Origin of the sequence: Mycoplasma sp. CSL10137, assembly GCF_017116845.1 — a bacterium.
Lineage (GTDB): Bacteria > Bacillota_I > Bacilli_A > Mycoplasmatales > Metamycoplasmataceae > Mycoplasmopsis.
On sequence record NZ_JAFIRE010000003.1, the window covers coordinates 1 to 115343 of the forward strand.

Consider the following 115343-nt stretch of genomic DNA (forward strand, 5'->3'; position numbering starts at 1 on the left):
TCCCTTGAAATGTTTACTTTTGAAAATTTGACTTAAGATTTAAGCAATAAAAAATTTAACAAAACAATTTTAAAACACCCTTCTAGCGAAGGGTGGGTTTCTTTGTAACCAAAGAAACAAAGTTTTCACTTTTTAAAAAAAGTGAAACAAAAAAACTTTTAATATTGACGACAAAACAAAAATATTGATTTTTTTAAATAAATTTAAGATTTTTTGGATCATTAAGATATAATAAAAATACCAAGCACGAAAGTGTTGCACTTGATATTTCATTTTAGGATCAAACCTATTTAGTAGGCTTGATTTTTAATTATTAATCTTCGTCTTTATTTTGAATATTTCTTCTTTTAATTATTTCATCTGAAATACTTTTTGGAGTTTTTTCATAGTGATCAAATTGCATTTGGTATGTTCCACGTCCACTTGTCATAGATCTAAGTTCTGTTGAGTAACCGAACATTTCTGAAAGAGGAACTGCTGCTTTAACAACAACTGCACCATCCGATCTTTGTTCTTGATCGTTAACAAGACCTCTACGACGTGATAAATCACCGATAACATCTCCCATGTGGTCAGAAGGAACAACAACTGAAACGTCCATAATTGGTTCTAATAGTACTGTACCAATTTGATCTTTAGCTTTTGTAAGAGCTTTAGAAGCTGCTATTTTATAAGCCATTTCAGAAGAGTCGACATCATGGTATGATCCATCAAATAATGTAGCTCTCATATCGATCATTGGGTAACCAGCTAAAATACCAACAGCCATTTTTTCTTCAAGTCCTTTTTGAATTGACTTAATGTATTCTTTAGGAATTTTACCACCAACGATTTTATCAACGAATTCAAATCCACCATCTGGGTTTGGTTCGAATTTAATTCATACGTGACCGTATTGACCTTTACCACCAGATTGTTTGATGTGTTTTCCTTCAACGTCAGCTGATTTTGTAATAGTTTCACGGTATGAAACTTGAGGAGCACCAACTTTAGCTTGTACACCAAATTCACGTTTTAGACGGTCAACAATAATGTCTAAGTGAAGTTCACCCATACCTGCAATAATTGTTTGACCTGTTTCTTCGTCTGTATATGTTCTAAATGTAGGGTCTTCTGCTGCTAATTTTTGAAGTCCTAATGATAATTTTTCTGTAGCTGCTTTTGATTCTGGTTCAAGAGCTTGAGAAATAACCGGTTCTGGGAAAACCATTTTTTCAAGAACTATTTTTGTAGCTTTTTCATCTACTAATGTATCACCTGTTGTTGTATATTTAAGACCAACAGCAGCAGCGATATCTCCTGCACGACATTCATCGATTTCAACACGGCTATTTGCGTGCATTTGAAGAATACGACCAATACGTTCTTTTTGTCCCTTTGTTGAGTTAAATACATAACTTCCTTTGTTTAATACTCCACGGTACACACGGAAGAATGTAAGTGAACCAACGAATGGGTCGTTCATAACTTTGAATGCTAAAGCTGCGAAATCACCTTCATCTTTAGCTTCAACACTAACTTCTTGATCTTCATAATGAGCTTTAATAGCCGGGATATCTGTAGGTGAAGGTAAATAATCAATAACAGCATCGATCATTTTCTTAACACCTTTATTTTTAAATGATGTTCCTAAAACTACTGGGAAGAATTCTGAACTTAATGTAGCTTTTCTAATTGCTGATTTAAATTCATCGATTGTAACTTCTTCACCTTCAAGAACTTTCATCATTAATTCTTCATCAAAAGCTGAAGCTGCTTCTAATAATTCTTGACGTTTAATTTCAACTATGTCTTTTAATTCTTCTGGAATTTCTGTTGGGAATTCTTCTTCTGCTTGTTCACCGTTGTATGTAAATGCTTGACGTGTAACAAGGTCGATAATTCCTTTAAAGTGTGCTTCTGCACCAATTGGTCATTGAATAGCAACTGCGTTTCCACCTAAACGTTGTTTAACTGACGCTACTGAAGCTGCAAAATCTGCTCCGGCTTTATCCATTTTGTTAACGTAAACAATACGTGGAACTTTATAGTTTGTTGCTTGTCTTCAAACTGTTTCTGTTTGAGGTTCAACCCCTGATTGTGCATCAAGTACGGCAACCGCACCATCTAATACACGTAATGAACGTTCAACTTCAACTGTGAAGTCAACGTGACCTGGAGTATCGATAATATTTACTCTGTGTCCTTTTCAAAATGCTGTTGTAGCAGCTGATGTAATTGTAATACCACGTTCTTTTTCTTGGTCCATTCAGTCCATTTGTGAACCACCATCATGTGTTTCACCAATTTTGTGAATTTTACCTGTGTGGTATAAAATTCTTTCTGTTGTTGTTGTTTTTCCTGCATCAATGTGAGCCATAATACCGATATTACGGTATTTACTTAATTCGTAATCTCTAGCCATATTATTTAAAAGTAAAGTTTACACTATCATCTGAAGTGTGCAAATGCACGGTTAGCTTCAGCCATTTTGTGTGTATCTTCACGTTTTTTAATAGCTCCACCTGTTTTGTTTGATGCATCGATGATTTCATTTGCTAAACGAACATCCATTGTTTTTTCATTTCTAAGTCTAGCATATTGCACTAATCATCTAAGTGCTAATGTTTGTTTTCTACGTGTAGGAACTTCAGTAGGAACTTGGTAGTTTGTTCCACCGATTCTTCTTGTACGAATTTCTAATTGAGGAGTAATGTTTTCAACTGCTGCTAAAAACACTTCCATTGGTTCTTTTTCTGTTTTCTTTTTAATAATTTCAAAAGCTGAATATAAGATATCTTGAGCTATTGATTTTTTTCCGTCAAGCATAATTTGATTAATTAACTTTGTAACTACTACTGAGTTAAAAACTGGATCTGCAAGTACTTCACGGATAGGTGCTGATTTTTTTCTTGACATAAAGTCCTCCTTAATATTTATAAATTTAATTAATTATGCTTATTTTTTAGCTTTTTTTGTTCCGTATAAACTACGACCTTGGTTACGTTTAGCAACTCCGGCAGCATCTTGTGTTCCACGAACGATGTGGTATCTAACCCCAGGTAAATCTTTAACACGACCACCACGAATTAAAACAACAGAGTGTTCTTGTAAGTTGTGTCCTTCTCCTGGAATGTATGCTGTAACTTCCATTGTATTTGATAACTTAACACGAGCATATTTACGTAAAGCTGAGTTAGGTTTTTTAGGTGTCATTGTTGCAACACGAGTACATACACCACGTTTAAATGGTGAAGCCATTTTTTTAGATTTTTTAATAAGTGAGTTGTAGCTTAAGCTTAATGCAGGAGCATTTTGCTTTTTAATTTTAGAACTACGACCACTTGAAACTAATTGATTTGTTGTTGGCATTTTTTGCTTCCTTTCTTTAATATAATTTAATGTAATTTGTTCAACTATAAAATATAGCTTAATTATTATACCAAACAACATAGCCGTGTGTATCATATTTTTATTTTTTTTATGACTATATTGTAGGCTTAAAAGTTATTTTTAAATTATTTTTATTAAATTAAATTTAATTAAAATTAACTTTTTTCTTTTAAAAGATAACTTATCTTAAATAAAAATTAAACATAAGATACTAAAAAAATAAAAATTTATTATAATTTAGCAGTTTTAAATCAAAAAAGTGAATTGAAGGAAAATATGAATAAAAAATATAAATTTATTTTAGGAGCTTTAATTAGTCATTTACCATTAATTGCTATAACATCATGCACTAATAAGTATGAAACTCCAAAGCAAGATACTGAAAAAAATAAAATTAACGAACTACCGAGCGATGATAGAAAAGAAAAATTAGCAAAAGATAATATTACTAATCGAAAAGATGAGACAGAATCTAACGATAAAAAATCTCAAAATAACGAAAATATTGATTCAGAGCCAAACAAAAACAATCAAGATAACATCGAACAAAATAATAATACTAATCCTAAAACAAAAGAACAAAAAGATAAATTTTTAACCTTAAAAGACATCAAAAGAAAATTCGAAAATGAAATTTTGAAATACGAAAACAACGGCGAAAAATTTAATATTTTAAAAAATGATATAGAAAATACTATAGACAACATAAATAAAACACTTGAAAAAGAAAGTTTGTCGGACGAAGAAATTCAAGTAGAAATAAACAAATATAACTCATTGTTGGAGATTTTAAATCAAAAATCAAATAATATCCAATTAATTTTGGATTTAGAACAATTAAGCAATATTATTAAAGAAAATAATGATAAATATGAAAATAATAATGAACTGAAATTAAATGACTTAAATTCTAAAATAAATGAAAATAAAAATTTTATTTCTAATGAAAATAATAGTTTACAAGCTATAAAAGAAAAAAATAAACAATTATATAATTTAAAAACAGAGTATATATTAAAAAATAAGAAAAGAATTAATAAAATAAAAGTTGAAAACTCAACCCTTTATAGATACGCGATCGCAAAAGAACATGCAGAAGCGTTATTAAATTATTTAAAAAATACATCTGTAAATTCCTTTGAGAATGTGAAAAATAAATTTAATGAAATTACGAACAAATCGAGTTCTGACTTTAACGATAAAATAAAGCTATTAGAAAAACTAGTTGATGATGAAAAGGTAAAAATTAATGATGAACAAAAGAAAAATGCAGAAAATCTTAATTTAGATTATAAAAGTGAATCGTTCATAAATTACTTTGAAGGTTATAACTTTTCGACAAAAAATATATCAACATATAATGAGAAAAACGAAAAAGTTATTTATGTTGGGTTGTTAGATATGATTTTTAACCTTGATGGACTTTTCAAAAATAATGGACTAAGCGTTATTAAAAAAGAAGATAAAATTATTGAATATACTTTGCCTAATAGTGAAAAAATAAGAATAGATTTAGGAAAAAATATTTTTTCAGCTACTAGTGCTAATTTTTGAAATTTTGTAAAAGATAATGATTCTCTAGATCCTAACATTCATTTAGATATTTATAAAAGCAACAAAATATTTAAAGGTAAAGAATGAGTTGAATATTCTTTAGCCGATGCTAACTTTAAATTTATAAATACAAATAATGATATTTTGATGCCTTTACCAATTTTTAATATACTTTTTGCGAATCCGAATTATTATAATTTATATTTAAGCAACGATAATATAGTCGGGTTTAACACTATTTATCAAAAACAACAAGATAAATTAAATAAAATATCTTATATCAGTTCAAGTCAAGACAAAAAAGACAGAGATTATAACTTTAATACACTAAAATTTTTAATGAATAATTTTTATGGATTGAAAGATAAGAAATTCAAAGACAAAAAATGAGAAAGTACAATAAGCGAATATCAAAAACAATTAATTTTATCCACAGATGTAAATAAAAATAATTATGGTTATGTTGATGTGTTACAAAATAATTTATCAGATAGACACACAGTAGTAAGAAACTTTTCATTCTATAATGGAAATTTTCAAAACAATGATGGTAATTTAGACAAAATAAGTAATTATGGAATGCAAAATGTAAACTTAAATAACTCCCTATTGAGCACTATATTTTTATATGAGCAAAAATCCAAATATTTAGAATTACAAAATAAGGAGAAATTTAATGATTTAAAAGTAGAAAATAATACCGCATTTCTAACAACATATAATTTTGACTTTAGAGAAAATCCTGATTTAATTCTAAATAGCACATTCCAATTTTATAAAGATAAACTTAGTCGAATAAAAAAAGACAATTCTCAAAAAAGTGAAAATGAAAAAATTAAAAATATAGTAATTGATTTAACAACTAATGGTGGTGGAGAAACAATTTCACTATTTAAAGCACTAAGTTTCTTAACCAATAAACCTATTTACGATTACCAAATTAATATGAACGATAATTCTGTAATTGTTAACTACTATAATGTTGATAATAACGAAAATAATGATTTTTCTGATAACGATAGTTTCCAAGATGATTTTAAGTTTTATATTCTAACATCTAATAGTACATTCTCTGCTGCGAACATTATGGCTCACATAGCAAAAGACAACAATTTAGCAACTATAATCGGTAATAATTCAGGAGGTGGTGCTTTTTCTGTTTTACCTACTTCATTACCAGACGGAACTACACTATATATGTCATCAGTTAATGGTTCATTTTCTAATAAGAATAATAACCAAGAAATAAATAATATAGACGATTTAACAGATGTTGAGGAACCAGTAATTCCACAAATAAAAATAGACTATAAAGATTTTTATGATTTAAAATATATTGATAAGTTATTAACAAATAAAAACGATAATAATCCTAATTCAGAATTGCCAAACATTGCTTTAGAAATAGAAAAAAGAAATTGAGGTTTTAGCCAAAAAAATCTTGAAGAACAAAAAAATTTAATTGACACTAGATTTGACGAAATATCAAAAAATAATTTAAATATTGTCGATAATGAAAACGATATTTATTCTTTTATAAATGACTTTCAGTTTGGACGTAGAAATGTTGAGCGCGATGATAATAATGCGTTACAAGAAAGACTATTAAGTGTTAAACAAAAAATAAAATTAATGCTAGAAAAATTAAATATAAATGAAAATCAATGAGTAGATCAAGTTGAAAATAGTTACGGACTCTTTTTAAGAGCAAAAGATGATAATACGCTTGAATTAACTATTATGCTTACAAATTTAAATGAATCATTACTTTCAAAACCATTAACAATTAAATTTAATGAAAAATAAAAAAATAAGCATCGTAACAATTAGTTTATGATGCTTATTTATTGCATGACATTCAAATGTTAAAGAACAAAATAATGTATAATGTTTATATATTAAAGGAGAGAAATTATGTTTGATAAAAATAAAAATTATTCAAAAAAAGACTTAAAAAACTTAGTAATATCTAAAAATTTAATGATAACTACATTAGTAATTATTCCTATTTTAAGTTTTTTTGTAGGGGCAATTTTAAACATTGCTGCTAGCTTAAGCGGATTTTCTGGTACAAGTTCAGAAGCTTGAATAACTTTCATTGTAATATTTGGTATTTTATTTTTGATAGCTTACTTAGTTATTATTATTCTACAAATATATTTTATAAGCCCTAAAATGATTGAATTAAGCGGTATCAAAACAGCACTTATAATAGGTATTTTTAACCCACCGGTTTACGTTTTTGCCGCTACTTATTTTTTAATTAAGGCAACACCTATAATTAAAACTTATGTAAATAAAGAAAAAGATCAAAAAGAAGAAATAACAATTATTGAAGAATAAAAAATAAATTTTAAATACACAAAACCTCCGAATTCAGATCAAATTCGGAGGTTTTGTTATATGTTATATTACAATGAAACTAAGAAGGCATATCACACCCATTAAATGGGTGAAAATTAAAATCTAACTTTTCTATTATTTCTATCTTTGAATTATCTACACTATTTAATAAATCAACTAATAATAAAATATCTTTAGTTGATCCATCTAAATGTGTAATTCTAAAAATTTGTTTAGATAAAGTTAAAACTTTCTCTCTTAAGTTTTCGCCGTTAGTAGTTGAAAATAATTTCTTATTTTCAACTAACACTTTATTAATATTATCTTTTTGACTTGAAGCATTATTATTAGCTAAGTATTTCATTAAATAAAAAGAGAAGTCGTGAGACACTTTTAAAAATCTATCATTTCTTGTATAAAAACTTTGAGTTAATTGTTCATAATCTTGATAAGTTTTATCAATATATTTTTTCAAAATTTTTCTTAAAGCGTCGTAGACAGAAATAACGTCTACAGATCAAGAGTTGATATCATATTTATTTTCTTTTAATTCATTATATGTTGTAAAAATCATAAAAACTCCTTTTTTAGGTTTATTTTTAAGTAATTTTATAACTTTTTAGAAAATAAGTAAAAAATGCAGTTATTTTTTTCAGTTAATTTCGATAACTTTTTAATACATGAACTTATTTTATATAATCAATAAATGATAAAATTTTAAGTATGAATGAACAAAAAAGATTAAACCAAATAATAATTAACAAGATGTATAGTGGTACATATATAAGCAAATATGATAATGTAGGTCATGAAATTATAAATTTATATAAATCCGACAATGGTAAAAACTACATATATTTATCTTCTAGTGGTACATTAGATGTTAAGCATCAAAGTTATGATACAAAAATGATTTTAGTGAAATATAGTGGTAATAACTTGTATAAAGTAATAGGTAGAGCTGTTGGGTTAAAAATATTTGGAGATAATATAAACAACGAGAATAAAGCAACAATTACTAATCAACAGAAAAAAATGATTAAAGAACAAGGAATTAGTTATGGTGGAGTTCTTTTAAATGAAATTTTTAATAAAAATAAGTTCAAAGATGAAGATACGGATAATAACGTTTATATAACATTTATAGCAGATGAAGTTGTTAAACCAAAAAAAGATTTTTACATATTAACAAACAAAAATATTAATGACGACAAATACAAAGATGAAAATATATATAAAATAGCTAATAGAAAAATAATAGGACGATCTCCGAGATTTTTCTTTAAAGAAGATGACGAAGAAAAACAATATGCTTACAACGAATTAAAGAAAATAATAAATGATGATAACCTTTGAGGTGATAAAATAGATGTTTTTATTCCAAAAATAATTAACAACGAAAATGAAAAATTGAATTTTTTAGAGATAATCGGAAAAGAGTACGATGAATTATCGTATTCAAACTTAATCTATTACTTTTTAAATAAATATCCTGAATTAACTAAAAATTTTATAAAAAACGTTTTGAATATCCGAGATGAAAATTTAGATTTTAATAATATTATGATTAAAAGGGAATGAAAAAGAACAGATATATCAATTCAAATTGCTAAAAATGATACAAGTGATTTAATAATAATTGAAAACAAAATAAAGGCAGATATATCAGAATACCAAGATGAAAAAACTCAATTACAAGGATATAACGATAAAGTTAAAGAATGAATTTCGAAAAAAGTAAATAATGTTGATAAAAAACACCTTTTTGTTTTATCTCCAGATTATAGAACAATTAAACTAAGCGATGAAGATAATGAATGAAAACAAATTAAGTATAGCAGTCTACTAGAATGTTTAAAAGACTTTTATGACTCTTACAATTTTAAACTAGATTATTATAACAAAGCAATGTTAGAAAGTTTTATACAAAGTATTAAAAAACAATCTAATAGAATCGATAATTTACTTGAAGAAAAAATTGAACGAATTTTTAATAAGAGAATTTTAGAAATTAAAAATAAAGAAAATATAGACAAATAGTTACAATTTAGTTAAATTTCAATCTTGGTTATTTGTTTTTTAATCTATTTTAAAGTCCTTGGAAGCTTACTTTAAACCAATAAAACATTAATATGTATATCAATAATAAAAAAGTGCTATAATTTAAAATATATTACATATATTTAATAATATATATTGAATTTTAATTAATAAAATAGGAGAAAAAATGTCAAAAATTTCAAAAATTCACGCACGTGAAGTATTAGACTCACGTGGTAACCCAACAGTTCAAGTTGAAGTTTACACAGAATTAGGTGGATACGGTTCAGCAATGGTTCCATCAGGTGCTTCAACAGGTTCTAGAGAAGCTTTAGAATTAAGAGATAAAGGTTCAAAATACGAATCAAACTGATTTGGTGGAAAAGGTGTTATGTTAGCTGTTGATCACGTTAACAACGATATTGCACCAGTTATTGAAGGGTTAGAAGTTACTGATCAACGTTTAGTTGACCAAACAATGATTAAATTAGATGGTACACCTACAAAATCTAAATTAGGTGCAAATGCTATCTTAGGTGTTTCTTTAGCTACAGCTAGAGCTGCTGCAAACGAATTAGACTTACCATTATACAAATATTTAGGTGGATTTAATGCTCACTTATTACCTTTACCAATGTTAAATGTTATTAATGGTGGAGAACACGCATCAAACACACTTGATTTCCAAGAATTCATGATTATGCCAGTTGGTGCAAAATCATTAAGAGAATCATTACAAATGGCTAACCACGTTTTCCATAACTTAGCTAAATTACTTAAAAAGAACGGACACGGAGTTCAAGTTGGTGATGAAGGTGGATTTGCTCCAAACTTTAAATCACACGAAGAAGCTCTTGACTTCTTAGTTGAAGCTATTAAAGAAGCTGGATATACACCTGCAACATCAGGAGAAAAAGCTGTTGCTATCGCAATGGACTGTGCATCTTCAGAATTATACGAAAATGGTGTTTATACATTCGGTAAATTAAAAGCTGCTATCGAATCAAAACAACCTGGATTTGAAAACTTAACTAATGTTAAATTAGAATACACAACAGACGAAATGATTTCATACTTAGAATCACTTGTTGCTAAATACCCAATTATTTCAATCGAAGATGGTTTAGCAGAAGCTGATTGAGCTGGATTCAAAAAATTAACAGCTGAATTAGGAAACAAAGTACAAATCGTTGGTGATGACCTAACAGTTACAAATACAGAAATTTTAAAACGTGCTATCGAAGAAAAATCAATGAACTCAATCTTAATTAAAGTAAACCAAATTGGTTCATTAACAGAAACATTCGAAGCGATTCAAATGGCTCAAAAAGCAAACATGACTGCTGTTGTATCACACCGTTCAGGTGAAACAGAAGATTCTACAATTGCTGACATTGCAGTTGCTATGAATACAGGACAAATTAAAACAGGTTCTATGTCAAGAACAGATAGAATTGCAAAATACAATCGTTTATTAGCAATTGAAGAAGAATTAGGAACAGCATCAAAATTTGATGGTGCTAAATCATTCTACAACATCAACAAATAATAAGTTTAAAATTACGCGTTTATTCGCGTAATTTTTTATTTTTTACTAAAAAACGTGTTTTTTGCTTAAAAAAACACTTTTTATTCATCTTTTTAATAAAAATGTGTAGAATTTTTAAAGTAAAAAATATATTTAATAAATAACAAACAACGAAAGGAAAAATGAATAAAAAATTTAGTGAAAAAAGCTTCATTTTTTACGGTATAAACTTTATAGTTGGTTTTGGTTTCATAGCAACTATTCAAAGCGTTATAAAAACCGGAAACTATAGTTTACTAATTTTTGCCATTACTTCTTTAATTGCCGCTGGTATCATGCTAGCCTTTGCGAGAGGTACACAATATTTTGGTAATAAAATTGGTGGATCATATGTATACGCAAAAGAAGCTTTTCCAAAAAGTAAATGGTTTTGATTTTTAAATGGTTGAAATCAATTTATGCAAGCTCCTCTTTTTTCAGCGACAACACCATTATTTTTCTCAACTCTAGTCGGATTATTTGTTAATAATCAAGATTATAAAATACTATTGCAATTAGGTTCGTTGCTATTTTTTATAGCATTAACAATTGTTTCTGCATTTAGCTTAAACGTTTCTAAAAAAGTAGTTTTATGAAGTGCTATTGTTAAGTGAATAGTTTTTATACTAATTTTAGGTGTAATAGTATATTTAGTTGCTTCAAGTCCTGAAATACATCTTTTTAAAAAAGAAAATTCTACACTAGAAACAATTACTCCTTTTACAATCATAAGTTCAATTCTTAGCTTTATATACGCTTACGGCGGAATTGAAGGATTAGCCGGATTATCAACTAGTGTTAAAACTAAAAATTTCCAAAAAATATTATTATATCTTTTTGGATTTGTAATATTTATCTATCTAATATTTTTCTTATTATTTTCATTTATACCTACAATTAATTCATCTGGTCAAGATGATTATGTGGCTTTAATAATGAGAAATACATTAGGTTTAACAGGTATTATTTTATTTACAGTAGGTTTATTATTTAAACAAATAACTTCAACAATTTTCTCAATGGTTTACTATGCTAAAGCCGTTGTCCCACTTGCCTTAGATGGATTCTTACCAAGTTCACTAGCTAAAGTGGCAAAAAATGGTCAACATAAAAATGCAATTAAATTTGTTACCGCAATAAGCATTTTTGCGATGATTTTACTTACAATAATTCCACAAGCACTTGGCATTTCTAATTCCTTTGGTGCTGTTTTAAATGCTGGTAATTTAGTTTTCTTTGTACTATATTTAATTGCTATTTTATCAATATTAGTTATTTCGTTCAAACGGAAAGAATTTAAAATACCAAATTGAGAAAAATTATTTTACATATTAACCATAATCCTTATTGGTATAGTCATTTTAGTAACGTTATTACCACCTATATTAAATGAAAAATATGATCCTTCTCAATTAATAGTAATTTTAAGCTATATAGGATTTATGGTGTTAGGTTTTGTGATTTGAGCTTTATACAAAATTATTAAATCATTTAACCCATTAAACAGATACGCTAAAAATTATTCCAAAATATTTGAATCTAAAAAAACTACTTTAGAAGAATTGGAAAAAAATGGAATTAAAGAAATTGTTGAGAAACTCTTCATAAATTCATTTAAAACTCAAAATAAATTTATATTATTAACTAAACAAAGCGAATCGTTTAGAGATCTAATTATAAGAACTTTAGCACAAGTAATTAATTTTAACAATAAAGAAAATGAATTACCTACAAAAAATGTTTATAAACTTAATACTGAAAAACTTCTTTTCACAAAAGAATCTAAAATAACAAAAATTTTATATAAACTATTTTATAATAAAGCAAACTTAAATTCTGATTTAATAATTTTTATAGAAAATATTGATTTATTTGAAAATAACAAAATCATACCGCTATTACATAGAGTAAAAAATCAAACCAATATAAAAATTATTGCATCTTTAAGTGATGAAACTAAACTAAAGGATTATAACGATTTATTTATTGATTCTTCTATTGACGACTTAAGTAATGAACAAAAAATAATGATAACTTTATATGCAAAAAATAAAATTTTAGCAAAACAAGAATTGATAAACGATAATGACGTTGACCAATTGATTAAAAATTATATCGAACAAAACATGTATATAAGTGATGTTTTAAATAAAATAGATACTGCTGCCGCATACTTAAATTCACAAAATTCTCAATGAGAAAAAAACTTAAAAGAATTATATGAACAAAAAATAAAACTTGAATACGAAAAGTATGCTATTTTAAAAGATAAAAAGAACTCTAACGTTAAAGAAGTTGATTCTAAGATAGATCAAATTGAAACATTAATACTTGAAAAAACCGAACTTTTTGATAGTGAAAAACAAAAAATTAGAGATTTAATTAGTAATTACAATTTAATTTCAGAACACAAAGCAAAAGTTAAAGAATACGAAAAAGATAATAATATTCCAGCAGCATACAATTTAATTAATATAATAATCCCTGAAATCGAACAAAAAATTACTAATCTTTTAAACGATGTAGAAAACTTTAAAGAATATAAAGCGAAAATTACTAAAGATATCTTCCTAAAAGAATCTTCTATAATATAAAAAATCATAACTACTAAATTATGTAGTTATGATTTTTGTTATTTAATTTTGAAACTAGTTTTACAAACTAAATCTAAAGAATTTTTACCATATAATTGTTCAAAATCAATAACAGCTTCTTTAACTTTTTGGCTTGCTCCTAATGGAAATTGGAATTTTCATTCTTCGCTTTGTTTATTCATATAATTTATTAAATAATATCTAGCAATTATAGAAGCACAAGCAACTGATAAATGAACACTTTCGGCTTTAGTAACAAAAAATACTTGATTTTTTAATTCATATGTTTTTTTAAAATCCGAAATAAAATTAAATTTTTCTTTATATCTTAAAATAGAATCAAAAGTAGAATATCTATCTACAATAAAAATATCATTATCAAATTTATTTTCATTTAAAAACAAATTTGAATATTTTCCAATTGCATTAAAATGTATAAAATATTTTATTTCGTTAGCATTAAAACCTTTAGATGTTAGGCTGTTATATCCTTTTTGTGTCAATGTATAAGTTTTATAATTTATTTTTTTTATTAATTCTTTTGCAATAAAATTAATTTTAGCAGTACTTAATTTCTTTGAGTCTTGAACACCGAGTTGGATAGCCCATTCTTTCAAATTATTTGGTAAATAAGCCACACAACCAATTATCGGTGTAAAATAATCTCCGACTCCCGTTTCATCAACGCCTATTACATTATATTCTTCTAAATTAATTTTACTCAAATCATTATAAAAAAACATTATTCGTCCTCTAAGTTTCTCTTCTTTTTCTTATCATTTGATTTAGCTATTTCGAGTTCTGGGTTATCTAAAAATTTATTGATATATCAACCAACTCCACCCTCTTTATTTGTTTTGTTTATTTTAACAGTCGCATATTGTCTAACATCTTTGCTAGCATTACCCATAGCAACTGAAACATTAGCTACTTTAAACATAGGAACATCATTGAAACCATCACCTAAAGCAATTGTATTCTCAACTGGAATATCATAATATCTCATAAGCATACTTAACGCTTTACCCTTATTAGCAGTAATGTTAGTCATATCGAATACAGGTGATAGCCCTTCCCCTTTGCTTCAATATGAAAATTCAGCAAGGTCTCCATATCTAGCCTTTAAATATGTTCTTAATTCTTCAACATTTGTGTCTTTTTTAACATCAAATATAATACCTGTAGGCATTAATGGGATTTTATGAAAATCGAGACCAATTCTTAATTTTGATGATGAAGTAAATCCGAAAACTTTTTCTAAATCTGGATCTCTTTTTTGCAATTGAACTCAATCGGGTCCTTCTATAGCGATATTAGACACCTCTTTTTGAACTTTTTCGTCACCTAAAACATATAAAGCTTCATTTAAATTTAAATATTTAATATAAGGTATAAAACCATCTTCTTTGGGGTGGTGAATGTGAGCACCATTATAATTTGAAACTACTGTATCTAAACCTAAAGTATCATAAATAAATTTTGTACTTCTTCAAGGTCTACCTGTTAAAATACATACTTTATGACCTAAAGAAATGGCTCTTTTTATACCATTAATTGTTTGATCATGAACTTCACCAGTAGCACTAGAAAGTAGTGTTGTGCCATCTAAATCAATAGCAAATAAGTATTTATTATTCATATAACTCCTTTATATAAATTTGTTTATTAAATTATACAAGATTTTATTTTTTATACTATAATAATGTACTTTCAGAAAAAAATTCCACATTTTTTCATAAAAACATTATTTTAACCACAAAATATGGTTAAAATCAAAAACATATTAATAGTAGTTAAAAACGTAAAAAAATAATTTTTTTCATTATTTTAGTATCCAAATGATAAAAATTATTAATTTTCCATTATAATTATTAAAATATTCAAAATGAGGTGAGAGGTGCAATGAATAAATACAAAAGAATATTAATAAAACTATCAGGAGAAGGTTTCGCTAACAAAGAAAAACACCTTGCAATTGATAGTGAGTTAGTTAAAAAAATAGCTCTTCAATTAAAAGAAATTGTCGCAAAAGGAATACAAGTTTCTATAGTTATTGGTGGTGGTAACTTTTGAAGAGGTGCATCAGCGGAAAAAAATGGAATACCAAGAAATAGAGCAGATTATATAGGTATGTTAGCTACAGTTATGAACGGACTTGCTCTTAGAAGCGGCTTTGAACAAGTAGGTTTAAAATCAAGAGTTCAAAGTTCAATAAATATGGATCCTAAAATTGCTGAAACATATGTAAATGAAAAAACATTAAAATATTTAGAAGAAGGTGAAGTTGTTATATTTGTCGGGGGTACCGGAAGACCATTCTTCACAACAGATACCGCTTCAACACTTTATGCTTCTGAAATAAAAGCAGACGTAATATTAATGGGTAAAAACGGGACTGATGGAGTTTATGATTCAGACCCTAAAACTAATCCGAATGCAAAGAAATTTGATAAAATTACATATGATGAAATTTTAGAAAAGAAATTACAAGTTATGGATCTTACTGCCACAAGCATGGCGAGAGATAATAATATCAACTTAATAATATTTAACCTTTTAGAAGAAAATTCAATAATTAGAGTAATAGAAGGTGAAATCGAACACACAGAGGTAATAAAATAATGGATATAGAATTATATTTACTTGAATTAGAAGAAAAAAACGAAAAAGCAATACAACATTTTAAGTTTGAAATGTCAAAACTTTCAACAGGAAGAGCAAATCCACAAATAATAAAAGGGGTTAGAATAAATTACTATGATACACCTACTTCTCTTGAAGAATTAGCAAACATTAGTGTACCTGAACCACAACAATTATTAATTAAACCATACGATTTAACTTCAATAAAAGAAATCACAAAGGCGTTAGAAAAGGCTAATTTAGGTATTTTACCTGTAGATGAAGGAAATCAAGTGAGACTTACATTCCCAGCACTAACAAGAGAACGCAGAATTGAAATGGTTAAAAACCTTAAAAAACTCACCGAAAATGCTAAAGTTGGAGTTAGAAACTCAAGACAAGACGTTAATAAATTAATAAAAGCTAACGATGAATTATCAGAAGATGTGGTAAAAAATTATTTAGATGTTATTCAAAAACATACTGACCAAAACATTGAAAAAATTAACGAACTTAGCAAAGAAAAAGAAAACGAATTAATGAACGGATAATAGTGTGAAGGTGATGAAAATCACCTTTTATTATATAATTAAAATATGAATGATAATATAGCAGCAATAAGTTCTGGATCAAGAACAAATCAACCTATTTCTATAATTAGATTAAGTGGTCCAAACGCAGTAGAAATAGTTAAAAAAATTTTTAAAGGAAAAGTTGGTCAAGACCACCAAATAACTTACGGTGAAATTTACGATAATCAAACACTAATAGATGAAGTTTTAATAATGTGATTTATTGGTAAAGAAGATAAAAACGGAAAGATAATATACAACAATTACGTTGGAGAACCTATTATTGAAATCAATTGTCACGGAGGAATTGTTGTAACTAATAAAATTCTTGAATTACTTTTAATACATGGAGCACGTTTAGCTGAACCCGGAGAATTTACAAGAAGAGCATTTTTAAACGGTAAATTAGATTTAGTTAAAGCTGACGCAATACACGACTTAATAATGTCTAAAACTACAACACAAGCTCAAGCAAGTGTTTCAAAATTTAAGGGTAAAACAAGTGATTTATTGGATCAAATTAATAATAGAATTAGTTTATTGATTGGTACAGCAGAGGTTAATATTGATTACCCAGAATATGAAGATGTCGATCAAATAACTTCAAAATTATTTATTAAAACATTAACTGAATTATCTAATGAATTTAGCGAAATTATAAGGGTTTCGGAAAAAAGTAGATATATTTTTGAAGGTGTGAAGGTTGCAATTTTAGGTAAACCAAATGTTGGTAAAAGTAGCGTTTTAAATGCCCTACTTTCAGAAGATAAAGCGATTGTTACGGATATTGCCGGAACAACAAGAGATTTAGTGGAAGCAAGTTATCAAATTGACGGAATTTTATTTAAACTAATTGATACAGCAGGTATTAGAAAAACAAATGAAATAATTGAACAAATAGGAATCAAAAAGTCATTTGATCAAATTGAAAAAGCTGATTTAATTTTGCACATCTTAGATCCTTCGCAAAAAAATAATGAATTTGATATTGAAATTGAAAAAAAATCTAAAGAATTAAATAAATATTACCTTAAAGTCATGAATAAAGTAGATTTAATAGAGTCTAAAAATGACGAATACATCTATATTTCGGCATTAAAAAATGATATAGATAATCTTGAAAAAGCTTTGGTTGAAAACTTTAAAAATATCGATGTTTTAGACGAAAGAATATTTTCTAACACAAGACAATTATCTTTAATAAAAAAAGCGAAGAGACACATTGATGATGCCTTAGCTTTAGCAACAAATGAAGGATATACATTTGACACCTTGATTGTTGATTTATATGATGCTTGAGATTCTTTGGAAGAAATAAAAGGGAGAGCCAATCGAGAAGATTTATTAGATACTATGTTTTCTAACTTCTGCTTGGGAAAATAATGGGGAAAAGAAGAAATAAGTTTATAGACGCACATGCTCATGTTAATTATTCTTACTATACAGATTTTGCAATTCAACAAATTGTTGAAGCTACAGAATACAATAAAGTAGAATTTATTATTAATAATGGTGGACATTTTGAAGAAAATGATCAAGTAATCGAATTATCTAAAAAATACCCTCTTTTAAAAGCTTGTATTGGAATTCACCCCGAAAGTATTAAAGATACTAATTCCATCTTAGGATTCAAAGATAAAGTCATTGAAAATTTAGATAATATAGTTGGTATAGGAGAAATAGGGATTGATTATTACTACTCAGATGGCCCTAATAGAGATGATCAAATATATTGTTTTGAAGAACAAATAAAAATTGCAAATGAATATAATTTACCTGCAGTTATCCATATTAGAGATAAAGAAAATGAATTTCAAGCTTATCAAGATGTATATCAAATACTTCAAAAATATAAAAATTTAAAAATTATGTTACATACTTTTGCCGGAAATATCGAATGAGCACAAAAGTTTATGGAATTTAAAAATTTATACTTTTCTTTCAGTGGTGTTGTTACTTTTAATTCGAGCGAAAACACAAGACAGGTAGTTAAATTCATTCCTCTTGAAAGAATATTAACTGAAACTGATTCTCCATATTTAAGACCACATCCTTATACTGGAGAAAAGAATGAACCTAATACAGTTGTTTACACTAGCTACTATATTTCCGCACTAAAAGGAGTGGGATTAGATAAATTTGTTGATAAAATTAATAGAAATTTAAGAAGGCTATTTAATTTATAATGAAAAAAGAAGTTTATGCAAAAAAGAAGTTCGGTCAAAACTTCTTAAAAGATAATAATATTATTAATAAAATTTTAAAAGTAACCGAAATTAAAAATAACAATATAGTTGAAATCGGCCCTGGTCGTGGAGCCTTAACAAAAGAATTAGTTAAAGAATCTAAACATGTTATTGCTTTTGAAATAGATCAAGATATGGTTAACGTTATTCAAAATGAAATCAAAAGTCACAATTTAACTTTAGTGCACGAAGACTTCTTAAAAAGCGACTTATCTTCGATTGAAAAATCTAAAGTTATTGCAAATATTCCTTATTACATAACTACTGACATTTTGTTTAAAATTTTTGAACATAGAGACATTTTTTCTGAAGCTATATTAATGGTCCAAAAGGAAGTAGCAGAAAGAATAGTAGCAAAAGAAAATTCAAAAGAATACTCAAAACTTTCTTTAAGTAGTCAATTTTTAGCAAACACTAAAATAGAATTTATTGTACCTAAAAATGCTTTTTCACCTGCACCAAAGGTAGATTCAGCAATAATTTCGCTAAAATTTTATGACAATATAGATAATTCTACTTGAAATTTATATAAGGATTTTTTCAAACTTTGCTTCAACAATCGTAGAAAAAAATTAATCACAAGTTTAAAAACAGTTTACTCTAGCGAAAAAATTATAAATGCTTATAACAAATTAGGATATGATGAAAATTTAAGAATTCAACAATTACCGTTAGAAAAAATTGTCGAATTATATAAATTACTAAATAATTAAAAAATCTTATGCTCTGCACATAAGATTTTTTAATTCAATATTTTTAGTCAAATTCTATTATTTCATTAGATTTTTCATATACATCAATTTTATTTTTAACGTCAATTTTATTTACAATTCAACCCGATAATTGATTCATTTTAATAAATTCATAAATTCTATTATTTCCATTAATTTCTTTTAAAGTTACAACAACTCCGAATTTAATTTTTGAACTTTTAGTCAACACTCTTTCTTTTTTTCTAATCTTAATTCCTCAGTTTTGATTTACAAAAGTTCGTTTGCTTTTCTTTTGTCTACCCTTTTGAGTTTTTATATTTTCAATTATAACTTTAACATTGTCTCATTTTCTGTAAAAATCGCGAGCACTCTCTTCGTAAGTATAATGATGATCATTATTTTGATTATTATCGTTTATTGTCAAGATGTTACCTTTTTTATCTTTAATTCTCCCAAAGTGTATATCTAATTCTGTATTTGTGTAATCAACACCTTGATTTTTTGAACTATTCGGAAAATAACACAACACAGCTTTGGATATAAATGGATGTTTACCTTTATCGATGGGTACAATAATATTATTTGCATATGATTCATACATATCTGCTATTTGATAAAAAATAAATTTAATTTCATCTTTAGGAGTATTAATTATTTTGTTAATATGTATAGGAACGACACCATACCCAACTTTAAAATTAGTTTTATTTTCTCAACCAACAGCAGAGTCAATTATCAAAGCTTTAGCCACTTCTCTAGAAAATTTCATTATATGTATTAAATATGCTATTTTTCTAGTTATTCAAGGAGCAGAAAATGAAGTACCAGTTACAAGTTTTTCTCCTAAGTGAGTGCATGTTCTAATTGGTTGTTTATCAGTACCACCATAATAAGAAACATCAGGTTTTTGATAAAACGATAATACAGGGCCACTTCTAGCATAATCGGTAGGTTCATTATTAAAATTAACAGAATTTACTACTAAAGAATTAATAGAGTCGGCCGGAGAACCTATTTTATTTATATTTTTATTCAATTTATTTGTGCCAGCAATAATAAATATTATGTCATTTTCATATTGCAATTTATCTAAAAAAGCGGCTTCTGGTGAAATAAAATTATTATTTATTTCCAAATACGACCCTAAAGATAAATTTCAAACTTTAATATCTTTATTTGATAAAACAATTTCCTTTATGGATTTTAGAACAGAATAAGAGCTAAACTTGCTTGCTGTAGACACACCGAAATGTTTTACTCTAAACCTACCGCAACCATCTTCTAATTGAGGATTAAATGTTGGCCCATCAACAATTATTGAACTGACCGCGGTACCATGTATATAATCTTTGCTTTCTAATTCAATATTAGGGTCTAACATATTTTTGAATTCAACTCATTTATTAAAGTAAACATCTTCATGGAACATAGTATCAATTACACCAACTACCGGCTCATCTTTAGGATCAGGGATATTTATTGAACTATTGTTTTTAATATCATTTAAATAAAGTTTTGTGTCTATTTTTGAAATGTCAGTAATTGACATCGAAATTAAAAACGGAGCCTTTTCTTTCAAAATATTATATTCATTAGTTTTTAATAAAAATGTTGTCTCATCAATTTTTCTTATATTAGTATAACTAATATTTAGTTGATCAAAAATGTCACTAATTTTATTGCCTGTTTTGAAAATTGTTACAATTGAATCTTCTTTGATATCGTCAACTTCTTTCTCTACATTTATTTTATCAACCCAATAAGAATCGACAATTACGTTCACAAATGTACTCTGTCTTAGTTTTGTTCTACTAAATAAATCCTTAAAATGTCCTGAATTAATTTCTGATATCATCGAATAATTTATTTCTTCTCCGAAATTCTTTTCAAAGATTTTAATTACTTCATTTAACTTTTGAATAGAACTGTGCAAAACCTCTAATGTCATACAATACGTAATAATGTGCTTTGTTTTATTATCATTAAATTTTGCACCTACAATCAAATTGTTATTATCCCTAATACTATTTTTAAATAACCCTCTTACTCTATTACTTTTAGCTACTATTTTTATATAGTGAACACTAATTAATGGGTTAATTTTTAATTTTTCATTTTCTCAAAATTTAAGTGTTTTTATTAAATCATTATATATTTTTTTCAAGTTAGAAATATTTATAAACTCACCAATCGGTAAGTTTGATGGTCCCGGTTTAGTACTTGAAGGGCTCTTTTCAAATTCACCCTTTAACTCTAAAATTTCATTCATGTTATTCCTTTAATTCTCTAGATAGTTGACTTTTTGATATGCTTGTTAAAATTTCTATTTCTCTTAGTGTAAAGCCCAATGTTTGTAATTCTTTTATTTCAATTTTTCTTCCATTTTTCACGGTATTATATAATCTTTTTAAATAGTCAAATTCTTCATCTAATTTACTAAATGCTAAAGAAGTTCTAATTATATTTTTTAATTCACCCGGATATGGTATTGCCTCATATAAATTAATAATTTTTCTAAAAAGTCTTATATTTTTACCGACATTATCCATTTTCTTAATATAATCATTGAATATTATTTCTGATATATCAATTAAATCATCTCTACTATATCTGTCAAAATTAATTACTGAATCAAATCTTCTAATTAACGCCTTATCAAAATGTTTATATAAGTTTGTGGTTGCTATTAATATAACCTTATCATTTAATTGATCTAAACCATTTAAAACAGCTGTAGTTGCCCTCCCCATTTCTCTTAAATCATTCGAATCAACTCTTTCCATAGCTAAAGCATCTATTTCGTCGAATAAAATAACCACTTTATCAGGCATTCTTAAATTATTTATTTCGTCAAATAATTTTGAAATATTTTTACTAGTTTGTCCTAATTTGCTATCAATTATTGTGGAAAAATCTACAACAAATAGTTCTCTTCCTAAAATTCTTGCTATATGTTTCGAAGTTTCGGTTTTACCTGTGCCGGGCAGCCCAACAAAAAGAAATTTATTAATACCAATATCTCTTGTAGTAGCATTAATGATCCCTATAACATCCTCTTTAATGATATCTGGTATAGGCAGTGATTTGCTACTTGTCTTTATTTTTTTAATAAAATTGTGATTATCTACTATCATTTGAGGAAAAAAAGTGTTTCCTTCTGATAATAAACCCATTATATATTCTGCAAGTGAATAGTCACCCATTCGATCAAATTCACTAGCAATTTCATATGCTTCATTTTTGAAAGCTATATCATTTTTTTCTGAAAAATATTTTATTAAATTTAGAATTCTTGCTTTTTTCATTTTTGCTCCTTTGCTATATTAAAAGTATATCACACTTGGGACAATTTAATAATATTTGGGACAAAAGTTATTTTTTATATCATAAAAGTTAATCAAAAATGTTTGAATTGTTTTATGGATAAATTGTTTTAACAGATCCTTTTTACTTATTTTACAACGCAAAAATAGACTCATAATTTATATAAAAAAATAACATTTTCATGTTACTTTTTTCTACATGGCTATAATGATTTTTTTATTTAGATAACATCTTTTTTCTTAAAATCAATAAAAATATTGTTCCTGAAGATATTATACCTAACGCAATTAAGGCAATTAAAAGAAATTTTTTGATATTATAATTTGAATTTCCTTTGTTTTGTTCTTTTTCTAGATTTTTTTTACTATTATTTGAATTATTACTTTGACTTTTTTGATTAGTTTCTCTAATTTCTTCTATTTTTTGTTTATTTTCCTTTGGAGTTTCATTGTTTTTATTCGAAATTTGGTTATCATCCTCTTTATTTGAAATGTTTTTTTCTTCATTAGAAGTAATTTCATCTTTTTTTTCGTTTTTTTCTACCTTATCATCTGAATGATTTTCATTATCTAATTTAGTTTCATTGTGTTTGTTATTTTTAGGCAATATTTCATTTAATGTATAATTATGGAATCTAAAATTTTCATTAACCACATTAAGCTCAGGTTTAACAATTTTACCTATTTCATTTAAAGCTTCTTGGATTTTTAATTTCAAATTAAAAAATGATACTTTAGGTCTTATTGCACTAAGTATTTTTTTATCTGATAATTCATAAATTCCGACAGTATCAAACAAAAAATTTCTTTCCTGTGGAGTTTCTTGGAATAGACTTCAAATTCTGTTTTGCTCATCTTGTGAAATATTGTAATAATCAAAAATAGAATTAAAAACTTGGGTTTTAAGATGATTTATTAAAGGCAAACTTAAATTATAGTAAATTAAAGAAGCGTTATCGTTTAGCTTATTATTAAAGTTTATTTTAGTAGGTCAATCATTTAAAAAATCATCATTCAAATTAAAGTTTAGCAATTCTAAAACATCTTCTAAATAGTAGTTTTTAATATAATTTATAACTTTATTATAAGGTACTGAATTTTCATCTAAAATGGATTCATTTTTAAAAACAATTGCTGGATTTATCATTCAAATTTCATTGAAAGAATAATCAATATTTTCGTGATATCTATAAAAGTCTCTTTTGAATAAATATCCATATTTATTTAAAAGTTCCTTGTAAGTATTTAAATCATTCAAGTTTAGTTTTGATATTAATGTTTTTATTTCTTCGTTATTTCTTAAATTTAAACTTTTATTGTCATGATTAAGTTCCGGATCCATATTTAAAAGATATAGTTTCGGCTCAATAGCATTTTTAAAATATATTCTTTCAGTTTCTTCTTGAGAATGTTCTGTATCATCTTCGCTAAATCAAGAATCACCATTAATAGAATCTACGTAAAAACCACTAAATATAGTTCTTGCTATATTTGATCAATACTGATAAGCGGTCTTGTTCTCTTGTTTTATAGTTCATTTAGATTTTGGTAAATCATCCATTAATTCGGTATAAGTAAAATTTTCTCTTGTTTCATCAATTCATTTATGACCTAAATCAACTAGCACGCTAGATATCATTAGATCTCAACTATCTATTTCAAAGCTATTATTATTGTTTATTTTTTCTTTGATTGAACGCTCTAGCTCTATAGAATTATAATTATTGTTACTTTGAGTAAAAAAGATATCAGAAATAATATTTTTATAAGTATTTTTTAATATTTCTATAACTTTATTTTTTACTTGTTCTTTCGTTGTGTTTTCAATAGAATCAATTTGAGAAATAAAGTTATTATTAGTAAAATACTTACTAAAAAGTTTTTTATATTCTTCTTTTATTTTATTAAATTCATCGTTAGTATAACTTGATTGACTAGATTGCGAAACGCTTGATGATGCCAAAGTAGGTAAATTTGCCAAGTTACCTAATTGAAATCATATTGAATATATTAACTTCATATCAACTCCTTTAAAGATATATTATATAAAAATAATCGCAAAGCGATTATTATTTATATGGTACTACATGAACGTGTGTGTGCATAACTTCTTGTCCAGCACTTTTTCCGGTGTTAATTACAATTTTAAATCCAGTAGCTTCATTATTTTTTATTTTTTCAGTAGCTAATTGACGAGCTATTTTCATTAAATAATTAACTTCTTCTTCACTTTGTTCAAGAAGATTTTCTTTTTCAATTTTAGGGATAACTAGAAAATGTCCAGGTTGTTTAGGATTAACATCTAAAATAGATATAACCTTATCATCTTCATAAATTATATTAGAGTTAATTTCTCTATTTATAATTTTTGTAAAAATACTAGCCAAGGAATTTTGATCCTTCTAATGATTTTTTTAATGTTTCATTTTCTGTTATTGTTAATTTATTCCCTAAGGCAACAAAAGCTTCAACGGCTTTATTGTAAAGCGATTCATCATTAACTGATAAAATTGTAGTTAAAATTAATAAATTAGGAGCAAAAATAGTGTTTTCCATTGTAAAGATTGTCATTTCTTTTTCTTTATCATCTGGATTAGTAACTTTTTTTGTTAAAGGCATAATTCTATTTAAATAAGATATATTTATTTTTCCATCATTATTTGTTATTTTGATAGACTCTTCTAAACTTTCGTCTTCATTTACCTTGACTAGTTTATTAGTTGAATAATTATAGAAACCACTCATAACAACATTATCTTCTGATAAAGCTGCTATAGAATTATCAAAGCTAAAAGGAGTTTTTTGGATACCAACATAACCACCTAATTTTGTTTCGAGGTTTTTATTATTTGAGAATAATAAATTAGATGATACAACATTATCTGTTGTATAGTTTTTTAATGCTATAGCATTGTAATCATTTATGTTTGAAATCGTTTTGTATTTTGTAGTAAATAAATCTTGTTCTTTGTCTGATTTAAATTGTCATAATTGAACATAATTTTTGTCAAGAATATAATCAATTAACAAAAAGTTATTTTGATCAAATCTATCTTTATTTCTTGTATATTTAGAGTTATCAATTTTTTCTAATTCTTCTTTTGATGAAATTGTTAAATATTTATTAACTAATAGTTGTTTATTAACCAATAATCTAACATCAGCTGATTTATTGTTATATAAAATTGTAAATTGGTCTAAAGTTGGTAATGATTTAAAACTATACGCTTTTTCTAACACTTTAAATTCTTCTTGGTTTAAAACACCTAATGAAAGCAAATTTGTAATTTGTTTTTCTAAATATTTAGAATCTTTTTGATTTTGATATTCTACGTATGTTTTATAAGTTTGGAAAGCAGCTTCTTTATACTCTTGATTTGAAATTAAATTAGCATTTTCATCAACTTGATAGTAATTTTTTAAAACATTTTCAATTCATAAGTTTTCTACTTCTGTTTTAACTTTTGCGTCTTTAAATAATTCGTCTTGTTGAGTTTTTTCAATCGAATCAGCTGTTCTACCACAAGAAATAGCAGCAACACTAATAGAAGCTAATGATACTGGCAAAATTACTTTTTTAAATCATTTTATCATTATTTATCCTCTCCTTGTTTTAACATTTTTCTTAATGCACTTTCGTATAAATCAAACGCACTTTCTTCAGAATAACTAAATGTTTTATTAGTTGTATCGTAATAAGCAACTTTCATTTTTGCATCTTTATAACTTAAATTTAAGTTTGTTTCAGAATTATAAGTATCTTTTATTCATTTATCAATTTTGTCTAAATTATTTGTTATTTCAACACTAACTTTACCGTTAGAAATTGAGTAAGCAATATTTGAGTATTCTTCAAGAACTTGATCGTTATATTTTTCTTTTTTATCAGTTATAGAGGGATTATCAATATTTTTTAATGTTGCTTTAAGCGCATCATCTTGTAAAGCTTTAACAACTATTTGTTCTTCGCTAAGTTTTTTATTAATTTTATTAACTAAATCAAAATGAGTAGAAAAACCTTTTAATACATTAATCATGTCGTCTTTGAACATTTTAATATATTGATCTTTTTCTTGAACCATCGTTACTTTGAATAAATTAATTCCTGTCGCATTTAATAAAGCATAGTAACCATCTTTATCTTTAACTTTATAAACTGTAGAAACATAATTTTTATTATCAATATTTATATTAAAGTGGTTGTTGAATGTATCTTTTATTCACTTTTCAAATTGAGCATTATCCATTGAATTAATTAATCTAGAAATATAACTATTTAATAAAGTTGTTTTTTCGATAAATTCTTGTTCGTTATTTGTTTGAGATTCCATTGTTTTAAGTTCTTTTTGCAACTTATCTATTTCAGATTCTAAACTTGAATTTACTCCTGTAGGTAATTTGTAAATTTCATTTAAGTTTATTTCTGGAATTTTTTTATCTCCTTTTGAAAGTTCATCTTTAGCAATAATTCCTAAAGCTTGCTCTTGGTTTGAAGTGAATAAATCATTAAAAGTAACTAATGCGCTTTTTAAAAGTGAGTCTGATTTTGTTAATGTTAAAGATTCAATATAACTTGAATATAATGTTTTATCATATTGAAATTCTTCGCTTGTTTGATTTTCTTTAATTAATGAGTATTCGCTTGCAGCTTTAAATTTCTTGAACAATTCTACGTTTTGTATAAATTCTCTAGATGTTGTTGGATTACCATTATTTGTAGTTGTTTTAATTATTGAAGAATAACTTAAAAGGTTTATTAATTTCTCTTTTGATTTATCATCGAATTTAAATGGTTTTGTTAATTCAGGATCATGAGCACCCGGTAAAATTATAGACTCAACATTCATTAAAGAATTTGAACTAAAGTAAGTATTAATTAACTCAGTAGGATCTTTTAACTTATCAATAAATGAACGGGTTGTAAATGTAACTGCTTTATTAGCAACTGAAGAATCTGTATAATAATTTTCATTTTCTTTGTAAAATGAAAATACTTTATCACCTTTGTGGAATAAAAGTTTTTGAGGTAAAGTGTTACCAAATTCATCGATATCATAAATATCTCTTTGTGCAACTCTATTAATGTAATTTAAATCATAAGTTTTAACCTCAATTGCAAAACGTCTTAATGCTTCATTTTCAATTTCTTTAAATACTAAATATTCAGTAGCTTCTTCTACTGTATTGCTTTTTCCAAATTCATCTGATTGTAGTTTTTCAAGAAATGCTTTTTCTCATGTTTGAAAAGGATATTTCTTTTGAATATTATTTCTTTCTTCATCAATCTTTGCTTTTTGTTCTTTTTCGATATCTTCGATTTTCTTTAATTTAATATCACTTCTAACTGTTTCGCCTGCAATCAATGAATTATTAAAAATATGTTCATATATTTGAGAAGCACGTTGCTCTTGTTTGTATCACTCTAGAATAATCTTTTTATATAAAGAACTTACTTTGCTTTGGTTTGTTTTACTTGTATCTGTTAAAACATTAGTTAGTTCTTTAACATTGATTTTTGTTACAACACCATTACTATTTTTAAATTCCAAAACATTTACATCATCTTTAGTTGGTTGTTCATAATTTACTTTTGTACTATTTATAACTGCAGGTATTGTTATACCTAAAAAAGCACCAACTCCTAAAGTTGATAAAATAGCAATATTTATATAATTTCTTTTCTTTTTGTTAGTAGTATTTTTATTTTGTTTTTTTTCATCATATGAGTCATTAACTTCTGTTAAACGTTCAAAAAATGACTTTTGTCCTTTTGCCATAAAGCTCCTTTTTTATAAACTTTTAATTTTATATTAATTATAACAAAATAAACACTTTTTAATTAATTACAAAGCCTAAAAAATCTTTTTTTTACTTTTGTTAAGAGCGCTAAATAAAATCGCCATTTTTTGATGTATTAAAAAAATAAAATTATGCTTAAGTTTATTTTAACTTTTATGGAATTTAGTAATTTTAGGAATAATAAATGGGCATTATTTCGAAACTCTATTTTTACATATTTAATTAATATTTAATACAAAAATTTTATTATGAATTTATTAAAATAGTGTAATAAATCATTTGTAATAACGCACTAATTAATTTATATTTATTAGAATGGATTTAATAAAAATTAATTTAAAAGTTATTAAATAAAATCTAATAAAAACAGAACTTACTAAAAGAATAAGTTCTGTTTTTAAACAAACATTTTATTTAGCAAAGTTGATTTAATATTTTCTAGTTTTTCTATCTTTCGTTGAAGTAGTGCGATTGAAGATTCTAATTTTTTAAAAAACAGTGTAATTTTAGTTTCTTCTTCAAACTTAGATGTTCCTATAAACATTTCTTTTAATAAATTAAAATGCCTACGATATCCTATTGATTTCAATCCTTTTGATTTAATAGAAAAATATATGAAGTTAACATCTTTGTCATAAGATTTCAAAACCTTTATTCCATCACCCTTTATGAAAAAAGAAGTTTTTGGTAACGTTAAAGAAAATGTATGATCTCCAAATAATAGAACAGATTTAAAATCTACATAATAACCCTTATTTAAGGAGTATCCAAAAATTTCATTTGCTCCTTGCTGGTAAATAGGAGAACCAATCAAGTCATTTTTTGTAACAACCTTGACTAATGATGTTTTATTAAATAATAATTTATTTATTTCTTGTTGTACTCAAGGATTAGTAAACTCTTTAAATCTAATTTCAGGAAATTGCGCTTGACCGCTTACAAACATCTTTTTAAGTAGAAATTCTTTAATATTTTTCATTTTTTCTAACTTACGCTGAAGTAGTGCGATTGATGAGTTAATATTTGAAATTAATGATGAAATTTTCGCTTCTTCTTTTGAATTGTTCGGATGTTTGAATAATACACTATACATATCTACATTTTTTAATGTTGGTATTGCGCCACCCTTAACGTATTTATATGCGTTTTTATCTATGGCATGTGCTAATGAAAAACCAACCTTTTTATCGCTCAATAATACACCACAATGACCAGTTGCAAAAAACTTTTCTTGTCTAAATTTTAGGTTACCAACATAACCATCAGTGGATCAAGTTATAGCTTTTTCGAATAAATAAGTATTGGTATAACCTATAATTCCGCTCCCAATAGTGCTTGAAGAGTATACAGGAAAAATGAAAGCTCCTTGTTTTTTAAATTTTAATTCACTTATATTTAACGTTTTTCCATTTGTTACTTTAAAAATATCACCTACTTTATCTTGTACTCAAGCGTTAGTAAATTCCTTAAATCTAATTTGTGGCTTAAAATCGTTATTATTACTCATATTTTTCTCCGTATAATGCTTTAAATTTATAAATATTTTACCATATTTAATTTTTGACGACACCATATAGGGTTACTTATAAAAAATATTTACATTTTTTATAAAAAGTAGTAGGTATTTTTTCATTTTATTTTTAAAAAAATTTCTTAAAAATAAATATAAAAAATAAATATAGTTTGATTACCCTTCAAAATCATTAAAATATCTCAAAATAAGAAAGTAAAAAGACATTTAATTATAAAATTATCTTCTTTTTTAGTTTGTATTGATTAAAAGTCTGAATTTATATTAAAAAAACACAAAGAAACAATAGTAAAAAAGACATTTTTTAAATAATTTAATTTACTAACGCTTGAGTACATAAAAATATAAACGAAATTGGCTATAAATTTAGCGGTTTAACCGGACTAACTAAAGAAAACTTTGTGGGCGGAAAATCAATTTATATATCATATTTAGATGTTTTTAATAATAACATCATTGATTTTTTACCCAATAATTATGTAAATATTAAAAACGCGCAAAACAAAGTTAAAATAGGTGATGTTTTAATACCAACATCATCTGAAACTATTATTGATTCTGGTATGGCTTCTGTTTTTAATTTTAAAACAGAAAAAAATATTTATTTGAACAGTTTTTGTTTTGGGGTTAGACCATATAATGTTAAAAATATTGAACCTAATTTTTTAGCGTATTTATTAAGAACTAAAAATATTAGAAATAAGATAATAAAATTATCTCAAGGTATTTCTAGATATAATCTTAACGTTAATAATTTTTTAAATACCCAAATAAATATACCTATTAACAAAAGGGAAATGCAAAAAATATCATTATTAATAGATAATCTTAGAAAATCAATCACACTACTTCAGCGTAAGTTAGAAAAAATGAAAAATATTAAAGAATTTCTACTTAAAAAGATGTTTATAAGCGGTCAAGACAAAATCCCCACAATAAGATTTAAAGAATTTAACAATTCATGAGATAAAAAACAAGTCGGAGATATTCTTTATGAAAATAATATTAAAGGTGCTAAAGATTTAGAAGTACTAACAGCAACTAAATATGATGGAATGCAACCTAGAAAGAACTTAAACTTAACAATATCGTTTAATACTGATAACATTATTAAATTTAATAAAGTAGATGTAAATGATTTTGTTTTACATTTATCAACTTTCCAAAATGGCCTTGCATTTTCTGAATATATTGGCGTTACTAGTCCGGCATATAAAGTATTAAAAATTAAAAACTTAAGCGAAGATTATCCAAAATATTTTGAAATTATATTTAAATCTAAAAACTTTATTAATAAACTAATCCCAATAACTTATGGAATAAGAATGGGTAAAACAATATTGTTTAATGATTTAAAAAACATTGAAGTTGATAAACCCGAAAAAAGAGAACAAGAAAAGATATACTTTTTAACAAAAACATTATTTTGACATATAAAACTTCTTGAAAAAAAGAAAGAAAAATTAGAAAATATTAAAAAAACACTATTAAATAAAATGTTTATCTAAAAACAGGATTTATTTTATAAGTTCTGTTTTTTTATTCACCTTTAGCAAAAAATAAGATTAATTGAATTTTATTTACTAGTTAATAATCATTTTTTTCTTTATATAAATTTAGATTATCATACATAAAAAACTTAAAATTCACAAAACTAAATAAAATTATCTGTGAAGCTATATATTTGAAACACTAAATAGATTTTTATTTAGAAAAACAAAGTCAAGATATATTAATCATATAATAATAAAATATAATATATCAATTTATATAAAACCTAATTGTCACTATTTAAACTTAAAAGGCGAATATATTACAAGTAGTCATTACAAAAAATATATTTTAAGACATAACAATGTTGTTATGTCTATTTTTTTATATAATTTTTATATGGAAAATATTGAAAAGAATAAAATATTAGTTAAATTCGATGAAATTGCTCATCAAAGAAATTTTGTATACTCTCTTTTTGGAAACTCACTTGAAAAAGCAATTAAAGATAAACAACTTTCAAACCCATATGAGATAGTTATAGATTTACAATCTTTTTTAAAATTAAAGACATATAATAGTGAACAAATTTCAATTAATAAAAAATTCAGTGCTGATAATCCGCTTCCAAGCTTTAATTATTTTGGTGAAAAAATTTACTTAAATCTTTTGTTAGCATCTAATTCAAGTGAATTAAACTATAAAGCAATTAATAAACTACTTAATTTAATTAACAAAAAATCTGATGGCGATCAGATTTATGATTTGATTAATTCTATTTATTCTTACGATCCAGATATTTGAATCTTACTTTATTTTGATTATGATGAATCTTTATTAAAAATTAAAAAAATTACTAATATCAATCCTAATTATTATTCTGTTCACGTTACCAAATCTAAATTAAAATTACCATTTCACAAAGGATTTATTAATATAAAAAATGACTAAAACATTTGTAATAGTCATTTTTTAATATAATGAAAATTCTTGGTGAAAGAAAATAAAGTTTTCTGGTTTAATATAAAACTTGGCTGCGATACTAATGCTTTCATTGTCGTATCCTCACATTGTGATAACAACTAATTTATCTTCTCCAAACAGTTTTACATTTTCATATTTCAACTCATAAACAATATTTGTCAAACTACTTCTTTCAGCTAAAGTGTCAATAATAGGTTTATTTAAACTAATTGGTTCAAATTGATCAACGTTTTTTATAGATAAGAATATATCTGCTTCAGCAATTACTTTACCTTCAATTTCGTAAGTTGTACGAAATTGTCTGAATCCTTCAACAAAAATTATTCTTTTTTCATGAAATCAATCCGGTTCTGTTGGTTCTTCTATCTCAATACCTCTAACTCTGTCAGCACCCATTAAAAAACTAACGGGTTTAATTAAATTATAAAAATTCTCCGCTACAAAGTGACCTCTTTTGGATATTGTGTAAACAGCACCAAGCGCGTATAGTTTTTGATAAGCACCAACAACTACACTTCTAGAACATTTGAACATTTCCATTAATGCGTGCTCAGATGGCATAATTTTGTTTACAGGAACTTTTCTAGTTACTATTAAATCAATTAAATATTTTACTACCTCATTGGTTTTACTTAATATTTTTGGAGTTGCCTTAGAAACTAGTTCTTCATTAATTTTTTTTCTGTTTTTTGCGTTTACCATATCACAATTTTACCAAATTTAAAATAAAAAAATTCTTATTTTTTTATCAATTTAAATATTGCGTATCCACCTTGCTCCATCTCAAAGTTTCAACCATAATTTTTTGTCTTGTTTAATAAAACGGGTTTAAAATGATAATCTCTCGAAATTTTTATGAAGTTCAATTTTTCATTTTTATAATTACAAAACGCGAACAGTAAGAATTCTTTATCTTGTTCAGGAGCTTTTCTAACTGTAACACTAGAATAATCGTCAGTATCTATAAATGTATAAGGGTCAGCAATTGTGTCAGAATTTGTTTCTTTTAAGAAAGGATATTCTTCACGTAATTTAGACATATATTGAATCAAACTATAAGGTGAATTCTCCACCTTAATAGCTTCTTCAATTACAGGCAATTGAGTTGCAGAAGTTAATAAAATATATTCTTCTAAGTTTTCGATTACAATCCCGTCATAGATAAAACAATTTTCTTGTGGATTTGATCATTTCATTGGTTCTCTTAATGATGGATCACCATAGTATCTTGTACCAAAATAATATAATTCATCACCTTGATAAATAATTGGATTTCCAGGTAGTGCCATTAATTGGAATAAAGTAATTTTTAAATTATCTTTTTCTAATTCTGTTAGTTTTTTAGTCAATTGATGTGGTTTGTTTTTAGAAACTTCTTCTCTAAAAACATCTAATCATCTTTTAGTATCATGATTATCTATAAATGGCATTCATCTACTTATAGGTGAAGCTTCTTCATATTTTTTCACTAAATCTTTTAAATCTTTATACGGAATTCTAACATCTGTATTTTGTCTAAAATATTTGAATCCATCATAAACGGTGTTAAGACCTAATTCATTTCCGTCTTTTAAATATTGCAACCCTTTAAATGTATCGGTGAAAACTCATTCTCCGACCATAAATACATCATCACGTCCTGCTGGTTTTGTAATTTCATCACTTGCTTTTCTTAAAATAGAAAATATTTTAGCCTCATTAAAGTTGTTTTTAGTTTCTATTTCACTCGAAAAATATTCAGCTATTGCATCATATCTAAAACCATCAACTCCAACTGCAGTTCAAAATTTTTGTATTTCTACTAACTCGTCAATAACAACTTTGTTATCTAAGTTTAAATCAGGCATAGAATACGAAAATCTTGCTAAATAATGTTTATTGGTAGGTTTTTGATTAATCTTAGGAAAACTTTTTCTATAAAATTCTTTATCTAATTTAACGTCAGGGTCATTTATATCTAAATCCGGTTCAATTCTATAATATTTTTTATATAACTCATCTCCTTCGATAGCTTTTTGGAATCAAGGGTGTTCAAAAGATGTATGGTTAAAAATTAAATCTAAATAAACTTTTATTCCTTTCTTATGTGCTGCACTTAAAAAATCAATAAATGCATCCATTCCACCTAATTGATCAGCAACATTACAATAATCTTTAACATTATATCCATGATAGCTTGATGACGGATGCAATGGGGATAATCAAATTTGGTCTACACCTAAATTCGATAAATAGTCTAGTTTATTTTTTAAACCAATAAAATCTCCTATACCATCATTATTACCATCTGCAAATGAATAAACTAAGACTTGATACATTATATTTGTATTCTTGTAATTTTGTAAAGGTTCCGCTTTTGGAGCGTTTTTTCATAAATCTTTATAAGTTTGATTAATGTTATCATTATATTTGGGGTCATCTCACTTAGCATATTCTTTTCTAAGTTGATTTTTTAAATATTTTTTATATATTAAATTGTAATATTTTTTTAATGCTTTATTTTTTAAATTCATAGTAATAGAATTATAATAAGTTATTAAAATTTAAAAGTATATTTATTTTTTTCTTGATAGGTGTAAACAAAAAACAACAGATCGATCTGTTGTTTTTTTAATATTATTTGTTATCTAATACATCTTGAATTTTATTTTTTAGGTCAGTTATTTTGTCACTTCTAGACATAGGTAATGTTGTTGTCTTTTTACCTAAAAACATCTTTAGTCTATTGTCTTTTCCATTAATTGAAGGCATTAGGATTTTATCTTTGGTTACAAAACCAAATTTCTTTTTAGCGCTAATTGTAAATACTAATGCTATAAATGACATAAACATTGAAGATCAAATTAGTTTATAACTAAGATCATAACTTAGTGTATTATTAACTTCACGAAGTTCATTATTAATTGTTATTACATTAATTTGATTTACACTTTCAGGTTGTAATGAAATAATCGCAAATGCACTAACAAATAAAACTGTTACTAAAAAGTATAAACTTTTAAAATACTCATCAGCATTACCTATATTTTTATAAAGTTTATATTGCATAATAAACAAAATAATAAGAATGATAACTGCAGAAAATACAAATAATGTATTTAAAAATAGAAATAACTCAGTTAATTGATAAGTAGGGGAAGCTTTTTTTCAGTTTAGAACTAATACATGGCCAGCATTAATTCAATTTTTTTCGATTTCAATTCTATCGAAAAAATTAATATACATTACTATTTGGAATATTAAAGAAATAAATACTAATAATGTAATTAAGAATAAAAGAATTTTTCTTTCTTTATAATTTTTAAAATGTTCTAAAAATTTCATGTTAATTAATTCTGTTTTCGGTTTCTTTATCAAATAAATGTATTCTTGGTATTATGAATTCAACATACACATGTGAGTATAATTCAAATTCTTCACTATTTGATGCGTTAACAATAAACTCTAAATCTTCATTAACTTTTACTGCGATAAGTTGATCTTTACCAATTAATTCAATATTTGTTATTTTTCCTAAAACTGAATTTGGAACTTGTTTATTATGTATTTTTAAATCTTCAGATCTGAAACCAACAACTATTTTTTGATTTTCTTTTACATGTTGTTTAGCTTCTTCATCTAAAGTAATTTCTAAACTGTTATTTACTTCTGTTAATTTACCACCTTTGTAAACTGCGTCAAAAGTATTCATTGTTGGAGAACCAATAAATTTTGCAACAAAAACGTTTGCAGGTCTAAAGTATAAATCTTTACCTTTACCGCTTTGTTGGATTTTTCCATCATTAAACACGACAATTTGGTCACCCATTGTCATAGCTTCTAACTGGTCGTGTGTAACATAAATACTTGTTGTGTTTAACATTCTATGGATATTAACAATTTCTCTACGCATGCTTTCTCTTAATTTAGCATCTAAGTTTGAAAGAGGTTCATCCATTAAGAAAACAAGTGGTTTTCTAGCGATAGCACGTCCTATCGCAACACGTTGTCTTTGACCTCCTGATAAATCACGAGGTTTTCTATATAGATATTCATCTATTTTTAAAATTTTAGCAACATCCTTAACACGACGGTCAATGATATCTTTTCTTTCTTTAGCTATTTTTAATCCAAATGAAATATTATTATAAACATTCATATGTGGGTATAAAGCGTATGATTGGAAAACCATAGCTATATTACGTTCATTTGGTAATAAGTTGTTGTATCTTTTATTATTAAATAATAAATCACCTTTAGTAATTGAGTTAAGACCAGCAATCATTCTTAAAAGCGTAGTTTTACCACAACCTGATGGTCCTAAAAAGATACAGAAGGTACCTGGTTTAATTTCAAGATTAATATTTTCTAATGTATATTTTTCGTTTCCTTCATATTTTTTAGAAATATTTACTAAATTAATGTGGGCACCGCTATTTGTGGAAGAAATTTCCCCAACTTCAGAAAGCATCGAATCTAAATCAATAGTTTCAAAACCTGTTTCTAAATCTGAAGTCAAATTTTGGTCTAAATTGTTTTTCATATATTATCCTTTCACGGCTCCGTCACTTAATCCACCTACAATGTATCTTTGTAAGTACATAAATAATACAAACGCTGGAGCTGAAGCTAGTATTGAACCCGCAGCATAAGCACCCGCATTAACGTGTTTAGGTTCAGTATCAATAAAGTAACTTAACCCAACAGCAAGTGTTGTATTTTTTAATTCAAATAAAACAAACTTAGGTAAAATAACGTCTGTAAATGGTATCAAGAATGATCATAAAGCAACCATAATTAACGCAGGTCTGATAACTGGAACTAATATTTTAAAGAATAGCCCTCAGTTATTGCATCCATCAACTTTTGCCGAATCATCTAGTTCTGATGACACTGTGTCTAAATAACTTTTCAACATAAATGTATTACCAGAAATTGAACCACCTGCATAAATTAGAATCAACATAAATATTGTTGGGAAGCCTAATGAATTACCCATTCTGATAAGTAAATATAGCGAAATTAGAGCTGATGTAGCTGGAATCATTTGAAGCATCATAATAACTGTCAATGAATGCTTAGAACCAGCAAATTTAAATCTTGAATATGCATAACCATTTAAGGCTACTGCTATTGTTGAAATAACCATTGTTAATACGGCTATTAGTATTGTATTGAAATATCATCTACCAAAATAACTTTGCTCACTTGTGAATAAGTATGTAAAGTTTTCTCACCCAAATTTAAATGGTGTGATGGCAATAATACGTGGGTTGTTTATATTAAAAGCAGAAATAATTAGAGAAACAATTGGGAAAAGCACAATTATTGCTCAAACTATTAAGATTAAATAATTAAAGAATAATCAAATTATTTCCATTGTTGTAGGAGGTTTTGAATCTGATTCATTAAAATTTAATCTTTTTTTGTCTAGTTTTTTATTATTGACTTTTATATCATCAAAAATATGTGAATAAATTCTTTTTCTAGAAAACATCTCTTAATCCCTCCTTGACATTGATTTAATAAATCCACGAGCACCAAGTGAAATACTGAATAATGCAGCTAAAGTTGTTAAAGCGGCAGCGAAAGCTTGATCTCCGGCAAATTTAACTGTACCAAGTGTTAACTTATAAACTCATGAAATAATGATATCTGTTGAAGCTTCACCAAACACAGTAGGATTCGCAAAAGCAGGACCACCACCTGTGAATATAGAAATTGTTGTAAAGTTGTTGAATGAACCAACAAATTGTCCAATTAACATAGGTGCAATTGAAAGTAATAATGAAGGTAATGTTAAATATCTAAATAACTGTGCACCTCTTGCACCATCAACTGAACCAGCTTCATAAATATCTTTTGGTATAGATTGTAAGTTACCTGTCACTAACATAAAGATTCAAGCATAAGCAATTCATGTTTGAACTATAATAACAAGAACTCTAGTTGTACCTATTTCAGCTAATCAGTTTTTGGCATCACTAATTAACCCTATTTTAAGCATAATTAAGTTAATGAAACCTTGGTCCCCACCTTGGAACATACTTTTAATAAATGTAAGTGTAACGAACGCAGGAATTGCTCAAGGTAAAATGTAAATAACTCTAAATACTTTTTTAAATTTAATTCTTTGGCTGTTTGTTAATACAGCAATTATAATACCTACACTTATCGGAATTAATGTAGATAATATTGTTCAAATTATTGTTCAAACAATAACTCTTTGTAATGATAATAACAAGTTATTTTCTCTAAATACTCATCAATATCCTCACATCTTAAGCCCTACTCAATCAACTGTTTGAGACGGAGCTTGATGCTCATAACCGAAGTTGGTAAATGAAATTAATATAGATGTAAATATCGGTGTTGCAACGATGAAAATCATTAAAAATCAACCGAATAGTGAAATCATCCATGGAAATCCACTTGTATTTAATCATCTTTTTGTATGTGTTCATTTACTTGGTCTTGAACCATATTCTAATTGTTTAGCAACACGATAAGAACTAATCGATGATACGGATAAATACGCTAATGCGAAAACTAATAAAACAACCGAAATAACACCACCAAATATATATAAACGAGCATCCGTAAAAATACCTAGTGATGAATTATGAAGTCCTTTTCCAAGGTCACTAAATCCTGGAATTCCACCCATTTTACTTCAATAAGCACCAAATGAAAATGGAATAATAACTGTTCATATAAAAGTTGATAACAATGTTAATAAAGTACCTTTAACATATTGTTTGAAGAATAATAATTCTGATAATCCAGGAAAAACAAATCCTAAAAATGATGTTAGGAATCTTAAATTCTTCATTGTTTCAACTGGTATAGTTTTTTGCGCTTCTGTTATTTTACTTTCATATATTTTTTTGTTAACTTTAACTTCAGAAAATTCCCTTCAAAATGCTGTTCTTAGAATTTCTTTATTAGACATTAACATTGATTTTAATTTTGTTTCACGAATAGTTTCTTTTTTATTAATTTTATATTCGTAAATTTTATTTTTGTAAGCTTGTTTTGAAATTTCTTTTGAAGCTATTTTACGTTTTAATTCTGCTTTTTCATCTTTAAATTGCTTAATAGCTTTAGATTTTGCTAACTTAAATTTTTCGTTATCTGTCAATAATTCAAAACTTAAATCATCGATATTTTTGTTATCTCTATTGTTAAGTTTTTCTACTTCTTTTTGTTTAAGAACTAAAAGTTCATACTTAGCTTTTATTTTTTCTTTTCTAAAGGCTAACCTAGTTTTTCTAGAATCAATAAATAAATCTCTTAATGATTTAGATTCTTCTAAGTTAAATTTACCTTCATAAGTATATTTAACTTTACTTAAACCAACTTTTTCTTTGTATTGTGACTTTAATAAATTTTTGAATTCGTAATATGTTCTAAATAAATTAATTTTGCTAAAAAATTGAGAATGAGCAATTTGAACAAAATGATTTTCTTTATTTTCGATTAAGAAATCACTTAATTGACTATTTAATTTATTAGAAATTTCCTTCGCTTCGTCTAGTGTAAAAGTACTCTTGAATGTATAGTCTAATTGAGGAATATCAATTTCATTTTTTGATAAAAAACTCATAAAATCTTTGGTGTTTTGTATCATTGAGCGATATTTAACTAATTTTAATTGTTCTTTATAGTTTGATTTTATTTCTTTAATTTGTTTGTTTGAATTATCGATTATTTCTTTTACAATAGCTTTATTTTTTGTTTCAGCATTTAAAATAATCTCTTTTTGTTCTTCAATTTTCGCCAACGCTTTTGTTTTAGTTTCTTTTGCACGTTCTAGTAGTTCATTAGATTTTTTTGTATATTCATATTCTAATTCAAGTATTTTCTGTTTAGTTACTAACTTAATTTCTTCTGTTTCTTCAATGAAAAGTTGTTTTTGTAACTTATAAGTTCCTTCGTATTTTCTTATTAATTCTTGTTTACGATTGTATAAACTTATTCTTTGTTTTTCAACTGAATTATAAATATTAGTGAAATATTGATTTGGATTATCAAGTTTTTTAACTCATTCCTGCTCTATTGGTAATAGATCGTCGTGAATTAGCTTAATATCAAAATCGGTCTTACCTGTTTTTTTAATATAAATATACATTATGTTGTAAATAGCGAATTTTTTAAACAATTCTTCTTCATCAACATAAGTTTTTGTTTTTAATTTTTCTATGTTATCTAATTTGACATCAATTTCATCAGCGCTTTGTTGTAAAGAATAAACAAAATCTTTTGCATATTTTTTTGTATCCTTTAAAGACGCCTTAATTTTATTGATTTCAAATTGCAACAAGTTGATTGTTGAATCTGCGTATGATAATTTTTTAATAGAATCTTTTAAAACTGCAAGTTTATTCTTGTAGGCAACTTTGTGACTCGCAAGTTCTCTTTTTAAATTATCTTGTAGTTTTGTTCTTGCTCTTAAGTATAAATCTTTGTCTATACTCTCTTGAGACTTTATTCTGTCCCTTGTTCTCAAAAATATGTTTCTTACTTGCTTTTTGTAAGCCACCATATTACCTGAGCTTTGGGGTAAAATATTATCAAATGACTCGCCATATCAATTATAAAGTTTTAAATCTTCCATAATTATTTGCTTCGTCCTTTGTGTATTTTGTATCATTCATAATAATGAAATTTTCTATCTATGTGGTATTTTAACATAAATACAAATAATGTAAATGCATTTATTCCTGATAAAAACGAAGCAAAGATACCTACCCAGAATTGAAATTTAGTATATTGGCTTGTTTGCTCTGAGCCACCATAAAATGGCATTGCAATAAAAGTTATAAATACTAAAATTCAAATTATAAAGAATAGATATCCTGCTTTAATTTTATTTTTTAAAAGTAATATATATACCAAGAAAAATATTATCACGAATGAGTTTGCAATGTAAGATATTATTGTTTTCATTGCTAATTGTGAAACAAGTTTACTAACTTCTTCGTCATTATTATTTGCTTCAATTTTATTAATATAATTAGGATTAATACCATAACCAAATGGTATTAAAACCCAAACTAATAATGTTACTGATAGTAACGCTATTAATGAAATTAAAATATAAAATTGTTGTTTATTAATATTTGTCTTGTATTTTTGATACATATTTTATTAATTGTTAGCTGGTTTTTTTGGATCGAAAGCAACTGTAAGTGACGCTTTACCTGTAATAGATTTAGCTGTTTCACCAAATAAGTAACTTAAATGATCTTCGATAGCAGCAACAAATTGTTCTTTGTTATTAACTGAATTTTTAATTTCTTCCAATTTAACTTTGTTACCAACTGTTTTTTCGTTTCAGTTTCCTCATACTTGACCAAATTGAGGGTTAGAGTTATCGATACGTCTTTCTTGAGTTGACAAGATTCCAATTCCACCTTCTTGGATTGTTCTACTTGAAGCAACAACTTGAAGAACTTTATCAACACTTTTTAGTTTGTTGTATTCAGCAGTTTTTTCAGTAACTTCGTCAAATGTAACTTCAGAAGGTTGACCATCAGAATTAACCATTTTACCTTCAGCATAAATTCCTGCTGTAGCATTTCTTACTTTAGCAACGTTAACAAAGTTAGCTAAATATCCTTTTACAGCTTTTTCAATTACATCAGCTACAACTGTTGTTTTTGCAACTTCTGAAGAAAAGTCTTTAGCTCTTTGGATAACACTATTAATTAAGTCATTTAATCCAGTTTCATCATTTACAACATTTGAAAATGATTGAATTAAAGCTTCTTTTTCATCACCATTATCTCCGTTAGCGCCGAAAATGTATTTTTCTACCTTTCTAACGTGTCATGCGTTATTACCTTCCATTAATTCCGAAAATTTTGGATTTGTTATTGTAGATAATCCACCTTTAATAACACCCTCACCAATTTGTCATGGTTCATTGTTACCTCGAAGATCAGCAAGATTTGTCAATCCTAATATTGCTGAAAGAACGTTTCTAAGTGCATATGAATCTTCTAAACTATTGTTAAGAGTTGTAAATTGTTCGTTAGACATTTGATCAGGTTTAACGTTATAGTTCCCTTTTTGATCTTCGGGTTTTAATTTAATTTCTTCTTTTGTTAATAATTGGTATGTTGATTTAGGTAATTTATTAGCATCGTTTAAAGGATCTGAATTTGTTTCGATGCTTCAAGTATTTCCTAATAAACCACTTCTAGCTAATTTAACAATCGGTTGAACTACTTCTTGATATTTTACAATTAAGTCTTCAAAATTTTTGAATCCTAAATCTGTTGCAAATTTTGCTACTTCAGCATTTTTTTCTGTATTGACTCTATTGTATGCTTCTTGAACTCTTGTACGTTCTGCCTTAGCAAAAGGAATTTTTGAATCTCTTTCAAAGTATTTTAAGTATGGTTCAGTTTTAAAAATAATCTTAATTAATTCAACGATAGCATTTTTTCTATCTTCTGAAACACCATTATTTCTTGCGTTAATAGCGTATGATCATGAACCTGATGCTTGTAAGTATTTATAGTCATCTTTTGTATTAACAACGTTAAAGAATGATTTTGCATTTGCTGTAGATTGAGCATTTTGAATATCTCATGTTCCTACTAAAGCAAATTTTATTTTTCCTTCTTTCATTAATCTAAATGAAATGTTTTGAGCATTACCAACATCTGAACCTAAAAATGATACTAAGTCAGCTTGAGAAATACCTTTTTTCCCTCAAACAGTTTGTCCATAATCAACTGTGTTTTTCTTAAAAGCAGCTTCATAAATTGGTCACAATAAATCACCAACTACATCAAGAGCTTTTTTAAATTCTGGGTGGAATTTGTCTGATTTAATAAATCCTGATTTAACTTCATTATTATCACTATAAAGTATTTTTGACATTAAATAATCAGCTGCTTCACCGTTTTCAATTTTATCTTTTTGTAATTTATCGAAAACTCCACCAAAGATTCCGTTTCCAAATCAAAAGTCTTGAATTCTTAATAACGCTTCACCACTTGTAACTAATTCCGCTAATGTATCAGTATTTGCATTTTCTAAAATTTTTCTTGACTCATCTTCGTTTTCGCTAGATGCCATAACTATACCTTCAGCGTTATGTCTTAATGCTAAAAGTTTTTTAACTGTACCAGCGTTTATATCACCTTTAATAACACCTTCTACAGTACCAAAATCTCTCATTTCTTTAATTTCTTCAGCAGATGTAACTCCTAATTGTTTAGCAAGTTCATCAAATAAAGTAGGATCAAATTCATCGATTTCAGCTAATGAACCTGTTTGTGCTGTACTTGTAATTCTATCGTTAGGTGCATAAAATAAATCAGGAACTTGTTCATCTGTTAAACCTTGTGTACCGAAATCTAAGGCACCAAAAACGTTTTTGTTAATTGTTTGAATTTTGAAACCTTTTTCCTTAGCATAAGGTGTTTCATTAAATTCTTTAATAACTTCATTATAAAAGTCTTCTTGGGCTCCATCAACAGCAATAACTATTTCTTTTCTATTTGCTCATGTGTTACCTGATGAACTTTGTGTTGTAGAACCACAAGCAATAACTGTTGAAAGAGATGCGATACCCGCAACTAAACCAGTTGATAATAATAATTTTCTTTTCATTTTGTCTCCATTATTTTTTTTACTCGAACGCTAATTCATTTTTATTGTAAGCGACGATTAAGAATAGGATACTTATGGGTGTTAACATTAATAATAAACTAACTACACCAATGATTGCAATCCATTTATTGAATTCTGTCTTTCGCAATATATAAAAGACATGTACCGATAAAATCAAAGCAACCAAATAAGATGTGAAATATATAGATATAAGAATTCTAGTAGTATATTTTTTTATTTCTAGAATTAAACTAACTAAATACCTGTCTTTTTCTACCTCTTTTGCTAAATTTATCAAATATAAAGCAAAAATTATTTGAAGAATTAAAAGCACAATACTTGAAAATATAAGAAATAAGTATTCTAAAATTTTAGGCTTATATTTTCTTTCTAAAGGGTACTTGCCTAGAAATAACCATCTAACTTTAGTTTTAAAGGGGATTTTCTTTATTTTATATTTCTTTTTCATATCCTAATTATAATTTTACAATAAATTTATTTATGATATTTCTACCTTTATAAATTTAATCATTTTTTGTCATTCTAACTTGATATATCAAGATGAGTGTTTTATTTTTGTTCTTTTTTACCAATTAAGAACGCAGCTAATTTAACTCCATCTTTACCTTGTATAAGAGTAGGGCTTTCTTGAGGATTAGATTCATCAATTAATTTTGCAGTTATGTTTTTAGATAATAAAACTTTTTTTATCTCAAACTCTTTTTTAAGTCAAACATTTGAAATAGGTTTATTATCTCCGTTAAAAATAAATAATACATATGTTCCGTCGTGATTATCTCTTAAAACTGTTTCATTATATTTAAAATCATCTTGGTAAATTTCAGGTCTTAATTGATAATCTAATACTATTTCGGGGTTAGCTATATTTTCAACTTTTTGTTCACTTACAGATGGAAAATCTTTTCTAACTTGAATTAATTTAGAAACAAGTTTATAAAAACCATTAGGATCAGAGATTAAATATTCTGTATTACCTTCACCAACAGATGCCTTAGGTAAAATTTGAGCTCCGTCTCTTTCGTCACTAAAATAAACTTGTTTAGACATATCACCTCAATACCAAGGTTCACGAACGTTTGTATCACCTTCTCCTTTATTACCGCCTTGCATTAATATTTCATCACCCATGTAAAGAGTCGGATATCCTCCTCTTGTTAATAATGAAAATACTGCATATTCGTATGCTGATCTTTCTTGATCACTAAGTGTATTAGGTTCTGCACCTACCTTACCATGAGAAACAGTATTTCTAAAATATGTAATTCATCTATCAACATCGTGATTTTCTAAATGAGGCATTCATTCTCTTGCAATCCCGTTTTTATCTTTAAGACTATTTAAAACATTTCTTTCGTCTTGGGGACTAATACTTACATTTGTATTGTATCTTCATTTTGTTGCATCAATTAAAGAACCTATCGCCATAGAATCATCTTGTTTATTAAACCAAAAATCTTTCGAATTTCCTTTATCTGTAGCGCCAGCAGGATCACCTCATCACTCACCGAACATGAATGGAGAATTTGAAGATCTTGTTACACCTTCTTTTTCAGCATCAGCATAACCTTTTTCCGCTGCTTTTCTTCATTCAGATAATAGTTTAGTTGTTGTAGAAGCGCCAGACTCTGTACGTTTAAATCTATTTTCGCTTTGGAAGAAATGATAGAATGCATCGTATCTAAATCCGTCTACACCTTTTTTAGCTCAAAAGTAGTGAATATTTTTTATTTCTTCTTGTAACCTAGAATTAAATAAATTTAAGTCAGGCATACCTGATCAAAATTCTGCCACTCAATGTTTATTTGTAGTTCTTACTGGATATGTTTTACCATCATAATCTGTAAATTGAGAACCGTTTTGAGGTATTGCTTTAAAATAAGTTCTTAAGTTAGAATCATCAACACCTTCTCTATTTGCTCTTCCTCCACCAACATTTGTGTAAAAATTATAAAAACTTCTATATGTTGATTTATCATTTAAAAGCGCACTTTGGAATCATGGATGTTCGTATGAAGTATGATTGAAAGCCATATCTAGAACAACCCTAATTCCATTTTTATGTGCTTCAATTAAGAAAGCATCAAAAGCTTCCATCCCGCCAAGTTCTGGAGCAACTGCTGTATAGTCAATTGCATCATAACCATGATATGTAGATGCTGGAAATATAGGAGACAAGTAAAGAGTATCTATTCCTAAATTAGTAAAATAACTTAGGTTATTTTTTAAACCAATAAAATCTCCTATACCATCTCCGTTCCCATCTGCAAATGAATAAACCATTAATTGATATACAACATTAGATCTCTTTGCTTTGTTATTAAAAGGAGCAATAGCTTTTACATTTTCGGCTTCGTCAGAGTATGTAAAATTATTTAAACTTTTTTGTCTATTTATCTCTACAAATTTTGGATTATTTCAACCAATTCAATTTTTTCCTGATTCTTTTCTTCTTTTTTGAAAATCGCTTTGTTCGTAAGCTACCAATTTGCTTTTAGCATTATCATCAGTTTTTGTTGTCGAACAACTTAAAGCAATTAATGATGTTGCTGGAGCTAAAATACCAGCTGTTAAATGTAATAATTTTATTTTTTTCTTCATAGTATTATTAATTATAGGCAATTTTAGAAAATTTCCCCATCATATATTATCTATTTTTTTTAACTTGATACATCAAATAGTACTATATTAAAAAAATACATTAAGACAATGTATTTTGGTTAATCAAGTAATATAATCCTATTAGTGCAGAATCGTCTCCCATTTCATCAAAAACTAATTCAACATTATTAAAATGGTTAAAATCACTAATCTTTTTAGCTTCTTCAAATGCATCTATAACAAATTTTTTGTTTGCTAAAGCTAGGCTACCACCAACAAAGAAAACTTTGGGAGCAATAATTCCTGCACTAATTGCAAATATTCTTGTTAATGCGTCTTTTGCCTCAAAAATTATTTTTTTAGCAATTTCGTTAGTTGATTCTAATTCGAAAACTTCTTTTGCATTATTAGCAATCTTATAAAATTGAGCTTTTGTTGCTATTCCACTGCCTGAACAGTGTAATTCTAATGCATAATCATTTATTAAACGATGTTTTTCACTAAAATTTGTTGTCGATACAGGTATTTGCGCAATTTCTTGAGCATAATAATTATTACCATGATAAATTTTATCATTTATAACTAAACCTGCACCAAAACCGGTACTAATTGTGAAGAATTGACTAACATCGACATCTTTAGTATATTTATTATGATTTGCTAAAGCCATAGCATTTGCGTCGTTTTCAAAGACAATTGACTTTAAGTTAGTTTTAGATAATAAGTAATTTTTAACATCAAAGTTAACTCAAGAACCTAATAAATTAGGGCTTTTTAAAACAATACCATTTTTATAATCGCTAGGCCCAGGTATACATAAAGCAAGATGTTCAATACTATATTTATTAACTTGATCGATTATTCAATCGCATGTAATTTCAGCACTATTAATATTTGTTTGTGTTTTATTTTTCATCAATATTTTGGCATCTTTATCGAATAAGGCAAAACGCACATTTGTTCCACCAACATCTACTGTTGCATATTTCGTATAATTCATATTAATATTATATATTGTTATTATATTTATTTAATTAAAAATAATTGCATATAAATGCAATTATAATTATCCACAAGATTAAAGTATATGGGTCTAAAAGTTAATTTTTGGTTCTGTTTTATTTTTGATTCTTAAAATATTTGGCTTATGAGAGTAAGTTATTAATGAAGCTAAAAATAAAGAAATTAATGGAATTATAAAATAATAATTTATACCTGAAATGTTATTAAAAATACCAAGTTCTCCGGTAATAATTCATGGAATAAAAAGTACCACACTAGAAGAAATTGATGCACTAATGCTTGCTACTGAAACATATTTTTTAATATATAAAACTAAAAAATATATAACAACAAAAACCAAAAAGGAAATTACATTTATACTTAACATTAAACCAACAAAATTTGCGACCCCTTTTCCGCCTTTAAATTTATGAAAAACAGGAAAAACGTGACCCAACACAACCGCAAAACCACCAAATGTAGGGATTAAAATTAATTCATTGTAAATCTTATTCGCACTTTCAAATGTGTTTGAAACTTCTAAATTAATTTTTATACTATTGTTTATAAGCTTAGATATTCCGTATGATAACAATATCACAATTATAGGTTTTAAAATATCTACAACTAAAATAAAAGTTCCAAAAAATTTACCATATACACGTCTAGCATTAGTAGAACCGGCATTTTTAGAATTAAATTCGCGTAAATCTTTTTTGAAAAAATATTTACCTAATAATATAGATAAATTAATTGAGCCGACCAAATAACCAATTACAACAAAAAGCAAATTAGTTAATATAGATAAATAAATTTCCATTTTTCTCCCTTTTAAAAGTGTAATTATATAAATTATATATTTAATTTTTCTGTAATTAATTATATAATAAATACTATGAATGAACAAAAACAATTTGATGTAAAAATAGTTGAATTACCAGATAAGGTTTTAAGGAAAAATTCCTTAGATGTAGAATTACCGCTTTCTAACGAAAACATAAAATTAGCAGAGCAAATGATTTACCATATCGATGATTCACAAACAGAAGGAACAAAATTTAGACCTGGTGTAGGTGTTGCTGCAGTTCAATATGGAATTCTAAAAAATGCTTTTTATATTTTTATAAAAGACGAAAAAGAAAAAGTTATTTTTAAAGATGTACTTTTTAATCCAAAAGTTGTTTTTAAAAGTAAAGAATTAGTAGCACTAAGCGAAGGTGAAGGTTGTTTATCTGTTCCTGAAGAATGACCAAATCAAGCAGGTTATGTACATAGAAGTAAAAGAATAATAGTTGATGCTTATAGTTACTTCGAAAAGAAATTTTTAAGATACGAAGTTACAGATTATTTAGCTATTGTTTTTCAACATGAATTAGATCACTTAAACGGTATGCTTTTTATCGATCGTCTAAAGAAAAAAGAACCTTGAAAAAAACTTAAAAAATCTACTTATTTATAGACAAATTATATGGAGAGGAATACAAATGAACTTAAACTACGTTAGTTACTTTTCTGAAAATAGTTCTTCAGAAAAAAGTAAAGACGCGATATCACAAATTTTAGAAAAAATTAACTCGTTTTTTACGAAGTTAGATGTACCTAGCTTAACATATATAATACCAATTGTTATTATTGCGCTTTTTGCAATATCTTTTGTTGTTGGTATGTGATTGAGAACAAAATATATTATTGCTAAAATTGCTTCAGTCGGATTAACAATTATATTTTCTATAACCGCTGCAACTTTGATGCAAAATAACGAACGTTTTAAAGAATATAAAGATGTAATACCTTTTGTAATTACATTTGCAGCTTTATTATTCTACTGATTGTTGAGGGGTATTTTCTTCTCAATCACCCTTTCAATTCACTTTTGAATGCGTAAAAGAAGAAAAAGAATTGACAAACAAAAAGGTTTTGTGACAAAGACAACAATGAGATTAATAACCGGAGCCTCAAATATGATTGCTTCATCTTTTGGTATTTTCTTATTTAGTAACGTTTTACTAAGTGCAAGCCAAAAAGACAACAGTACATCAAAGGCGAGCCAAGTTGCTGTCAAAATAATGACTGGAGGTAAGGGGGCTAGCCTTAACGGTATTGGAAATTTTGCAATATCAGTTTATCAAGTATTGACTAGTGGTGAACAATTGTTTAATGATTATATTAATAACCCTGATAATAAAGATGCTAAAGAAAAATTTGAAAAAGTTATGGAAGGGTTTACAGAAACATTAAACGATCCTAAATTAAGAAAGATTGTTTTAAATAATCTTGACAAAATACCACAATTAAAACAAATGAATGTTATAGACGATGAAACAGCTGCAAAAGTACGTGCTAAAGTTACATCTGATGATCCTAGATACGTAACAGCCTCAAAAGATGAGAAAAAAGAAATTGCTACACAATACTTTGTTGATAACATTTCACAAATATATGATGAATATATTAAAGATTCATTAGACAATAAAACTAAATCAATATTAGGTAATTTTTCAACTAACTTAACAACAGAAGCTAAAGAACAACTTTCAAGTAAAATATCACAAATCGTAGAAAAAAATATCCAAAGAGAAGAAAATAAAATTATAAACTTTGATAAAGTTATTAACTCTTTATTTTCAGAATTGGAAAAAAGAGAGAAACAAAAAGACAATTCTAGTGAAAAAATAGAAAAAACAGAAAACGAAAACCCTAAATCAAATAATAAAGAAAGTGAAAATAGTGGAATTTTAAAATCCATCTAAAATTTAATTATGTTTAAACCAAAACAAAATAACACAAATTCTGTTAACATCGAAACAGGTCAGATACCAGTAAATTTACAAACTTCACAAATTAACAATAGTTCTCTTTTTGTTGATCCACAAAAACAACTTAATCCATCAACATATTCGATAATAAAAAAAGAAAAAAGAATAAGATACCTTTCTTTCACTTTGTGAGGAGTATTATTCCTTTTATCTTTAGCTGCAATTGGTGTAAATTATTTTTTAAACACCGCAAAAGATCCTCATAGAGGAATAGGATGATACGTACTAATTGCATTTGTACTTTTAATTTCATTCTCCGTTTCTGTTAGAAGTTTAATTAAAATTTCAGGTTGAAAAAACGTTGAGAAAAATTACAGATCTAATTATTCTAACGGTGACGCAGCATCAAGCACAATGTTTGCTGATTTATACAAAGCATTAACTCTCAAATCATTAAGGCTTACATGAATATTCGTTTTCTTCACTACTTATTTCCTAATTTTTAACTTAGCAATAATAACACTTTATTTTGGTATAGAAGAAGTAACTATCGGACAACCTTTTAATGAAAGCGAAACAAATGGTTCACTAAATTTACATATATATTTAAACTTAGTGAAAAATCTTGATTCAACATTTGGAAATACAACTACATTGCTAGCAATTGATGGTGGTGTGTTTGTTGGAATATTTGCTTTATATTTATTCATTACTTTATACGATAAAAAAAGAATTCAAGATGTAAAAGCTCAATTTGGTACTGCTGAATCAGCAATAGCTGTAATGAAACTTGTTGAAGAAAGAAAAGCAAGTGAAAATAAAGCATGATTCAGAACATATATAATTATATTTATATTAGTTGTATTATTGCCACTTGTTTTAATAATATATCTTTCGTATAGAGGAATTATTAGAAGAGGCAAAAAATAAAATGAAATTATTAGTTATGCTTGAAGATAATTTTAATGACTTAGAATTAGTAACTCCGATAACAATTTGAAGTCGTTCAAATAAATTTGAAAAAATTGATTATTTTAACCCTGTACTCAAAAGCGCTAACGGACAACTAAATTTAGCTAAAATAGATAATATCCTAAATGAAGTTGATTTTAAAGATTACGATGCCATATTTATCCCAGGCGGTAAAGGTGCGCAAGTTTTAAGAAAAAACTTTAAGTCACACGAATTGATAAATAAATTTGTTAAAAATCAAAAACTAGTTTGAGCAATTTGCGACGCTCCGAATGCTCTAAAAGAAAATGATTTAATTCCAGAAAATACTAAATTCACAAGCTTTCCTAGCGAATGAAGTAAATTATTTAGATATAATAAAGATTATGAAGATACAGATGTAGTAGTATCAAATAATTTTATAACAGGAAGTTCTGCTATGACTGCTGAAAAACTAGCATACAAAGTTCTTGAAGAAATTTTTGATAAACAAACTGCAATAGATACTTATAAATCTATAATAGGAAAATAAGAAAAGTTAACATTCTGCAATGTTAACTTTTTCTATATTTAAATGTAAATATAAATTGTGTTCCGAATAAGATAAATGAAATTAATTGTCAAATTAATCCACCAATAAACGGACCAACTTCTGCGCCTCCAACAGAAGATATTATTAATAATATTCATCAAATTATTCAAACTAAGTTATTTAATTCATAAATCACATACATTCAAATTGATATACCTTTTCAATGCTTATGTCTTCAAGAAAAAATTAGCTGTGGCAAGAACGCAAATGTAGTTAATGATGGGAAAATTAATGCCATAGCAGTTTGAACATCTGCGGTTCATCTAAAGTCAGAAACATTTCTTATTATTATAAAACTTGTTCAAACTAATAGAAATATTAATAATCCTAAATATGCTATTTTCTTTTTAAATAAGCTAAACTCTTTTTTGAAATAATATAACAAACCAATCATGACTGTATATAAGAATAAACAAACTGAATTAGCAATTAATGTTGCAAATAATTTCTCGCTACCAAATGATGATCAAAATGTTCACATCAATACTCCGGTATGAAAAATTCAAAACGAAACAAAATTGATATTCCCTGTTTTCTTAGTTTTAATGATGTTGATTAACTGCGGTAAACTTAAAATCATCACAAATACCGCTGCTATTCACGATAATACGTCAATTGTATAATTCATAGGACAAAATTATAACACATTATTAAATTTTAGTATTTCTATGATAGTTTCTCCTATTGCATTTGTGTTATTTTTACCAATAATTCTACTTGCAGCTTCCTTTGCATCGTCTGTTGCGTTGCCCATTGCAAAACTTAAGTTAGCATTTTTTAACATTGCAATATCGTTTCCACTATCACCAAAACTAATCAAATTTTTATGTGATAAACCTTCTAATTCCAAAACTTTTTCAAGACCCTTTAATTTATTAACACCTAAAGGGTTAATGTCAGTATACACTCCGTTGGTTAGAAAAATTGAAACCTTGTACTTATCAAGCAACTTAATAATTTCACTAGTTATCTTTTTCGCGTGTTTTTTAGGATTTCTAGTTGCGATTTGAACAATATGAAAATTATTATTTTCTATATTATTTTTCAAGTCTTGTATATTACAAATGTTTAATATATTAAGATCCATTTTATTTTCATTACTTAGCCAATTAGGTATTTTACTTTCAGGTAAAATAGTACAATTATAATCTAACGAATCTATTGTTAATACTAGTTTATTTTCATCTGAGTATTCTCTAATAATATCAAATATGGCATTATCTAATTTTCCTAACACAAAGGTTTTTTCGTTTTTTATATCGTATATAACTGCTCCGTTAGAACACACAAAATAATCAAAATTATTAATAGTATTTTTATTAAATAAAGGTAATACTTTACTTATACCTCTTCCAGTAGCTATTACATTTAGATTACCTGATTTTTTAGACAAATTCAAAGCATTAAAATTAAATTCTGAAATGCTATTATCTTCACCTAAAATGGTTCCATCCAAATCAAAAGCAAAAAGTTTTTTCATTTATAAACTCCTATCATTTTCTTATAAAAAGAAACATTTTTAATTATATATATTTATTTGTATTTTTTATAAAATTAAAAAATAAAACTTAATAAACAAGACGCAAACTTAGATGTTTTTTTAATGAATTAATATTACTATTATAACTTTTAAACAATAATAATTATTAGTTAATGTATAAATTAAATTATTGTATAATATAAATACGCTTAAATATTATAATCTAAATAAGGAGGAAAAATGAGCAAACGTACATACCAACCTAATAAACGAAAACATGCAAAAGTTCACGGTTTTAGAGCAAGAATGAAAACTGCCAATGGTAGAAAAGTATTAGCTGCTAGAAGAGCTAAAGGTAGAAAACATTTAACAGTTTCTGACAAATAATAAAAGCACCAACATGAAAAAAATATATCGACTAAAAAAGAATTGGGATTTTCAAGAAATAATAAGTAAAAACAATTCATTACATAATAAATATATTGTTTTATACTACAAGAAAAGTAATTCTTTTAAAATGGGTATAACAATACCTAAAAAATTTGAAAATGCTGTTGGTCGTAATTTTAATAAAAGACAACTCAAGGCAATAATAAATAATTTAAATCCGTATGATTTAAATTATGATTTTGTTATTATTGCAAGAAAAGAGTTTTGTAACTCTCCTTTTTCTATTAAAAAAGTAGAAATACAAAAATTATTTGAAAGATTTAGAAAAAATGAAAAATAATAACTTTAATTATTTTAGAAACAATAACAATAGTTCGGACGAAAAAAAAGAAAAAGCTAAAAAAGGTTTTTTTAAATGAATGAAAATCATTTTATATCTTTTAATTTTTGGTCTAACTATGACAGGTTGTATTCAATCATTTGTTTTGAAAAATTCAACAACCGTTGGTAACGGTATAGAATTTTTCACAAATAAAAATGATATTGCACCTAGAGTTAATACATTCAAAGAACGTGAATATGGTAATGAAAAAACAACAACATTACCTTTAGTTGACAATGACGGAAACGATACAGAAAAAAAATTAGAAATATCAAAGCTACAAATATTAGAACAAAATGCTGATAAAAACATCTATGTTAATGATAGAGAAATTTTATCTAAATTAAGAGAACAAACCACAGAAAACGGTGGTCAATACGGTGTCGAAACTAATGGTCAAAAAATATTCTTATCCGCTATTAATATTGAAAGCCAAAAAGATAATAACAATAGATTTATTGTAGAAAAAAATGGTAGATATTTATTTAAATCTGCTAACTCAACTTCTTATAAATATGTAAACGATATTGATGATATTGTATTGCTAAGATTTTTACCTAATACCGCTATTCCATATATTGATGTAAAGAAACATAAAATAGATGTAAAATCTGCAGATGGTAAAAAAACAATACAAAAAGATGTTTACAATGTTGATAGTAAAGGAAACTTATCAGTTAACTTTATTAGTGGTTTACAATTAGTAAATAACTACAATGAAAAAGACAAAAATATTACAAACGTAAACGATAAAATTACAATTGCAAACTTTATGTTTGCTAGAGATGTTTTACAAGAATTTTATAATTATACATTTGGTAAAAATAGTAAATTTTTAAGTGATTTAAATAAATATACAATAAATAAAATTAACGACGAAGACTTTACATCAGTATCAGATTATTTTAAAAGTTTAATAAAAGACGACAAAAAAGCAATAGTTGCTCAAGATAGTGATGAAACTTTATTTGAAGTTTCTCAACCGGAATTAACATTAATTAGAATGTACCAAGAAACAATGCTTAATTATCTAAATTCTTTAGGATTTGTAGAAAAAAGAAAAGATAAAAACGACCCAAAAAGTGTAGAACAATCTAAAATTATTTCTTCTAATATTAATAAGTATAATTTTGAAGAATCAAAATTAAACGTTATTAATAAAGAATTATTGTTTAGAGGTGATTATCCTTTACAACCTATTTCTAATTGAGCACAATCGTGAGAATATGGACCATTCTATGGTTTAATAGTTTATCCATTATCAGTTGTTGTGCAATCATTACAACAATCACTACCTGATTTAAAAGGGTGAGAAGCAATTATCGCCATTGTTATTTCATTGGTTTTAACAAGATTAATAGCATTAGCATTAACTTTTAAAACTAAAATGTCACAATCATTACAAGAAGGATTAAGATATAAAAAAGCGGCAATAGAAGCTAAATATCAAGGTTTTGAAAAAAATAAACAAATGAAAATGAGAAAAAACCAAGAAATTCAAGCACTATATGCAAAATACAATATTAATCCTTTAGATCAATTTGGTAGTTTATTAATATCAATGCCTATTTTCCTTGCTATGTGAAGGGTTATTCAAGGTATTCCTGAAATTAAAGATACAGTTTGATTAGGATTAAACTTCTCTTCAGTTTCATTCCAAAAAGTTATGGGTGGAGACTTTAGTTATCTATGAATTTTAGTACTAACTATAGCAATCCAAATACTTTCTCAATTATTACCACAATTCTTAAATAGAAAAAAATTCAAAAGAACTACAACAATCTCAGAAAAGAACGCGCTTAAAAAATCAGAAAAAACTCAAAAAATTATGGTCGCGGTGTTCGCAATTATTACAATTATGTTCGGAGTTGGTGTTCAAATTTATTGATTATTCGGTGGATTATGACAAATGCTTGAAGTTCTTTCATTACACAAACTTAAGAAAACAAAATGGTTTAAAGAAAAATATTCTAAAAAACTAGCTAGAAAATCATAAAAATGACTTTAGCAAATGCTTAGTCATTTTTTATATGCAAAATCATAAAAATTTATTAAAAAATATATATAAAATAAATGCAAATTTTAACTAACAAAATACTTATTTTTACGCTATTTTTTGCTTTGTTGATATATCAAGAATTTAAACAAAATTTAATGCTAAAAACGCTTATTTTATATAATACTATCACTATGAATTTAAGAAATAAATCAAGCAAATTCTACATAAATTTCGATAAAGAATATTCATATCAAAAAAATGATTTAGGTGTTTTATTTAAAAACAATCTAATTCAAGTTAAGATTTGGCAACCAATTGCTAAAAATGTAGAATTATTAATTTTCGACAAAAACGATAAAGAAAAAATAATAAATACATTACAAGGAACTAAAGAAAAAGTAATTTGAAAATTTGAGTTACCACTCGAATATGAAAATTTCTTATATCAATTTAAAATTACCCATAGTAACGAAAGCGAAACCTACGCGTTAGACCCTTACGCTTATTCGTTGGCTTCTTTTGACTGAAAAGGTGAAGAAACAAAAGTTGGAAAAGGTATTTTACTTAATATTAATTCAGACAAAAATGGAAACAAACCAAAAAAACTAATTTTAAGAAAAAATAATCACGTAGATGCAAGTATTTATGAATTACATGTTCGTGATTTCACAAGCGCTTTAAATCAAAAAGATTTTAAATCCAGACTCGGAACATTTAATGCATTGAGAGAACACAATTTATTTAGATACGTAAAAGACCTAGGAATTACACACGTTCAATTATTGCCTATTCAATCTGCTTACACCGTTAATGACAACGAAACAAAGATATACAAAAAAGGTGAAGGTAAAGGATGAACAACAAATTACAATTGAGGTTATGATCCGCATAATTACTTTACAATCAACGGAATTTATTCTTCAAATCCTGATGACCCACACGCTAGAATTAAAGAACTTAAAAAATTAGTTCAAGATGCCCACGATAATGGTGTTGGGGTTATTATGGATGTTGTTTATAATCACATGATGACTAATTCTATTTATGATAATATACTTCCAGGATATTATTATAGAGATAACGCTAAAATAACTCCTGTTAATTATGCACCTTTAGCAGATGAGCGTTATATGGTTAGAAAAATAATGGTGGATTCTTTAAAGTATTTTGTTAAATATTTTAATATTGATGGTTTTAGATTTGATCTTTCATCATTCCATCACAACGAAACAATCGATTATATTGCTAAAGAATTACGTAAAATTAATCCTAATATAATTTTACACGGAGAAGCTTGACCATTCTCTGATTTAAAATTTAAGGATTCATATATTAAAGGAGTAAAATCAAATAATATTGGATTTGGTTACTTTAACGATTCTCTTAGAGACGCGATTAAAGGATACGAACACAATGATTTTAAACCAGGATTAATATCCAAATATGATAAAACACTATTTAAAAGATACGTTACATCGATTGTTGGTGGTATTAAAGATTTTAATTTCGGCAACGCAAAACACTCACGCGAAAAATATGTTTTATATTCAGATGATATAGCAACAAATTTAGCCTACGCTGCTTGTCATGACGGTATGACACTTTGAGACAAAATTAATACAACTACTACTAATTTAACTTTTATAGAACGTATAGAAACTTATCGTCAAGCTTTAATGATGACCACTTTCACCCAAGGAAGACAATTTATTTTAGCTGGTACCGAATTGTTACAAAGCAAGCCGTGTGATTACTCTGGTGAAGAAGGGTTTAAATGTAAAGTTTCAGAGTATGATGATTTTAATGAAAAACCAGACAAAAATTCGTATCATCCAAACTCATACAAAACAACAGATTATGTAAATGCTATCAAATGAGAACATCTTGATAAAGAAGGTGTTAAAGAGTTTATATATGACTTCTTCAAAAAAATAAATAACTTTAGAAATAAAACAAAATTCTTTAGATTAGCAACAAACGAAGAAATTAATAAATCATTAAAATTTACAAAAACAAATATTCAAAAAGGGATTTTAAGTTTTACAATTTCACTAAATAATGAAACAATCGAAGTAATACATAACTTTTCGAACCAAGAAATTAATTACAAATTAAATAATGGCGACAAAATATTATTTAATTCGAGAATAAAATTTAAAAAAGGAATTTTAGATAAAAATTCTTCAATATTATTAAGGAGAGCATAATGAAAAATGTAATTAAATTAAAAGATAGAGTTATATATCAAATTTTTCCTAGATCATTTTATGATTCTAATAATGACGGAGACGGTGACTTAAAAGGAATTACAGAAAAGTTAGACTACTTAAAAGAATTAGGAATTGATAGTATATGATTAACACCAACATACGAAACAAATTTCGTAGATGCTGGTTATGATGTTTTAGATTATAAATCAGTATGAAAACAATTCGGAACTTTAGAAGACTTTAAAGAAATGGCTACTAAGGCAAAAAAATTAGGAATTGACATTATAATGGATATTGTTTTAAATCATGTTTCAAATGAACATGATTGATTTAAGAAAGCAATAGAATCTAGAGATAACATAGAACACAATTATTTTATTTGAAGAGATAAATTAAATGACGAAGAAAAGAAAGCTCAAAGCATTTTTGGTGGTTCTGCATGAGAATTTGTTCCTAGTGTAAATAGATATTATTTCCACTTATTTTCGAAAGAACAAGTAGACTTAAATTGAGCACATCCAGACACAATTAAGGCTATGGTTGATGTTATTAACTTCTGATATGATTTAGGTGTTCGCGGATTTAGATTAGATGCAATTAAACACGTTGCAAAGACATTTGATGATGTTAATGCAAACCCATATTTTGCATGGTGTGATGGTGCAGTTGATTATTTAAAAGCCTTCAATCAACAAGCTTTCTTTGATAAACCTGACGCTTTCACTTTAGGTGAAGCAAGTGGTATTACTGCGGAAGAATTATTAAAATACGGTGATGGAGAATCAAAAGTTTCTCAAAACTACTACAATTTCTCATGATGATGAATTGGTTGAAGCAACAAGACCGGAAGAAATGGTTTTGATGCAAACTGAGATTACAAACAATTTGTTTATCAACAACAACCTTTCCAACATAATGAAAAAATTAAACCTGAAATGTTTACTAACTTCTTATCAAATCATGACACTTCACGTAGTATTTCTCGTTGAGGTGATGAATCTATTTTTAGAGAGGAATCTGCAAAATCTCACGCTTTAATGCTAATGACCTTAAAAGGTATTCCATGTATTTATTATGGAGAAGAAATAGGTCTATTAAATACACATTTTGCAAATAGAGATGAATTTAGAGACGTGGACGTTGCTAACGGATTTGCAGATTTAGTGGACCAGAAAAAAGTTTATAGTGAAAGTGAATTTATAAAATATTTAAATATAAATTCTCGTGATGCTGGTCGTTCACTAATGCAATGAGATAATTCAATAAACGCTGGGTTTAATAAAGGTAATAAACCATGATTTATTTTAGGTAGAAGCCAAAAAGAAATTAATGTTAAAGATGCTTTGGATGATAAAAATAGTATTTTCTACTTTTATAAAGAATTAATTTCGATGCGTAAAGATAAATTTCATGATGTTTTAGTTGACGGTACTTCAAAAATAGAATTATTATCAACTGGAGTAGCAAAAATTACAAGAAAATTTGAAGAACAAGAATTAATTGCTATATTAAATATTACAAACAAAGAATTAATTTTAGATGAAGAATTAAAGGGATATACACAGCTTTTATCTTCATATAAAGATAACAAAATAGTTGCTAATACGTTGAGACCATTTGAATCAATATTATTAGCCAAGAAAGAGGTTTAAAATGAAAGACTTTTTAAAATATGATTTAGAAAATAAAACAGTTACACAAGTTAAATTTGATCGTAATGTAACAGCTAAAACAGAAAGTATTTTTGCTTTAGGTAACGGTTATATGGGTATAAGAAGTGCCGATGAAGAAAAAGCTTCATATAACAAAGAAGATTTTTTCGTAAACGGTATGTTCAATAAAGATACAAAAGATGATGTATCAGAATTAGCTAATTTAGCAGATTTAATGACTACTCCTATTTTTATGAACGGCTTACAATTTGATCTTAAAAATAGAGATGAATATTCAAAAACACTTTACATTCGTGAAGGATATTTAAAAAGAACTGTAGTCGCAAAAAGAGGAAGCGGAAAATTTGAATTCAATTTTGAGCGTTTTGTTTCAAACGCAGATGCAAATGTATACGGACAAAAAATTACAATCAAAGTTTTAGAAACACCAGAAAACAATTCTGTTAAACTTACTCTTAAACCTGCGATTAACGGTCAAGTAACAAATAGTGGTACTCAACACTTTGGGGAAGGTAAAAAAGCAAGACCTACTACCGAATCATTGCAAATGGAACAAGAAACAACTTTATCTAAAAAACTTGCTGTTCACAATATGATTACTAGATTATTTGTTAATGGTAAACGTATAAAAGGTGGACATGACGATTATGTTGTAGAAATGCAACGTCGTTATGTCGGATTTAAAATTAATGTCGATGTAAAACCGGGTGATATTATTGTTTTAGAAAAACTTATGTCAGTCCACACAAGTGTAGATGGTAAAAAATTCTTACTTAAACATGATATTGTTAAAGAAAACGCAAACCTTAAACATGCTGAACTTTTAGCTCAAACATACGATAACTTAAAAGAAGCATCAATTAACACAATGGATGAAAGAGTTTGAAAACAATTCTACGTTCAAATCAAAGGTGATAACGAAGAAAGTAAATACGATTCACTTGCTTTAGATTTTGGTATTTTCCACTTAAACGGTTTTGTCCCAAGACATTCAACAAATATGAATGTAGGTGCAAAAGGACTTTCTGGAGAAGGTTACCAAGGACACACATATTGAGATACAGAATTCTTTATTAATCCTATTTACTTATTTAATGAACCAAAAATTGTTAAAAACTTATTAACATATAGATATAAAGGTATTCAAGGAGCTCGTGCTAAAGCAAAAGAAGTTAAGGAACGTGAAGAAGAAAGCAACTTATTAGGTGCACAATTCCCTTGAGAAATGGCGTGACCTACTGAGGGAGAAGTGTGTCCATATTGAGGTCAAGCAGATGTTGCTACAGGTAAACAAGTTCCTATCGCTTCAAGACGTCAAGAAATTCACGTTTCCGCAGACGTTGCTTATGCTGTTAATCAATACTATAATGTAACTAAAGATGAAAAATTTATGGAAAAAATGGGATTCGAAATGATTATCGATACAGCCATTTTCTATCAACATAGAGCCGAACTTCAACCAGACGGAAGTTATGAAATTAAAGATGTTATGGGTCCTAACGAATACAAAGGTAACATAGACAATAATGCATACATCAATATGTTCGCAAAACAAAACATTGACTTAGCATTAAAATACATAAAATACTTAAAAGCTAAAAAACCATATGTGTGAGCATCTATCAAACAAAAAATACCGTACGCAATTAATGTTTCAAAATTAAAAGAAGTTTCTGAAAAGTTAGTTCAACAAAAACCAAATCAAGATTTAATTATTGCAGAAAATGATCAATTCTTAAAATTACCTAAAATAGATGTTTTACCATTCCAAATGCTTGGAGATGCTGGTAAAAAACTATTTAACACTACAGAAGGTATTAAACGTTTATCATCTCAATTAGTAAAACAAGCAGACGTAGTTTTACTAACAAACATATTGCCACACCTATATTCAAAAGAGGTTCGTGAAGCAAACTTTAATTACTACGAACCACTTACAACACATGATTCATCATTATCTCCTGCAACATACGCAATTGAAGCAGCAAGGCTTAAAAAAATTGATAAAGCTTATGATATTTTTAAATATGGAATTAATATAGATTTAGGCCCAGCAATGCATACTTCAAATGCCGGAATTCATGCAGGTTCATTAGCAGCAATCTACCAAATGATAGTGTTTGGATTCGGTGGACTTGATTGACATGATGATAAATTACATTTAGATCCAATTTTACCTAAAGCATGATCAGGACTAACATATAGATTTAAATATCAAGGAACATTATTTGAAGTTATTCTAGAAAAAACACAATTTAGTATTAAAACAATTGGTACATCAAGATTTGACGGTGTAATATATGTTCATGGTAAAAAAGAATACATTACAAATAAACCAACATTATTCGAGGTAAAAAATGACTAAAATTAAAGGATTTATTTTTGACTTAGATGGTGTTATTACTGATACAGCAGTTTTACACTTTAAAGCATGAAGAGAAATAGTTAAAGAATTTGGGATTGATTATACAAATGATGATAATGAAAAATTAAGAGGTTTACCAAGATTAGATACACTTAAAGCAATTATCAAAATGAAAAAACCTGATCTTGTACTATCAGAATCAGAAATGAATGATATCGCAACAAGAAAAAATGATTTATATAAAGTTTTATTATCTACAGAAATTAATAAAGAATCATTATTACCGGGGATAGGTAAGTTCTTAACAGATGCTAAAGATGCAGGAATTAAATTATCAATTGCTTCAAGTAGTTATAATGCACCTACAATTTTAGATAAATTAGGAATCAAAGAAATGTTTGATTTTATCGTTTATCCCGGGGATGTTAAAAACGGAAAACCTGCGCCGGATATCTTTATTCAAGCAGCTAAAGGTGTTAATTTATCAGTGGATCAATGTATTGGATTTGAAGATGCTCCAGCGGGTATTCAAGGTATTAAAGATGCAAACATGTATGCTGTAGCTATTACACACGGATCATCTGAAGATTTTTCAAAAGCCGATACAATCTACAAATCAACTTCAGATTTAGATTTTCAAACAATTATTAAATTAAAATAAAATAAAACTAAAAATCAGGATACTAGATATCTTGATTTTTTAATAAATTAATTAAATTTTATAAACTATCGAAAATATTTAATAAAAAATATCATCATTTAATTTTTTATATTATAATAATATTGCTCAATTAAATATTTTTATAAATTAACTTATAAAAAAGATAAATTTATGTTATACTATACTTACTACAAAAAAATAATTAATTTTTTACAAATTCTTTTTTTGTAGTATAATACTATAGCCTAAAAAATAAGTTGGAGAAGTAGCTCAGCTTGGTAGAGCACTACATTTGGGCTGTAGTGGTCGCAGGTTCAAATCCTGTCTTCTTCACCATTTATGGGGGGTTAGCTCATTTGGCTAGAGCGCCTGCCTTGCACGCAGGAGGTGGTGGGTTCGAATCCCATACTCTCCACCATATATGGCACTGTAGCTCAGTTGGTTAGAGCATCCGGTTCATACCCGGAAGGTCAAGAGTTCGACTCTCTTCGGTGCTACCAAAAATAACTATAAATCCATTATATTTATTGGACCTATAGCTCAATGGTTAGAGCAACCGGCTCATAACCGGTTGGTTACAGGTTCGAGTCCTGTTAGGTCCACCAATAAAATGGGTGATTACCCAAGTCCGGCTGAAGGGAGCAGTCTTGAAAACTGCCAGGGGCTTCACGGCCCGCGGGGGTTCGAATCCCTCATCACCCGCCATTTTTATAGTTTATTAATTTTTATATCGCGGAGTGGAGCAGTTTGGTAGCTCGTCGGGCTCATAACCCGAAGGTCACAGGTTCGAGTCCTGTCTCCGCAACCAAATGGTCCAGTGGTAAAGTGGTTTAATACGCCTCCCTGTCACGGAGGAGAACGCGGGTTCGATCCCCGTCTGGACCGCCATTTATGGCCCTGTAGCTCAGTTGGTAGAGCAACAGATTGAAGCTCTGTGTGTCGCTGGTTCGATTCCTGCCGGGGCCACCATTCAAAATAACTCTATTTTGGAAGCTACATTTTAGCTTATAAAATAGAGTTATTTTTTTATTTTATAATATAATTAAAAATATTTATAAATAATCTTTGTGGAGAAAATATGAATTATAAAAAAACATTAAACATGCCTAAAACTGATTTTGAAATGAGGGCTAATTTAACTCAAAAAGAATCTAAATTTAGAGAACTGTGGGCAACAAGCGAAGTTTATAAAAAAGTTTTAGAAAAAAACAAGAACAATCCTCGCTTCATTTTACATGATGGACCTCCATACGCAAACGGAGATATCCATGTTGGACACGCTTTAAATAAAATTTTAAAAGACATAATAGTAAGATACAAAACACTTAGGGGTTTTTATTCTCCTTTTGTTTTTGGTTGAGATACTCATGGTTTACCAATAGAACACAAAATGTTGACAGAGGCAAAATTAAATAAAGATGAACTAAGTCCTATTATTATTAGAAAAAAAGCTGCTAAATACGCTTTAAAACAAGTAGATAAACAATTAAAACAATTGGAATTACTTCAATTGTTTACCAACTATGATAAAAAATATATAACACTTGATAAAAAATATGAAGTTAAACAATTAGAAGTATTGAAGAAGCTTGTTTTCGATGGTTTAATTTATAAAGGCCTTAAACCTGTCTATTGATCACCAAGTTCACAAAGTGCTCTAGCAGAATCGGAAGTTGAATACCAAGATGTTGTTTCACCTTCTATTTATGTTTCTTTCAATGTCGTCAGTTCTACTTTTAAATCAATTAAACCAAATGATAAAATTATAATTTGAACAACAACACCATGAACATTATTGGCAAATGCAGGTGCTGCTTTAGGTGAAAAAATAGAATATAATGTTTTATCATATCAAGACCAACGTTATATTGTTGCTAAAGAATTATTAAACGAATTTGTTTCAAAGTTAAATTGAGAAGGATATGAAATTTTAGAAACATTCATTGGTTTTGAAATTGAGAATCATTCAATTTTATATAACACACCTATAACAAAAGTTGAAGCTCCTTTAATTTTAGGTCATCACGTAACAACAGAATCTGGTACTGGTATAGTGCACATTGCACCTATGTTTGGTGAAGATGACTATTTAATTGGTAAAAAATACAATTTAAATATGATAATGCATATTTCGGATAAAGGATATATCGAAAATACAAATACACAATTTGATAATATTTTTTACGAAGATGCCAACAAATTAATTGGTCAATTTTTAGGTTCGGATTTATTACATTTTAGTCGTTTTAAGCACTCATATCCACACGATTGAAGAACACACAAACCAATAATTTATCGTGGGACACCACAATGATTTGTTTCAATTGATAAAATAAGAGATAAAATACTTTCAGAAATTGAAAATAACGTTACTACATATCCTGAATGAGCGCACAAAAGACTTTATAATATGATTTTAAATAGAGGTGATTGAACAATTTCAAGACAAAGAACTTGAGGTGTTCCGCTAATCTTCTTTTACGATCAAGATAAAAACCCTGTATTTGAAGAAGAAATTTTTGACTATGTAATAAATCTTGTTTCACAATTTGGAACAGATGTTTGATGAGAAAAAGAAACTGATGAATTATTACCAGAAAAATATCGTGGAAAAGGCTTTACTCGTGAAATGGATATAATGGATGTATGATTCGATTCTGGTGTTTCAAGCATCGCTGTAGATATTGATGATGAAAACGGAATTAAACCTCCTTATGATTTATATTTAGAAGGTACAGATCAATATCGTGGTTGATTTAACTCTTCAATCATTAATTCTGTGGCGTTCAACGGTTTTGCGCCTTATAAAAAAATAGTTTCACATGGATTCACTGTTGATAAAAAAGGTGAAAAAATGTCTAAATCTAAAGGCAATGTTATTAACCCTCTTGATATAGTTAAAAAACGTGGAGCAGACATTTTGAGATTATGAGTTGCTAATTCTGAATACTCAAACGATATTTCTATTTCCGATGAAATACTAGATCAAAATACCGAAATTTACCGTAGAATTAGAAACACAATTAAATTCTTATTAGGTAACTTAAATAATTTTGAATACGACTCAGAACTAGAACGTACAGGAATTCATTTGTATATTAAAAATCAATTGGAAAATATTAAAGAAACTATTTTTAAAGCTTATGACGAATATAAATTTATCAACGTTATTAAAATATTAAACAACTACATAGTCGATCTTTCCAGTTTTTATTTAACAATAACAAAAGATATTTTGTATGTTCAAAAAATTGATAACCCTGAAAGAATTATGGTTTTAACTAATCTTTATGAAATAACTGAATTCTTAGTACACATAATTGCCCCTATTTTACCAACCACATCAGAAGAAGCCTTTTCATTCTTTAATAGCAAGAATAAACCAACTTTACTAATGCTTTCAGAATATATGAACAATAATGAATTTAAGTACGATAATGTTATTTTAGAAAAATATCAAGAATTTTTCGAATTACGTGACGAAGTTAATGTCCTAATAGAAAAAGAAATTAAGAGTGGTCTAATTAAACGTTCAAATGAAGCACATTTAATTTTAAACACTAATTCTGATTTAATTAAATCACTAGATTTAAAAACATTATTAATGGTTGGTAAAGTAACTTTTGACAATACAAAAGAAACACAGATAATAACATTTGAATCTTTAAAATGTGAAAGATGCTGAAACCACTTCGAGGAAAATGATTTCGATAAAAGCAATAACATTTGTTTAAGTTGTTCTAATATCGTAAAGGAATTTCCTTTAGATGAACTCGAAGATTAAAAATTCACTACAAAAAATTTATCAAAATAAAAAAAGAATTTTAGCTAGTTATATAGTTATATTTGTAGTGTTTATTATTTTCTTTTCTATAGATCAACTAACAAAGAATTTATTATTTAAACACGGTGATATTTTTACACTAAATAATGAAGGATTAATAACAGACGGAAATAATTATTTCCTTCCTGAAAAAATATATCAAAGCCCAAGTCAATGATTGGATTATAAAATTATTGGTGTGCGTAGCATTTGGCACGGAGGAGTAACCTTTTTAACCACAAGAAATACCTTTATAATACAATTTATCGGTATAGCAGTTGCAATATTAGTTTTAATATCTGTTCTTTTTTGGCAAAAGCAAAGATTTGTTTTAGCTTTCTTATTAGGTTTGGTTTTAGCCGGAGATATAGGAAACGCAATGGATAGATTTATATTTAATGGATATGTAAAAGATGTATTTTATACTCCTTTTGCACAAAGCCGCGGGACATTCAATTTTGCCGATTTATGTATTTTTATCGGAATTATTTCAACAATAATATACTCTTTATTCATTAATTTCTTAGAACATAAAAACGAAAAGAATAACAAAAATCAAAAATTAATTATTAAATAACTTTAATATCAAAGCATTATCTTTTTTAAAATGTTTTGATATTTTTTTAGTTCTAAATAGAATCGTTTTAATAACAAAAAGTGCTTTTTGTGTTAAAATTAAAATACTATGGAAAACACAATGTACAAATCACTAATGCAAATTAAAGAAAAACATGAAGAGTTAGAAAAAGCACTTTTAAACCCTGATGTTATTTCTGATATTAAAAAATACAATAAAATTAATAAAGAAATTAATTCAATAAACGATATAGTAGAAACTTTCAAAAAATACTTAAGCAACGAGGAAACCTTAAAACAAGCTAAAGAATTACTTTCAATCGAAAAAGATGATCAAATGATTCAATTAGCAAAAATGGAAATTGCTGAAGCGGAAGAAAATATGTCAAAATTAAGTGAAGAACTTAAAATACTTATTTTACCTAAAGATGAAAATGATGACAAAGATGTTATTGTAGAAATCCGTGGTGCTGCCGGCGGAGACGAAGCCAATATCTTTGCTGGTGACTTATATAGAATGTATTCAAAATGATGTGCTCAAAATAATATGAAAACAACATTATTAGATGCTACAGTTGCAGAAGCCGGAGGGTTTACATTAGTTACTTTTTCCGTTAAAGGTGATAAGCCTTACTCAAAATTAAAATTTGAAAGTGGTGTACATAGAGTTCAACGTGTTCCTGTAACAGAAACAAAAGGTCGTGTTCATACATCTACTTCTACAGTTACTGTTATGCCCGAAATTGATGATGATATAGAAATTGAAGTAAGAGCTGAAGATATTAGAGTAGACGTATTTCGTTCAAGTGGTAACGGTGGACAATCAGTTAACACAACCGACTCTGCAGTTAGAATTACACACTTCGCAAGCGGTATAATCGTTTCTTGTCAAGAAGGTAAAAGTCAAATCCAAAATAAAGAAATAGCAATGCGTATTTTAAAATCTAAATTATATGATTTAGAGCTCAAGAAGAAACAAGAAGAAGAATCTGGATATCGTAAATTAGCTGGTTCAGGAGCTAGATCTGAAAAAATAAGAACTTACAATTATCCACAAGATCGTGTAACCGATCATAGAATTGGTTACTCAACTTCACTTAACTCTGTTATGGAAGGAAAACTTAACTCAATAATCGATGCTCTCTTAACCGAAGAACAAAACGAAAAAATAAAAGAAGCTGGTATTTAATGCCTTCTAAAGAAGAATTATTATTAGAAAAAAGAAGATATGGACTTAAAGAGGAAATATCTTCTTTTGAATTAGAACAATTAAATAGCGGTATGCCTGTTCAAAAAATAATGGGCTATATTGAAATGGCAGATATTAAAATAGATATTAGACATAATGTTTTAATTCCTAGATATGAAACAGAAGAATTAATTTATTTAGCTATCGAAGAAATAAAATTAAATCAATTTAAATCTGTATTGGATCTTTGTTCTGGTTCTGGATTCATTGGTTTAGCAATTAAAAATAAATATAAAGATATATCTGTTACACTTTCAGATATATCAAGTGAAGCAATTAAGTCACAAGAATTGAATAGTAATATTAATAATTTAAAAGTTAATATTTTGCACTCAAACCTATTTGAAAATATAACAGGTAAATTTGATATAATCGTTTCTAACCCTCCTTACATAGGAAATGATGAAAAATTAAGTAAATCTGTTTTAGATTTCGAGCCACATAATGCTTTATTTGCTGACGACAATGGTTTATTTTTTTACAAAAAAATTATAGAACTAGCACCAAAATATTTAAATAAAAACGGAATTTTACTTTTTGAAATAAATCCATTACATATTGAATTTTGAAATTCAATTAAAAATAAATTCAAACTATTAGAAATAACTAAAGATTTAAGCAATAAAAATAGATTTGTTAAGATAATTTTTTAACCTAAAAATACTATAGATAAGTACTTTTAGGTTTTTATTATATTTTTTATAATTTACATATTTAACATGATATAATAAAAAACCTACCAAAAAAATGAAAGGATAAAATAATACACGATGAAATTTAAAACCTTATTTTCAATTTTTGCTCTACCTATTGCCACAATAGCGTCGGTAGCATGTTCTACAACAAATAACAATAATGAATCAAAAGAAAAAGAAGAAAACAAAACAAAAACCAATGCCAGTATAACAGTTTCTGATAAAAATAGCATCATTGAAACAGAAGCTAGTGCAAACGCAAGTGCTAATACACAATCAGAAGAAGAATTTAGCTTTGAAAAAAATAGAGAGCCTTTCATGAATTCGATTACCATAGTGAATAAAGAATTTTTAAAAGGTTTAAACGATGGCGAAAGTAAATTATATTATGATAGAGTTGGTAAAAAATTCTATGATAAACCAACATATAATAATCCTGATAAACAAGTTATTTTAGAACAAGATAAGAATATTTATACATTTAAAAACTCATATGATAGTTCAACAAAAGAAGAATCATCATTAAGAGCAAATTCAAATGGGGAACACAAATCTCAAGATGATGTAATTATTTCAAAAAGCGGAAACACAATAACCTTAAAACTTTGATTGTCACATTATATAAGAAAAGCTGACCAAAGACGCGGTCAATATATTCAAGACACAATAGAATTAACAAAGGAATTTACATTAGATTAAAAAAATAAGTCTTATTACACCTATTAGATAATAAGACTTATTTTTTAATAAACTTTTTAAATTGCATTTTTGAATTGTTGGTTAACTTTAATTATATATGATAATTATTTAAATTACCAAAATAAATTTAAATAGATAAAAAACATAAAAAAGTTCTTTATAACCTTGCATTTATTATTAATTTAAAAGTTAGTTGCTAAACTTAAAAGTGTATTACGTTTTTTAAATTAATAAAGGCGATTTCTAAAATTATACACACTTAAATAACTTAGAATTAAAATATAAAGGCGCAAAAATAAAATGAAAAAAACTAAAAAATTATTTATAACAACATTAAAATTAGCAACATTAACTACATTGGGAACTTTTCCTATTCTTGTTGCTTCATGTTCAAATTCAACAAAACAAAACGATAAAAATTCAAAATCAGAATTTAATTTAATTAAAGCAAATGGTTATTCTGATGAAATGACAAAATTAGATTTAGGAACTGCAACATTAGCTGCTGGTTGAGGTGATACAAGAGTTTTGATTAAAAACTCTAATAATTTAGTTGCTGTAGGTGCAACAGAAATTATAGCAAACGATGGTGTACAAGCTAGATCAAATTTAAAAAGAGGTGATGTAGAAGCAATTAAAATCATTTTACAATCAGCAATTAGAGATAAAAGTAATCCACAATTGCAAATCAGTGACATTCAAAACCCAGGAAAAACAAAATTTGTTTTTACAACATATAGTCACAATGATTACTCATCGGTTGATGAAAATGGACAAATAATAATTGATACAAAAGGTACAAAAGTAAACACTTATGGAACACCTTTAATAGAAGGTTCAGATTATTTTGATATAAATAATGGAGTAGTGACAAGAAAAGAAAATTCAACAAACAAATTTAAAATTCAATTTATACCTTCAAGTGATCCTGCAGAAGTTAGAAAAGCTTCTCAAGCATTAGAAAAATACTTAAACGATAAAGGATATAATATTGAAATTTCAACAGCTACAGAATATAATGCTGCCGCAAATGCATTAAGAGAAGGTTCTATAGATGTTGCATTTTTACCAGCAGGTTCATGAGCAGAACAAGCACAAGGAACAAACTTTATTTTAGTGGCCGGTAGATCCGTACAAATAATAGATCCATACGAATCAACTACTAACACAACAACACCTGCTTTTACCGATGAAAAAATATTAGTAGATGCGATAAATGGTTACAATACATTTAATTCTCAAAACGAAAAAAAATTATACATTCCACAAAACATAGAAAATGCTCCAAAAAAAGTTGACAATGAAAATGGATACAACGAAGCACTTAAAACAAAAGTTGACAGTTTAATAAATTCTGCAAATGGTAATCTTCCGGTAGTTGGTTATTATCGTTCATACATTATGGCTAAAAAAGACTCTGAAATAGCATTAAAAATTAAAAACGCGTTGGAAACACAAGGATCAAATTGAACATTACCATGAGATGAGGTTAAAGGATTAATTAAATTTACATATACATCTACAACTTCATCAGGTTCATACATATTCCCTGAAGCATGATTTAAAAAACACTTTACAGGATTTAAGTCATTTAAAGGTGAATAGTTATAATATGAAATTAAAAAAAAGTGAAAATAATAGGATAAGTGGTGATTGAAACATTAAATGACAAGATGTAGATAAAACTTATCCTAACGGCAAAAAAGGATTGACTAATGTCAATCTTTCTATTAACCAAGGTGAATTCGTTGCAATTATCGGATTATCTGGAGCAGGTAAAACAACATTATTAAAAACTGTTAATAAAATAAACGAAATTTCTTCAGGAACATTAACTGTCGGACCGTTTAATGTAAATAACTTAAAAAGAAAACACTTAAGAGAGTTTAGAACAAAAGTAGGTATCGTCTTTCAAGGATATAACTTAATTGATAATATTAGTGTTTTACAAAATGTTCTCGCTGCTCGACTTCCTCAAATGCATCCTTTAAGATCGTTTTTAGGTTGATATTCAAAAGATGATATTGATTTTGGCTATCAATGTTTAGCAAGAGTTAATATTTTAGAAAACGCATATGATAGAGCTAAGGATTTAAGTGGAGGGCAAATGCAACGTGTTGCACTAGCGAGAACTCTAGCTCAGAAACCTAAAATTATTTTAGCTGATGAACCTGTAGGTGCACTAGATCCTATTATGGCTAAATCTGTTATGGACGGTTTTTTATTAGTTAACAAAATGGACAAAATAACTATTTTAGCAAATTTACACCACGTAGATTTAGCACTTCAATATGCAGATAGAATAATAGGAATCAAAAAAGGTGAAGTGGTATTTGACGGAAGCTGAGATAAAGTTAATTTAGAAGTATTAAAAAATATTTACGGTGAACAATTAGAGCAATTTGATCAACAACAATTTCTTGAAACAAAGAGAAAGAGAAAAATAATTCAAGAAGAAATAATGTTTAAAATTAAGGACCTTAAATAATGAGTACCTCATTTAAGCAAAACTTCAAATTTAAAAAACTTATACAGTTAATTTATGATTATTTTAGACCTAAATTCGTCGACATTAACGGCCAAAAAGTAACTAAAAAATTTCCTTGACTTTTTTATTTAACATTTGCAATAAGTTTAATTGCGATAATTTTATTATTTATCAAAATAAAACCAGATTTCCAAAATTCCCAAAGTTTTTTAAAATTAATAACTAATTTTTTTAAATTTAATACAAATGCAGTTATAGGTTCAAGAACCGATATAACAATTGCAGATACTACTACCCAAAGCTTAAAATTACTTTGACAAACTATTTCTTACTCGATTTTAGGAACAATAATAGGTATTTTTTTAGGTATTCCAATTGCGCTCTTAAGTTCGAAAAATTTTATTAAAACTCCTTGAATTTATGTACCAATGCGTGCATTTATGAGTATTATGAGAACGATACCGCCAATAGTGTATGCTTATATAATTTATTTTATTTTATCTCCATCATTAGTTGCAACTCTTTCTATAGCTATTTTTGTTGCTTCACTAATGGCAAAATGACTATATGAAGATTTAGATACTTATGATGTGTCTAGTTATTACGGTTTACAAGCGATAGGAAATACTAAGTGAATAGCATTTAAAAAATCTATTCTTCCATATTTGTTAAAAAGAATTGTTAGTTATGGATTTTATAGTTTCGAAATGGTTGTTCGTTTTGCAGCAATTTTAAGTATTATTGGAATTTCCACAATAGGTCAGTTAATGGCTGATGAATATGCAGTCCCAAACAACTTTGCACACTTATCAATTGCAATATGAATACTTGTAGCATTTATGATCTTGCTAGAAATGTTTACATTTTTAGTGAAAAAATGAATTTTAGAATATTCTCCAAAACATCCAACTATTGATGAAAATTTAAATTTTAAGAAGAAACTAGAACAACTTAAAAAACAAAAGCCCAAAAATATTTATATAAAAATAACTATTTCAATAATTATTTTTATATTGTTTATAATATCATTATTTTCAATTGAATTTAGAACAACTGGACCTGAAGGATTAGCATATTTTAACGAAGGTGTTAAAAATTTATTCACACCAAATTTAAGTGTATTTAAATGGGATAGCGGTGATAATCCTATTATTTTAGGTACAGAAGCACTAGCTATTGCAATTTTAGCAAGTGTTATAGGGTTAGTGTTTAGTTTATTTCTCGGAATACTAGCATCTAAAAAAATATCAGGAAAATTTGTTTCTCTATTTTTCAAATTTATAATTATAACATTAAGAGCAATTCCGCCATTTACATACGCATTAATATTTTTACTTTGACAAAAAGATTCAATCATATGAGCAGGAACATTGGCTTTAGCTATTCACAGTATTGGTATGCTTGCAAAATTAATAAATGAAAGTGTAGATAAAATAGATGATAAAGTATTTCAATCCCTCGAAAGTTTAGGTCTTTCTACATGAACTAAAATTAAAATAGGAGTAATTAAAGAAATATTACCACAAACTCTTTCTAACTTCTTATATAGAATCGAAATCAATTTTAAAAGCACCGTAATTATTGGAGCTGTTGGAGCTTGTGATTACGGATATCAAATTACAGTTTATTCAGCAGATATACGTTATTGAAGCATTTTAAGTTCTTATTTAATATTTACAATTGTATTATTATTAATAATTGAGCAAATTTCTAATATGCTTAGAAAGAAAATAATGAACGGATATTTCTTAGAAGAAAATGCATATTTTAAAAAATACTTTAGAAATAACGTTTTAGTAAAAGCCCTAGCGTTATCAAAAATAAATAAAGAAATTTTTGTCTATGATAATAGAATTGCTAAATATAATATTGCTAAATTTAATAATCAATTGAAAAACAAATTTTACTTTGAAAATAAAATTAAATTAGGGGAATATATAGACTTAAAAAGAAGATTACTAAATCAATCTAGTCTAATTTCAAAAGAATTAAGAACACTTAAAAAAGAAGCTTTTTTAAGTGTTTGAAACGAAAATAAAAACTTAAGAATTTGAGCGTGAAGCAAAAGATTAAAATTATCTTTACAATCTTCGGATAAAGTTAGTTCTAAATATTTTGAAAATAAATCAATTGAAAGTAAAAAACATGCTAGTTAAACAACTTAAAAAAATTTTGAGAAATAATATCTCAAGCACAATATATAACTTTATGTACTCATATAGAACCTGATGGTGACACCTTAGGCAGTGCTGTTGCATTAAAAGAATTAATTTTGCTTAATTCAACAAAAATTAAAGAAGTAAAAATATCAGGTAAAGATTACCCACGTAATTTAAGTTTTTTATTAAAAGAAGAAGAGAATCTTGTATCTAATGAATTCTTTAACAAAAGTCTTAAAATCGTTGTTGATACTTCAACAAAATCAAGAATTTACGATCATAGAGTTATAACTCAAGAATCTATTAAAATAGATCATCACCCATTTGAAAATGAATGACTATTTGAAATAGGTGGCGATAATTGACCTGCCACAGGACAATTAATTGCAATGCTTATAAAACATTTGAATCTTAAAACTAATAATTTATCACTTGAAGGTGCGGCAGTTGCAATTTTAACCGATACCGAATTTTTTAAAGAAAGAAATATAACCTCCGAAACTTTTGAAGCTATGAAAGTGCCATTTGAACATAATTTAAACTACTCTTCCTTACTAATTAAAATGCAACTTAATAACGAAGAATTAAATACTATTTGAAAGGTATGTAATAATAAAAAGGTTGTCGAAAATGTAACATATACAGTATCAAACGATATAATAACTAACGATATAGTAAGACCTTTAGTCGCTAAATTTGTTGAAATTTCAAACACAGATATTACAATTGCTTTTTTGAAAAGAGAGCAAGGTGATTATAGAGTTGAAATTAGATCAAACGGATCCTTTGATGTTTCAATAATTGCAAGAAAATTCGGTGGTGGAGGTCACCACAATTCAAGTGGGTTTATAATTAAAAATAAAGATGAAATTGACAAAGTTATAAATTATATTAATAATTTAATAACAGCATAATAAAAAGCCGTTTAAAAGCGGCTTTTATTTTATAACAATTCATTAAAAATATTTTCTCTATTATTTCAATAATTTATTATTTGTTCAATGCTGAAAGTATTATCATTTAATGAAATATGATTATTACCTGAGAAAAGTAATAAATAAAAGTAAAAATCAAATTGCTTCTGTTTTTTAGTTATATTAAATATCGAAGCTAATGTCGATTCAACTTCATTATTTTTATTATTAATAGTTATTAAAAGTTCTCTTACTCTAAAAATTTTTTCATTTATTTTTTGTGGTTCGATTTTAACTTCTTCTTCCAATGTAAATTTACTTAAATTAATCTTTTTATATTTAAGATAATTAGAAAAAGTTTTGATTCAAAGAATATTAAAATATAAAATAGGAATAAGAGTGATTATACCTAAAACAACCCAAATTATTCCTCATTTTCTTGAAACTTCAATAGTTTCATTCATTGAATAAAAAATAATTAGAGGAATTAAAACAATTGACAAAATCGTTAGGAAAGAAGTGTAAATTAAGAAATTTCTTATTTTTCTTTTAATTATTTTTTCAATTTGCTGATTAATTTTTAAATTTTTATTTTTCGAATTAACAAACAATGAATTAAATACAGAATAAAAAAATTTAACATTTAAAAATGGTATCCTAAAACAAAAACTAACATAAGTAAGGTTTGCTAAAAAAATTATAATGAATAAATATATACTATCCATGTTTTTTATTTCCTTTTACTTATTAAAATTTGAATAAACATCATCTAAATTATTTCAAATTTTAATAATTTCTTCATCGCTTAAAGAATTGTTTTGGTTATCAAGGATGTGGTTTGAACCAGAAAACAATAATAAATATGTAATATATTCAAATTCTTCTTTATTATTTATATTCTTTAAAAATCTATCCATATCAAATTTACGTACATTAATTATTTTATTGCTTCAAAACATAAAAATTTGTGCAGATAATTTATATGAATATATCATTCGTCTAGATTTAAAAATATTTTTAAATTCTAAGTTGCTTTTATTTACGTCAAGCTTTTCTTCTAATAAAACATCTTTATTATTATTTAGTTTCTTAAATTTAATAAGAATTACTAATACTCTTACAAATAAAAATAAAAATATTACTGGTGGTATAAATAATAAAACTAATGGTAAATAAGGTATTAACGCAATAAAATTGCTTGTTTTAGAAATAATTGTTATAACATTAATAACTACAGACGCAACACCAAATAAACTAATCACAAATAATCAAGAAACCAAAACAGTTAATGTTTTTAAAATTCTCTTTAATTGTTTATCATTTATCTTTAAATTATTGTTCTTTAATTTTTTAAGCATACTGTCAAGTAATACAATATACATTTTAAAATTTCACTTTGTATTATTTACCATTATTAATAATAAAGACATTGGTATTAACAAAAAAGCAAAAACTAATACTAAATTTGTCATTTTCTCCTTTTTATTTATTTTATATGATTGAAAATTATATTTAATAATAATAAATTTAAAATTAAAAACATATTTTTGTCATTTTTATTGAATTTAAGTCAAAAAATACAAATAAATATAAAAAAGTTGAATTATTGTTTCAACAATAATTCAAATTTAAAATTTATATTTTGAGTTGTTAAATTTCTAAATACAATTATATTAAAAAGCAAAATTAAGATCTTATCACTTAATTTTGCTTTCTTATTTTAATAACCTTTTGTAAATATTGCGGTATCTTTTTTACCATTTTCAAACCCATTTGGGTAAATTTTACTTAAGTTTTCACGATATGAAGCGGTTTGAGCAGAATATTTAGTTTTATCACTTCCGTCAATCAAGTTATATGCCTTAATAGTATCGTTATTGAATGTATAATCATTTGATAATAATAAAGGTGTAAATGAACCTGATTTACTTAAATCACCATAATCTACATTACTACTTACACCACTATATGCACCAATAATTTGTCCAAATTCATTATAAACAACTGAACCTGATGCTCCATAATATAATGATGAAAAGTTAATTCTTTGTGTAAATCCGTAGAAATCAGCTAATGTTTTACCGAATATTTCTGTATATGGAGAAAAATTATTATTTGTCATTTTTTCTTCATAAGCTCTAGCCGGTAATCCAAAAGTTTCTGAATTTTTTGAAGTACCTGTATATCAATTTTCGTCACTGTTTCTCTCTGTTGGATTATTACGACTTCAAGCTGATGAAGATGAACCTAAAGCTGGATATCCACCGATATAAATATCTTTTGCATTGGTTAAGTTTTCTCCGGAATTTTGCATTGCACTTATGTAATCAGTTGTAAGTGTGTATGTCGAAACGGACTTGTCTTGGTTAGGTGTTGTATTATCTTTATTTCTTTTGATGTATTTATTTAAAGCATCAATTGCATCTTTAAATCATTTCGAATGAGTATCATCCATTTTTGAAAAATCTACATCTATTTCAAAAACAGCAAAGTCAGTGTAAAAAGGTATATATTTATTATTTTGTAAAGTATTATTAAGTGCTCAAATTGAATTGCTCTTATCGTTAATATCTTCATAATCTTGAGCTTTTAACTGTTCAAAACGTTCTTGAGTTTTTCTTCTAGCCTCTTGTTGATACTTATTTATATATTCATGTTTCATAAAATCATAACCTGCAAAAATTAATTTAGGTTTTGAAATAGCATCTGTCTGAGCTATTTGTGTTCTGGAAGCGTCATCATCACTTCTTTCTCTATTTGTGAATAATTGATTATTTGTTAATCATTTTGCTCTATAACGTTCATCACCCGCGTAATTAAAATTATTATTTTTAGCTTCAAAATCAGTTATATATTCACTACTTTTTCCAATCGAAATAGAATTAGCCTTAAAACCTCTTTCGTCATCGTAATTTAATTGCTTTGCAACACTTTCTTCTAAAGTATTAGATAACATACCGATAACATGTAAATTAGTAGCTAAGAACAACTTGTATTTGTTTTCATTTTGTTCATGATAATCAAGCAATCAAGCAGTACCACCTGAAGTTGCTAAAAACGAACTATCGTCAGTGCCTAAATTTACACCAAATTTAATCGCAAATGTACGGTCATATATTTCTTTATAAATGTCTTTTTCGCTAGGCTTTGTAAACTTATTTACATCCATTGAATATTGGTGATCTCTTTTTCTTAAATTATTGAAAAAATCAGCATCAGGTATAAAAGGCATTTCAGGGTTCGGTTTCGAAGGTTGATTTTGTGCTCCACTCCCTCCAACTTCATTAGCATTACTATTTGATTGATTTTCACCTGTGTTTTCGGGATTAGTTGTTTTTTCATTAGTTTGTGTATTTGCAACATTACTTTGGTCTTGAGCATTGGCGTTTGAGTTCGTTGAATCCGCCACATTTTCATTTTTATTTGGTGTAGTATCACTATTAGTTTTATTATTTTGTGATTCTGTTTTAGCTAAGTTATCATTATTTTTAATATCTTTTTTATTCTCTTCTTTTTTTGGAGAATTATATTTATTTTGTGAACAAGAAACCACCGCAATTGTAGGTAGAATCACTGTCGATATCATTGATAATAATATTTTCTTTTTCATTTTAGTACCGTCCTTATTATGAATATTTAATCAATATTTGAAATTATATACTTATATATAAATTTTAATAAAAAGTGAAAAAATATTTTTTAGACATAAAAATAGACATAAAAAATGTTTTTTCACATTAAACTAAATATTAAATAAAATATTAATATAAAATACTTTTTAATATTTTTAAAAAAGTGGAAGATGTACATGAATTAGGAGGCAGTTGAGTCTCAACACTTAGAAACTCAAACCTTTAGTTCTTATGATAATATTTTAAAAATATTAGAAGACTTAAAATAAAAGCATTCGTTTTGTTTGCTTTTTTATTAAAACAAATGTTTATTGAGTTTAATTATTTATTATAAAATATTAATGAGTAGTTTCGCATATTTTAAACCTATTTACAAAAAATAAAGGAGATAAATATGATTAAACTACAAAATAATATATTAAAGTACAAATTCAAAAATCCACTTTTATTACACCAAGCCTTAATTACTAAAGGATACTCAAATACAAATAGTAATGGTGGAAGTTTAGAAAACGGTCTAAAAACCGTAAATAATGAATACCTTGAGTTTTTAGGGGATCCTGTTCTCAATTTAGTTGTCAAAGAGTATTTGATTGGTAAATATAAGAAAAAAGACATCCCTAGCTTAGACATTGAGGTTGATTTAGGTAAAATAAACGATGAATCACAAAGTTACTTTAAAAATGATCATTTAAAAATAATCGCAAAAACAATTAACATTAATGAATTAAAGCATTCTAGTCGAACAAACGACGAGGACGATAGCTCTAAAGAAAATGCTGATATTATTGAAGCAATCATTGGAGCTGTATATATAGACTCAAATTATGATTTTAATATTACTCGTGATGTTGTAATTAGACTACTACAAATTGGTGAATCTTCTGGAAAAAGTGACGAAAATATTATTAATAATACAGTTAAAAATAGTAAAGAAGTTGCAATTTCTAAACAAAATAAAGTAGCATTCAAAATTCCAACAGAAAAAAGTAATATTGATAAACTAATAAAATTAAATATTATTGATGTTACAAATACACTTTCTCAACTTGTTAAGGAAGGTTCAAACAATAATTGAGAAAGTATAATATCTGTTAAAGATAAGTTAAACAATAGTAATTTAGTTGAATTTAAGTCTAAAAAGTCAAAGAAAAAAGATTCGATTAACGATGTAATTGTAAAATTAGATAAATGATCTACTAGCCGTTTAAGTGATTATGAGAATAATTTAAATACTCCTTCTAAAAAAGATTTAGAAAAGTATGTAAATAAAGACGATTTAAGTAAAGTCGAATCACTAACATTTAAATTTGAAAGCAAGCAAAGCGGCATTACAACTTGATTTTTTGTAGGTAAATTGAAACTTAATAACCAAAACACTAACCATGACTTTAAAGTTTCTGCACCTAAAAAAGATAAATTAAAATCTGAAGTTAAAAATTATATTGCTAACTATATTAAAAATATAGATAAACCAAAAGCAAAAAATAAAAAAACCGATGATTTAGCATCAAAAATAGTCGCTTACGAAAAGGAATCAAGACCTTTTGCTAGCTTAAAAAATAAATTTGAGAAATATAAAATCGAAATTACTGATATCACTGAAAAACAAATATCAAAAGATAAGGTTGAATTAAACGTTTCGCTGCTATTTAAAAATAATTCTGAAACAATGACTAAAAAAATTGAATCAAATAATCGTACAAAAGCGTTAAATTCACTTTCTAATCAATTGCATTTAGCAATTAATAACAAATTCAAAGATAAATAGTTGAAAAAAATACGAAACTACTCTAGACTATTTATTAGTTAAAAACCTTAGCCCTTTTACAAGACTAAGGTTTTTAAATTAAAATTTATGATTTTTTAAATTTTTTAAAAAATAGATTTCGTTTTAAATATAAAATTTTTATTATTAAAAACAAAAACTGGACTTGTTAAAGTTCAGTTTTTCTCTGTTATTATTTATTTAAATCTTCTCATTTTCAATTTCTAACTTCATCAATATCAATACCAACTTCTTTTATATAGTAGTTGTGGTATGCGATTTTTTCGTCCATTAAATCTAAGAAATCTTTAACATTTTCTTGACCATACACTGCTCTAGCGGCTGTTTTAGACATGTGGAATCTATCCATGTGTGACATTAAACGAATATCAAATGATGTAGTGATATCACCATTTTCCCTGTATCCGTGAACTCATAAATTGTGGTTTCTACGTGAGAAGAAGAAGTCTCTAATTAAACCTTCAAATCCGTGGAACGCAAATAATATTGGTTTATTTGTTGTAAACACTGAATTAAATTCTTCATCTGATAAACCACGTGGGTCAATACTTTGATGTCTTAATTTTAATAAATCAACAACATTAACGAATCTGATTTTTAGATCTTTAAAATGTTTATTTAAAATTGAAATTGTAGCTAATGCTTCTAAGTTTGGTTCTGTTCCTGCAGCTACAACAACTAAATCTGGTTCTTCACCTTCTTTAACGGTTGATGCTCAATCAATTACTTTGTAACCTTTTTCAACCAATTCTCTCGCTTCTTCTACGTTATAAAATTGATCTCTAGGTTGTTTTGACGCAACAATTAAGTTAATTACATTTCTTTCTCTAAATGATTTATCTAAAACTGCTAATAATGTATTTGAGTCTGCAGGTAAATATTCTCTGATTAATTCAGGTCTTTTATCTGCTAAGTGTCCTAAAATACCTGGATCTTGGTGTGTATAACCATTGTGATCTTGTTGGAATGCAGTTGATGTTGCAATAACGTTTAATGAAGGATAATCTTTTCTTCATGAAATTTTATTTGCTTTAACAACTCATTTCATATGTTGAGTTAACATAGAATCAACTACTCTTAAAAATGATTCATATGAAGCAAAGAATCCGTGACGTCCAGTTAATACATAACCTTCTAAGAATCCTTCTGCTTGATGTTCTGATAATTGAGAATCAATTAATCTTCCCGCAGGACTTAAAGCTTCATCTAATTCAGGATTAATTTTTTCCATTCATTGTCTATTTGTTACTTTTAAAACTTCAAATAATCTATTTGATTTAGTTTCATCAGGTCCAAAAGCTCTAAAGTTTGTTGGATTTCTTTTGATAATATCAGCAAATCAATAGCTAGCTGTTACCATATCTTGGTCTTTAACTTCACCAGGTTTAGTAAATTTAAGTGCAAAATCTTCTCAATTTCCAAAATTAAGTGTTGTAGGGTTTACACCACCATTTGTAATTGGGTGCATTGCCATTCTTTTTTCACCTTTTGGCGCGATATCAGCAAATTCTTTTTTAAAAGAACCATCTTCGTTAAATAATTCATGTGGTTTATATGATAATAATCAATTTTCTAATTCATCAATCATTTTTGGGTTTTCAGAAGTAACAGGAACTGGTACTTGGTGAGCTCTAAAACTTCCTTCATATTTTAAGTTATTAATTCTTTCAGGTAATGTTCAACCTTTTGGTGTTCTAACAATTAAAGCTGGTCAAACAGGTCTTGTTGCTTCTTCAGCTGGTCTTTGTCTTTGCTCAGCATGAATTGCTTTAATTTTTTCGATTGCTAAATCAAATTTTTCTGCCATTAGCTCATGAATACCAATAGTATCTTTTGGGTCAGCTTCAACAAAAATAGCTTCTCAACCATAACCTGCCAGCATATCTGAAATTTCTTTATCAGTTTTTCTAGCATAAATTGTAGGGTTTGAAATTTTTCCACCATTAACATGAACAATAGGCAATACAACCCCGTCATTTACAGGATTAATAAATGATGATGAGAATCAACTTCCTGCTAAAGGACCTGTTTCTGCTTCACCATCCCCAATAACTGTTGCCGCAATAATATTTGGGTTATCTAAAATAGCACCTACTGCATGCGAAATTGAATACCCTAATTCCCCACCTTCATGAATTGAACCAGGTGTTTCGGGAGCAGCATGAGACGCTGTACCACCAGGGAATGAGAATCTTTTAAACATTCTTGTTAACCCTTCAGTATCATTTGTAATTTCTGAGAATAGTTCTGAATAACTTCCGTCTAAAAATGAGTTAGAAATCATAACTTGTCCACCATGACCTGGACCTGAAATGTAAAACATTTCTAAATCATATTTATTTATTACACGATTTAAGTGTGCATAAATTAAGTTTTGACCAGGTATTGTTCCTCAGTGCCCAATTGGATACATTTTAATATCTTCTGGACGAATTTTATCAAAAAGTAAAGGATTATTTCTTAAGTACATTTGACCTAATGATAAATAATTTGCAGCTCTTCATCAAGCATGAACTTTATCTAAATAATCTTTACTATCAAAATCATTTTTTTTCATAAATCTCCTAATTTATTATTTTATTTTTTATTAAAAGAATCTTTTTTTCAAAAGATAACTATATAGTATATTTATTATATTATTTTTATATTATTTTTTATAAAAATATGTTTTTATTTCATATTTTCCATTGCATTGTATAAGTTTATAAAAATATTCAGTAAATACCGAATATCTTTTTTTATTCTTCTATAAATTGTTTTAAATACTTAGCGAGTCCGGAGTCATTACATGAATGACTTGTAACCTCGTCAGCTATTTGTTTTAATTCATCAACTGAATTTGCCATGGCAACAAGTTTTCCTATCTTGCCTTTTGCAGATGCATCATTCATCGAATCGCCTATATGAATTGCATCTTTTGGATCGATCCCTCACAGTTTACATAATCTTAACTCTTCATCACCTTTAGATACATTTGCTCCTGTTATTTCTAGTATATTATTATTTCCACTAATTGTAACAGTTAATCTACCTTCGAATTTTTTGCCTCATTCATTAGCTAATTCTTTGATTCTATCCTTATTTAAATTTCAAATAAGAGCCTTGTATACATCAAAATCATTTTTGTAATCCTTATATCTTTTAGCATTTTTCTTACCAAATCCCATAAGAATTTTATAAAATCAGTTTTTGACAAACGCCAAATCTCTTGAGTTTGAATTATAAACTACAAAAGATTTACTTTTTTTAATTTCATCAAAAAGTTCTTGAGCAACTTTTGGATCTACTATTTCTTTATTAACTACTTCTCCCTTTACAACTGTTTGTGCACCATTTCAAGCAATATAAGTTTCAGAACCTAAATCTCTAACTATTTTAGCTGTTTTTGGGTTAACACCTCTCCCGGTTGATACAATAACCGGAATTTGTGTTTGAAGTTTTCTAATTATATTTTTTGTATATTCTGTGGCTTCTTTGTGTCAAAATTTTTCGCCTGGACCATCTAAAGTTGTTCCGTCTAGGTCTATAAAAATTACTTTTGGTTTATTCATTTTTTCTCCTTAATTATAATGTAAATAATGACATTTGATTAGTTTCTGTTAGATCTTTAAGAACACCTAATTCATCTAGCACGTTTGTTATGGTTTTATTTACACCACTTCTTAATTTAAAGTCTTCTTTCGAAATAAACGGTCTTTCTTCACGAGCTTGAACTAATTTTTGGGCAGCCGCAAGACCTAAACCTTTAACAGATGTAAAAGGCGGAATTAAAGCGTTATTTTCATAATCAATTATTCATTCATCTGCTTTAGATTTCATTAAATCAATATTAGAAATTTTATAACCTCTAGCATAAATTTCACGTGCTATTTCTAAAGTTACTAGAAGATCTTCATCTAATTTCTTTTTATCTTTTAATTTATTAATTTCGTTAATTTTTTCATTAATTTTTACCGCTTTAAAATCATCTACAATAACTTTAATATCAAACTCTGATACACGTATTGATAGATATGTTGAATAATATTCCAATGGTTTATATAACTTAAATCAAGCAATACGTCAAGCCATAATTACATATGCTGTAGCATGTGCCTTAGGGAACATATACTCAATCATTAACATACTTTTTATCATTCACTCCGGAATATTATTTTTCTTTAGCTCTGATTGTTCTTCCGGGCTTAATCCTTTACCTTTTCTAACTTTTTCCATTACCTTAAATGAAAATAAGGGATCTAAACCTTTTTTAATTAAAATTAACATAATATCATCCCTACAAGAAATGACATCACTTACAGACATATTTTGTTCTTTGATTAATGTTTCTGCATTACCCTTTCACACGTTTGTACCATGTGATAATCCTGAAATAGAAATTAAGTCTGAAAAAGTTCTAGGATTTGCATCTTTAAGCATTTTTCTAACAAAGTTGGTACCAAATTCTGGTAATCCTACTGCACCTGTAGGCTCGTCTCCAATTTCGCTAGGTTGAATACCTAACTCTTTAGTGCTATAAAATAATGACATAACTCTAGGATCTTTTTTAGGTATATCCGTTTTAACATTAACTCCTGTCATCTTAGATAACATAGCAATCGCGGTAGGATCTCTATGACCTAAAATATCTAATTTTAATAAATTATCATGAATAGATTCAAAATTTAAATGAGTAGTTTTTCAATTTAATGAAGTATCATCGGCTGGATAATTAATTGGTGTAAAATACTCTACATCAAATTCTTTTGGTACAATGATAATACCACCAGGGTGTTGACCTGTAGTACGTTTAACTCCTTCAATTTTGTATGATAAAAAGTCTATATAACTATTTGTGTAACCAAAATTAAACTCTTCGTTTGCTTTTTTAATATAACCAAATGCTGTTTTATCTTTTATAGTTGATATTGTACCAGCTCTAAAAGTATGATATTCTCCGAAAAGTTCCTTTATATAATCATGTATAAATCCTTGATATTCACTTGAGAAATTAAGGTCTATATCCGGAACTTTATCAGCTTGAAAGCCTAAGAAAGTTTCAAAAGGTATCGAATTCCCATCCTTATCCATTAAAATATTGCATTTTTCACACATTTTATCATCTAAATCATAACCTGATGGAGTTGGAGGATTTTTAACTAGCTCAAAATATTTACAATTATCACAAATATAATGCGGTGGTAATGGGTTAACTTCAGTTATTTCTGCCATTGTTGCAACAAAAGATGAACCAACACTACCACGACTACCAACGATATATCCATTTTCTTCAGATTTTTTTACTAAAATATGTGAAATTCAATAAACAACATCAAAACCATATTTTAAAATAGGTTCCAATTCTTGTTTAATCCTTAATTCTACAATTTCAGGTAATTTTTCACCATATTTCTTATGTGCATTACTATAAACTAACTCTTTTAATTTTACATTTGAATTATCAAATTTAGGGGTATATAATTTTTCTCGCGTTACAACAATATTATCATCAACCATATCTGCAATTTTATTTGGAGTTTCCACAACAATTTCTTTTACTAAATCTAAATGACCCAGAAAACTAAATTGATGAATCATTTCTTCGGTTGTTAAATAATTTAATGTTGGTATTTGTAAACTATCTTTCTTTCTATAATCAAACAAAAAATGAGATGTATTTCCAATTCCTTTTGAATATACTAGTGATTTGAAAAATATTGCATCTTCTTTAGTTTCGTATCTAACGTCACCAATAGCAACCACCATCTTATTTAAACTTTTTGCCTTATTAACAAGATGTTTAAGCAACCCTTCTATTTCTTCTTTCGAAAAATCATCTTTTCCGCTTCATTTATGAGAAAGTGTTTGCGGCGCTGGTATTTCTATATAATCACATCTTTCAATGATTTTCTCTAACTCTATATCATTCGAATAAAGTAGTTTATCAATTAATTCACCCCTTAAACCATTTGAACCAATTAATATATTTTTACTTTTTGGTAAATCGTCAAAAAACATTTTTGGAGAGTTTCAAAAACGTTCTGTTAATGTTTTTGAAATCATTTGGAAAATTTCTTTTAAACCATCGTTGTTCAAAGCGATTACTGAATATTGATTAAAAGTAGTATTTAACTTAGAATAAAATAATTTTTCATCTCTAGTAAATTCATTCAACTCGCTCAATGTTACTACATTGTTATCGACAAATCAAAAAATAGAGTTCTTAAAAGCACTAGCCAAAACTTCCGCATCATAATCAGCTCGGTGAGCAACTTCGGTATCATAAATAACATCGAAGTTCTTACAAAATTCACCTAAACTATGTTTTTTCTTATCTTCAAAAATAATTCTTGAAATCATAAGAGTATCTATATATGTTGTTTTTGGTAATTCTCTATTAGCTTCTAAAAACTTTTGTATCAAGAAGTTCATGTCAAATTTTGCATTATGTGCAACCGCTATTTTATTATTGAATAATTCATAAATTTTATCAAGCGCATCGTCTAATTCAATACCTTGAGAATCAATCATTTGTTGAGTAATACCTGTTAAGTTAGTTGTAAATGCAGAAAGAGGTTTTTTAGCTTTAACAAAAAATTGTGACTTATTAACAATCTCACCGTTCTTAATTACAGTTGCACCAAATTCTATCAATTCCCCAATTCTTGGAGATAAATGAGTTGTTTCTATATCGAAAACAACAAATTCCGCATCGTTAATATTTATACTAGGGTCAAAATCACCTAAAATAATATTATTTCCTTTTTCGATAATATCAAAAGAAACACCATAAATGGGTTTTATGCCATTTTTCTTTGCTGCTTGTGTAAATTCAGGAAACGCTTGAACCGAATTTGAATCTAGTATTGCAACGGCTTTGTGACCATGTTTTTTAGCAATTTCTACTAAATCTGTCGCAGATAAAATACCATCCATGGTATTCATTTTAGTTCTTGCTGATAATTCAATTCTCTTTTCTATTGAATTATCCAAAGTAACATTATGATAAGGATTATCTCCAACAATAATTTTATCTGATCTAACATTTTTATTTAAGTCAAAACCATATCTGTTTATTTGTAATAATCCATCAACAAGAATAAATTGTCCAACTTTATAAATTGTCGCATTGTTTTTATCTTCACCTAAATAGTGAGAAACTGTTATGGTATCTTTATAGTCTGTTAAACTATATTTTGCCACGTAGACATTACCTAGCCTTCTAATTTCTTGACGATAAATTTCGCCCTCAAAATGAACTTTTTTATTTGTTTCTAACTCCGAGAAAGTTGACATTTCTTTTATCGTTACATGATTATATGTATTTTTGGAAAATTTATTAAATCTAAAATTAGAATTATTATTGTTGTTATAAAAATTTGAACTATAACTATTTGTTTTTTGAATATTAACCTCTTTTTGGTTAAGTTCTTTTATATACTTTTGAAGTTCTTTATCATGTTCTTCAATATGATTAAAACTATTAATGGTTTCTACCAATTGAAAATCAATTTGAAAATCTTTAAATCCATAACGAATCATATCATTTTTGATTATATTTCTAGCTTCAGTAATTTCCTCTTCGGAAATGTCTGATTCATGCTTTATTATATATGTTCCATTATTTGGATTTAATACTAAAGCGGAACTATTTTTTTTAATTAATTCGGCAACTTTTGGTATTTTTTTAATTAATGCGGGTATTATGTTTAAAAGATATTCTCTAAATTCTAAGGATTCGTATACATAATTTTTAACAATAAAATTAAATTTATTTTCTTTTGCAATTTTTGAATTTTTTGTAGCTCATAATAAATTTTTGAATGTTTTAAAATTCAAAATCGAATGTATTACAAAGGTAAACTCTTTTTCACTATTTTGTTCAAGAATAACATCATCTAATTCTGGGTCATATTTTAAACCAGAATAAATAGCAAAACTGTTTAATAAGTGATCTCTAAATTTAGACATATGGCTCCTTCTAACTTCTTCAAGCAATAATTCCGATTAAACTTCATAAAACAAAAACAAACGATACACTATCAAACCTATCCAAAATACCACCATGTCCTTTTAGTATTTTAGAGAAATCTTTAATTTCCAATCTACGCTTTATATATGAAAAATATAGGTCACCTAACAATGCAAAAATAGGCGAAGCGATAATTAATAATGAAAAACTTATTTTTTTAATTCCTTTATCAAAAACTAATTCTGACAAAATATTATCACCACTTTTTTGAGTAACACTATAATAGCTTCAAACAAAAATTAAAGCAATTAAAATAGCAAACACATAACCAATAATAGCCCCTTCCCAAGTTTTTTTAGGACTAATTAATGGCGCCATCTTAGATTTAAATAGTTTATTTCCAAAAAACATGCCGCCAAAAAATCCGCCCGTGTCATAAGAAACCGAAAAAATAAAGAAAATAATGATATATTCTAAACCTGTATTTAAAGTATTTAAATAAATATAGGTTTTTATAAAGTTAATAGCAACAAAAATTGACAAGAAAAAACTTATACCCCTATGTAAAAGTGCTAAATAATTAGTTTTATTATCATTGGAATAATATCTAAATAACATAAATATTATTGTTAATAATAAAATAAATATGTAAGTTTGTCAACTACCTAATATATAATTAAAAATATTACTCTTTAATATGCTGTCGGTAAGACCATTTTCTAATAACTCCTTACCTAAAATAGGATTAGATCCATTTAAAATAAGTATATTTATTAAAAACTTATCATTAACGAATAATCCAATAATTCCGATAAATGATATTAAAATTGATAATTTCGTTTTTTGTAAATAAGCTTTTGTAAGTTCGAATAACAAAATGAACAAAAAACTAGAAATTAATATTAAAGAAAAAATCCTTAATATTCAAAATGGCACAAGTTCAAAATTATAACTATAATAAAAGCTATATCTATTTATAGCAATAAACATTATAAAAATAACCGCAATAATGATTGCGGGAATTATTCTTTGACTAATAAGAGCATTCATTTTTTCATTTTTTGAAATCATATTTATATTATAAACGATTACTAATTAAAAGTTATTATATTTTACATATAAAAGTTATTATTTTATTGCATTTTCATGTTATTTTATAATATAAATTAATATCATTAACTAAAAAACATAGAAAAGTTATAATCTTTTTAAATTTATTTATTTTAAGTTGTTATTAATAAATATTTGTAAATAACCATCCATTACTTCGGTTTTAACATGCTCAATATTTTGAATATTAATTTGATTTATTATTTGATCATTTCCTGTAATTTTGTATTGAAATTCATTTATAGAATACTTAGATAAGAAATATTGTATATATCCATAAACTTGAGCTTTACAACCTAAATTTAATGCCGAATGAGTGTCGTTTCCTTTGTCGTTTGTCAAATTAGTTCTCATGTATTTTCTATCTAATTTATTTATTTTATCAAAAAGGTGTGAATACGATTCATAAAACCCGGGTGCAATAGCTACCGATATTAATTTATTATCTTTTATAACAACTGTAGTTAAAGCGGTTCCAAAACTAAATATTACAGCATTTTTATGATGATTTGACTCACATAATCCTATCAAATCAATCCCTAATTCATTAATATCTACATCAGAAAAATCTGTTTTGAATTTCTTTTTATTATTAATAATATAAGGTTTAGAATCAGGAAAATATTCTAAGAGAATTTTTTTAAAAAACATATACATTTCTTCGTTTACAAAACCTAGAATTAATTTTTGTTTACATTCTAAATTGATGGCTTCACTTAAAAAAGTTCTCATTTTATCTATTAAAATATTTTTTTGATTTAAATTACTAGTTAATTGAAATTTATATTTTATTAGTTTAAAATTCCAATTATAAACAGCATACTTTATAGAAGAGTTACCTATATCAAATACAACATATTCATTATTAATTTCTTTTTCAAAAAAGTTTATCATATATTATAAATTGTACTTTGTATTGTGATATAATCAAATAAAAATAATTAATTAAGAGGCAAAATGAAAAAAATAAACATAGGCTTTACAAATGAATCGTTTTTAAACGATAATGGCGACTTTTATCAAATTAAAAAATATAATTGATTTAATCACAAATTAGATTATAAATTATTAGAAAAATTTGATTTTGTTCCTAAATTAGTTGATGATACACCAAAATGTCTTGAATGACAATGAATTGAAGGTAAAAATCCAGAATTTACAAGAGATGATTTAGAAACTATTGCAGATAATTTAAAAACCTTGCATGATTCTGAGTTAAAATTTCCTAAATCAAATCATTCAGCGAGAATTAAAAAATATCGTCAAATTTTAAAAGAAAGAAATATTAAAATTGAAGTTTTAGATAAGTATTATAAACGTATTAATTTAATATTGTCGAAAAGTCAACACAATAGACCTCTTCACAACGATTTATACACAGCAAATATTATTAAGAGAACATCAGATAATAAAATATTTTTTATAGACTGAGAATATGCTTCAATGGGCGATAAACACTTTGATTTAGCTTATTTTATAACCGGATCTTTTTTAAATAAAGAACAAGAAGAAATATTTTTGAATAGATACGAATCGTATTGAGAAGAATATTTAATACAACAAAAAATACTTATATATTATTTAATAATTTTATGAATTAATGTTCAAGATGTTAAACCATTCGATGATAAACCGTCTATAATAAAATTGGAAGAAACAGTAAAAGAGTTTGAATATAAAAAGTTAAACAACTTATTTAAAAAATAAAAATAAAAATCTAGATATTTTTAAATCTAGATTTTTAAAATACCAATTTTATTATAATTTATCAATAATTTCTTTAAATTCGTTAACACGTGATTTTGCATAAGCAACACGATCACCGTTGATTAGATCCGGCATTTTTGTTCCATTAACTTTTATGAAGTTAATAGTTTTTGCACCTACAAATTTGAAAGCTGAACGTAATCATTGATTTTGTAATGATTCTGTTCCTTCTGCTTGAGGACCACCTTGTGAACTAACGATAACAACATTTAAATTGTTTAATAATCCAACTGGATTTCCGTCTTTTGATAATTTATATGAAAAAGTTTTATCAGCAACAGCAATTGCATCTATAAAGTTCTTAACAAGTGTTGGAACTGTAAAATTAACAACTGTAGATGATAATACTAATAAATCTGTTTCTTTTAATTTGTTTATTCATTTATCTGAATTAACATCAGCGTAAAATGATGGAAAATGTGTTTGTGATAAATGTGTTTTATCAAATTCTGAACCTGATAAATTAATTCTTTCAGGGTTTTCTACAACCTTTTCAAATTCGTTTAATAATGTTGTTGTGTATGATCCTTCGTTTGTGAAGAATGCACCGTCTAAAAATAATACTTTTTTCATTTAAAATCCTTTCATTTTTAATAATTAAATTATACATAAAAAAATAAAAAAACACATAAAAAGTATCTTTTTAATGTATTTTTTACATCTTTTCTTATTTTAAGGTATTATTAACATTTTTTACAAAATCATAATTTGTTTTATCTTTTATATCTTCAAAAACTTTGTTAATCTTTTTATTATCACTTCTGCCTAAATCAGGAATAATAATATTTATTTGAATTCTTAAATCACCAGTTCTTGTTGAGTTCATCATACCTTTTCCGGGTATTTTTATTATCTTACCATTTGAATATGATTTTTTCATCTTAATTCTGGTTAAACCGTGTGGAGTAGGTACATCAACTTCATTTTCCATGAAAATATCAATAAATGAAACGTCAAAGTTTAAATATAAATCTAATCCATCACGTTTAAAATAAGGATGTTCTTGAACATATATTTGTAAATACAAGTCTCCTGGTCTTCCGCCGTTATAACCTTTCTCTCCAAAACCTTCAGCTTTTATAACTAAATTATTAGATGCTCCTTTTGGTATAGATATATTAACAACTTTTGAACTTTTTGTATATTTTTGACCTTTACATAAAGTACATTTATCTGTTATTATTTTTCCTAGACCATTACATGTCGAACAGACAACTTTTTGTATTTGTCTACCAAAAAAAGAATTAAATTGTTTTGTTTCAGCACCTGTACCATTACATGTTGAACAAGTTTTATAAGAACTTTTATCTTTTGCACCTGTACCAGAACATTGTAAACACAATTCGTATTTATCTAATTTTTCCTTAAACTGAACACCATTAAACGCTTCCATAAAAGTAATAGTTTTATAAGCTTGTTTATCATTTCCTTTTCTAGGCTCGTTACTATTTCTTTGACTTCTTCTAGAGTTGAAACCACCACCAAAAATATTTTCGAAGATATCTTCAAAACCTCCGAATGAAGATTCGTCAAAACCTCCTGCTCCAGCTCTTCCTTGTGCAGCATCAGCTCCATATTGGTCATATATCTTTCTTTTCTCATCGTTAGATAAAATCTCGTAAGCCTCATTAATTTCATGCATTTTTTGGTCACTTGTTCCATCTTTCAATTTATCAGGGTGATATTTTTTAGCTAAACTTCTATATGCTGTTTTTATTTCTGCTTGTGTTGCGTCTTTTTTTACACCTAATGTTTCATAATAATCTTTTTTACTCATAATCTAAATTTTAGCATAATAATAATTTATTTGCTAATAAATAATATATATTAACTAAAAAAGGGTATAAAAAAAGCAGCTCCCTATTTTCACCAAGTGGCTATCGTCGGCGTAAAGAGGCTTAACTACTGAGTTCGGAATGGTATCAGGTGGACCCTCTTGCTATTGCTACTGATAATAGTATACACTATAAATTTAAAAACCAAAAAAATTTTTATTTTTTTTATTATTTTAATTTGATTACACAAAGCGAAAATATTTTGAATATGTCAAAATAAACGATCATAGTAAATGTAAAGATATAATTTTCTAATTTTGTTATTAATTTCTTTTTACTTATATATATTGTTCTAATTGAACACTTCACTTCATTCGTCGATTAAAATTATGATATTAAATTTTAAACGATTTTTTGATTTGTATTGGATGAAATCACTTCCTTTTTATATTAATATACAAAATAAGATAAGAGGGAAGATAATAATATGCAAAGTATTCCTTAAAAATAAAATTTTAAATTTTTACTTGATCTTTTTATATATGTTTTATGTTACAAGAAAAAGTTTAAACTTTGTTTTTATAACAAGTAATTTTGCAAGTGATTAAAACCTAAAAGAGAGATATTAAATAATTTTTGTATAATTAAAAATTAATTATAATTCTTGTTTGAGGAGACATATGGATAAAAAACTAAAACATTTAACTGAGTTGCAGTACAAAGTAACTCAAGAAGGTTATACCGAAAAACCTTTTGATAATTTATATGACAAACATTTCGAAAAAGGGATTTACGTTGATATAGTTGATGGTACACCATTATTCATATCAACAGATAAATTTGATTCAGGATGTGGTTGACCAGCCTTTAGTAAACCTATAAATAACGAAATTATAAAAGAACTAGAAGATAATTCATATAACATGAAACGCACTGAGGTCAAGTCAAAAAATGCAAATTCTCACCTAGGACACGTTTTTTCAGACGGACCAAAAGAATTGGGTGGTTTAAGATATTGCATTAACTCTGCATCTCTTAAATTTATACCTTTTGAACAAATGGATCAAGAAGGTTATTCAGAATACAAAAAATACGTTAAATAATTCTTAACGTATTTTTTGTATTCTTTCTTTATTGAAATTAAGTAAAAAATAACATATAATTTAGTTATGATAAAAAACCAATATGATGCAAATAGTATTACAAAATTAGAAGGATTGGACCCAGTTAGAAAACGTCCTGGAATGTATATCGGAGGAACCGATGTAAATGGATTACATCACCTAGTATGAGAAATAGTCGATAACGCTATTGACGAATCTCTTTCAGGTTTTGCTAACCATATAAAAGTTATATTACGAAAAGATGGTTCGGTATTAGTTTCAGATAACGGTAGAGGTATACCTGTTGATAAGAAAAAAGGTGAAAACAAAACCGCAGTTGAAATTGTATTTACCGACCTACATGCGGGTGGTAAATTTAATTCTGGTACATATAAAACCGCAGGTGGTTTACACGGTGTCGGATCAACGGTAGTTAATGCTTTATCTACCAAACTAATTGTAACTGTTTCAAGAGATAAAAAAATATATAGAACAGCATTTGAACAGGATAAAATAATTGAAAGAACACATGTGATTGGAAATTCAAAAGAAAACGGAACGACTGTAGAGTTTTGGCCAGATTATAAAATTTTTAAAAAGGCTAAATTAAACATTCATACAATTTCTGAAAGATTACAAGAAAGTGCTTTTTTAGTTTCTAACTTAAAAATTGAGGTTTTAGAAGAAGAAACTAATTTTCACGAAATATATCAATATAATAACGGAATTAATTCTTTTTTAAATTTTATAAACGATGGTAAACAATATCTCACAAATCCCGCTTCTTTTAAAGAAGAAAAAAAAGATATTGAAGTAGAATTCGGATTTCAATGAACAGATTCATACTCAAATGTAGTGTTAAGTTTTGTAAATAATGTTAAAACAAGAGATGGTGGAACTCATATTAAAGGACTTGAGAGAGGGTTATTAAAAATAATAAATGAATATGCTCAAAAAGAAGGTTATTTAAAAAATAAAGCTAATTTTGAGTTGAACGATATCAAAGAGGGTTGAACTTGTATTTTATCAGTTAAAATACCTGAAAACATCCTCGAATTTGTGGGTCAAACAAAAGATAAATTAGGTACACCTGAAGCAACCGGTGTTGTTGAGGATATAGTTTATAAACATATAGGTCTCTGGCTTTATGAAAATAAATATCAAATGAACCGCGTTTTAGATAAAATCAAAAACGCGTATGAAATTAGATTACAACAAAGAAAACTTAAGGATGATGCGAGAGTTTCCAAAAAGAAATTAAAAGAAAAAAGCGTAATAAGCGATAAATTAACTCCTGCAACGTCAAATAAATCATCTGAAAAAGAATTATTTTTAGTCGAAGGAGACTCTGCTGGAGGTTCTGCTAAAAGTGGGAGAGATCGTAAATTTCAAGCTATCTTACCTCTACGTGGTAAAGTAATTAATGCTGAAAAAAGTCAAGCATTAGATTTACTTAAAAATAACGAAATAATAACCATTATAAACGCTATTGGTGCCGGGTTTGGTAGTGATTTTGATGTTAACAAATCTAATTATAATAAAGTTATTATAATGACCGATGCTGATACTGATGGTTCCCATATACAAATATTATTATTAACTTTTTTCTATCGATTCATGAAACCTTTAGTAGAAAAAGGGATGGTTTATATTGCCATTCCGCCACTATATAAAATTACTAATAAGACCAAAAAAACAATACAGTATGCTTGAGATGATGAAGATTTAAATAGGATAATTGAAAATCAAAAAAATATAGAATTACAAAGGTATAAAGGTTTAGGTGAAATGAACGCAGATCAATTGTGAGACACCACAATGAATCCTGAAACACGTACATTAATAAAAGTTACAATAGAAGACGCTAGTTTAGCAGAACGAAGAGTAAGTACTTTCATGGGTAAAGATGCTTCAAAACGTAAAATATGAATTGATAAAAATGTAAACTTTACACAAGAAGATACTGAATTTATGGAAAAAATGAAAAACATAAATTAGAGTGATATATTAAAATGCACTCTTTTTTTACTTTTAATTCCGTTAATAAATATATACATAGTATAATAAAATTAGGAAACGAGGTCAAATGACATTTAAAAAACTTTTTAAAATAATTGGTTTAACTATTGCTAGTTCTAGTTTACCAATTATCGCTATATCTTGCAATAGTTCAAAAGAAGATAATTTAGAAAATAAAGTATCTAAAAATAAAGAATCAAAATCAACAACCGAACAATCAAATACACCAGAATCTAATTCAACTAGCGAAGAAACAAAAGAATCAAACGAAGATAATTTAAATATTTCAAAAAAATATGTGTACGATGATACAAATGATTATTATAAAAGCGCAGATGGTTTATCAGGCCAAGAATTACTTAATGAAATAACTAGAATTCAAAAATCACACATGAAAGGTATCGGAACTTATAACGATCTAAAAAAACTTTATAACACAACAAACGCCTTTAGAGATATTTATTTTGAAAAAGATGACACTATATTAGATGTATACTCTGAAAATCCAGACGGAGAAGATCCGTATAATTTTAAAGAATATATGACTAAAAACGGCGGGAGAGAAGGTGATGGTACTAATAGAGAACATATAATTCCTCAATCATGATTCAATAAAGAAAGTCCATTAAGAAATGATGGTCAATTTGTATGACCAACTGATATAAAAGTTAATAATAGAAGAAGTAATTATCCGCACGGTAATGTTGTTGAAGCATCTTACACTTCACAAAATGGATCTAAATTAGGTACTGATAGTCTTAAACAAACTGTTTTTGAACCTGTAGATAAATTTAAAGGAGACATAGCTAGAGCATATTTATATTTTATTGCAACATATAACGATAAAAATATCTTAAATAGAAATAGTATTTTCAAAAATAAATTCCCTTACATAGATGCATTTTTCCTAGATGTATATAGAGATTGAGATAAAAATGATACAGTAGACATCTTTGATATTACAAGAAACAATGAAACAGCAAAATTCGAAGAGATGAGAAACCCTTTTATCGATTATCCTAATTTATACGAAAATATTTTTGGTGAAAATCCTAAACCATTCCATAATAAGGGTGTTTTAGTTTCAATTCATGAATAATACGTTAATCGTATTATTTTTTAATCTAAAAAATAAGTAAATATATTATTATAAACTATTTTGTTTTAATTTAAAAAAATGATTAAAAAAGGTAAAAAATATGAAAAACAATAAAAAATAATAAATTTTTAGCATTTTCGGTGTGAATATTATATAATAATGTTCCAAGCTTAGCAATAGGTTTGGTACATTCCTGGCTAATTCTTACATAATAATTAGTCATAGTTTAAAAATTTAAAATATTTTAGTTTTTCTTTCTTGTTTATTTTTAAAGGTCAAATACTCTCTCTTTCTCGCCTTTATAAATTTCAAATAAAATAATAGTAATTATTATTACTCTTTTTCCTTAGTTTTTAATTAGTCAGGAATTGTAAACAGTATTTACATTTTATTAATAAGCTCCTTTAATTAGGAGTTTTTTTAAAACCCACTCATTTTTAATATGAGTGGGTTTTACATCTACATTTTAGAGATTAAAGTTCTATAATCTTGATAAATTTGAGAAATACTTTCATCTTCAAACGAAGCCTTTATAACTTTCGATAAAAATTCTGAAAGAGAAATTATTTCTAATTTTGTAAATCTTGATGCTAATTCATAATTATCAATACTATCTGTAATAATTACTTTTTCGACATTTGGGTTGTTTTCAAACATTTCAAATCCTTTTGTGAAAATTCCATGTGTTGCAGCTACAACAACTTTTTTTGCACCATTTTCCTTTAATGTATCAACAGCCTTCAAAATAGTTCCACCTGTATCAATAATATCATCAATAATAACGGCATTTTTATTTTCTATATTACCAAGAATACCCATAACCTCAGTTTTATTTACGTCGGTTCTTCTTTTATCAATAATACAAATTTGAACAGTGTCAGCAATTAATTCTGCTAATTTTCTTGCTCTAACAGTTCCACCGTGATCCGGAGAAACAACAGTGAATTTTTCTTTCATATCTTTAAGTGCAATAGCAATAGGATATTGCCCTTTTAAATCATCTACAGGTATATCAAAAAAACCTTGTATTGATGGGTTATGTAGATCTACACATGTTATCTTTGTTGCTCCTGCAGTTTGTAATAAATCAGCCATTAACTTAGCACCTATTGGTTGTCTACCACTTGCTTTACGATCTTGCCTTGCATAACCATAGTAACTTAAAATAATATTAATAGATTTAGCGCTTGCTCTTTTTAATGCATCAATAAAAAGTAATAATTCAATTACATTTTCGTTTACTGGTCTGCTAGTACTTGCGATCACAAAAACATCCCTATTTCTTACAGTTTCACCCGGAACTAACATTGTTTCTCCATCTGCATAAACTGTTCTTTCAACTTTTGAAAGTGGCAACTGTAGTAATTCTGAAACTTTAGTTGCTAACTTAGTAGAATTATTCATTCCGAATAATACACAATCTTTTTTATTCATTTACTTCTTTTTATTCCTTTTTCTTAATATTACAACTATATTTTACAATAAAAGCAAAAAATAAACGCAACTTTATAAAATAGTTACGTTTATTAATTATTCTTTTCAATCTAATAAATTTGGATGGGTCGGATTGCTGTTTATAGTTTCTCCGGTTATCTTACCATTTCTTACATGTATAACTTTATCAGCTATACGCTCTATATATTGGTTATGAGTAACCATAACTATTGTAATTCCATACTTTTTATTAATATCATATAAATAACTTAAAACTAATTTAGTAGTTTTATCATCTAGAGCACCGGTAGGTTCGTCTGCAAAAATAATATCTGAATTTTTAGAAAGAGCTCTTAAAATAGAAATACGTTGTTGTTGACCACCAGACATTTGTGAAGGATATTTATTTTTTACATCTTCCATATCAAAATCTTTAAACAATTGGTCAATATTTAATCTTTTTTCTTTGTTTTTTTGCAAATAAGCCCCTGTTTCAACATTATCGTAACCAGATAAATTTTGTAATAAATTATAGTTTTGAAATATAAAACTAACGTTTTTTCTTCTAAATAATGTTAATTGTAAATCGCTTAAATAAGGTAGGTTTGTATCAGAAACAATAATGTTTCCGCGAGAAGGACGATCTAAACCACTAATTAAATTTAATAATGTCGATTTACCTCCTCCTGATTTACCAAAAATCATTACAAATTCACCTTTATTAATACTTAGAGAAACATTTTTCAAAACACGAGTTACGGTGTTACCTGATAAATAATATTTACTTACGTTTCTAACTTCAATTATTTTACCTGGGTCATTTTTTAATGTTTTGAATTCATCTTTAGGTCTTCTTTTATTTGCTGCCCTATTAAGCTTTCTTGCAATTGCTCGATCAACAATCATTTTTGAATTCTTAGAATCTGAATCAAGAACTTCAAAAACATTTTTACGAGTAATTTTTTGATTTAAATTTTTTTTAGAAACAACAATAGGTTCTGAAGTGTTAATCTCTGAAGTTGATTCTATATTTTTATCGTTTTTTTCAGTCATTATTTTCCTTTCAATAAGTCAATGGCTTTTATTCTATTTATATTAAATCATGATAAAACAGCTGTAAGCACAAATATGCTTAATACTACCGTGCTTGTTAATAATATATTTAATGGCGACAATATTAGTGGAATTGAAATTGATGCCGCTGTAGTTAAGAAGGAAGTGAATACTACCATCATACCAAAAGCAATTGGCAATGATATTAAAATTGAAATTATTATAAATGGCACATAAATACCAAAGAACATTTTTATTTTTTCTTTACTGTTGTAACCTAAAATAGATCAAATAGCAATATTTTTCTCATTTTCATTAATTAATATTGTTGAAATAATAATTAATATTATTATAGAAATAATAAAACTTAAAGACGAAACAATTGTAACAATTGTCTGAACTGTTTTTGCAATATTTAAAGTAAATGATACTTCAATATCTTTAGAATCTATTGTATAGGCCGACGGAACATAAAGTTTATCCTCAAAAATATTTGCAAACTTTTCAATAGAATCAGCGGCCGCTGTTGTTTTTACTCTATTATATACGGATGCAAAATTATCGGTTTTTTTATTAAAGTTTGGATCTAAAAATTTTACAATATCATAAATATCATATCCTAGTGAAACCATAGCACTATCTACTAAGTTATTTGGTAATACTTCCTTAGAACCAAAAATACCATCAAATAAATCGTTTAAATCTTGTTGTGTTAATGATTTTGTTGAAAATGAATTAGCACTAGGTGAATAACCACTTAAAGAGTATAGCCCTGTAGACCATAATAATTGAATAGGTAATTTATGTCTAGATAAGATACCATTAAATTTATAATCTTCTGGATTTAAGTTACTAATTAATGATGCATATTTAGTATTTTTTATTTTTTCAAATTTTGAATCCACTAAATCTGTGATTCCAGTAATTTTATCCGCTGCATATTTAGGAATAATAAATTCATTATTGATATATGTTGGATTAATTGCATAAACTTTAAATTTATAATTATTTAATTGTTCTTCTACAGGTTTATTTAACAATTCATTGAATTTTGAAGTATATCTATTTGTTGTGTTTAAAACCTTTAAATTAACGATATCTCCAATATCCAATTTATATTTTTCTTTTGAAACATAATTAATAATTAAAGGTATTGGTTTAGAAACGTCTTTACCTTGATTTTCAAATATTTTATTAATATCAACAAGTAAATTAGAATCATTTTGATCTATTATTTTAATTTGCTTGCTATCTTCATTATAACCATATAATTTGATTTTTTCATCATTAATAACACTATCGACATAAGTGTATATCTCATCAAATCTTTTGTCAAAATAAATACCATTAAACGAAACCATAAAATCAAAATCTTTATTTATTTTATAAATTTCGTTATACGCATTGACTAAAAATTCACGATATTCGTCTCTGTATTTTGATGTAGTTATATTTTCATGTGTGTAAGCTTTTTCTACATCGTTTCATTTCATGTAGTAAAACTTACCTTTAATTACATCATTATTATCTGGAACATAAAGGAAAAAGTTTTTAATACCTTTTTTTCTAGTTTTTTCAACATCAACTTTAGGTGTATCATTTGCATTTTGTTGTTCTTTAAAAACAATATCTTTTTGTGTCAACATTAATGCATACCCAACATTATCATGCGATTTTATAACTCTAGATTTTTGAGAATCAGGTAATGAATTATAAACAACTTCAAAAGGATTAATAGAGACTGCCGAATCAACTGTTATATTAACAGAGAATTGGGTAATTAGGTGACCATCAAGTGGATTAGGGATACCGTTTTTGTTTATACCATCTTTATTTATGTTTATCTCTTCAGAAACACCAGATTTGAAATAATCAGCATTGTATGAACTAATTTCTTTAACATCACCGACTGGAACATAAATATTATTACCAATATTTTGAGGATCTATCGTATTAATAGGACCGCCTTGATCTGTCGGTGAAACTAAATCAAATTTATAATTATATGATCTATTTTTGTAGGTATCTTGAATAGATTTTTCAAATACACCAAATGTTGCAAAACCAAACGTTGTGGTTATACTTGCTAAAACAACACTTATACCAAATGAAGTTAATTTTCAAAAACTATTCAACACTAAAGAGGCTCCAAATTTAGTTTTAACGCTTCGTCCTTTAAATAATGAAATATATTTTTTATAAAATTCACCAGTATTTAATTCTACTATTCCGGACATTAAATCAATTGATTTATATCTTAAAGAACGCAGAGAAATAGTAATTATTAAAAGTGACATAGATAATAAAGGAACAACAATGTTAACTATTAATGATAAAGGTGAAAAATCAAGAGTTTCTATTGGTATTGTTCAATAATTTTTAAGTATTTTTAATGAAACTGATTGCATTAAGAAACCAGTTATATATCCAAGTAAATTACCAGTAAAAATTGTAAAGAACGCAAAAACTACCATAGAAGCAGATATTTCTAAAGGTGTATAACCTTGAGCTACTAATATACCAATAACTTTATTTTTATTTGATATATATCTTTTAATAATAAATACTATCGATACCACAACAAGTGTTATCAAAATAATTAATAGTATAGTAGAAACCTTTGAAACTGAGTTGATTATAACTTCAATAGCGGTAATTCTAATACTACGCTCAGGATTGATTGGATCTAGCTCATTATAAAGAAAGACTCTTTGTAAATTAACAGTATTATCAATTTTTGATTGAACAAATATTTCTAATTCATTTTTAAGTTCTTCATTAGTTAGCCCACTTAGATTAGTATCATTTTTAACTGTTAAATATTCTTTAACTAAATTACCAGCATTCGCTTTTCTAATTCTATCAAAACCTTTATCGTTAACGTAAACTATCGCTTGATCTTCGACATTCAATTGAATATTATTTTCATCTTGAATAGGGTATAGATAATCAAAAGTTATATCATCACCTACAATTATATATTTAGAACCATTGATGTTTAATAAATATTTATCAGGTAATGAGTTAACAAGTTCTAATAATTCAATTGGATCTTTAGGAATAAAACCGTTATAAATTTCTTTATTATTTCTAGATAAGAAAGCGTAATTTACTTTTGCTAAATATGATGATGGTTGATCAAAAACAAGTATATTATTGATTTTTGTCAAGGAGGTTATTGAATTAACTAATTTAAATATATCATCAACTAAATGAAGTTCAAAAATATTATATAACTCTGGATTTTTGTTTGTCTTATTAATTAAATCAACAAATAAGTCATTATCCAAGGCAATACTGTAAGTTAAATCACTTTCAATAGTAGGAATAATAACGTTTTCACTGAAAAAGGAATTTATAAATTTGTACGTTGACTCTTCCCCTTTTGAAAGTAATTCTTCTAAGTCAATTGTTTTATTAATCAAGAAATATCCAATATTAGAGTTATTGATTGCGCCTTTATTATCTCTACTTACGTCTGTTAATAATCATAAAACAACTTGTGGGTATTTTAATGTTAATAAAGGATTTATTAAAACATCTGAAATCCCAAGTTTTTCAATAGAATTAAATTTATATTCAGAGTTTAATAATTTATTGATTTTGTCTATATTCTCATAAATATATTTATTTGAAAAGATTTTGTGAATCAAATTATCAACAACTATAGAATGTAAATTATTATATCTTAATGTTTCGCCATCAATTTGATCGATATCACTATTTAATTTTGAGTACAATTTAGATGCACCAATATATGAAAATTGTTGTGAAAGCGCAAATTCATTTTCTTTGAAGAAAGTTTCGAATTCAGGAAATTCAATAATTAAATTAGCAAATAATTCATTTTTATATCTATTGTTTTCTTTTACAAAAAGCTCATCATTAATTTTAAAAGAATTAGATAAACCTCTTGTAATACCAAATTTAGTTTCTTCAGCTAAAGCAATATTTGCGTATGGTTCAAATAATTTAAAGGAATTAATATATTCTAAAATTTTATCATTATTAGCAAGTGATAATAATTTATCAGCAAACTCCATTTTTCTTTCGATAGTAATTTTAGAATTTTCAATTCCAAATAAATCAAATCAAATTTTAAATATTGGATAAAAATCTTTTAAGTAATTAAAAGAACCTTCTTTTAAAGTAATGAATTTACCTAAAGTTTTTGATATCAAACTATGAATTAAATTTTTATCAATATTTTGATAAAAAGCATAAAAGTTATATAAAGATGATAATGACTCGTTAAATTTACCATTTAATAAATGTTGTTTATTTAACTCAAACGAATTAACAACATCTGTTCAAACCTTTATTTTATTTTTAAATTCTGGGCTTGTAATATCTGTATCTTTGTTTCAATCAAAAATAAAATTTGCTACATTTTTATCATTGCTTGTAAGCTTTTCTCATTCAAATACTTCGTTTTTTTGAATTTTATTAATTAAATTATGTATTTGACTAAAATAATCACCTGATTCAAGCCTCGCAACTTCTGATGGATTATTTTTAGTATCAATATTCTTGTCGTTTTCGCTTAATAACCCAAGTAAATCAAAGTAATCTAGTTTTTCAGAGTCGTTTGAAGGAATTATTAAATACTCATTTTCTCCTATTTCAACACTCGAACCTTTAAAGGATAGGTTAAGCATATTAGCTATTTCTGTCTTAATACGTTTATTAGAACCTGGAAGATGAAATAAACTTTTTATAATAGAATAAATTATATCTGAAGTATTTAAGGAACCTGCTAAGTAATATCTTGTTACTTCAACATAATCATCAAATAATTTATTATATTCTGTTGCTTGTATATCAAACGGAAGTACTTTTATTTTGCTTTCCATTGTTTCTATAAATACATTTAAATCAAATAATTTAATAAAAAATTTTAAACCGTTAATTGTATTTTCAAATTTTTTCCCGTCGTTGTTATTGTTAACATCTATTAATTGGACTAAATCAATTATTTTAGATGGAATATTTCCAAATAGACTTTTACTAATATTTTTTAATGATTCTTCGTTTTTTAATAACGAAGTATCAATATTATCTAAAATATTAATCAAGCTTGTTTTTAATAATTTTTGATCTATCGACTTTAATAATGATATGACTATTTCGAAAACACTTAATTTTCTTTGTCTTACAATACCATTATTATCTGTTTCACCTTTATTATATTTGTTTTGAAAAAAATCTTCCATCTGATCAGTAAACTTAATAAAGTCAATTGATTTTATTAAGTTGATAATATTATCAATAAATAAGATTGGATCTTTTGAAATTTTTGCTATTAACGAAGTATTTATAACATCGTTTATGTTAAATTGAGAAAATAAACTAAATAAATTAAATAATTTACTTAATTCTGCCGCTACATACTCTTTTCTTATTTCTTCTGGTTGTTTATTAATGTATTCTTTTGCTTTTTGGAATATATCAATCAAAAACTTTTTGAAGTAATCACCTTTTTCATTGTGTGACATAACATAAATACCATCTAAAATCATTTTAGGTAATACTATTAAATTGATTTCACCACTTGAAAATATTTTAGCAAAATCGTTTTTATCAAAAGCTGTTTGTATAGCTTCTGTAAAAGCATAAATTGTCTCTTTCTGTATAAATCCATTTCTAACTATATCTGTTTTAAGAAAATTCTTTTCAATTTTTTCAACAGCTAATTTAAGTGTATTTTGTGTTAGAGCTTGGTTAAAAGATTCGGTTTCTGGACCTCTAAAACCAAAAGGTACATAAACATTATTTTTATAATTTGGAGAAATTTCGGCCCAAACAGGTTTGTTTATTTCTACTTTTAAGGTTAAACTATGTTTTCTTAAAAAATTTAAAAAATCTTGATATAAAATTAATCCGTCGTTAGCATATTCATCGCTATATTTGGAATTAATTCAACCAACTATTTGACCACTTTTATTATATTCTGGAGATAATAAATTAATAATATAATTATTATTTTTATCTTTTGATAAAGATATACCAATTTCAGCGAAAACATTATATTGATCAAATCCTAAATTAGCGTCATTTCTATAAAAAGCTAATTTATAAACTTTTTGTTTTACAACATTAACTTCGTTATTCAATTTATTAACAAAAACTACATTGTCAAAAGAAAAATCCGGACTAATATATTCATTATGAGGCAATATATTATCAAAAGATTGCTTAATAATTACAGAAGCAACATAAGGTGGTATTTCTTTACTTCTAAAATATTTAGCTATATCTTCTGAAATATTGTTTATTGGTGTAGGTTTTGATTGTTCATTTACTAATAAATCGTTATTATTTTGTATTCCATCAATCGTTCTGTTTGAATCTCCTAAATTCACAAAATGATAAACTTTTTTACCCTCGTTGTCATTAAATGAATCTATTGTTATCGATTCTCTAATACCTATATTTTGCGATGTTACCTTTTTTTCTGCAAAATTATAAATTTCTTTTTTTACAATTTCTAAGGCTCCGTCTTTAATTTTTTGAATCGCGTTTTTAGCAACATCTTTATCGGTTAGCTTAGTATATATATCATTATTTAAAGTGGGTATTTTTTCAATTTGTAAAATAGTTTTATACTCTCTTAAACTTCCGTAATTAGAAAAGTCTTTATTAAATAAAGAGAATTTAAAATTTTGAGGTTGTAATGATGGTTCTGATAATGTTATATTTTTAGTATTAATTTCATCGTAAGAAATATTTGGATATTGTTCACTAAGTAAAGTCATTTTATCAGATAGTTTTACTTGACCATTGTCATTATAATAATTTGATGTATAAACTAAAATTTCTTTGTTTCAGTATGAAAATTTACTAAAATCTAAAGGTAATTGTCCGCCATTTTCTATAATCAAACTTTCAACATAACTTTTATAAGCACCACTTCACTTATCCGCACTACCTTCAACAAAAGTTGTTTCATATAATTTTCTATTATAAAATGTCTTTTTTGTTAATTTAACTGCTCATTCAAGTGGTATTACGTATTCTTGTCCTTTTTTAAAAGTAATCTTTTCTTTTATAAAATAATTTACAGAATCACTACCAAAAAGATCCGCATAATTAATATTTTGTTTTAAATTTGTTGAATCGTAATCGTTCTCATTTGCGGGCTTGTTATACAATTGTGGTGATATACTATCATCAATCATATAAACATAATCACTATTTTTAGATTTTTTTAATCCTAATAATTGTAGCGTCTTATCTTTATCAAGTCTTATGACTTGAACCGTCTCATCTCACTGATCTTTCTTCAAAACGTCAAATGTCATTTCGTGTGTATCAGGGTTAATAAACAATGATTGTAATTGAGAAAATAAATACCCTTCAGGATTGCTTGAAATTAATAAAACGTCAGATAAAGTATATTGTTTATCAAAACGAAATTCTTTATTGGTATTTATTGTTTTTGTCTTAGTTGATGGAACAAAACTACCGTTTGAGTCAACAGAATAAAGAGGATATGTTATATCATTTTTAAATACTAATTTTTTGTCATTTTCTGAATAGTCTAAATATAATAAGTCTTGGGACTCATTTGAAAGTTCAGAATTATAACTATTAATCAAATTTTTAAAATCATGACTTAGTAAATATTTGTTTCTTAAATTTACATCTATTTGGTCATTTTGAAAATTATTTAATTTAATATATTTTTGGTTAATTAATTCAAAATTAATAGCATTACTTTGTTCGGTAGAATTTTTTTCTTCGTACCGAATTGATTTATCATAACTAGGTCCACCCTCAGATCTTGTTAGACCATTAATAAAATAACCATCATTAAAAGCATTACCATTAGTAGGTAAATTTAAGTCTACTGTTAAATCATGTTTTTTTGAAACTGCTTTATATTTATCAAATTGCTTTTGAATACCTTTAGAAGTATCATTAAGCATAGTGAAAATAGCTGAAGTTAAGAAAATAAGTATTGTTAAACCCGCTACTGTAATTTTATTTTTAAATAGCGACCTAAAAACTTCTCTAAAAAGTTTAATCATATTTCTCCTTTTATAATGATAGTTTAAATTATATATATTTTTCTAATAAATTTAATAGTAATAATAAGGTGTAAAAAAAGAGGTGTTCAAACCTCTTTTTTATTCTTTTATGCCTTGTGTGTAGGCTTATAAGTTTAAACTTTAATTATTATTATCTTCTGACCTATCACTTGTGGTTTTTATTAATTCGTCTAAACTTAGTGTATTTTCTTCATTTATAGACTCTTCAGAAACTGTTTCAGGTAATTTAAGATTCTTAGCTATATAATCAATTTCTTCGGCTATAATTGTTTCTTTTTCAAGTAATGATGTTTTTATCAATTCTAAAAGTTCCATATTTTCATTGATAATTTTATGAGCATGATTTTGTGCTTCTAAGATAATTTTTCTAATTTCTAAGTCAATTTCATGGCTTATTTGATTTGATAAACTACTATTTGTGGCTAAAGTTTTCCCTAAGAAAGGACTACCTTCTTCGCTTTGATATTTAATTGGTCCTAAGTCACTCATCCCAAACTCTGTAACCATTCTTCTTGCTATATTTGTGGCTTTTTCTATATCATCAGATGCACCGGTTGAAATTTTATTTTTACCATAAATAATCTCTTCAGCTGCTCTACCACCCATAAAACTTGCTATCGAAGCAAGCAACTCTTCTTTAGAATAGTTGTATTTTTCGTTTTCGGGCATCATAAGATTATAACCACCAGCCTGACCTCTAGGTATAATAGTAATTTTTTGAACTTTGTTTCCACCGGGTGTTTTTAATCCAACAACAGCATGTCCGGCTTCGTGATATGCAACAGAAGTTAATTCTTCCTTTGTAATTGTTCTTGATTTTTTAGCAGGTCCTGCCATGACTCTATCAATTGCTTCATCAATTATTGATAAAGTTATCAAATTAGTTTTTTCTCTAATAGATAATAAGACCGACTCATTTATTACGTTTTCTAATTGAGCACCCGAAAAACCTGGTGTTCTTTTAGCAATATTTTTAAAGTCAATATCTGGAGAAAATCTTTTCCCTTTAGCGTGTAATTTTAAAATTTCAGCTCTTTCTGATACATCAGGTAAACCAACTGTAATTACCCTATCAAAACGACCTGGTCTAGTTAAAGCCGGATCTAAAACGTCAGTTCTATTTGTAGCCGCAACGAATAATAATCCAGAATTTTCCTTTATACCATCCATTTCAACTAACAATTGATTAAGTGTTTGTTCTCTTTCGTCGTGGCCTCCACCTATACCAGAACCACGAGTTCTACCGATAGCATCTAACTCATCAATAAAAACAATTGCAGGAGAATTTTTTCTAGCTTCCGCAATAACTTGTCTAACTCTTTTTGCACCCATTCCAACAAAAAGCTCTACAAAACTAGATGCAGAAACAAAATAAAATGGAACGTTAGCTTCACCGGCGGTAGCTTTTGCTAATAGAGTTTTACCTGTCCCTGGAGGACCACCTAAAAGAATTCCGCGCGGCATTCTAGCACCAGATTCTTCATATTTTTTTGGAAATTTTAAGTAGTCTACTATTTCAGAAATTTCTTCAATAGGCTCTTTGTTCCCTGCTACATCACTAAATTTTTTATCTGATTTGATTATTTGGGCAGGACTTTTATCACCAAAAGCTCCTCCGCCTTGACCGTTCATTGATCTCATTTGATATCTAGTTAATAACACAATTGCACCTATTAAAATCAAAGTCGGTACTAAAGATATAAAGAATGAACCTCACATACTTTGGGACGGAGTTTTTACTGATGATAAACCAATTAATGATTCGGAAGTTTTTGATAAGACTTCACTATTAGCACCTAAAAATGAATTATTAATTAATTCTGAAGATTGAGTATCAGAACCACCTAAAACAATTTTAAGCAAACTCAAAGATCCGTAAGTTTGAAAAGTTTTTAAACCTAATTGTCCATCATTAAAGGACCCTATTATTGTATTTTCGAATTGGTTTACGTTTATACCAATAAAATATTTGTCGTCACCTTCATTTGCAGCTGCTTCTTTAAGCTTATCAGCTAAAGCTGTAAGTGAAATTTGTTCGTATTTTTGACCAGAAGTCAATTGACTTCAAACAAAATAAATAATAATGCCTAAAACAACAACGAACAAAATACCTGTTCATATTTTTTTATTTCTCATTTATTCCTTTCATATATGTTATTTAAATTATAGAGTTTTTTATAAATAATTTTCAATTTTTTTTACTCAAATAAAAATTATTATTTAACTTATAAATTTTATTATTTGTTTTAGATAAAATAAATTTTATAATACTATTTATCTTCTGATTCGATAAATTTATTTCATGATTATTTTCGTTTAAGAATTTAAAAAGAACTTCATGTTTATATTTTAATGACCTAAAAAAATCAATTGAAAAATCTTTCTTTTCTCATTCATAATATTCTTTGTATATTTTGTATTTTTTAAACTTTAAAAATGAATTTTTAAAAATTATTTTGGCTAATAAAAATAATTTGTAAATTTTATATTTCTTTTTTAATACATTTCTTATTTTATTACGTGAGTATTTATTTGTTAAATTTGTACAATCAATATGAAAAGGAATTTTTTTAGATAGACATTTATTTTCTATTGTACTTTTAAAATACTTAAACAATAACGGTCTAATAATATTCATTCCATAAATATTATTTGTTCTTTTTATTCCGTAATATAGTGGTTTTCTACCACTATTAATTTGTAATATAGAAGTTTCTAAAAAGTCATCTATATTATGCGCAACTAATAATACATCACATTTTTTCTTATCATAAATTTCTTTAAAAAATGAGTACCTTTCATTTCTTGCTCATTCTTGAAAATTTCCTGAAATATAATCTTCCTTTTTTAATTCAAGAATTTGTAAATCTATATTGTTATCGAAACAAAAATTTTTAACTATTTTTTGGTCCTCATAACTATCTTTTCTTTGATTATAATTAACGTGTGCTACAACAACGTTTTTGTTTTTAAATTTATTCAAAAGAAACATACTATCCGGGCCGCCAGAAACAGCAATTAAATATTTTTTATTTTTTGTTAACATTGAATTTGTTCATTATTGTATAAATATCATTAAAACCAAAAGAAATTGCTGTTTCAGCCGCTAAATCAATAATAGGTAAAATTTTTTCCATTTCGCTTGAAGAAAATTTACCTAAAACAAAATCTTTAAGTTGACCTTGATGAGGAGCATTAATACCAATTTTCATTCTTTTAAAATCTGAGGTACCCAAATTATCTATAATGCTTTTAACACCATTATGACTGCCTCCACTACCACCTATTTTTATTGTTGCTTTTGATAAATCATAATCTTTATCATCATGAATAATCATAATATCAGTACTATCTATTTTGAAAAAATTCTTTAATTGTTGAACGAAAGTACCTGATAAATTCATATATGTCATAGGCTTTGCAATAACTATGTCATCAACTTTAACAAAAACTCCGTTAAATTTTTCTTTGTTTAATTTAACATTTAATTTTTCACAAATTCTATCAATAATTAAAAATCCAACATTATGTCTAGTATATTTATACTCTTCTCCTGGATTTCCTAAACCAACTATTAATTTCATTATTCCTCCAAATCTAAAAATTCTTGCATATTTGTTATTTTATGTTCTTTTTTTGAAAACCTGTTAACAAAAATTGATGAATAAATATTATCATTAAGCGCAAAAATAGTTAAATCTTTTTTTGCTCTAGAAACAGCGGTATAAACAAGCTTTCTGTTGAGCATTCCTGAATGTTCTTTATAAACCACAAAAATAACAGATTCATTTTCACTTCCTTGAAATTTATGTACGGTTATAGCATATGCTAAATTAATTTCTGCCGAAAAATCTTCTTTAGTATATTTAACATCTATTTCTTTTTCACCGATTTTAAATTTAACAAAAATTTCTTTTTCTGCTTTAGTTTCATCAATATAACTAATAACACCTAAATCACCGTTAGAAATGCCTATTTCGTTTTTGTTAACTAGTTGTATCACTTTATCTCCGACTTTATATTCAATAGTTTCTCCATTAATTTTAGAAACATGAACAACCTCTCCGTTTGGATTATATTTATTTTGAATAGCTTTGTTAATAGAATTAATACCAAAACTACCTCTATAAATAGGACACAATATAACTGTATTAAAAATTCCATACTTGTTAACTTTTTCAATAAATAATGATGATAAATCATCAAAAGGTTTTTTACTATTTCAAACGTTAACTTGATTTCCTGTAAAACCTTTCGCTATATATTCAATCCACGAATCAGAAAAATTATAAACAAATTCTTTATACGTATTTTCCGGATTTAGTAATAATTTTTGTTTATAATATTCAATAATTTCTCTGTCAGAAATAAACTCTATAAGTTTCTTGTTTATGAAAAATTTAAAAAAATCGATAAAATAAGGGTTTTTCAAATCTCCTAAAGCATTTATAAAATTTATATAATTTTTTATCTCTTCGGAATCACTTCGATAAATTTTGTTTAAGAAAACACATGGTATTTTCTTGCTTTCAATTAAATCATTTAAAATCACACCCGGTCCGATTGCAGGCAATTGATTAGAATCACCTATTAATATTAATTTTTGTAAATTGGAACAAGCTCTTAAAATTTTATAGAAAATATTAATATTCACCATGCTAAATTCATCTATAACTAAAATTTTAATATTATCAAAATCTATATCAGAAGGAACTTCCTCTTTATCATTTTTTATCTTTAAAAAACTATGTATTGTTCTGGTTGAAATTCCGTGTTTACTTGAAATATTTGAGGCTGCTCTACCCGTAGGTGCTAAAATATAAAAATCGTTTTCTTCTTTAAAATCATTTAATTTTAAGGTGCTATAAATGTGTTTTATTATTAAACTTTTTCCTGTGCCAGGCATACCGGAAATTATACTTACACCACAATCAGAAACCATTTGATATGCTATTTTTTGATCATCAGATAAATACTTTAATTCTTTTTGTGGTTCTTTTTGGAGAATTAAAACACTATTTTGATTAATAAAATTTATTTTGTCAACAATAAATTTTTCTTTCTCTCTCATTTCTATTCTTGAAACACAATTTTCTTTAATAAAAAGTTTACCATCTTTAATCTTGTTTATTATAAAACTATTGATTATTTCTTTAATTTCTATATCGCTTGATAAATTAGCAAATTTAATTACAGAAATAATCAAATCATTAATATTAATAAAAGTTGAATTATTTTCTTCCAAATTAAACATTGCGTAATCGATGTAAGCATAAATTCTCTGTTTTGAAAGGGTTTGATAACCTAAAAGTAAAGCGAATGTATCTACATCATTGATAGGTATATCATATTGTTCTCATAAATCGTATGGATTCTTGGATTTATATAACTCAATAAAATTTGGGTTCGAATCATTCTCGTGAATTTTTGTTAATAATGTAAATATTTTTTGTAAATCATTACCGAAAAAGAATTGGATGTTCTCTTGGTATTCTTTTGTGTTTTGATTAATCAAATCATTGATTTTTAGCATTTGCTTCTCGTTCTTCTTAAAATAACTCAATATCTTTTCGTAAGTATTCTTTGGAATTACTTTTAAAATTTCGATAGCTTTGCTTTCATCGAAAAAAACTTTTATAACATCTTTACCGAAAGCGTCTAATATTTTTTTACTTGTCGCTTTACCAACTGATGGTATTTTGTTAAGGTGAGTATTAATTTCAGAATTAATATCTATTTCAACTTTAACAGGAATATATTTAATCAATTTAAAATTTCTTTGTGCTTTTACAATTGTCACCTCATATTTTTTGTTTAGTTCAGGCATTTCTAATCCTGAACAATAAATCATGACATGTTCTCTTGAATTATCTTTTTTAAATTTAAAAAAACCTCAAGAGCCGTTATCTGGTCCTTTTAGTTTGTCGGTAAATTTTCCAATTAAAGTTTCGTCGTTTTTGTTTTTTGTTTCATCTTCTTTTTCGAATATCATATTATTAAATTATACATTTTTTTGTAAATTTACTTAACAAAATAAATATTGGTTTTCCACATATTTATACACATATTTATAACAAGGATAATAACATATTTATCAACATATTTTTAAATGTGTGGATAAATCTATAAAAACACTATATTATAGGCAAAAAAGTTGTTGATAACTTTATGAAAACTATGTTAATTAATTTTTACATAAATTATTAAGTTTTTAGAAAGTAAAAAAAGTTATAAAATTAGTATATGAATTTAATAAATAAATATTCAAAAGAAAACGAAGAAAACGTTTTATCAAACTATACTGAACAAGTCAAAAATTTTATGAAAGAACAAATAAATGATAATATGATTTGAAAAACTTTTATAAAAAATTTAAGTATAACTAGTTATGATCAAAACATGGTAAAAATATATATACCAAACGTCAATGAAAATATTTTAAAAGGTCATCAAAAAAACTTTGATGATTTATACCAAAAATGTATTATTAAAATTTTTGGTAATCAAGCAAAATACGAA

The 115343-nt window shown here is 26.4% G+C and carries 81 protein-coding genes, 8 tRNA genes and 1 rRNA gene (1 of these 90 running past the window's edge); 46 read left to right on the forward strand and 44 right to left on the reverse strand.

Going from position 1 to position 115343, the window contains the following annotated elements:
- Positions 1–313 precede the first annotated feature (313 nt).
- From fusA to rpsL, 3 genes are read right to left on the reverse strand one after another with little or no spacing between them, the layout of a single operon-like run.
- Entirely contained in the window at positions 314–2404 is a 2091-nt protein-coding gene (fusA, locus tag JXZ92_RS01885; protein ID WP_205852099.1) for an elongation factor G, read from the reverse strand.
- A gap of 23 nt (positions 2405–2427) precedes the next feature.
- The gene (gene rpsG, locus JXZ92_RS01890; protein ID WP_174893085.1) at positions 2428–2898 is read right to left on the reverse strand and encodes a 30S ribosomal protein S7; all 471 of its coding nucleotides are present in this window, start codon (positions 2896–2898) and stop codon (positions 2428–2430) included.
- Between the two features lie 39 nt (positions 2899–2937).
- On the reverse strand, positions 2938–3351 hold the full coding sequence (rpsL, locus tag JXZ92_RS01895) for a 30S ribosomal protein S12 (protein ID WP_174893086.1): 414 nt from the start codon (positions 3349–3351) through the stop codon (positions 2938–2940).
- A 297-nt stretch (positions 3352–3648) separates the two neighbouring features.
- Between rpsL and JXZ92_RS04185 the strand changes: the two genes are divergently transcribed.
- Together JXZ92_RS04185 and JXZ92_RS01905 are read left to right on the forward strand one after the other, a co-directional pair.
- Positions 3649–6732: a S41 family peptidase gene (locus JXZ92_RS04185; protein ID WP_205852100.1), complete on the forward strand. Its 3084-nt coding sequence runs from the start codon at positions 3649–3651 to the stop codon at positions 6730–6732.
- Between the two features lie 108 nt (positions 6733–6840).
- A complete protein-coding gene (locus JXZ92_RS01905) occupies positions 6841–7269 on the forward strand; it encodes a hypothetical protein (RefSeq protein ID WP_205852101.1) in 429 nt (142 codons plus the stop codon).
- Positions 7270–7348: 79 nt separating this feature from the next.
- Here the strand turns inward: JXZ92_RS01905 and JXZ92_RS01910 are convergent, their stop codons facing one another.
- Complete coding sequence (locus JXZ92_RS01910; protein ID WP_205852102.1) at positions 7349–7843, reverse strand: hypothetical protein; 495 nt, start codon at positions 7841–7843, stop codon at positions 7349–7351.
- A 149-nt stretch (positions 7844–7992) separates the two neighbouring features.
- Here JXZ92_RS01910 and JXZ92_RS01915 point away from each other — a divergent pair, with 149 nt between their 5' ends.
- From JXZ92_RS01915 to JXZ92_RS04190, 3 genes are all read left to right on the forward strand, one after another.
- A complete protein-coding gene (locus tag JXZ92_RS01915; protein ID WP_205852103.1) occupies positions 7993–9309 on the forward strand; it encodes a hypothetical protein in 1317 nt (438 codons plus the stop codon).
- A 187-nt stretch (positions 9310–9496) separates the two neighbouring features.
- Positions 9497–10858, forward strand: a complete 1362-nt coding sequence (eno, locus tag JXZ92_RS01920; RefSeq protein ID WP_205852104.1) for a phosphopyruvate hydratase — start codon at positions 9497–9499, stop codon at positions 10856–10858.
- A 161-nt stretch (positions 10859–11019) separates the two neighbouring features.
- A complete protein-coding gene (locus JXZ92_RS04190) occupies positions 11020–13470 on the forward strand; it encodes an APC family permease (RefSeq protein ID WP_205852105.1) in 2451 nt (816 codons plus the stop codon).
- Positions 13471–13508: 38 nt separating this feature from the next.
- Here the strand turns inward: JXZ92_RS04190 and JXZ92_RS01930 are convergent, their stop codons facing one another.
- Positions 13509–14213, reverse strand: a complete 705-nt coding sequence (locus JXZ92_RS01930) for a ribonuclease HIII (RefSeq protein ID WP_205852106.1) — start codon at positions 14211–14213, stop codon at positions 13509–13511.
- Positions 14213–15109, reverse strand: a complete 897-nt coding sequence (locus JXZ92_RS01935) for a Cof-type HAD-IIB family hydrolase (RefSeq protein WP_205852107.1) — start codon at positions 15107–15109, stop codon at positions 14213–14215. The genes JXZ92_RS01930 and JXZ92_RS01935 overlap by 1 nt, the downstream gene beginning before the upstream one ends.
- 263 nt (positions 15110–15372) lie before the next feature.
- Between JXZ92_RS01935 and pyrH the strand changes: the two genes are divergently transcribed.
- The 5 genes from pyrH to rsmA are packed head-to-tail and all read left to right on the forward strand — an operon-like array spanning position 15373 to position 19623.
- Positions 15373–16092, forward strand: coding sequence for a UMP kinase (pyrH, locus tag JXZ92_RS01940; RefSeq protein ID WP_205852108.1), 720 nt, complete (start codon positions 15373–15375; stop codon positions 16090–16092).
- Positions 16092–16643: a ribosome recycling factor gene (frr, locus tag JXZ92_RS01945; RefSeq protein WP_205852109.1), complete on the forward strand. Its 552-nt coding sequence runs from the start codon at positions 16092–16094 to the stop codon at positions 16641–16643. Before pyrH ends, frr begins: the two co-directional genes overlap by 1 nt.
- Positions 16644–16688: 45 nt before the next feature.
- Positions 16689–18047, forward strand: coding sequence for a tRNA uridine-5-carboxymethylaminomethyl(34) synthesis GTPase MnmE (gene mnmE, locus JXZ92_RS01950; RefSeq protein WP_205852110.1), 1359 nt, complete (start codon positions 16689–16691; stop codon positions 18045–18047).
- Positions 18047–18850: a TatD family hydrolase gene (locus tag JXZ92_RS01955; RefSeq protein ID WP_205852111.1), complete on the forward strand. Its 804-nt coding sequence runs from the start codon at positions 18047–18049 to the stop codon at positions 18848–18850. Before mnmE ends, JXZ92_RS01955 begins: the two co-directional genes overlap by 1 nt.
- A complete protein-coding gene (rsmA, locus tag JXZ92_RS01960; protein WP_205852112.1) occupies positions 18850–19623 on the forward strand; it encodes a 16S rRNA (adenine(1518)-N(6)/adenine(1519)-N(6))-dimethyltransferase RsmA in 774 nt (257 codons plus the stop codon). The genes JXZ92_RS01955 and rsmA overlap by 1 nt, the downstream gene beginning before the upstream one ends.
- A gap of 43 nt (positions 19624–19666) precedes the next feature.
- On the opposite strand, the gene JXZ92_RS04195 is transcribed toward rsmA, so the two are convergent.
- The 7 genes from JXZ92_RS04195 to JXZ92_RS01995 form a co-directional block, all read right to left on the reverse strand.
- The gene (locus tag JXZ92_RS04195) at positions 19667–21892 is read right to left on the reverse strand and encodes a S8 family peptidase (RefSeq protein ID WP_205852113.1); all 2226 of its coding nucleotides are present in this window, start codon (positions 21890–21892) and stop codon (positions 19667–19669) included.
- A gap of 1 nt (position 21893) precedes the next feature.
- Positions 21894–22928 (reverse strand): ATP-binding protein, encoded by a 1035-nt coding sequence (locus JXZ92_RS01970; protein WP_205852114.1) that lies wholly within the window; start codon positions 22926–22928, stop codon positions 21894–21896.
- Positions 22929–23163: 235 nt separating this feature from the next.
- Positions 23164–24966: a hypothetical protein gene (locus tag JXZ92_RS01975; protein ID WP_205852115.1), complete on the reverse strand. Its 1803-nt coding sequence runs from the start codon at positions 24964–24966 to the stop codon at positions 23164–23166.
- A 49-nt stretch (positions 24967–25015) separates the two neighbouring features.
- Positions 25016–25333: a histidine triad protein HinT gene (gene hinT / locus JXZ92_RS01980; protein WP_205852116.1), complete on the reverse strand. Its 318-nt coding sequence runs from the start codon at positions 25331–25333 to the stop codon at positions 25016–25018.
- Positions 25326–26540 carry a HinT-interacting membrane complex lipoprotein P60 gene (locus tag JXZ92_RS01985; protein ID WP_205852117.1) on the reverse strand — a complete coding sequence of 405 codons (1215 nt, stop codon included), beginning with the start codon at positions 26538–26540 and terminating at the stop codon, positions 25326–25328. The genes hinT and JXZ92_RS01985 overlap by 8 nt, the downstream gene beginning before the upstream one ends.
- Positions 26540–28723, reverse strand: coding sequence for a HinT-interacting membrane complex protein P80 (locus JXZ92_RS01990; protein WP_205852118.1), 2184 nt, complete (start codon positions 28721–28723; stop codon positions 26540–26542). Before JXZ92_RS01990 ends, JXZ92_RS01985 begins: the two co-directional genes overlap by 1 nt.
- Before the next feature lie 419 nt (positions 28724–29142).
- Entirely contained in the window at positions 29143–30252 is a 1110-nt protein-coding gene (locus JXZ92_RS01995; RefSeq protein WP_205852119.1) for a restriction endonuclease subunit S, read from the reverse strand.
- Positions 30253–30677: 425 nt separating this feature from the next.
- On the opposite strand from JXZ92_RS01995, the gene JXZ92_RS02000 reads away from it, so the two are divergent.
- Together JXZ92_RS02000 and JXZ92_RS02005 are read left to right on the forward strand one after the other, a co-directional pair.
- Positions 30678–31784, forward strand: coding sequence for a restriction endonuclease subunit S (locus JXZ92_RS02000; protein WP_205852120.1), 1107 nt, complete (start codon positions 30678–30680; stop codon positions 31782–31784).
- A 382-nt stretch (positions 31785–32166) separates the two neighbouring features.
- Positions 32167–32718: a hypothetical protein gene (locus tag JXZ92_RS02005; protein ID WP_205852121.1), complete on the forward strand. Its 552-nt coding sequence runs from the start codon at positions 32167–32169 to the stop codon at positions 32716–32718.
- A 21-nt stretch (positions 32719–32739) separates the two neighbouring features.
- On the opposite strand, the gene JXZ92_RS02010 is transcribed toward JXZ92_RS02005, so the two are convergent.
- From JXZ92_RS02010 to plsY, 11 genes are all read right to left on the reverse strand, one after another.
- Entirely contained in the window at positions 32740–33453 is a 714-nt protein-coding gene (locus JXZ92_RS02010) for a winged helix-turn-helix domain-containing protein (protein ID WP_205852122.1), read from the reverse strand.
- A 35-nt stretch (positions 33454–33488) separates the two neighbouring features.
- Positions 33489–35264, reverse strand: coding sequence for an alpha-amylase family glycosyl hydrolase (locus tag JXZ92_RS04200; protein WP_205852123.1), 1776 nt, complete (start codon positions 35262–35264; stop codon positions 33489–33491).
- Positions 35265–35367: 103 nt separating this feature from the next.
- Positions 35368–36075: a hypothetical protein gene (locus JXZ92_RS02020; protein ID WP_205852124.1), complete on the reverse strand. Its 708-nt coding sequence runs from the start codon at positions 36073–36075 to the stop codon at positions 35368–35370.
- A gap of 1 nt (position 36076) precedes the next feature.
- A complete protein-coding gene (locus JXZ92_RS02025) occupies positions 36077–37273 on the reverse strand; it encodes an ABC transporter ATP-binding protein (protein WP_205852125.1) in 1197 nt (398 codons plus the stop codon).
- Positions 37274–37276: 3 nt separating this feature from the next.
- Positions 37277–38227 carry a sugar ABC transporter permease gene (locus JXZ92_RS02030; RefSeq protein ID WP_205852126.1) on the reverse strand — a complete coding sequence of 317 codons (951 nt, stop codon included), beginning with the start codon at positions 38225–38227 and terminating at the stop codon, positions 37277–37279.
- 3 nt (positions 38228–38230) lie between these two features.
- Complete coding sequence (locus JXZ92_RS04205; protein ID WP_374967675.1) at positions 38231–41383, reverse strand: ABC transporter permease subunit; 3153 nt, start codon at positions 41381–41383, stop codon at positions 38231–38233.
- Entirely contained in the window at positions 41350–41874 is a 525-nt protein-coding gene (locus JXZ92_RS02040) for a hypothetical protein (protein ID WP_205852127.1), read from the reverse strand. Before JXZ92_RS02040 ends, JXZ92_RS04205 begins: the two co-directional genes overlap by 34 nt.
- Positions 41875–41880: 6 nt before the next feature.
- Positions 41881–44358, reverse strand: coding sequence for a hypothetical protein (locus tag JXZ92_RS02045; protein WP_205852128.1), 2478 nt, complete (start codon positions 44356–44358; stop codon positions 41881–41883).
- A 570-nt stretch (positions 44359–44928) separates the two neighbouring features.
- Positions 44929–46977: an alpha-amylase family glycosyl hydrolase gene (locus JXZ92_RS04210; RefSeq protein WP_205852129.1), complete on the reverse strand. Its 2049-nt coding sequence runs from the start codon at positions 46975–46977 to the stop codon at positions 44929–44931.
- 100 nt (positions 46978–47077) lie between these two features.
- Positions 47078–47977 carry an ROK family protein gene (locus JXZ92_RS02055; protein WP_205852130.1) on the reverse strand — a complete coding sequence of 300 codons (900 nt, stop codon included), beginning with the start codon at positions 47975–47977 and terminating at the stop codon, positions 47078–47080.
- 93 nt (positions 47978–48070) lie between these two features.
- Positions 48071–48799: a glycerol-3-phosphate 1-O-acyltransferase PlsY gene (gene plsY, locus JXZ92_RS02060; RefSeq protein ID WP_205852131.1), complete on the reverse strand. Its 729-nt coding sequence runs from the start codon at positions 48797–48799 to the stop codon at positions 48071–48073.
- A 75-nt stretch (positions 48800–48874) separates the two neighbouring features.
- Here plsY and def point away from each other — a divergent pair, with 75 nt between their 5' ends.
- From def to JXZ92_RS02080, 4 genes are read left to right on the forward strand one after another with little or no spacing between them, the layout of a single operon-like run.
- Positions 48875–49438: a peptide deformylase gene (def, locus tag JXZ92_RS02065; RefSeq protein ID WP_205852132.1), complete on the forward strand. Its 564-nt coding sequence runs from the start codon at positions 48875–48877 to the stop codon at positions 49436–49438.
- 25 nt (positions 49439–49463) lie between these two features.
- On the forward strand, positions 49464–50729 hold the full coding sequence (locus JXZ92_RS02070) for a hypothetical protein (RefSeq protein ID WP_205852133.1): 1266 nt from the start codon (positions 49464–49466) through the stop codon (positions 50727–50729).
- 9 nt (positions 50730–50738) lie between these two features.
- Positions 50739–51665 (forward strand): MSC_0882 family membrane protein, encoded by a 927-nt coding sequence (locus JXZ92_RS02075; RefSeq protein WP_205852134.1) that lies wholly within the window; start codon positions 50739–50741, stop codon positions 51663–51665.
- A gap of 1 nt (position 51666) precedes the next feature.
- Positions 51667–52218 carry a DJ-1/PfpI family protein gene (locus JXZ92_RS02080; RefSeq protein ID WP_205852135.1) on the forward strand — a complete coding sequence of 184 codons (552 nt, stop codon included), beginning with the start codon at positions 51667–51669 and terminating at the stop codon, positions 52216–52218.
- Between the two features lie 22 nt (positions 52219–52240).
- Here the strand turns inward: JXZ92_RS02080 and JXZ92_RS02085 are convergent, their stop codons facing one another.
- Positions 52241–52906, reverse strand: coding sequence for a PQ-loop domain-containing transporter (locus JXZ92_RS02085; RefSeq protein WP_205852136.1), 666 nt, complete (start codon positions 52904–52906; stop codon positions 52241–52243).
- 9 nt (positions 52907–52915) lie between these two features.
- Positions 52916–53758, reverse strand: a complete 843-nt coding sequence (locus JXZ92_RS02090; protein WP_205852137.1) for an HAD family hydrolase — start codon at positions 53756–53758, stop codon at positions 52916–52918.
- Positions 53759–53998: 240 nt separating this feature from the next.
- Between JXZ92_RS02090 and rpmH the strand changes: the two genes are divergently transcribed.
- The 24 genes from rpmH (at position 53999) to JXZ92_RS04225 (ending at position 76041) form a co-directional block, all read left to right on the forward strand.
- Positions 53999–54145 carry a 50S ribosomal protein L34 gene (gene rpmH, locus JXZ92_RS02095; protein ID WP_205852138.1) on the forward strand — a complete coding sequence of 49 codons (147 nt, stop codon included), beginning with the start codon at positions 53999–54001 and terminating at the stop codon, positions 54143–54145.
- Positions 54146–54158: 13 nt separating this feature from the next.
- Positions 54159–54488, forward strand: coding sequence for a ribonuclease P protein component (gene rnpA / locus JXZ92_RS02100; protein WP_205852139.1), 330 nt, complete (start codon positions 54159–54161; stop codon positions 54486–54488).
- Positions 54478–56526: a membrane protein insertase YidC gene (gene yidC, locus JXZ92_RS04215; protein ID WP_205852140.1), complete on the forward strand. Its 2049-nt coding sequence runs from the start codon at positions 54478–54480 to the stop codon at positions 56524–56526. Before rnpA ends, yidC begins: the two co-directional genes overlap by 11 nt.
- 194 nt (positions 56527–56720) lie before the next feature.
- On the forward strand, positions 56721–58736 hold the full coding sequence (locus JXZ92_RS04220; protein ID WP_205852141.1) for an alpha-amylase family glycosyl hydrolase: 2016 nt from the start codon (positions 56721–56723) through the stop codon (positions 58734–58736).
- Positions 58736–60391, forward strand: a complete 1656-nt coding sequence (locus JXZ92_RS02115) for an alpha-amylase family glycosyl hydrolase (RefSeq protein ID WP_205852142.1) — start codon at positions 58736–58738, stop codon at positions 60389–60391. Before JXZ92_RS04220 ends, JXZ92_RS02115 begins: the two co-directional genes overlap by 1 nt.
- Before the next feature lies 1 nt (position 60392).
- Positions 60393–62777, forward strand: coding sequence for a glycoside hydrolase family 65 protein (locus tag JXZ92_RS02120; protein ID WP_205852143.1), 2385 nt, complete (start codon positions 60393–60395; stop codon positions 62775–62777).
- Positions 62770–63438: a beta-phosphoglucomutase gene (gene pgmB, locus JXZ92_RS02125; RefSeq protein WP_205852144.1), complete on the forward strand. Its 669-nt coding sequence runs from the start codon at positions 62770–62772 to the stop codon at positions 63436–63438. The genes JXZ92_RS02120 and pgmB overlap by 8 nt, the downstream gene beginning before the upstream one ends.
- 259 nt (positions 63439–63697) lie before the next feature.
- A tRNA-Pro gene (locus tag JXZ92_RS02130) sits at positions 63698–63774 on the forward strand.
- A 5-nt stretch (positions 63775–63779) separates the two neighbouring features.
- Positions 63780–63856, forward strand: a tRNA-Ala gene (locus JXZ92_RS02135).
- Positions 63857–63861: 5 nt separating this feature from the next.
- Positions 63862–63938: transfer RNA gene (locus JXZ92_RS02140), tRNA-Met, on the forward strand.
- Positions 63939–63967: 29 nt separating this feature from the next.
- Positions 63968–64043, forward strand: a tRNA-Ile gene (locus JXZ92_RS02145).
- A 7-nt stretch (positions 64044–64050) separates the two neighbouring features.
- Positions 64051–64143, forward strand: a tRNA-Ser gene (locus JXZ92_RS02150).
- 26 nt (positions 64144–64169) lie between these two features.
- Positions 64170–64246 (forward strand) — tRNA-Met (locus tag JXZ92_RS02155).
- A gap of 3 nt (positions 64247–64249) precedes the next feature.
- Positions 64250–64326: transfer RNA gene (locus JXZ92_RS02160), tRNA-Asp, on the forward strand.
- 5 nt (positions 64327–64331) lie between these two features.
- A tRNA-Phe gene (locus JXZ92_RS02165) sits at positions 64332–64407 on the forward strand.
- Between the two features lie 109 nt (positions 64408–64516).
- Positions 64517–67222 carry an isoleucine--tRNA ligase gene (gene ileS / locus JXZ92_RS02170; RefSeq protein ID WP_205852145.1) on the forward strand — a complete coding sequence of 902 codons (2706 nt, stop codon included), beginning with the start codon at positions 64517–64519 and terminating at the stop codon, positions 67220–67222.
- Positions 67206–67838: a signal peptidase II gene (locus tag JXZ92_RS02175; protein WP_205852146.1), complete on the forward strand. Its 633-nt coding sequence runs from the start codon at positions 67206–67208 to the stop codon at positions 67836–67838. Before ileS ends, JXZ92_RS02175 begins: the two co-directional genes overlap by 17 nt.
- Positions 67839–67946: 108 nt before the next feature.
- Complete coding sequence (gene prfA, locus JXZ92_RS02180) at positions 67947–69026, forward strand: peptide chain release factor 1 (RefSeq protein WP_205852147.1); 1080 nt, start codon at positions 67947–67949, stop codon at positions 69024–69026.
- Entirely contained in the window at positions 69026–69739 is a 714-nt protein-coding gene (gene prmC / locus JXZ92_RS02185) for a peptide chain release factor N(5)-glutamine methyltransferase (protein ID WP_205852148.1), read from the forward strand. The genes prfA and prmC overlap by 1 nt, the downstream gene beginning before the upstream one ends.
- A 117-nt stretch (positions 69740–69856) precedes the next feature.
- Complete coding sequence (locus JXZ92_RS02190; RefSeq protein ID WP_205852149.1) at positions 69857–70480, forward strand: hypothetical protein; 624 nt, start codon at positions 69857–69859, stop codon at positions 70478–70480.
- Between the two features lie 300 nt (positions 70481–70780).
- Positions 70781–72085 (forward strand): PhnD/SsuA/transferrin family substrate-binding protein, encoded by a 1305-nt coding sequence (locus tag JXZ92_RS02195; protein ID WP_205852150.1) that lies wholly within the window; start codon positions 70781–70783, stop codon positions 72083–72085.
- A 7-nt stretch (positions 72086–72092) separates the two neighbouring features.
- Positions 72093–72968 (forward strand): phosphonate ABC transporter ATP-binding protein, encoded by an 876-nt coding sequence (gene phnC / locus JXZ92_RS02200; RefSeq protein WP_205852151.1) that lies wholly within the window; start codon positions 72093–72095, stop codon positions 72966–72968.
- Entirely contained in the window at positions 72968–75124 is a 2157-nt protein-coding gene (locus JXZ92_RS02205) for an ABC transporter permease (protein ID WP_205852152.1), read from the forward strand. The genes phnC and JXZ92_RS02205 overlap by 1 nt, the downstream gene beginning before the upstream one ends.
- A 50-nt stretch (positions 75125–75174) precedes the next feature.
- Entirely contained in the window at positions 75175–76041 is an 867-nt protein-coding gene (locus tag JXZ92_RS04225; RefSeq protein ID WP_374967676.1) for a bifunctional oligoribonuclease/PAP phosphatase NrnA, read from the forward strand.
- Between the two features lie 29 nt (positions 76042–76070).
- Here the strand turns inward: JXZ92_RS04225 and JXZ92_RS02215 are convergent, their stop codons facing one another.
- The 3 genes from JXZ92_RS02215 to JXZ92_RS02225 all read right to left on the reverse strand — a co-directional run bounded on the left by JXZ92_RS02215 (position 76071) and on the right by JXZ92_RS02225 (position 79651).
- Positions 76071–76505, reverse strand: a complete 435-nt coding sequence (locus tag JXZ92_RS02215; RefSeq protein WP_205852153.1) for a hypothetical protein — start codon at positions 76503–76505, stop codon at positions 76071–76073.
- Positions 76506–76781: 276 nt separating this feature from the next.
- Positions 76782–77513: an MAG0920 family protein gene (locus tag JXZ92_RS02220; RefSeq protein WP_205852154.1), complete on the reverse strand. Its 732-nt coding sequence runs from the start codon at positions 77511–77513 to the stop codon at positions 76782–76784.
- A 248-nt stretch (positions 77514–77761) separates the two neighbouring features.
- Positions 77762–79651: an MIP family Ig-specific serine endopeptidase gene (locus JXZ92_RS02225; RefSeq protein WP_205852155.1), complete on the reverse strand. Its 1890-nt coding sequence runs from the start codon at positions 79649–79651 to the stop codon at positions 77762–77764.
- Between the two features lie 416 nt (positions 79652–80067).
- On the opposite strand from JXZ92_RS02225, the gene JXZ92_RS02230 reads away from it, so the two are divergent.
- Positions 80068–81444 (forward strand): ribonuclease III domain-containing protein, encoded by a 1377-nt coding sequence (locus tag JXZ92_RS02230; RefSeq protein ID WP_205852156.1) that lies wholly within the window; start codon positions 80068–80070, stop codon positions 81442–81444.
- 190 nt (positions 81445–81634) lie between these two features.
- Here the strand turns inward: JXZ92_RS02230 and JXZ92_RS02235 are convergent, their stop codons facing one another.
- The 5 genes from JXZ92_RS02235 to JXZ92_RS02255 form a co-directional block, all read right to left on the reverse strand.
- Positions 81635–84019, reverse strand: coding sequence for a phosphoketolase (locus tag JXZ92_RS02235; protein WP_205852157.1), 2385 nt, complete (start codon positions 84017–84019; stop codon positions 81635–81637).
- 181 nt (positions 84020–84200) lie between these two features.
- Positions 84201–85013, reverse strand: a complete 813-nt coding sequence (locus JXZ92_RS02240; protein WP_205852158.1) for a Cof-type HAD-IIB family hydrolase — start codon at positions 85011–85013, stop codon at positions 84201–84203.
- Between the two features lie 13 nt (positions 85014–85026).
- Positions 85027–89412, reverse strand: coding sequence for a PolC-type DNA polymerase III (locus JXZ92_RS02245; RefSeq protein WP_205852159.1), 4386 nt, complete (start codon positions 89410–89412; stop codon positions 85027–85029).
- 10 nt (positions 89413–89422) lie between these two features.
- Positions 89423–90484, reverse strand: a complete 1062-nt coding sequence (locus tag JXZ92_RS02250; protein WP_205852160.1) for a phosphatidate cytidylyltransferase — start codon at positions 90482–90484, stop codon at positions 89423–89425.
- A gap of 147 nt (positions 90485–90631) precedes the next feature.
- Entirely contained in the window at positions 90632–91417 is a 786-nt protein-coding gene (locus JXZ92_RS02255) for a type III pantothenate kinase (protein WP_205852161.1), read from the reverse strand.
- Between the two features lie 63 nt (positions 91418–91480).
- Here JXZ92_RS02255 and JXZ92_RS02260 point away from each other — a divergent pair, with 63 nt between their 5' ends.
- Positions 91481–92230, forward strand: coding sequence for a phosphotransferase (locus JXZ92_RS02260; RefSeq protein ID WP_205852162.1), 750 nt, complete (start codon positions 91481–91483; stop codon positions 92228–92230).
- 51 nt (positions 92231–92281) lie between these two features.
- Here JXZ92_RS02260 and JXZ92_RS02265 read toward each other — a convergent pair whose 3' ends face one another.
- From JXZ92_RS02265 to rrf, 3 genes are all read right to left on the reverse strand, one after another.
- A complete protein-coding gene (locus JXZ92_RS02265; RefSeq protein ID WP_205852163.1) occupies positions 92282–92863 on the reverse strand; it encodes an FMN-dependent NADH-azoreductase in 582 nt (193 codons plus the stop codon).
- Between the two features lie 94 nt (positions 92864–92957).
- Positions 92958–94067: a DnaJ C-terminal domain-containing protein gene (locus tag JXZ92_RS02270; RefSeq protein ID WP_241006948.1), complete on the reverse strand. Its 1110-nt coding sequence runs from the start codon at positions 94065–94067 to the stop codon at positions 92958–92960.
- A gap of 70 nt (positions 94068–94137) precedes the next feature.
- A 5S ribosomal RNA gene (gene rrf, locus JXZ92_RS02275) occupies positions 94138–94243 on the reverse strand.
- A 502-nt stretch (positions 94244–94745) separates the two neighbouring features.
- Here rrf and msrB point away from each other — a divergent pair.
- From msrB to JXZ92_RS02290, 3 genes are all read left to right on the forward strand, one after another.
- Positions 94746–95168: a peptide-methionine (R)-S-oxide reductase MsrB gene (gene msrB / locus JXZ92_RS02280; protein ID WP_205852164.1), complete on the forward strand. Its 423-nt coding sequence runs from the start codon at positions 94746–94748 to the stop codon at positions 95166–95168.
- Between the two features lie 66 nt (positions 95169–95234).
- On the forward strand, positions 95235–97166 hold the full coding sequence (locus JXZ92_RS02285) for a type IIA DNA topoisomerase subunit B (RefSeq protein ID WP_205852165.1): 1932 nt from the start codon (positions 95235–95237) through the stop codon (positions 97164–97166).
- 88 nt (positions 97167–97254) lie between these two features.
- On the forward strand, positions 97255–98286 hold the full coding sequence (locus tag JXZ92_RS02290; RefSeq protein WP_205852166.1) for an endonuclease: 1032 nt from the start codon (positions 97255–97257) through the stop codon (positions 98284–98286).
- A 459-nt stretch (positions 98287–98745) separates the two neighbouring features.
- Here JXZ92_RS02290 and JXZ92_RS02295 read toward each other — a convergent pair whose 3' ends face one another.
- From JXZ92_RS02295 to JXZ92_RS04230, 7 genes are all read right to left on the reverse strand, one after another.
- Positions 98746–99720, reverse strand: a complete 975-nt coding sequence (locus JXZ92_RS02295) for a ribose-phosphate pyrophosphokinase (protein ID WP_205852167.1) — start codon at positions 99718–99720, stop codon at positions 98746–98748.
- Positions 99721–99816: 96 nt separating this feature from the next.
- Positions 99817–100773, reverse strand: coding sequence for an ABC transporter ATP-binding protein (locus tag JXZ92_RS02300; protein WP_205852168.1), 957 nt, complete (start codon positions 100771–100773; stop codon positions 99817–99819).
- The gene (locus JXZ92_RS02305; RefSeq protein WP_205852169.1) at positions 100773–108803 is read right to left on the reverse strand and encodes an ABC transporter permease; all 8031 of its coding nucleotides are present in this window, start codon (positions 108801–108803) and stop codon (positions 100773–100775) included. The genes JXZ92_RS02300 and JXZ92_RS02305 overlap by 1 nt, the downstream gene beginning before the upstream one ends.
- 141 nt (positions 108804–108944) lie before the next feature.
- Positions 108945–110960 (reverse strand): ATP-dependent zinc metalloprotease FtsH, encoded by a 2016-nt coding sequence (gene ftsH / locus JXZ92_RS02310; protein WP_205852170.1) that lies wholly within the window; start codon positions 110958–110960, stop codon positions 108945–108947.
- 22 nt (positions 110961–110982) lie between these two features.
- Positions 110983–111870 (reverse strand): tRNA lysidine(34) synthetase TilS, encoded by an 888-nt coding sequence (tilS, locus tag JXZ92_RS02315; RefSeq protein ID WP_205852171.1) that lies wholly within the window; start codon positions 111868–111870, stop codon positions 110983–110985.
- Positions 111854–112408 carry an aminoacyl-tRNA hydrolase gene (pth, locus tag JXZ92_RS02320; protein ID WP_205852172.1) on the reverse strand — a complete coding sequence of 185 codons (555 nt, stop codon included), beginning with the start codon at positions 112406–112408 and terminating at the stop codon, positions 111854–111856. The genes tilS and pth overlap by 17 nt, the downstream gene beginning before the upstream one ends.
- The gene (locus tag JXZ92_RS04230; RefSeq protein WP_205852173.1) at positions 112408–114816 is read right to left on the reverse strand and encodes an ATP-dependent RecD-like DNA helicase; all 2409 of its coding nucleotides are present in this window, start codon (positions 114814–114816) and stop codon (positions 112408–112410) included. Before JXZ92_RS04230 ends, pth begins: the two co-directional genes overlap by 1 nt.
- A gap of 251 nt (positions 114817–115067) precedes the next feature.
- Between JXZ92_RS04230 and JXZ92_RS02330 the strand changes: the two genes are divergently transcribed.
- Positions 115068–115343, forward strand: partial view of a DnaA ATPase domain-containing protein gene (locus tag JXZ92_RS02330; RefSeq protein WP_205852174.1) — the start only. Its footprint extends 1143 nt past the window's final position; the window shows 276 of its 1419 coding nt (coding positions 1–276); it begins with the start codon at positions 115068–115070; its stop codon lies beyond the right edge, outside the window.